The sequence below is a fragment of the Pseudomonas sp. GWSMS-1 genome, from assembly GCF_049847425.1.
GTDB lineage: Bacteria > Pseudomonadota > Gammaproteobacteria > Pseudomonadales > Pseudomonadaceae > Aquipseudomonas.
In genome coordinates this window covers 3,182,345-3,297,687 of sequence record NZ_JBMHHV010000005.1, presented here as the reverse complement: position 1 = coordinate 3,297,687, position 115,343 = coordinate 3,182,345, and the positions used below count along the sequence as shown (strand labels likewise).

At 60.5% G+C, this 115,343-nt stretch carries 92 protein-coding genes, 1 tRNA gene and 5 pseudogenes (2 of these 98 running past the window's edge); 49 read left to right on the top strand and 49 right to left on the bottom strand.

The window, feature by feature from the left end:
- The 4 genes from ACEPAJ_RS19150 to ACEPAJ_RS19135 all read left to right on the top strand — a co-directional run.
- Positions 1-630, top strand: partial view of an esterase-like activity of phytase family protein gene (locus ACEPAJ_RS19150; RefSeq protein WP_425917050.1) — the 3' portion only. The gene continues 354 nt to the left of window position 1, outside the view; only the last 630 of its 984 coding nucleotides appear in the window; its start codon lies beyond the left edge, outside the window; its stop codon occupies positions 628-630.
- The gene (locus ACEPAJ_RS19145; RefSeq protein ID WP_425917048.1) at positions 627-1,151 is read left to right on the top strand and encodes a retropepsin-like aspartic protease family protein; all 525 of its coding nucleotides are present in this window, start codon (positions 627-629) and stop codon (positions 1,149-1,151) included. Before ACEPAJ_RS19150 ends, ACEPAJ_RS19145 begins: the two co-directional genes overlap by 4 nt.
- 37 nt (positions 1,152-1,188) lie before the next feature.
- Positions 1,189-3,447 (top strand): DNA topoisomerase IV subunit A, encoded by a 2,259-nt coding sequence (gene parC, locus ACEPAJ_RS19140; protein WP_425917046.1) that lies wholly within the window; start codon positions 1,189-1,191, stop codon positions 3,445-3,447.
- Between the two features lie 153 nt (positions 3,448-3,600).
- The gene (locus ACEPAJ_RS19135; RefSeq protein WP_425917044.1) at positions 3,601-4,305 is read left to right on the top strand and encodes a PqiC family protein; all 705 of its coding nucleotides are present in this window, start codon (positions 3,601-3,603) and stop codon (positions 4,303-4,305) included.
- 38 nt (positions 4,306-4,343) lie between these two features.
- Here ACEPAJ_RS19135 and ACEPAJ_RS19130 read toward each other — a convergent pair whose 3' ends face one another.
- The gene (locus ACEPAJ_RS19130; protein WP_425917042.1) at positions 4,344-5,861 is read right to left on the bottom strand and encodes an AhpA/YtjB family protein; all 1,518 of its coding nucleotides are present in this window, start codon (positions 5,859-5,861) and stop codon (positions 4,344-4,346) included.
- Between the two features lie 173 nt (positions 5,862-6,034).
- Here ACEPAJ_RS19130 and serB point away from each other — a divergent pair, with 173 nt between their 5' ends.
- Positions 6,035-7,249, top strand: coding sequence for a phosphoserine phosphatase SerB (gene serB / locus ACEPAJ_RS19125; RefSeq protein WP_425917040.1), 1,215 nt, complete (start codon positions 6,035-6,037; stop codon positions 7,247-7,249).
- A gap of 53 nt (positions 7,250-7,302) precedes the next feature.
- Here the strand turns inward: serB and ACEPAJ_RS19120 are convergent.
- From ACEPAJ_RS19120 to ACEPAJ_RS19100, 5 genes and pseudogenes are all read right to left on the bottom strand, one after another.
- Positions 7,303-9,371, bottom strand: a pseudogene (locus ACEPAJ_RS19120) (EAL domain-containing protein).
- Between the two features lie 64 nt (positions 9,372-9,435).
- Positions 9,436-11,240: pseudogene (locus tag ACEPAJ_RS19115) on the bottom strand (molecular chaperone).
- Between the two features lie 231 nt (positions 11,241-11,471).
- Positions 11,472-12,332, bottom strand: a complete 861-nt coding sequence (gene asd / locus ACEPAJ_RS19110) for an archaetidylserine decarboxylase (RefSeq protein WP_425917038.1) — start codon at positions 12,330-12,332, stop codon at positions 11,472-11,474.
- A 37-nt stretch (positions 12,333-12,369) separates the two neighbouring features.
- Positions 12,370-13,185 (bottom strand): rhodanese-like domain-containing protein, encoded by an 816-nt coding sequence (locus ACEPAJ_RS19105; RefSeq protein ID WP_425917036.1) that lies wholly within the window; start codon positions 13,183-13,185, stop codon positions 12,370-12,372.
- A 44-nt stretch (positions 13,186-13,229) separates the two neighbouring features.
- The gene (locus ACEPAJ_RS19100) at positions 13,230-14,744 is read right to left on the bottom strand and encodes an HDOD domain-containing protein (protein WP_425917034.1); all 1,515 of its coding nucleotides are present in this window, start codon (positions 14,742-14,744) and stop codon (positions 13,230-13,232) included.
- A gap of 118 nt (positions 14,745-14,862) precedes the next feature.
- Here ACEPAJ_RS19100 and motA point away from each other — a divergent pair, with 118 nt between their 5' ends.
- Together motA and motB are read left to right on the top strand one after the other, a co-directional pair.
- Entirely contained in the window at positions 14,863-15,714 is an 852-nt protein-coding gene (gene motA / locus ACEPAJ_RS19095) for a flagellar motor stator protein MotA (protein ID WP_425917032.1), read from the top strand.
- 8 nt (positions 15,715-15,722) lie between these two features.
- Positions 15,723-16,733, top strand: a complete 1,011-nt coding sequence (motB, locus tag ACEPAJ_RS19090; protein ID WP_425917030.1) for a flagellar motor protein MotB — start codon at positions 15,723-15,725, stop codon at positions 16,731-16,733.
- A gap of 119 nt (positions 16,734-16,852) precedes the next feature.
- Here motB and rsgA read toward each other — a convergent pair whose 3' ends face one another.
- Positions 16,853-17,884, bottom strand: coding sequence for a small ribosomal subunit biogenesis GTPase RsgA (rsgA, locus tag ACEPAJ_RS19085; protein WP_322949348.1), 1,032 nt, complete (start codon positions 17,882-17,884; stop codon positions 16,853-16,855).
- Between the two features lie 119 nt (positions 17,885-18,003).
- Here rsgA and ACEPAJ_RS19080 point away from each other — a divergent pair, with 119 nt between their 5' ends.
- The 3 genes from ACEPAJ_RS19080 (at position 18,004) to ACEPAJ_RS19070 (ending at position 20,111) form a co-directional block, all read left to right on the top strand.
- Complete coding sequence (locus tag ACEPAJ_RS19080) at positions 18,004-18,777, top strand: class I SAM-dependent methyltransferase (protein ID WP_425917028.1); 774 nt, start codon at positions 18,004-18,006, stop codon at positions 18,775-18,777.
- A 40-nt stretch (positions 18,778-18,817) separates the two neighbouring features.
- Positions 18,818-19,360, top strand: a complete 543-nt coding sequence (orn, locus tag ACEPAJ_RS19075; RefSeq protein ID WP_274087226.1) for an oligoribonuclease — start codon at positions 18,818-18,820, stop codon at positions 19,358-19,360.
- 130 nt (positions 19,361-19,490) lie between these two features.
- Positions 19,491-20,111 (top strand): trimeric intracellular cation channel family protein, encoded by a 621-nt coding sequence (locus ACEPAJ_RS19070; RefSeq protein WP_322949351.1) that lies wholly within the window; start codon positions 19,491-19,493, stop codon positions 20,109-20,111.
- Here ACEPAJ_RS19070 and queG read toward each other — a convergent pair.
- The gene (gene queG, locus ACEPAJ_RS19065) at positions 20,102-21,184 is read right to left on the bottom strand and encodes a tRNA epoxyqueuosine(34) reductase QueG (protein ID WP_425917025.1); all 1,083 of its coding nucleotides are present in this window, start codon (positions 21,182-21,184) and stop codon (positions 20,102-20,104) included. The two genes, ACEPAJ_RS19070 and queG, sit on opposite strands and share 10 nt — an antisense overlap.
- A 60-nt stretch (positions 21,185-21,244) precedes the next feature.
- Between queG and ACEPAJ_RS19060 the strand changes: the two genes are divergently transcribed.
- The 14 genes and pseudogenes from ACEPAJ_RS19060 (at position 21,245) to ACEPAJ_RS18995 (ending at position 36,264) form a co-directional block, all read left to right on the top strand.
- Entirely contained in the window at positions 21,245-22,744 is a 1,500-nt protein-coding gene (locus tag ACEPAJ_RS19060; protein WP_425917023.1) for an NAD(P)H-hydrate dehydratase, read from the top strand.
- Complete coding sequence (gene tsaE / locus ACEPAJ_RS19055; RefSeq protein WP_425917021.1) at positions 22,732-23,199, top strand: tRNA (adenosine(37)-N6)-threonylcarbamoyltransferase complex ATPase subunit type 1 TsaE; 468 nt, start codon at positions 22,732-22,734, stop codon at positions 23,197-23,199. The genes ACEPAJ_RS19060 and tsaE overlap by 13 nt, the downstream gene beginning before the upstream one ends.
- An 82-nt stretch (positions 23,200-23,281) precedes the next feature.
- Complete coding sequence (locus tag ACEPAJ_RS19050; protein WP_425918113.1) at positions 23,282-24,637, top strand: N-acetylmuramoyl-L-alanine amidase; 1,356 nt, start codon at positions 23,282-23,284, stop codon at positions 24,635-24,637.
- Positions 24,634-26,505, top strand: a complete 1,872-nt coding sequence (mutL, locus tag ACEPAJ_RS19045; protein WP_425917018.1) for a DNA mismatch repair endonuclease MutL — start codon at positions 24,634-24,636, stop codon at positions 26,503-26,505. The genes ACEPAJ_RS19050 and mutL overlap by 4 nt, the downstream gene beginning before the upstream one ends.
- Before the next feature lie 36 nt (positions 26,506-26,541).
- The gene (gene miaA, locus ACEPAJ_RS19040; RefSeq protein WP_425917016.1) at positions 26,542-27,519 is read left to right on the top strand and encodes a tRNA (adenosine(37)-N6)-dimethylallyltransferase MiaA; all 978 of its coding nucleotides are present in this window, start codon (positions 26,542-26,544) and stop codon (positions 27,517-27,519) included.
- A gap of 100 nt (positions 27,520-27,619) precedes the next feature.
- Entirely contained in the window at positions 27,620-27,880 is a 261-nt protein-coding gene (gene hfq, locus ACEPAJ_RS19035; protein WP_274087234.1) for an RNA chaperone Hfq, read from the top strand.
- Between the two features lie 14 nt (positions 27,881-27,894).
- Complete coding sequence (gene hflX / locus ACEPAJ_RS19030) at positions 27,895-29,196, top strand: ribosome rescue GTPase HflX (protein WP_425917014.1); 1,302 nt, start codon at positions 27,895-27,897, stop codon at positions 29,194-29,196.
- Positions 29,197-29,292: 96 nt separating this feature from the next.
- Positions 29,293-30,450: an FtsH protease activity modulator HflK gene (gene hflK / locus ACEPAJ_RS19025; protein ID WP_425917012.1), complete on the top strand. Its 1,158-nt coding sequence runs from the start codon at positions 29,293-29,295 to the stop codon at positions 30,448-30,450.
- The gene (gene hflC / locus ACEPAJ_RS19020; protein ID WP_274087237.1) at positions 30,450-31,319 is read left to right on the top strand and encodes a protease modulator HflC; all 870 of its coding nucleotides are present in this window, start codon (positions 30,450-30,452) and stop codon (positions 31,317-31,319) included. Before hflK ends, hflC begins: the two co-directional genes overlap by 1 nt.
- 100 nt (positions 31,320-31,419) lie before the next feature.
- Positions 31,420-31,527, top strand: coding sequence for a DUF2065 domain-containing protein (locus ACEPAJ_RS19015; protein WP_425917009.1), 108 nt, complete (start codon positions 31,420-31,422; stop codon positions 31,525-31,527).
- A gap of 116 nt (positions 31,528-31,643) precedes the next feature.
- Complete coding sequence (locus ACEPAJ_RS19010) at positions 31,644-32,831, top strand: ATP phosphoribosyltransferase regulatory subunit (protein ID WP_425917007.1); 1,188 nt, start codon at positions 31,644-31,646, stop codon at positions 32,829-32,831.
- A gap of 64 nt (positions 32,832-32,895) precedes the next feature.
- A complete protein-coding gene (locus ACEPAJ_RS19005) occupies positions 32,896-34,191 on the top strand; it encodes an adenylosuccinate synthase (RefSeq protein WP_425917005.1) in 1,296 nt (431 codons plus the stop codon).
- Positions 34,192-34,476: 285 nt separating this feature from the next.
- Positions 34,477-35,406 (top strand): annotated as a pseudogene (locus ACEPAJ_RS19000) (HAMP domain-containing protein); the annotation flags it as partial.
- Positions 35,380-36,264 (top strand): methyl-accepting chemotaxis protein, encoded by an 885-nt coding sequence (locus ACEPAJ_RS18995; RefSeq protein WP_425918111.1) that lies wholly within the window; start codon positions 35,380-35,382, stop codon positions 36,262-36,264. The pseudogene ACEPAJ_RS19000 and the gene ACEPAJ_RS18995, both read left to right, overlap by 27 nt.
- Before the next feature lie 103 nt (positions 36,265-36,367).
- Here the strand turns inward: ACEPAJ_RS18995 and ACEPAJ_RS18990 are convergent.
- A tRNA-Leu gene (locus ACEPAJ_RS18990) sits at positions 36,368-36,454 on the bottom strand.
- A 215-nt stretch (positions 36,455-36,669) separates the two neighbouring features.
- On the opposite strand from ACEPAJ_RS18990, the gene rnr reads away from it, so the two are divergent.
- The 8 genes and pseudogenes from rnr to alr all read left to right on the top strand — a co-directional run bounded on the left by rnr (position 36,670) and on the right by alr (position 44,984).
- Positions 36,670-39,207, top strand: coding sequence for a ribonuclease R (gene rnr, locus ACEPAJ_RS18985; protein ID WP_425917003.1), 2,538 nt, complete (start codon positions 36,670-36,672; stop codon positions 39,205-39,207).
- The gene (rlmB, locus tag ACEPAJ_RS18980; protein WP_425917001.1) at positions 39,204-39,959 is read left to right on the top strand and encodes a 23S rRNA (guanosine(2251)-2'-O)-methyltransferase RlmB; all 756 of its coding nucleotides are present in this window, start codon (positions 39,204-39,206) and stop codon (positions 39,957-39,959) included. The genes rnr and rlmB overlap by 4 nt, the downstream gene beginning before the upstream one ends.
- 252 nt (positions 39,960-40,211) lie before the next feature.
- Positions 40,212-40,634: a 30S ribosomal protein S6 gene (gene rpsF, locus ACEPAJ_RS18975; protein ID WP_274087243.1), complete on the top strand. Its 423-nt coding sequence runs from the start codon at positions 40,212-40,214 to the stop codon at positions 40,632-40,634.
- 28 nt (positions 40,635-40,662) lie between these two features.
- On the top strand, positions 40,663-40,893 hold the full coding sequence (gene rpsR / locus ACEPAJ_RS18970) for a 30S ribosomal protein S18 (RefSeq protein WP_069519637.1): 231 nt from the start codon (positions 40,663-40,665) through the stop codon (positions 40,891-40,893).
- 36 nt (positions 40,894-40,929) lie between these two features.
- Positions 40,930-41,822: pseudogene (locus tag ACEPAJ_RS18965) on the top strand (hypothetical protein).
- Between the two features lie 21 nt (positions 41,823-41,843).
- The gene (gene rplI, locus ACEPAJ_RS18960) at positions 41,844-42,293 is read left to right on the top strand and encodes a 50S ribosomal protein L9 (RefSeq protein WP_274087245.1); all 450 of its coding nucleotides are present in this window, start codon (positions 41,844-41,846) and stop codon (positions 42,291-42,293) included.
- Between the two features lie 115 nt (positions 42,294-42,408).
- Positions 42,409-43,803 (top strand): replicative DNA helicase, encoded by a 1,395-nt coding sequence (dnaB, locus tag ACEPAJ_RS18955; protein ID WP_425916998.1) that lies wholly within the window; start codon positions 42,409-42,411, stop codon positions 43,801-43,803.
- A 101-nt stretch (positions 43,804-43,904) separates the two neighbouring features.
- Positions 43,905-44,984 (top strand): alanine racemase, encoded by a 1,080-nt coding sequence (gene alr / locus ACEPAJ_RS18950; RefSeq protein ID WP_425916996.1) that lies wholly within the window; start codon positions 43,905-43,907, stop codon positions 44,982-44,984.
- Position 44,985: 1 nt separating this feature from the next.
- Here alr and ACEPAJ_RS18945 read toward each other — a convergent pair.
- A pseudogene (locus tag ACEPAJ_RS18945) lies at positions 44,986-46,894 on the bottom strand (diguanylate cyclase domain-containing protein).
- A 201-nt stretch (positions 46,895-47,095) separates the two neighbouring features.
- On the opposite strand from ACEPAJ_RS18945, the gene ACEPAJ_RS18940 reads away from it, so the two are divergent.
- Positions 47,096-49,414 carry a YgiQ family radical SAM protein gene (locus tag ACEPAJ_RS18940; protein WP_425918109.1) on the top strand — a complete coding sequence of 773 codons (2,319 nt, stop codon included), beginning with the start codon at positions 47,096-47,098 and terminating at the stop codon, positions 49,412-49,414.
- 151 nt (positions 49,415-49,565) lie between these two features.
- Here the strand turns inward: ACEPAJ_RS18940 and ACEPAJ_RS18935 are convergent, their stop codons facing one another.
- From ACEPAJ_RS18935 to ACEPAJ_RS18925, 3 genes are all read right to left on the bottom strand, one after another.
- Positions 49,566-50,837 carry an Hsp70 family protein gene (locus ACEPAJ_RS18935; protein WP_425916994.1) on the bottom strand — a complete coding sequence of 424 codons (1,272 nt, stop codon included), beginning with the start codon at positions 50,835-50,837 and terminating at the stop codon, positions 49,566-49,568.
- A gap of 299 nt (positions 50,838-51,136) precedes the next feature.
- The gene (locus ACEPAJ_RS18930) at positions 51,137-51,574 is read right to left on the bottom strand and encodes a YqaA family protein (RefSeq protein WP_425916992.1); all 438 of its coding nucleotides are present in this window, start codon (positions 51,572-51,574) and stop codon (positions 51,137-51,139) included.
- Between the two features lie 24 nt (positions 51,575-51,598).
- On the bottom strand, positions 51,599-52,327 hold the full coding sequence (locus ACEPAJ_RS18925; RefSeq protein ID WP_425918108.1) for a VC0807 family protein: 729 nt from the start codon (positions 52,325-52,327) through the stop codon (positions 51,599-51,601).
- A 394-nt stretch (positions 52,328-52,721) separates the two neighbouring features.
- Here ACEPAJ_RS18925 and ACEPAJ_RS18920 point away from each other — a divergent pair, with 394 nt between their 5' ends.
- The 4 genes from ACEPAJ_RS18920 (at position 52,722) to ACEPAJ_RS18905 (ending at position 55,919) form a co-directional block, all read left to right on the top strand.
- Positions 52,722-53,498, top strand: a complete 777-nt coding sequence (locus tag ACEPAJ_RS18920; RefSeq protein WP_425916990.1) for a substrate-binding periplasmic protein — start codon at positions 52,722-52,724, stop codon at positions 53,496-53,498.
- A 255-nt stretch (positions 53,499-53,753) separates the two neighbouring features.
- Complete coding sequence (locus tag ACEPAJ_RS18915) at positions 53,754-54,617, top strand: isocitrate lyase/PEP mutase family protein (protein WP_425916988.1); 864 nt, start codon at positions 53,754-53,756, stop codon at positions 54,615-54,617.
- An 80-nt stretch (positions 54,618-54,697) separates the two neighbouring features.
- Positions 54,698-54,964, top strand: a complete 267-nt coding sequence (locus ACEPAJ_RS18910; protein ID WP_425918107.1) for a DksA/TraR family C4-type zinc finger protein — start codon at positions 54,698-54,700, stop codon at positions 54,962-54,964.
- 265 nt (positions 54,965-55,229) lie between these two features.
- Complete coding sequence (locus tag ACEPAJ_RS18905; RefSeq protein ID WP_425916986.1) at positions 55,230-55,919, top strand: substrate-binding periplasmic protein; 690 nt, start codon at positions 55,230-55,232, stop codon at positions 55,917-55,919.
- 1 nt (position 55,920) lies between these two features.
- Here the strand turns inward: ACEPAJ_RS18905 and ureC are convergent, their stop codons facing one another.
- The 25 genes from ureC to ACEPAJ_RS18780 form a co-directional block, all read right to left on the bottom strand.
- The gene (ureC, locus tag ACEPAJ_RS18900; protein ID WP_425916984.1) at positions 55,921-57,621 is read right to left on the bottom strand and encodes an urease subunit alpha; all 1,701 of its coding nucleotides are present in this window, start codon (positions 57,619-57,621) and stop codon (positions 55,921-55,923) included.
- Between the two features lie 126 nt (positions 57,622-57,747).
- Positions 57,748-58,053, bottom strand: a complete 306-nt coding sequence (locus ACEPAJ_RS18895) for an urease subunit beta (protein WP_425916982.1) — start codon at positions 58,051-58,053, stop codon at positions 57,748-57,750.
- Positions 58,050-58,583, bottom strand: a complete 534-nt coding sequence (locus ACEPAJ_RS18890) for a GNAT family N-acetyltransferase (RefSeq protein WP_425916980.1) — start codon at positions 58,581-58,583, stop codon at positions 58,050-58,052. Before ACEPAJ_RS18890 ends, ACEPAJ_RS18895 begins: the two co-directional genes overlap by 4 nt.
- A gap of 5 nt (positions 58,584-58,588) precedes the next feature.
- Entirely contained in the window at positions 58,589-59,107 is a 519-nt protein-coding gene (locus ACEPAJ_RS18885) for a GNAT family N-acetyltransferase (protein ID WP_425916978.1), read from the bottom strand.
- Between the two features lie 152 nt (positions 59,108-59,259).
- Positions 59,260-59,562: an urease subunit gamma gene (gene ureA / locus ACEPAJ_RS18880; RefSeq protein ID WP_136663236.1), complete on the bottom strand. Its 303-nt coding sequence runs from the start codon at positions 59,560-59,562 to the stop codon at positions 59,260-59,262.
- Positions 59,563-59,565: 3 nt separating this feature from the next.
- The gene (locus ACEPAJ_RS18875; RefSeq protein WP_425916975.1) at positions 59,566-60,405 is read right to left on the bottom strand and encodes an urease accessory protein UreD; all 840 of its coding nucleotides are present in this window, start codon (positions 60,403-60,405) and stop codon (positions 59,566-59,568) included.
- Between the two features lie 94 nt (positions 60,406-60,499).
- A complete protein-coding gene (gene urtE, locus ACEPAJ_RS18870; RefSeq protein ID WP_425916973.1) occupies positions 60,500-61,198 on the bottom strand; it encodes an urea ABC transporter ATP-binding subunit UrtE in 699 nt (232 codons plus the stop codon).
- A 110-nt stretch (positions 61,199-61,308) separates the two neighbouring features.
- Positions 61,309-62,160, bottom strand: coding sequence for an urea ABC transporter ATP-binding protein UrtD (urtD, locus tag ACEPAJ_RS18865; RefSeq protein ID WP_425916971.1), 852 nt, complete (start codon positions 62,158-62,160; stop codon positions 61,309-61,311).
- A gap of 145 nt (positions 62,161-62,305) precedes the next feature.
- Positions 62,306-63,394: an urea ABC transporter permease subunit UrtC gene (gene urtC, locus ACEPAJ_RS18860; RefSeq protein ID WP_425916969.1), complete on the bottom strand. Its 1,089-nt coding sequence runs from the start codon at positions 63,392-63,394 to the stop codon at positions 62,306-62,308.
- Positions 63,394-64,965 carry an urea ABC transporter permease subunit UrtB gene (gene urtB, locus ACEPAJ_RS18855; protein WP_425916967.1) on the bottom strand — a complete coding sequence of 524 codons (1,572 nt, stop codon included), beginning with the start codon at positions 64,963-64,965 and terminating at the stop codon, positions 63,394-63,396. Before urtB ends, urtC begins: the two co-directional genes overlap by 1 nt.
- 164 nt (positions 64,966-65,129) lie before the next feature.
- Positions 65,130-66,395: an urea ABC transporter substrate-binding protein gene (gene urtA, locus ACEPAJ_RS18850; protein ID WP_425916965.1), complete on the bottom strand. Its 1,266-nt coding sequence runs from the start codon at positions 66,393-66,395 to the stop codon at positions 65,130-65,132.
- 375 nt (positions 66,396-66,770) lie between these two features.
- The gene (locus ACEPAJ_RS18845) at positions 66,771-67,367 is read right to left on the bottom strand and encodes a MarC family protein (protein WP_322949368.1); all 597 of its coding nucleotides are present in this window, start codon (positions 67,365-67,367) and stop codon (positions 66,771-66,773) included.
- Between the two features lie 76 nt (positions 67,368-67,443).
- Positions 67,444-70,224: a response regulator gene (locus ACEPAJ_RS18840; RefSeq protein WP_425916962.1), complete on the bottom strand. Its 2,781-nt coding sequence runs from the start codon at positions 70,222-70,224 to the stop codon at positions 67,444-67,446.
- A 101-nt stretch (positions 70,225-70,325) separates the two neighbouring features.
- Positions 70,326-71,615 (bottom strand): phosphoribosylamine--glycine ligase, encoded by a 1,290-nt coding sequence (gene purD, locus ACEPAJ_RS18835; RefSeq protein ID WP_425916960.1) that lies wholly within the window; start codon positions 71,613-71,615, stop codon positions 70,326-70,328.
- A 115-nt stretch (positions 71,616-71,730) separates the two neighbouring features.
- Complete coding sequence (gene purH / locus ACEPAJ_RS18830) at positions 71,731-73,335, bottom strand: bifunctional phosphoribosylaminoimidazolecarboxamide formyltransferase/IMP cyclohydrolase (protein WP_425916958.1); 1,605 nt, start codon at positions 73,333-73,335, stop codon at positions 71,731-71,733.
- A 74-nt stretch (positions 73,336-73,409) separates the two neighbouring features.
- Positions 73,410-73,730, bottom strand: a complete 321-nt coding sequence (gene fis / locus ACEPAJ_RS18825; RefSeq protein WP_274087265.1) for a DNA-binding transcriptional regulator Fis — start codon at positions 73,728-73,730, stop codon at positions 73,410-73,412.
- Positions 73,727-74,725, bottom strand: a complete 999-nt coding sequence (gene dusB, locus ACEPAJ_RS18820) for a tRNA dihydrouridine synthase DusB (protein ID WP_425916955.1) — start codon at positions 74,723-74,725, stop codon at positions 73,727-73,729. The genes fis and dusB overlap by 4 nt, the downstream gene beginning before the upstream one ends.
- Positions 74,726-74,905: 180 nt before the next feature.
- Positions 74,906-76,168 (bottom strand): DUF3426 domain-containing protein, encoded by a 1,263-nt coding sequence (locus ACEPAJ_RS18815; protein ID WP_425916953.1) that lies wholly within the window; start codon positions 76,166-76,168, stop codon positions 74,906-74,908.
- Positions 76,169-76,229: 61 nt separating this feature from the next.
- Positions 76,230-77,108, bottom strand: coding sequence for a 50S ribosomal protein L11 methyltransferase (gene prmA / locus ACEPAJ_RS18810; protein WP_425916951.1), 879 nt, complete (start codon positions 77,106-77,108; stop codon positions 76,230-76,232).
- A gap of 158 nt (positions 77,109-77,266) precedes the next feature.
- Entirely contained in the window at positions 77,267-78,616 is a 1,350-nt protein-coding gene (accC, locus tag ACEPAJ_RS18805; protein ID WP_425916949.1) for an acetyl-CoA carboxylase biotin carboxylase subunit, read from the bottom strand.
- Between the two features lie 17 nt (positions 78,617-78,633).
- Positions 78,634-79,092, bottom strand: coding sequence for an acetyl-CoA carboxylase biotin carboxyl carrier protein (gene accB, locus ACEPAJ_RS18800; protein WP_274087270.1), 459 nt, complete (start codon positions 79,090-79,092; stop codon positions 78,634-78,636).
- Positions 79,093-79,114: 22 nt separating this feature from the next.
- Positions 79,115-79,564: a type II 3-dehydroquinate dehydratase gene (gene aroQ, locus ACEPAJ_RS18795; RefSeq protein WP_136663217.1), complete on the bottom strand. Its 450-nt coding sequence runs from the start codon at positions 79,562-79,564 to the stop codon at positions 79,115-79,117.
- A gap of 120 nt (positions 79,565-79,684) precedes the next feature.
- Positions 79,685-81,457 carry a protein-disulfide reductase DsbD gene (locus tag ACEPAJ_RS18790; RefSeq protein ID WP_425916947.1) on the bottom strand — a complete coding sequence of 591 codons (1,773 nt, stop codon included), beginning with the start codon at positions 81,455-81,457 and terminating at the stop codon, positions 79,685-79,687.
- A gap of 115 nt (positions 81,458-81,572) precedes the next feature.
- The gene (locus ACEPAJ_RS18785; protein WP_425918105.1) at positions 81,573-82,616 is read right to left on the bottom strand and encodes a methyl-accepting chemotaxis protein; all 1,044 of its coding nucleotides are present in this window, start codon (positions 82,614-82,616) and stop codon (positions 81,573-81,575) included.
- 1,105 nt (positions 82,617-83,721) lie between these two features.
- Complete coding sequence (locus ACEPAJ_RS18780) at positions 83,722-85,341, bottom strand: diguanylate cyclase (protein ID WP_425916945.1); 1,620 nt, start codon at positions 85,339-85,341, stop codon at positions 83,722-83,724.
- Between the two features lie 321 nt (positions 85,342-85,662).
- Between ACEPAJ_RS18780 and ACEPAJ_RS18775 the strand changes: the two genes are divergently transcribed.
- From ACEPAJ_RS18775 to speA, 4 genes are all read left to right on the top strand, one after another.
- Complete coding sequence (locus ACEPAJ_RS18775; protein WP_425916943.1) at positions 85,663-86,736, top strand: DUF2333 family protein; 1,074 nt, start codon at positions 85,663-85,665, stop codon at positions 86,734-86,736.
- Positions 86,737-86,739: 3 nt separating this feature from the next.
- Entirely contained in the window at positions 86,740-87,276 is a 537-nt protein-coding gene (locus ACEPAJ_RS18770; RefSeq protein WP_425916941.1) for an NUDIX hydrolase, read from the top strand.
- Positions 87,277-87,618: 342 nt separating this feature from the next.
- Complete coding sequence (locus ACEPAJ_RS18765) at positions 87,619-87,990, top strand: translation initiation factor Sui1 (RefSeq protein ID WP_425916939.1); 372 nt, start codon at positions 87,619-87,621, stop codon at positions 87,988-87,990.
- Positions 87,991-88,112: 122 nt separating this feature from the next.
- Positions 88,113-90,023 (top strand): arginine decarboxylase, encoded by a 1,911-nt coding sequence (gene speA, locus ACEPAJ_RS18760; protein WP_425916937.1) that lies wholly within the window; start codon positions 88,113-88,115, stop codon positions 90,021-90,023.
- A gap of 45 nt (positions 90,024-90,068) precedes the next feature.
- Here the strand turns inward: speA and ada are convergent, their stop codons facing one another.
- The gene (gene ada, locus ACEPAJ_RS18755; RefSeq protein WP_425916935.1) at positions 90,069-91,097 is read right to left on the bottom strand and encodes a bifunctional DNA-binding transcriptional regulator/O6-methylguanine-DNA methyltransferase Ada; all 1,029 of its coding nucleotides are present in this window, start codon (positions 91,095-91,097) and stop codon (positions 90,069-90,071) included.
- Positions 91,098-91,379: 282 nt separating this feature from the next.
- Here ada and ACEPAJ_RS18750 point away from each other — a divergent pair, with 282 nt between their 5' ends.
- Positions 91,380-92,267, top strand: a complete 888-nt coding sequence (locus ACEPAJ_RS18750) for a PA4780 family RIO1-like protein kinase (protein WP_425916933.1) — start codon at positions 91,380-91,382, stop codon at positions 92,265-92,267.
- A 188-nt stretch (positions 92,268-92,455) separates the two neighbouring features.
- Here ACEPAJ_RS18750 and ypfJ read toward each other — a convergent pair whose 3' ends face one another.
- Both ypfJ and ACEPAJ_RS18740 read right to left on the bottom strand, forming a co-directional pair.
- The gene (gene ypfJ / locus ACEPAJ_RS18745) at positions 92,456-93,325 is read right to left on the bottom strand and encodes a KPN_02809 family neutral zinc metallopeptidase (RefSeq protein ID WP_425916931.1); all 870 of its coding nucleotides are present in this window, start codon (positions 93,323-93,325) and stop codon (positions 92,456-92,458) included.
- A 65-nt stretch (positions 93,326-93,390) separates the two neighbouring features.
- On the bottom strand, positions 93,391-93,825 hold the full coding sequence (locus tag ACEPAJ_RS18740) for a DUF411 domain-containing protein (RefSeq protein ID WP_425916929.1): 435 nt from the start codon (positions 93,823-93,825) through the stop codon (positions 93,391-93,393).
- A 125-nt stretch (positions 93,826-93,950) separates the two neighbouring features.
- On the opposite strand from ACEPAJ_RS18740, the gene ACEPAJ_RS18735 reads away from it, so the two are divergent.
- Positions 93,951-94,337: a DUF4345 domain-containing protein gene (locus ACEPAJ_RS18735; RefSeq protein ID WP_090240132.1), complete on the top strand. Its 387-nt coding sequence runs from the start codon at positions 93,951-93,953 to the stop codon at positions 94,335-94,337.
- Positions 94,338-94,339: 2 nt separating this feature from the next.
- Here the strand turns inward: ACEPAJ_RS18735 and trmA are convergent, their stop codons facing one another.
- Both trmA and ACEPAJ_RS18725 read right to left on the bottom strand, forming a co-directional pair.
- Positions 94,340-95,428, bottom strand: coding sequence for a tRNA (uridine(54)-C5)-methyltransferase TrmA (gene trmA, locus ACEPAJ_RS18730; protein WP_425916927.1), 1,089 nt, complete (start codon positions 95,426-95,428; stop codon positions 94,340-94,342).
- Positions 95,429-95,480: 52 nt separating this feature from the next.
- A complete protein-coding gene (locus ACEPAJ_RS18725) occupies positions 95,481-96,773 on the bottom strand; it encodes an NCS2 family permease (protein ID WP_425916925.1) in 1,293 nt (430 codons plus the stop codon).
- A 186-nt stretch (positions 96,774-96,959) separates the two neighbouring features.
- Here ACEPAJ_RS18725 and ACEPAJ_RS18720 point away from each other — a divergent pair, with 186 nt between their 5' ends.
- The 4 genes from ACEPAJ_RS18720 to ACEPAJ_RS18705 all read left to right on the top strand — a co-directional run bounded on the left by ACEPAJ_RS18720 (position 96,960) and on the right by ACEPAJ_RS18705 (position 100,560).
- The gene (locus ACEPAJ_RS18720; protein ID WP_425916923.1) at positions 96,960-97,514 is read left to right on the top strand and encodes a DJ-1 family glyoxalase III; all 555 of its coding nucleotides are present in this window, start codon (positions 96,960-96,962) and stop codon (positions 97,512-97,514) included.
- Positions 97,515-97,742: 228 nt separating this feature from the next.
- Positions 97,743-99,182, top strand: a complete 1,440-nt coding sequence (locus ACEPAJ_RS18715; RefSeq protein WP_425916921.1) for a cytochrome ubiquinol oxidase subunit I — start codon at positions 97,743-97,745, stop codon at positions 99,180-99,182.
- A gap of 2 nt (positions 99,183-99,184) precedes the next feature.
- Entirely contained in the window at positions 99,185-100,192 is a 1,008-nt protein-coding gene (gene cydB, locus ACEPAJ_RS18710; protein ID WP_425916919.1) for a cytochrome d ubiquinol oxidase subunit II, read from the top strand.
- A gap of 224 nt (positions 100,193-100,416) precedes the next feature.
- The gene (locus tag ACEPAJ_RS18705) at positions 100,417-100,560 is read left to right on the top strand and encodes a DUF2474 domain-containing protein (RefSeq protein ID WP_425916917.1); all 144 of its coding nucleotides are present in this window, start codon (positions 100,417-100,419) and stop codon (positions 100,558-100,560) included.
- 405 nt (positions 100,561-100,965) lie between these two features.
- Here ACEPAJ_RS18705 and ACEPAJ_RS18700 read toward each other — a convergent pair whose 3' ends face one another.
- From ACEPAJ_RS18700 to ACEPAJ_RS18685, 4 genes are all read right to left on the bottom strand, one after another.
- Positions 100,966-102,600 carry a calcium-binding protein gene (locus ACEPAJ_RS18700; RefSeq protein ID WP_425918103.1) on the bottom strand — a complete coding sequence of 545 codons (1,635 nt, stop codon included), beginning with the start codon at positions 102,598-102,600 and terminating at the stop codon, positions 100,966-100,968.
- A gap of 18 nt (positions 102,601-102,618) precedes the next feature.
- The gene (locus tag ACEPAJ_RS18695; RefSeq protein WP_425918101.1) at positions 102,619-104,388 is read right to left on the bottom strand and encodes a M10 family metallopeptidase C-terminal domain-containing protein; all 1,770 of its coding nucleotides are present in this window, start codon (positions 104,386-104,388) and stop codon (positions 102,619-102,621) included.
- A gap of 364 nt (positions 104,389-104,752) precedes the next feature.
- A complete protein-coding gene (glyA, locus tag ACEPAJ_RS18690; protein ID WP_425916915.1) occupies positions 104,753-106,009 on the bottom strand; it encodes a serine hydroxymethyltransferase in 1,257 nt (418 codons plus the stop codon).
- 124 nt (positions 106,010-106,133) lie between these two features.
- Positions 106,134-110,309 (bottom strand): sensor domain-containing protein, encoded by a 4,176-nt coding sequence (locus ACEPAJ_RS18685; protein ID WP_425918099.1) that lies wholly within the window; start codon positions 110,307-110,309, stop codon positions 106,134-106,136.
- 362 nt (positions 110,310-110,671) lie between these two features.
- On the opposite strand from ACEPAJ_RS18685, the gene ettA reads away from it, so the two are divergent.
- Positions 110,672-112,339 carry an energy-dependent translational throttle protein EttA gene (ettA, locus tag ACEPAJ_RS18680; RefSeq protein WP_274087290.1) on the top strand — a complete coding sequence of 556 codons (1,668 nt, stop codon included), beginning with the start codon at positions 110,672-110,674 and terminating at the stop codon, positions 112,337-112,339.
- A gap of 58 nt (positions 112,340-112,397) precedes the next feature.
- On the opposite strand, the gene ACEPAJ_RS18675 is transcribed toward ettA, so the two are convergent.
- Positions 112,398-114,254, bottom strand: coding sequence for a DUF4105 domain-containing protein (locus ACEPAJ_RS18675; protein ID WP_425916912.1), 1,857 nt, complete (start codon positions 114,252-114,254; stop codon positions 112,398-112,400).
- Positions 114,255-114,356: 102 nt separating this feature from the next.
- Entirely contained in the window at positions 114,357-114,845 is a 489-nt protein-coding gene (locus ACEPAJ_RS18670; protein ID WP_425916910.1) for a DUF3015 domain-containing protein, read from the bottom strand.
- Between the two features lie 377 nt (positions 114,846-115,222).
- Between ACEPAJ_RS18670 and ACEPAJ_RS18665 the strand changes: the two genes are divergently transcribed.
- On the top strand, positions 115,223-115,343 hold the 5' portion of the coding sequence (locus ACEPAJ_RS18665) for a Lon protease family protein (RefSeq protein ID WP_425916908.1). The gene runs 2,345 nt beyond the window's last position; only the first 121 of its 2,466 coding nucleotides appear in the window; its start codon is at positions 115,223-115,225; its stop codon lies beyond the right edge, outside the window.

Here is a 115,343-nt window from a genome sequence, read left to right as displayed (position 1 = left end):
GGTAATCGCTACCTGGTCAGTGAGGCCCATGCCGCGGTGCTGCAGCTGCCCGTCATAGGCGAGCCCAACTGGCTGAAACTGCCTCAAGGGTTGGTGCGTCAGGCACGTGCGAGCGGCATGTTGCTGCATTTCAACTCATTGCTGGAGGGCATTGCCGTTGATCCAGCAGGCGAGCGTTTGTACTTGGCGGCCGAGCGCATGCGCCGTGGTTTGCTGGTGGTGCACAAGCAGCGCTCCATCTGGCGCTGCACCGGCGGCTGCGTGTTGTTCAGCGAGGCGGGCACCGAGCCCGCGCCCGAACAATTGGGGGCCGAAGAACAGCCCCGGGACTTCTCTGGCCTGGCCTTCCACAACGAAAAACTCTTCACCCTTGAGCGTCAGGCACACCGTATTTGCCGGCGTAACCTGAGTAATGCTGAGGTCGAGCGCTGCTGGTCGTTTGCCGCTGAGGCGCTGACGCCCGAGCGGCGCTATCCGCCGGCCTATGGCATGGCTGAAGCGTTGTGGGTGGATCAGGACGGTGCCTGGGTCGGTGTCGACAATGGCCGTTTCAGTCGCGCCGATGGTGAGTCGCGGCCGATTATCTGGCGATTTGCCGCGCCCAAAGGCGGTTGGGGCGGTAAGCCTTGAGCAGCCAGCCTGCAGGTAAGCGCGCCGGACGGGTGATGCTGGTGCTGGCCTGGGGCGCGGCGTTGTTGCTGGCGACCAAGTTCTTCGGCGATTGGGAAGACGCGCAGCGCAATCCCAATCGCACACCGGAGTCGCTGCACGGCAGTGGCTATGTGGAAGTGCGCCTGGCCAGCAGTCGGCAGGGCCACTACATGGCCGGCGGCACGATCAATGGCGAGGAGGTGACCTTTCTTCTCGATACCGGTGCGACGCAGGTTGCGGTGCCGATTGAGGTGGCGCAGCGCCTGGGTTTGCAGGCCGGAGCGGCGATTATTATCAGCACGGCCAACGGCCGCGCCACGGCGCACCGTACGCGGCTGCAGCGTTTGCAGCTGGGCGATATCGTACTGACCGATGTAGACGCCTTGATTGCCCCCGGGATGGGCGGCGATGACGTATTACTGGGCATGAGTGCCCTGAAACAACTCGAATTTACCCAGCGCGGCGGCACCTTGCTGCTGCGCCAGTCAACTTCGCAATAATCCATTTTGCAGCAACCCACTTTGCAATGAGGCACGCATGAGCGACTCCCTCGATTTGAGCCTGGACGGTGTTGAACGCCGTTCCCTTGCCGACTTTACCGAGCAGGCTTACCTCAACTACTCCATGTACGTGATCATGGACCGTGCGCTGCCGCATATTGGTGACGGCCTCAAACCCGTGCAGCGCCGCATCATCTACGCCATGAGCGAGCTGGGTCTGGACGCCGATTCCAAGCACAAGAAGTCGGCGCGTACCGTCGGCGACGTGCTTGGTAAATTCCACCCGCACGGCGACAGCGCCTGCTACGAAGCGATGGTGCTGATGGCGCAGCCGTTCAGCTACCGCTACACCCTGGTCGACGGGCAGGGTAACTGGGGGGCACCGGACGATCCCAAATCCTTCGCTGCCATGCGTTACACCGAGGCGCGCTTGTCGCGTTACGCCGAAGTGCTGCTCACCGAGCTGGGCCAGGGCACTGTCGACTGGGTGCCAAACTTCGACGGCACCATGAACGAGCCGGCTACGCTGCCGGCGCGCTTGCCCAACCTGCTGCTCAACGGCACCACCGGCATCGCCGTGGGCATGGCCACCGACGTGCCGCCGCACAACTTGCGCGAAGTCGCGACGGCCTGCATTCGCTTGCTGGACGAGCCGAATGCCACGGTTGAGCAGCTTTGCGAGCATGTGCTCGGCCCGGATTACCCGACCGAGGCGGAGATCATCACCCCGCGCGCGGACCTGCTGAAAATCTATGAGACCGGTAAGGGCTCGGTGCGCATGCGCGCCGTATACCGCGTCGAGGATGGCGATATCGTCGTCACCTCGTTGCCGCATCAAGTCTCCGGGGCCAAGGTGCTGGAGCAGATTGCCGCGCAGATGCAAGCCAAGAAGCTGCCGATGGTCGCCGACCTGCGCGACGAGTCGGACCACGAACACCCGTGCCGTATCGTCATCATTCCGCGCTCCAACCGGGTGGATGCCGACGAGCTGATGCAGCATTTGTTCGCCACCACCGAGCTGGAGTCCAGCTACCGGGTCAACACCAACGTGATTGGCCTGGACGGCAAACCGTCGGTGAAAAACCTGCGCACCCTGCTGACGGAGTGGTTGGTGTTCCGGGTGAATACCGTGCGCCGCCGCTTGCAGTTCCGCTTGGACAAGGTTGAGCGGCGCCTGCACCTGTTGGAAGGCTTGCTGACAGCTTTCCTTAATCTGGATGAAGTGATCCACATCATCCGCACCGAGGACCAGCCCAAGCCGGTGCTGATGGCGCGCTTCGGCCTCGACGATATTCAGGCCGACTACATCCTCGATACCCGTCTGCGCCAGCTCGCGCGGCTTGAGGAAATGAAGATCCGCGGTGAGCAGGACGAGCTGGCCAAGGAGCGCGACAAGCTGCAAGCCTTGCTCGGCAGCGAAGCCAAGCTGAAGAAGCTGGTGCGCAAGGAAATTCTTGAAGATGCCGAGAAGTACGGCGATGACCGTCGCTCACCGATCGTTGCTCGCGCCGAAGCCAAAGCGCTGAGCGAAACCGAGCTGATGCCGACCGAGCCGGTCACCGTGGTGATCTCGGAGAAAGGCTGGGTGCGTTGCGGCAAAGGCCATGATATCGATGCGACTGGCCTGTCATACAAAGCCGGCGATGGCTTCAAGACGGCGGCGCCAGGCCGCTCCAATCAGTTTGCGGTGTTTATCGACTCCACCGGGCGCAGTTACTCGCTGGCCGCGCATTCGCTGCCGTCCGCCCGTGGTCAGGGCGAGCCGCTGACCGGGCGGCTAACCCCACCGCCGGGCGCGACCTTCGAGTGTGTGCTGTTGCCGGAGGACAATGCGCTGTTTGTGATTGCCTCCGATGCTGGTTACGGCTTTGTGGTTAAGGGTGAAGACCTGCAAGCCAAGAACAAGGCCGGCAAGGCGCTGCTGAGCCTGCCAGCCGGTGCGCGAGTGGTCCCGCCCAAGCCGCTGGGTAACCGCGAAGAGGACTGGCTGGCAGCGGTGACCACCGAAGGGCGACTGCTGTTGTTCAAGGTCGCGGATCTGCCTCAGCTGGGTAAGGGCAAGGGCAATAAAATCATCGGCATTCCGGGTGAGCGGGTGGCTTCGCGTGAGGAATACCTCAGCGATCTAGCCGTGCTACCGCCAGGCAGCACCCTCGTACTTCAGGCTGGCAAGCGCACGCTGTCGCTCAAGTCCGATGATCTCGAACACTACAAGGGCGAGCGCGGGCGGCGCGGTAATAAGCTGCCGCGTGGTTTCCAGCGCGTCGATAGTTTGTTGGTTGAAGTTCAGGGCTAAGTGTTGGCGGCCAACCCAGCGTTCCACCCTGTGGCGCTGGAGTCGTGAGTGGCTTTCAAGGATGATACTCAGCCGCAACGCGGGTTGGCTTAAGCAACCCGCCTGCCCCTAATTTGTATGCGCGCCGGCAAATTTACCGGCTGGATGAATGAGATGACTGCACTGCGTTTTCCTGGGATTTTGCTGCTGGCTGGTGTGCTCAGCCTAGCGGGTTGTGTGCGCTATCAACAAGCGCCGCTGTACCAGCTCGACAGCGGCGATATCCGCGTACCTGCTGGCGAGCAGGGCATTGCCGTGTTGCTTGGGCCGGTGGCGATTGCTGATTATCTGCAGCGTGAGGCGCTGTTGCAGCGTCAGGCCGATGGCAGCCTGACTGCCGCAGAGAATGCGAGCTGGGCCGGTAGTCTGGCGTCTGATATCGACCAGCAGTTGGTGCGCCAGCTGGCCTCGCGTCTGGACAGTCAGCGCTTGGTGTTGGCGCCGACTACGGCGGGGTTCGTGCCGCAGGTGCGCCTGGGCTTGTCGATCACCCGTCTGGACTCCGGTCCGCAGCGACCGGCCGTGCTGGAAGCGCAATGGCGGCTGGCGGGGGCGGACGGCAAGTTGCTGGATGGGCGTTTGGTACATCTAGAAGAAGGCCACAATGGCAGCATTGTCGACCAGGTGCGGGCACAGAGTCTGGTGGTGCAGCAGTTGGTCGAGCAGCTGGCCGTGGCCGTCGAAACCCAGGGCATGCCCGCGCCTAAGGCACCAGCGCCGGTGCGTAAGCCCGCGCCGGTAAAGCCTGAACCGCCAGCTCCGCCGCGTATTCCAGTGGTTGAACCGATGCGTGGGGAAAGCGAAGTGTTCCGCTTCTAGCGATACAGCGTAGGCGCCGGTCTAGGTTTCACCGGCGTCTAGTTGCTTTCGTGCATGTGCGCCAGTTGGCGCTCCAGCAGTGATGGGTAAGGCTCTAGCAGGCGCTCCACACAGCACGCACCTTGCGGGCTGGCGATGGCGCGAATACGCGCCCGTTGGCTGATCAGCGCATCATCGGCAACCCTGCGTTCGACCAGCAACAGGTTGCGACTGTGCTGTGACAGCGCCAGCGCACTTTGGGCTGTTTCACTCAGCAGCAGGTCGCCCTGGCTAAGGTTGCTAAGGTGCTCGCCGAGCGTCAGGCCAAGTTGCAGTTGCAGGGTGATACCGCTGTCTGCCACTTCGATTTGCAAGGCATGGCCGAGGGCGCGCATCAGCTCGCCGCAGCAGATGGCGTGGGTCAGGTAATCTTCACCGCAGTCCAGTTGGTGGAACAGCATCAGGCTGCTGCCATCGCTGAGGGTGTGCAGCTCGCCCTGATAGAGCTTGGCGGCCTGGTCCAGGCAGTCGCGGTAGCGTTGCAGTAACTCCATCAGGCGTGCGCGGGGCAAGCGGCGCAGCTGTTCCTGGGCGCCTAGCTGTATCGCTAATACCGCGCTGGGTAGCGGTTGCTGTGGCGCTGGCGGTGCTGCAGGTGTGTGCTCGTCGTTATCGCGCAGCTCGGAAAACGGGTCGTCCACTGCGTTGTCGGTGCTGGTGTGCGCTGATTCGACGGTTTCGTCGAACTCATCAAAACGCTCATCGTGCAGGTTGCGCACTTCAAAATCGGGTTCGTCATCGAACGACTCATCAAGGTAGTCGTCGGCGTCTCCGCTGATCGGCTGCTCGTCGTAGAGTGGCTGCTCTTCTGGCTGTGCAGGTTTTTCTGGCACCAGGCGAGCTTGCAGCTGACGCGCCAGGTCGCCGATTTCATCCTGGCGGCCGCTACCCGGCGCCGGATCATCCGGGTCGCGCAGCCAGACGCGCAGTTGCAGCAGTGGCGTGGAAATATGCCGCCCTAGGCGCATGCTCAGTGACAGGGCCAGGGCCAGCAAAATCAGGCTGAGAATGCCCATGCTTTGCAGGCTGATGGTCATCGGTTGCTGGAACTGCTGCATGTCCAGGCTGATGCGCAATTGCCCGGCGATCACTTCCTGAAAGGTGATCGGCGTGGAGTACAGCCCTTCGGTTTCGCCGAGCATGCTCTGGGTTGGGCGTGAGCCAGCCTCCGCAAGGATGCGGTTGTCCACGCTGTAGATCGCGGCATGGGCCACCAGCGGGTTTTTCACCAAATTATTCAGCAGCACATTGAGGCTGAGGATGTCGTTGGACACCAGCAGTTCGGTGGCTGACGTGGCCGTCTGGGTAATCAGGCTGGTGCCCAGGGCTTCGGCTTGCTGCTGCATGGCATATTTAAATTGCATACCGATCACCCAGCCATAAATCACCAGGGCCAGGGCCACCAGCAATAGGCTGTGGCAGACGATACGCAGCGCCAGGGGGATGCGCTTTTGGCGCAGGGCCTGGAACAACAGCAGGAAGAAATTATCGGATTTAACGGGGGCGGGCCGGTTCACAGAGCTCGGCTCATGTCGACTGTAGGTGGCGCGCAGTATAGCGGCGCCTCGGCAGTGGGCAAAGCACCGTGCGTGGCTGTTTATCGGTGTAAATGGGTAGAATGTGCGCCTTTGCGCTGCTTGTGGTCTGTTCTGCAAGCCGCTGCCCCTTTCGCTTTAGTGGAGACCGAGCCTTGCGCGAAATCGTCCTGATCAATATCACCGGTGAAGACCGTCCCGGTTTGACCGCCGCCATCACCGGCGTACTGGCCCAGGGTGGGGTGAATATCCTCGATATTGGCCAGGCGGTGATCCATGACACGCTGTCATTCGGCATCCTGGTCGAGATACCGGATAACGAGCGCGCCTCGTCGGTGCTCAAGGACATTCTGTTTACCGCTTACAAACTCGACCAGCAGGTGCGTTTTACCCCGGTATCCGAGGCGGATTACCAGCAGTGGGTCAGCGGCCAGGGCAAGGCCCGGCATATCGTCACTTTGCTCACGCGTAAGGTCACGGCTGAACAGCTGCAGCGTGTCAGCGCGATTACTGCGCGTTATGACCTGAATATCGACCATATCGATCGCCTTTCCGGGCGGATGCCGTTGGATATGCCAGCCGAGCAGGGCAAAGGCTGCATCGAGTTTTCGGTGCGCGGCGAACCGGCCGATCCGGCGACTTTGCGTGCCGAGTTCCTTAGCGTGGCGCAGGAATTGAATGTTGATATCGCCTTCCAGCGTGATTCGTTGTATCGCCGCAATCGCCGCCTGGCGGTATTTGACATGGACTCGACGCTGATCGAGGCCGAGGTGATCGACGAGCTGGCCAAGGCGGCGGGCGTGGGTGAACAGGTCTCGGCCATTACTGAGCGTGCGATGCGCGGTGAGCTGGACTTTGCCGCCAGCTTCCGCGAGCGCCTGGCGCTGCTCAAAGGCCTGCCAGAAACCGTGCTGGCGGACATCGGTGCTTCGCTGCGCCTGACCGAGGGTGCAGAAACTCTGTTCAGCGAGCTGCGTCGCCTGGGTTACAAGACCGCGATCCTGTCCGGTGGCTTCACTTACTTCGCTAAGCAACTGCAGGCCAAGCTCGGTATCGACTACGTCTTCGCCAATGAGTTGCAGATTGTTGATGGTCTGGTCACTGGCGTGGCGGTGGAGCCAATCGTCGATGCGCAGCGCAAAGCCGATCTGCTGCGCCAGCTGGCTGCTAAAGAGGGTTTGCGTCTGGAGCAGACGATTGCCGTGGGTGATGGCGCCAATGATCTACCCATGCTGGCGATCGCCGGGTTGGGCGTGGCCTTCCGTGCCAAGCCGCTGGTCAAACAATCGGCTAAACAAGCGATCTCGACCCTGGGGTTGGACGGCATTTTGTACCTGCTCGGCTTTCGCGATCGCGACGGTCTGGAGTAAATAGCAGGTCAATAAAAAGCCGCCTTTGGGCGGCTTTTTGATTTTTGCGAAGGCTACTCGTCGTCGGCGGCGAAGTCGTAATCCATCGACTGGCTCGGGCCCTGCAAGTAGTGGCCCTGGATGTAATTGACCCCCGCTTGCCAGAGCGTGGCCAGCACGCTGGCCGTTTCGACGAAAGGCACAATGGTCAGCTTCGCCTGGGCGTGCAGGCTGGCCAACAAGGTTTTCAGCGCCTCTTGGTTCTCCGCGTTGCTCAGGTCCTGAGAGAAGGAACTGTCGACTTTGACGAAGTCGACGTGCAAGTGCTTGAGGGTGTTGAAGGGGTTCAGCGAGCAGCCAAACTGGGTCAGTGCGGTTTTGCAGTGCAGCTCGTTGAGGCCTTGCGTGATCGCCTTGGCTTGTTTCAGGTAGGCAATCGCCTCGGGCTCGCTGAACTGGAATACCAGTGAGTCCGACGGCAGGCGGGCGGCTTTCAAGGCGACGCTGAGCCACGGCAGTAGGGTTTGATCCTGCAGGCTGGCGCTCGACAAGTGCACAAATAAGCGCGTGTTGTGGCCTTTGCTGCGGTGGTCAGCGAGCAGTTTGATCGAGTTAAGAATCACCCAGCGATCAATCTTCTCCGCAAGTCCGGCATCTGTCGCCGCGTTAAACAGTTCCTTCGGTGGGATCTCTTCGCCTTGTGGGTTGATCAGGCGTAACAGCGCTTCATAGTGTTCAAAACTATCGCCGCGTAGGCTGATGATCGGCTGGAACAGCAGGCGGAAGCTGTTTTTCTCCAGCGCCTGTTGAATCATCGCAGCGATGTTGCCGCGGTTGGCTGCGGCAGCCAGTTCGTCGGCAGGGTTGAACAGTTTGATGGCGTTGCCATCAGTTAGCTCATCGGCGCAGCGGTGGGCACGGTTGACCACTTCCTGGGCCTTGGTCGTGGTCTCGTTGAGCCCGGCGACACCAACCGACAGGGTGCTTTGTACGGTGCGGCCGCTGACCTCGAACAGATGGCCTTCGACTTTTTTCAGCAAGCTGCTCAGGTGCTCGCGGCTGCTTTCTGGGCTGACGCCAGGCTGCAGCACGGTAAACACATCATCACCAAAGCGAGCCAGCTGCGCATCCGCATTGAAGTGCGCGCGCAGCAGGTTGGCCAGGTCGGTAAGTAGGATGTCGATACCCGCCAAACCGATGTCGGCGAGCAGGCTGGCGTAGTGATCAACGCGGATATACGCCAGGGTCGATGGCTGGCCCGCATTCACGGCCCGCTCGGCGGCGTGATCCATCAGCTCAAGGAAGTGGGTGCGGTTGAACAGGCCGGTGACCAGGTCCTGACTGCTGATTTCGCGCAGTTTTTCTTCCAGCTCTGCATTGCTGGTTTCGGCGCGAATCACCACTTGAATGCACGGCTCACCATCATAGGTGGCGGGGAGAAGCTCATTTGCGCCGCAAAGCGCTGGCCGTTGGCCTTCATCCCGTTGCACTTCAGTTCGGCATGACCTTCGGCGCTGTGATAACTCTTCAGGAAGTCCTTGAAGCTGGCCTGGTCGCTGCTGCTGATCAGGTCGATCATTGGCATGCCTTCCAGTTCGTCAGCATCTACGTAGGCGAACAGCTCAAGGTAAGCGCGGTTGGCATAGATGTGCATGCCTTCGTGCACGTAGGTGATGGCGTCGACGGAGCTTTCGAGCAACAGCTGGCAGCGTTTTTCGGCTTCGCGCAGGGCCACTTCCGAGGCGCGGCGAGCTCGGCGCTCTTCCAGGTTGGCCAGTTCGCGTTTAGCCACCAAGACCAGGCGCTCGTCTTCACCTTGCGGCAGGGCGTCCTGAGCGCCGAGCATCAGCGCTTCGGTGATGCTGTCAGAGTCGTTGTCGGCGAGCAGTTGGATCACCGGAATGTCTTTTGCCTGGCGGCGGATCGCGCCAATCGCCTCGCTGGGGGCAAGCTGTTCGCTGCTCGGTGCGCAAATCAGCAGGTCCCAGCTTTGCTGCAGGGCCTCGTTCAGATCATCGCTGGAGCTCAGGCGATGCACCCGTGTTGCCCGGCCTGCGTTGCGAAACAGGCTGACCAGGCGCTCGGCCTCATTTTGTGAGTCTTCGAGTATCAGTAGCCGAATGGTTTTTTTTTCAATGGCCATGGTTGGGTATCAAATCTGCGCCGAACGGGCGCGAAAAGGCGACAAAAGGGAGTGCGTCGGCAATCTACAGCGACTTCCAGAGTGAGTCAAAGTCTTCCTCCCCGCCTGGCGTGCGACCTTTCGGCGCTGTGACAGGCTTCCCTTGCTCGCTGCCGGCCTGTTCGACACCGCGGTATTCGAACTGATTGAAACTGCCGGTGCTGGTTTGTCGACGGCTGAGTACCGCGCGGTGTTCGCTGCCGTTTAGGTTGATGCTGACCTTGTTGCCTTCCTGGAAGGGGAGGCGGGCGGTAATCAGGCTTGCCGGCCGTGAAATCGCACTGATTTCCGGCAGTAAAAGTGCGCGCAGGTACTGGCTGTTCTGTTCGGCCTTGCGCACCAGCTGCAGGCCGCAGGCCTGGGCGTGCGGCGCGATCAGTTCGATACCCATTTGTGTACCGCCGCCGCGCACCTGGCGAATCCAGCGCACCACGGCAATGCTCCAGCCTTGTTGCGGCAGGCCTTGCACGCCGAGCAGTTCGCCGGCCTGGAGTTGGTTGGGTACCTCCTTCGGCCATGACAGGCAATAGCCGCCGGGGCTGATGTTGATAATGGACACTTCGAAGGTCGGGTAGCTTTCAACAGCGTTGCTTTCCGGGGTGTCGGTGCTTTTCCCGGGCTTGCTGTATTGGATCTCCTCGAAGGGCAGGCCATTTTCCCAGTGGTTGTGTTTCTGCGCATCGAAGGCATTTGACCAGATGTCCTGCGGCCCAGTGTCAGCTTTAAATACGGCGACATTGACTTCAACGGGCAGCTGCAGCACTTCATTGAACGGGCGCTTACCGGCCAGGTAGAAGTGCAGCGCACTCATGCCGATGCACAGGGTCAATGCGCCCTGGCCCTGGCTGCGTTGAAAGGTACGCTCGGCGATATCGCCCCAGGCCGCGGCTAGGTGCTGAAGCATGTCGTGGCTGAATCCCTCGGGGACGGTCAAGCGCGACTGGTTCAGGTTTTCCGCAGGCAGCAGTAAATGTTCCTTGATGGCGTCCACCAAGTGGCCGGGGTCGATCCCTAGGGCGTTGTGCAGTTCGCTCTTTTGGAACAGCGAGATGTAGCGGGGGGGCCGTCCAGTTGCGGAGCAACCGCGAACAAACTGGAGGGTTCGTCGCCCGCCTGCAGGGTGACCAGCGTACTCCACGGTTCGAGCACTTCGGCCAGGCGTGCAATGGCGCTCTGGCGCATTTGGTTGCAGCGTGCGCAGCCGAGCAGCAGGGCAACCAGGTAGCTTTGCTCGGTACTCAGGCCTTGGGTGTGTAGGGCTTGGTTGTCACGAATCATGGCCTTGTGCAGGTCGCGCTTAAGGGCTATCTGGTACAGCTGGTGCAGCTCAAGCCAGAGCCCCTCGGGAACCGGGCAGTACAGTTGGCTGGCGCGAATCAGTGGCCCGCACAGGCTGTGTGTGGCGCGCTGCAGGGCGATGGCAAGCAGCTGCTGGCGCTCGCGGCCAAGTTGGGTCGCCTGGCGCGCGACGATCAGTTTGTAGCCAATGGCCAGGTGGTTTTGCAGGGCCTGGCAGAGGTTGGCAACCTTGCGCGGACGCTCATCAAGAACAATGGCTTGCTTAAGAAAGTGTTTTTCCAACTGCTTGCAAACGAAGTAAACCTCTGGGCGAAGGATCTCCAGCAGTTGCAGGCGATTTTCCGAGGGCGTCAGCAACTGATTGAGTTCGACTAAGGCTTGGTAGAGCTGGCGTGCAGTTTCACCAATATTGGCTTTGGGCAGACCATCGACCCATTTCTTCACGTCACGAGGGCTGGCGTCGCAGAATGACAGGCTTTGCTTGTCCGGCGTGGTGACACGCAGCAGCAAGTGAGAATTCTGTTTATCCATCTAAATCGAATACTCCAGCGCACAGGCAAAACTGATCGGGTTATCAATTATGGTTCGACTCTAGCAGCATCTCGCCCGCCCCGCAGCCATGTCCTTGGCCGTATTGCCAGGCTGGCGCGGGTTGCTAATCAGTCGGAATTCGTTGGTGTGCCTGGTCTTCGTGAGCCAAGGCCCACTCTGCTCAGTCGCTCCTGCACTGTCTGCGTCTGCTGGCAGTGCAGGCTGCACATGTCAGGCGCTTGGTGAGGCGAGGCGCTGGCCCATCAGGACTGGGCTGTTGGCCGTCAGCTCTGCGGCCCATTGCACCTGTTCCGGGCCAAACAGCACGATAGCCGTGGATCCCAGCTTGAAGCGGCCCAGCTCAGCGCCTTTCTCCAGGCGGATCGGCGCGCGTGCGGCGTCATCGTACTTGAACGTCTTCAATTCGCGCTTGGGTGGGGTGACCAATCCTGCCCAGACGGTCTCGATTGATGCCACGATCATCGCCCCGACCAGCACCACCGCCATCGGGCCGCGCTCGGTGTCAAACAGGCAAACCACCCGCTCATTGCGGGCAAACAGTTCAGGCACATTCTCTGCCGTGGTTTGATTGACCGAGAACAGCCGGCCAGGCACGTAGACCATCTCTTTCAGCGTGCCGGCCAACGGCATGTGAACGCGGTGGTAGTCCTTGGGCGACAGGTAAACAGTGGCGAAATCACCGCCCATAAAGGCTGCCGCGCGCTGGGTATCACCACCCAGCAACTCGATCACGCTGAAGCTATGGCCCTTGGCCTGGAAAACCCGACCTTGTTCGATTTTGCCGAGCTGGCTGATTGCGCCGTCAGCAGGGCTGAGCACTGCACCAGGGCTGCTGTCGAGTGGGCGTGCATCCTCTTTCAAGGCGCGAGTGAAGAAATCATTGAAGTGAGCAAAGGCCGTCAGGTCTTCGACCTGGGCTTCGCTCATGTTGACCTGGTACTGCTTGGCGAACCAGCCGATCAGGCGGTTCTTGAACCAGCCAGCGCGGCATTCGGCGGCGCAGCCGATCAGGCGTGAGAGCAGATGGTGCGGCAGCAAGTACTGGCTGAGGATGAACAGGCGATCTTTCATTGGGTTTCCTTAAAAGTGGTAGGCGGTCTGGCGGGGCTCAGCGCTCGACCGGAGTGTCCGGATGGTTGCCCCACTCGCCCCAGGAGCCGGCATAGGCTTTTACCCGTGGATAACCAAGGATCTTGGCGACCAGGTAGGTAAAGCCAGAGCGGTGGTGGGTCTGGCAGTGGGTAATGATTTCTTTGTCGGGCGTGATGCCGAGGCTGTCGAGTTGCGCCTGGATGTCCTGACGAATGCGCAGTGCGCGGGACGGGTCCATGCCCGCGGTCCATTCAAAATTGACCGCGCCGGGGACATGCCCGGCTTTCTGCGCTAGGATTTTCTCGCCGCTGTATTCGCCGGGCGAGCGGGCATCCCAGATCGCCAAATCGGTGGCGCCGAGACGGCTTTGCAGGTATTCGCGGGTGGCCGTGGGTGTGGGGTCGATATTCAAACGTATGGCTTGCGTGCCGGCTGGCGGCACAGCGGTACTCAGCTCGCGTTTTTCTGCCTGCCAGGCCAGCAGGCCGCCGTCTAGGTAGTGATAGTGGCGATGGCCGATTACATCCAGCAGCCAGATAAAGCGTCCGGCCCAGCCGCCGCCCTCATCGTCATACACCACGTAGACAGCATCGGGATTATGTCCCAGCTCGCCGAACAGTTGCTCAAGCTGCGCCTGCTCAGGCAGCAAGCCGGGAGCTGGCTGCTGGCCCAGCTGAGTACGCTTGGGGTCGACAAAGCGTGCGCCAAGGATGTGGCCAGCGGCGTAGCGCGCCTGGCTGGTCAGGTCGACCAGAATCAGCTCGGGCGCCTCCAAGCGGCTGGCCAGTTGGGCGGGTTCGATCAGCAAGGGCAACTCAGCGAAGGCGGTCATGCCGGGCCTCTTTCGACGGGAAAGGACGGATTGTAGCGGAAAGCCTATCGCCCGCGGTTGGCAAAGCTGGCGAGGGCACGCTCAATGCATTGCACGGTTTTGCCGAAGCCCTGCACGCTGGTGTCGCTCAGCGCCCGGCCACCCTGGTCTGCGAAGATCAGCATGACCACGCGGTTGTTGCTGGCGATCGAGCGAATCAGCAGGTGTTCGCTGGGGAACAGGTTTTTCAACGTGCCCGGTAGTAGGGCGGAAAACTGCGCGATGTTGGCGGGGCTCAGCTTCAATTGCGCCGGGGCGCTCAGCAAGCGGCGCAGCACCTGGCTTTGCTGTGGGTCGAGGCTGAGGCTGGCTGCTGCCTTGTCTAGGCCGCTCTGCTGCTGGGCGATTAAACGGGTGTGGTTGCGATCCGCCAGCAGGATCAACACGCGCTGCATGCCGCAGGCTTGAAGGGCTTGATTGGCGCAGGCGGTGAGTTGCAGCACATTGGTAAAGGCGCTGGGTTGGGCGAGCAACTGCGCGCAATGCTGGCGCCACTCGCTGACGAGTGCGGCGCTGGGTTGTGTGGCAGTGGCTTGCAGGTGCCGCGCCGACCACGGCCACAGCAAGGCTTCGGCCGGGTGCCAGAGGTCTGAGCTGGGCATCAGGCGGGCGCTGCTGACGGCGTTCTGGTGCAACAGTTGCTGCACGTTATCGAGTGGCAGCTGCAGGAATAAGCCGGTCAGGCGCTGCCAGCGCAGGCTATGCGGGCCGTTCCAGGCATAGTGCCCAGAAATCGCCAGGCCATTGGCCAAGAGAATACTGTTGGCTGGCAGGGTCAGCCAGCGGCGCAGGTTGCTATCCGCGTCCAGGCACTGTTGCTGATGCAGCGGATGTTGATTGTCACGGGCGATGTGCAGGGCTTTGACCAGTAAGCGCCTGTCGTTGACCAGTAAGCGATACCCCTGGGTTATCCATTCCGGCAGGTTCCACTGCTCGCTCAGCGCCAGGCATAGTTTCAGCAGAGGCACGCCGAGCAACTCCTGCTCAACCTTGGTCGCCGCTTCACCGTTGACCAGCACCCGCTGTTCCCATTTATCGAACAGTTCCGGGTGAGCGGCCAGCAGGGTCCAGATTGGTGCGAGAAACAGCAGGCTGCCCCAGTGCACTTCCTGCCACAGGCGCGCCAGGCGGCCGGCGAACAGGCCGTTGGCCTGCTGGCAGGCATGCTGGCTGACCAGCAGGATCTGCCGGAGTGCCTTTGGTAGCTCCTGCTCGGGCAACGCAGGCAGGCGATTAAGCAACTCTTCGGTGCGTTTGATGCCGAGACGGCTGATGGCGGCTTCGAGGCTTTCAGTCCGCTCGCTGAGCCCGCTGCTCTTGCGGTTGGCCTCGCGCATGACGTTGAGCGCCAGGGCCGGGCAACTCTGCATTAACTCCGCCAGTTCGCGCATCGAGCGATTACTGTCCGCCAGGGCACGACGCAGCTGCTGTTGGCTGTCGGTTGAGGCAGGCAATAGCTGGCTGTCTAGCTGCTTGAGCCAGTCTGTCAGGTTGCGCGGATGGTGGGTGGGCTTAGGCATGTGTATTGAGACAAGCTGGCTTTTGACCTTAACTGGCTATAGTCTCGCGCAAAACTTCCGATAAATAGAAGGGTTGTTTTGCAAAGCCCCTTCTACCCTCTCTGGCAAGTGTCTTTCTATGGCAAAAATCATCGGCATCATTGTTGTATTCGCCAGCGTACTGGGAGGGTTTATCCTCTCGGGCGGCAAATTTATGGCGTTGGTCCATCCCTTCGAAGTGATGATCATTGGCGGCGCTGCATTGGGGGCCTTTCTGCAGGCCAACCCCGGCAGCATGTTTATGCAAGTGTTCAAGAAGTCGCTGAGCATGTTCAGCTCCCGCTTCACCCATCACTATTACCTGGATGTGCTTAAGCTGCTTTACGAAATTCTCAACAAGAGTCGCCGTGAAGGCATGATGGCCATCGAGGCTGATGTTGAAGACCCTGCCGCCAGCCCGATATTCAGCAAGTACCCCGGCATCCTCAAAGATCAGCGGATGACCGCTTTTATCTGTGATTACCTGCGCATCATGTCGTCCGGCAACATGGCCCCGCACGAGCTTGAGGGGTTGTTTGACATGGAAATCACCAGCCTCAAAGAAGAACTCGAGCACCCAGCGCATGCCGTGGCGAAGATTGCCGACGGCATGCCCGCGATGGGGATCGTGGCCGCGGTACTGGGTATTGTGATTACCATGTCGATCCTGGCCGAGGCGGATAACGCCGAGATCGGCGAGAAGGTTGGCACCGCACTGGTCGGCACCTTCCTCGGGATCCTCGCATCCTATGGCTTCTTCGGCCCACTGGCTGGCTCGCTGGAACACGATGCCAAAGAAGAACTGAACGTCTATGAGGCAATCAAGGCGGGCTTGGTGGCTTCGGCCTCAGGCATGCCGCCATCGCTGGCCGTCGAATTCTCGCGCAAAGTGTTGTTTCCGGCGCATCGGCCAAGCTTTTCCGAGCTTGAGCAAGCCATGCGTGGGAGCTAGAGCGCCGCATGGAAAACAACCAGCCGATCATCGTCAAACGCGTCAAAAAGGTTGCTGGCGGCCACCATGGTGGTGCTTGGAAAATCGCCTTTGCTGACTTCGCCACGGCGATGATGGCGTTCTTTATGGTGATGTGGCTGATGTCATCGGCCACGCCAGAGCAGAAAAAACTTATCTCCGGCTATTTTCAAGACCCCGTCGGCTTTTCCGAAAGTGCCAGCCCTTATGTGATCGACCTTGGCGGTACGCCTACCCCCGCGCCTGATAAAACGCTTAATGATGTTCCGCAGGATGAAGGTACTCCTGCCGAGGATGCGCGGGCGGATGTGGATAAGCTGCAAGCTGAGTCGATAGCCGAGGAAGTTGAGCGTGAGCGCCTGGAGTTGCTGCTGCAAGAGCTGCAAAACAAAGTGGAGGAAAACCCTCAGCTGCAGAACTTTAAGGATCAGATTCTTTTCGAAATCACCCAGGACGGCTTGCGCATCCAGATTATGGATGCTGCTAATCGGCCGATGTTTGCCTCTGGCAGTGCACGGTTGCAGCCTTATTTCGAGGACATTCTGCTGGCCATGACGGACACGATTGCGGCGGTGCCGAACAAAATCAGCGTCAGTGGCCACACGGATGCTCAGCCCTTTGCAGGGCGCGGTGGTTATGGCAACTGGGAGCTGTCCGCGGATCGCGCAAATGCGGCGCGGCGAGTCTTGGTGGCGGGTGGCTATGATGATGCGCAGGTGGCGCGTGTCGTGGGGTATGCCTCGTCGGCGTTGTTTGATCGCGAGAACCCGCTCAACCCGGTTAATCGCCGTATCGATATAGTGGTGCTGACGAAGAAGGCCCAGCGGGCCATTGAGGGCGCGCAGAGTGATGTCAGTGCAGGCGATGCGCTAGTCGCGCCTGGCGAGCCCGATGCGGCGGCGCCTAGCGCGCCGGGTGATCCGTTGCCCGATGGGCAGCTACGCGAGCGACTGAATATCTTCGAAGACGGTGTGCTGCAGTTCGATCAGCCTACCGAGTGAGCTGGCGTTTTACAGAAGGCCGCGACATGTCGCGGCCTTTTTTGTTGATGGCCTGCCATCCCTGGCGGCCACCTTGCGGGTCGTCGCGGCGCGATGTTAAAAAACGCTCCGGCGATTTTTCAGTAATCGGCTTCCGGCAGGCTCGCCAGGATTTGCCGGTAGCTGGCCATGCGTTGCGGGTGCAAGCGACCATCTTCCAGTGCCTTGAGCAGGGCGCAGCCCGGTTCGCGGTCATGTTTGCAATCGCGGAAACGGCATTGCCCGATCAGCTCACCGAACTCAATAAAGCCGGCTTCAACGTCATCGCGGCTGACGTGCACCAGACCAAACTCACGAATCCCCGGGGAGTCGATCAACTCGCCGCCGCCGGGGAAGTGGAACAGGCGTGCCGTGGTGGTGGTGTGAGTGCCGAGGCCGGAAAGCTCCGAAAGCGGCCCGACGCGGGTGTCTACATCCGGTAGCAGGGTGTTGACCAGCGATGATTTGCCGACCCCCGACTGGCCGACGAAGACGCTGACGTTGCCATCGAGCTGTTGCTTGAGCTGATCCATGCCGTCGCCGTGATGCGCCGACACTTCCAGCAGTGGGTAACCCAGTTGGCGGTAGACGTCGAGCATGGCGTTTAGCGCGATGCCATTCTGCTCGTCGATCAGGTCGGCCTTGTTCAGCAGCAGCAGTGGGCGGATGCCGGCGTGCTCGGCGGCCACCAGGTAGCGATCGATTAGGTTGGCGTGTGGCTCGGGCAGCGGGGCGAAGACGATCACGATCAGGTCAACGTTGGCCGCCACCGGTTTCAACTGGCCGCGGGTGTCCGGGCGGCAAAGTTCAGTGCTGCGTGGCAGCTGCGCAACAATGACCCCAATGCCTTGATTGCCGGCGCGCCACACCACCTGGTCGCCAGTCACCATGGTGGGCAGGTTAGCGCGTAAGTGGCAGCGGAATACCTGGCCGGCCAGCTCGCCGTCCAGTGCTTCAACCTCGACCTGCACGCCGAAGTGGGCGATCACCAGGCCGGTTTGTTCCGGGCCTAAATCGCCGCCTTCGAGAATTTGTACAGCCTGCGATTCGCGCTTGGCGGCGCGGGCGGCACGCTCGCCCTGAATTTTTTCGATACGCCAGTTTTGCCGGCGGTTGAGTTGGCGTTTGGCCATGGGTCTTCCGAGAGTTGAATTGCGCAATAAACGGTCGCGAGTCTAGCACGGGCTGCCAATTGCGCTGCTGACGCGGCTACACTGCGGCGCATTATTGGTCGGTCTGGTCAGGAGTCTGCATGCTGCGCGTTGTCCGGCGATACCCGGCGCTGCTGGCTTTAGGCGCGCAGCTGGGCGCGACGTTGTTGGTCGGCGTGGCCCTGTATCTGGCCGCGCAGGTGGCTCCCTGGCGGCCAACTTGGCTGGCTGTTGGGCTGAGCCAGGGATTGATCGCCGCCGCGCTGGCCCGCTACCTAGGCTTGTCGCGCTGGTGGTGCGGGTTGAACCTGCTGTTTGCGCCGGCGTTGCTGTTGGCGAGCGGTGCGCCTCTTCCGTCCTGGTTTTTTCTGGGCGGGTTTGTCCTGGTGTTGCTGCTCAACTGGAACAGTTTTACCGAGCAGGTGCCGCTGTACCTGACCGGAGCCGGTACCCGGCAGCATCTGGTGCAGGTGTTGCGCGAGCAGCCCGAGCATTTTCGTTTTATCGACCTGGGGTGTGGCCCGGCCGGCATGCTACTGAGCCTGGCCCGGCAGTTCCCGCAGGCACATTTTGTTGGCGTAGAAACGGCGCCGTTGTCCTTTGCCATCGCTTGGTTGCGCGCCTTGCGCCGGGGTAATTGTCAGGTTCGCTATCAAAGCCTCTGGCGCACGGACTTGTCTGTATTCGATGTGGTGTATTGCTTTCTCTCGCCTGCGCCCATGGCAGCGTTGTGGGTTCAGGCCTGCGAGCAGATGCCGGCTGGCAGTCTGCTGATCAGTAATACCTTCGAGGTGCCTGGTCAGTTAGCGGATCAGCTGATCGAGCTGCACGACTGGCGTAACTCGCAATTGCTGGTGTGGCGCATGCGCGGCTGATTTATTCGCTAAACTGTCGGCCTTAGCCGAGGATCCCCGCATGCAGAACCCGCAGAATCTAATCTGGATCGACCTGGAAATGACCGGTCTGGAGCCCGAAACGGACGTCATCATCGAGATGGCCACCATCGTTACCGACAGCGACCTGAATATCCTCGCCGAAGGTCCGGTGATCGCCGTCCATCAGAGTGATGAGTTGCTCGCCGGTATGGACGAGTGGAATACCCGCACTCACGGTGGCAGCGGTCTGACCCAGCGTGTACGCGAGAGCAAAATCAGCCCCGCCGAGGCCGAGGCCATGACCATTGCCTTCCTTGAGCAATGGGTGCCAAAAGGCAAGTCACCGATCTGCGGCAACAGCATTGGCCAGGATCGGCGCTTCCTGTGTAAGTACATGCAGAACTTGGACGCCTACTTCCATTACCGCGCACTGGATGTGTCGACCCTGAAAATCCTCGCTGGGATGTGGGCGCCACAGGTCAAAGAGTCGTTCCAGAAGCAAGGCACGCATCAGGCACTGGACGATATCCGTGAGTCCATCGCCGAGCTGCGTCATTACCGCGAGCATTTCATCAAGGTCTAGGGCGTCGACTGCGCATTAAGCAACGCCTGTACGCGCCTAGCGGTCTGCCCGTAGCGTGTGTCGTGGTTTTTAGGTGCCCGCATGCTCTCGCGGGCATGTAGACTGCGCGCCTTTTGGCAGGGGCTGATCGATGTTGCTGACTGTGTTGTACCTCATAGCGATCACCGCCGAAGCCATGACCGGTGCGCTATCGGCCGGGCGGCGCGGCATGGACTGGTTCGGCGTGGCGTTGATCGCCTGCATTACCGCCCTGGGGGGCGGCTCGGTGCGTGACATGCTGCTGGGGCACTACCCGCTGACGTGGGTCAAGCATCCCGAATACCTGGTGCTGACCACCTTCGCCGCGCTGGTCACGGTGTTTATCGCGCCCCTGATGCGGCATCTGCGCTCGCTGTTTCTGGTGCTGGACGCCATGGGGCTGGTGGCCTTCACCCTGATTGGCTGCCAGATTGCCCTGGACATGGGGCACGGCCCACTGATCGCAGCGGTCAGTGGGGTTATTACCGGCGTATTCGGCGGCATTTTGCGGGATATCTTCTGCAACGACGTGCCCCTGATTTTTCGCCGCGAACTGTATGCCAGCGTGTCGTTTGCCTGCGCTTGGTGCTTTCTCGGCTGCGCCTACCTAGGGCTGGGCAACGAGCAGTCACTGCTGATCAGCCTGTTCGGCGGTCTGCTGTTTCGGTTGCTATCGATCCGCTATCACTGGGAGATGCCCAAATTCGTCTATCGGGACGATCCTCAGGGCTGAGGTGTTAGGTCGCGCTGCGCATGTTGCTCGAGTGCCCACTCGACATGCTCGCGCACCAGGGCGGAGGGGTGCTCGCGGCGTGCTTTAAGTGCTTCCAGTACCGGGATCGTCGAGGGCGCATTGCCCAGGCCGACCGCCAGGTTGCGCAGCCAGCGTTCGTAGCCGGCGCGGCGCAGGGGTGAGCCTTCGGTGCGGCTGAGAAACTCGTCCTCACTCCAGCCGAACAGTGCGGCCAATTCGGCATTGTCTAGGCTATGGCGGGGCTGGAAGTCACTTTGCTCGGTGGGTTTGGCGAAGCGATTCCACGGGCAGACCATTTGGCAGTCGTCACAGCCGAACACACGGTTGCCAATGGGCGCACGCAGCTCAATAGGGATCGAACCTTTGAGCTCGATGGTTAGGTAGGAAATGCAGCGCCGCGCATCCAGCACATAGGGGCCGACAAAGGCCGCGGTCGGGCAGATGTCCATGCAGGCGGTGCAACGCCCGCAGTGCTCGCTGCTGTGGGGCGGGTCGACCGGCAGCGGCAGGTCGACGAACAGTTCGCCGAGGAAAAAATAACTGCCGGCCTTGCGGTTGAGTACCAGGGTGTTCTTGCCGATCCAGCCGAGGCCGGCCTGTTCAGCGATGGCTTTTTCCAACACCGGTGCGCTGTCGACAAAGGCGCGGTAGCCGAACGGGCCGATCTGTTGCTGAATGCGCTCGGCCAGCTGCTGCAGGCGTTTGCGGATCAGCTTGTGATAGTCACGCCCTAGGGCGTAGCGCGACACGTAGGCTTTTGCCGGCTGGGCAAGCTGCTGCGCCATCTGCGTGTCGCCGGGCAGGTAGTCCATGCGCAGCGATACCACGCGCAGGGTGCCGGGTATCAGTTGTTCTGGGTGTGAACGTTTGCTGCCGTGGGCGGCCATGTAGTCCATCTCGCCCTGATAGCCGGCGTCCAGCCAGCGCTGCAGGTGCGCTTCGTGTTCGCCCAGCTGCACATCGGCAATCCCGACCTGCTGAAAGCCCAGCTCGCGGCCCCAGTCTTTGATTGACTGGGCGAGAGCGGCAAGGTCGAGGGCGTCAGTGTTCATATGAAGGCGGGTAACCGGAGCGGAGGTGAGTATAATTCTGCCAGACAACGGAGCCCGCGCATGCTGCATTCACCTGACAATCTTCCTCTGCCGCTGTTTAGCGCCGCACAAGTGCGTGAGCTGGATGCGCGGCTGATTGCTGCCGGCACCCCGGGGTTTGAGCTGATGAGCCGCGCCGCGCATGCCATCTGGCGTGCCCTGCGTCGGCGCTGGCCGGATGCCGGGGTGCTGACTGTGCTGGCTGGACGCGGCAACAATGCCGGTGATGGTTACCTGGTCGCGGCTCTGGCGCTTCGCGCCGGTTGGCAGGTGCGCGTGCTGGCGGTCGGTGATCCCGCGCAATTGCAAGACGATGCGGCGCTGGCGCGTGATCAGGCGCTGGCTGCCGGCGTGTCCATTCAGTTATGGGAGGAGCGTGCTGAGTTGCGCGGCGTGGTGCTCGATGCCTTGCTCGGTACCGGTCTGCAGGGGGCTGTGCGCGAACCGTATGCGCAGGTTATCCGCCTGCTGAATGCCAGTGGTTTGCCGGTCCTGGCGGTGGATATTCCATCCGGGCTCTGCGCCGATACCGGTCAGGCGTTGGGTGAGGCGGTGCGTGCAGGGCTGACGGTGACCCTGATTGGGTTGAAGCTGGGCCTGTTTACTGGCCAGTCTGCGGATTTTCGGGGCGCGTTGCAGTTTGATGACCTTCAGGCCGATCCCGCGCTGGTGGCCGCTCAGGCTTTTACCGCGCAGCGCCTTGTGCCAATCAGTTTGCCGCACCTGGCTGCGCGCTCACCTCTTGTGCACAAGGGGCAGTTGGGGCATGTGCTGGTGGTCGGCGGGGATCGTGGCTTTGCCGGTGCCGGCCTGCTGGCGGCGCAGAGTGCGCTGCGTGCCGGGGCTGGGCTCGTTAGCCTGGCGACCCGTGGTGAGCATGTGTCTGCCGCGCAGGCGCGCCTGCCTGAAGTCATGGCGGCAGGCGTGGCGTCGGCTAATCAATTAATGGCGCTGGGCGCTAATGCCAGTGTCTGGGTCGTCGGGCCTGGTCTCGGTCAAGGTGCGTGGGGGCGTAGCCTGTTATCGGCGGCGGCGGCCAGTGATGCTGTGCAGGTCTGGGATGCCGACGCGCTGAACCTGCTGGCGCAGGCTGTGGTCCAGTTACCTGCTGGCGTGGTGCTGACGCCACACCCGGGTGAGGCCGCGCGGTTGTTGGGTATCAGCAGTGCCGAGGTGCAGGCGGATCGCCCAGCGGCGGCTCGCGCTCTGGCGCAGCGCTATCAGGCGGTTTGCGTGCTAAAGGGCGCAGGTACTTTGATCGCCGCGCCGGACGGTGGCCTATGGTTGTGTGATCGTGGCCATCCGGCCATGGCTGGCGCAGGGTTAGGTGATGTCCTGGCCGGCTTTATAGGTGCCCTGCTGGCGCAAGGGCTGGCTGCGTTGCCGGCGGCCCAGCTGGCGGTTTATCTGCATGCGTGTGCCGGTGAGCGCTTGGCGCTGCAGGGCCGAGGTTTAGCAGCCAGTGATTTGTGTGCGGTTATTCGTGAATTATTGCAGGAGCAGTCTGCGTGTCTGAATTAGAGCTGTTTGCCGCCGACGAAGAGGCGATGCTGGTGCTGGGAGCGCAGATCGCTCAGGTGACGGGCGGTAAAGGTGTGATCTACCTACATGGTGATCTGGGCGCAGGTAAAACCACCCTGTCGCGCGGCATTATTCGCGGCCTTGGGCATGTTGGCGCGGTCAAAAGTCCGACGTTTACCCTAGTAGAGCCCTACGAAATTGGTGCGTTGCGTGCTTTTCACTTCGATCTTTACCGCCTGGTGGATGCCGAAGAGTTGGAGTACCTGGGTATCCGCGATTATTTCGACGGTGATGCCCTATGTCTGGTCGAGTGGCCGCAGCGCGGTGCAGGCGTTTTGCCAAAGGCTGACCTGGATATTACCATTAGCCCGCATGGGGCCGGCCGCGCGCTGCGCTTGCAGGCGCAAGGCGAGCGCGGCTCCTCCTGGTGCGCCGCTTTGGCCGTCAGGGCATGAATTAATTATGGGGTTGGCTATGCGCATAGGCGCGCGTTTCATCGCAGTTGGAGTGGTATTGGTCGGCTTGGCCGCCAATGTAATGGCCGCTTCGGATGTGCGCAGTGTGCGGCTCTGGCGTGCACCGGATAACACCCGCCTGGTGTTTGACTTGTCCGGCCCGGTGCAACACAGCGTTTTCCAGCTGTCTGCGCCAAATCGCATCGTTATTGATGTAAATGGCGCCAAGTTAGCCACCAACCTTAATCAGCTGGCCCTCAGCAACACGCCTATCACCGGGGTGCGCTCGGCGCAGCGCACACCGGAAGAGTTGCGCGTGGTCATTGACCTGTCGGCAGCGGTCACGCCGAAAAGTTTTACCCTGGCCCCCAATCAGCAGTACGGCCATCGCCTGGTTGTCGACCTGTTTGACCAGGAGAGCGGCGCTGCACCAAGCCTGCCGACCACCGCCGTGACTACCGCGCCTCAGTTGCCAGTAACGCCGACGCAGGCCCCGCCCAAGCTGACGCCGGTGCCCAATGGCAAGCGCGATATTGTGATTGCCATCGATGCGGGGCATGGTGGTGAAGACCCGGGTGCGCTGTCGCCGGTCAAAGGCCAGTTTGAAAAGCATGTGACCCTGGCGATTGCCAAAGAACTGCAGCGCCAGGTGAATGCCGAGAAAGGCTTCCGCGCAGAGCTGGTGCGCACGGGCGACTACTTTATCCCGCTGCGTAAGCGCACCGAGATTGCGCGCAAGAAGGGCGCCGATCTGTTCGTCTCCATCCATGCCGATGCCGCTCCGCGGGCAGCGGCCTTCGGCGCCTCGGTGTATGCCCTGTCGGACCGCGGTGCCACCTCGGAAACCGCACGCTGGCTGGCTGACTCGGAAAACCAGTCCGACCTGATCGGTGGTGCAGGTAACGTCAGTCTGGATGACAAGGACCGCATGCTTGCCGGTGTGTTGCTTGATCTGTCGATGACCGCATCGCTGTCGTCCAGTCTCAACGTTGGCAACAAGGTGCTGGGCAATATGGGGCGCATCACCCCGCTGCATAAGCGTCGAGTGGAGCAGGCGGGCTTTATGGTGCTGAAATCGCCGGATATTCCCTCGATCCTGGTGGAGACCGGGTTTATCTCCAACCCTAATGAAGCCCGCAAACTGGCCAGTGCGAGCCACCAGCAGGCTCTGGGGCGCTCAATAGTCAGTGGCGTGCGGCAGTTTTTCCATGAGAACCCGCCGCCCGGTACTTACGTAGCCTGGCTGCGCGATAACGGCAAAATCGCCCTCGGGCCGCGTGAGCATGTTGTGAGCTCGGGTGAGAGTCTGGCGCTGATTGCTCAGCGTTATCAGATCAGCCTGGCGGCGCTGCGCAGTGCAAATTCGCTAAAAAGTGACGTAATCAAAGTGGGGCAGCGTATCCAGATTCCAGCTACTGCTCTGGCTGCACAGCCATGAGTGACGTTTCGCGTATCCAACTGCTTAGTCCGCGGTTGGCCAACCAGATTGCTGCCGGTGAGGTGGTTGAGCGTCCGGCTTCGGTGATCAAGGAGCTGTTGGAAAACAGCCTGGATTCCGGTGCAAAACGTATTGAAGTGGATGTCGAGCAGGGCGGTGTCAAGCTGCTCAAGGTGCGTGACAACGGCAGTGGCATCTCTCCAGATGATTTGCCGCTGGCACTGGCGCGACATGCCACCAGCAAGATCCGCGAGCTAGAAGACCTTGAGCAGGTGATGAGCCTGGGCTTTCGCGGGGAGGCGTTGGCCTCAATCAGTTCGGTGGCGCGTCTGACCCTGACTTCGCGCACCGAAGGGGCCGAGCAGGCCTGGCAGGTGGAAACCGAAGGGCGCGACATGCATCCGCGCGTGCAGCCCGCAGCGCATCCGGTCGGCACCTCGGTAGAGGTGCGCGATCTGTTCTTCAATACCCCGGCGCGGCGCAAATTTCTCAAAACCGAGAAGACTGAATTCGACCATCTGCAGGAAGTGATCAAACGCTTGGCGTTGGCGCGCTTCGACGTGGCCTTTCATCTGCGTCACAACGGTAAGACTGTGCTCGGTTTGCATGAGGCTCCCGATGAAATTACGCGCGCGCGGCGGGTGGCGTCGGTTTGTGGCGCGGCATTTCTGGAGCAGGCGTTGCCGATCGATATCGAGCGCAATGGTCTGCATTTGTGGGGCTGGGTTGGGCTTCCGACATTCTCACGGAGCCAGGCCGACCTGCAGTACTTCTATGTGAACGGTCGTATGGTGCGCGACAAGTTGGTCGCCCATGCGGTGCGTCAGGCCTACCGCGATGTGCTGTTTAATGGTCGTCATCCGACCTTTGTGCTGTTTCTGGAAATTGATCCGGCGGTGGTCGATGTCAATGTGCACCCGACCAAGCATGAGGTGCGCTTCCGTGATGGGCGCATGGTGCATGACTTCCTTTATGGCACCTTGCACCGTGCCTTGGGTGAGGTGCGCCCCGAAGATCAGTTGGCTGCCCCTGCGGCGGTCAGCGAGATGGTGCGTCCGAGCGGTCAGGCAGCTGGCGAGTTTGGCCCGCAAGGTGAAATCGGCTTAGCGGCCAGTCTGCTGCAGTCGACGCCCAGTACATCGGTTTGGCGTTCGCCGGGGGCTGGCTATCAGGGTTCTCGTCCGGAGGTCGCTTTGCCCGCGGCTGAAGCCCAAGGCGCGTACCGCGAGTTTTTCTCGCCGATGGCGACTGTGCCGGCTGCTCTCCCTGAGGCGCAAGGTGATATTCCGCCGCTGGGCTACGCCATCGCGCAGCTCAAGGGGGTCTATATCCTCGCCGAGAACGTTCAGGGGCTGGTGGTGGTGGATATGCATGCGGCGCATGAGCGCATTACCTATGAGCGGCTGAAAGTGGCCATGGCCAGTGAAGGCCTGCGCGGCCAGCCGCTGCTGGTGCCAGAGTCGATTGCCGTGAGCCAGCGTGAGGCTGATTGTGCTGAAGAGCATGCCGAGTGGTTCCAGCGGCTTGGCTTTGAGTTGCAACGTTTGGGGCCGGAAACCCTGGCGATCCGTCAGATACCCGCGTTGCTCAAGCAGGCCGAGGCCACTCGCCTGGTGCACGATGTGCTGGGCGATCTGCTCGAATACGGCACCACCGATCGTATTCAAGCGCACCTCAATGAGCTGCTGGGCACCATGGCCTGTCACGGTGCTGTGCGTGCCAATCGACGGCTAACCCTGCCGGAAATGAACGGCTTGCTGCGCGACATGGAAAGTACTGAGCGCAGCGGTCAATGCAATCATGGTCGTCCAACGTGGACGCAGATGGGCATGGATGACCTCGACAAGCTGTTCCTGCGCGGCCGTTAAAGTTGTCGCGCCCTTTTATTTAGAGATTTTTTGAGCATGTCCGAGCGTCTGCCTCCGGCGATTTTTCTGATGGGGCCGACGGCGGCCGGCAAGACCGATCTGGCTATTGAGCTGGCGCGGGTGCTGCCCTGCGAGTTGATCAGCGTCGACTCTGCCTTGGTCTACCGTGGCATGGATATTGGGACGGCCAAGCCGGATAAGGCGACGTTGGCTGAGTTTCCTCATCGTTTGATCGATATTCGAGACCCGGCCGAGAGCTATTCGGCAGCGGATTTTCGCCGTGACGCGTTGGCTGCGATGGCCGAGATCACTGCGCGCGGGCGTATTCCGCTGCTGGTGGGTGGCACCATGCTGTATTTTAAGGCGCTGCTTGAGGGGCTGGCTGAAATGCCCAGCGCCAATGCACCGTTGCGAGCAGCGCTGGAGGCGCGTGGCCAAGCTGAAGGCTGGCAGGCGTTGCACGCCGAGTTGCGTGCGGTTGACCCTGAGTCGGCCGCGCGCATCCACCCCAATGACCCGCAGCGCTTGATTCGTGCCCTTGAGGTCTATCATGTGAGCGGTAAAAGCATGACCGCTCATCGCCAGCGCCAGGCTGCAGAAAATACTGTCAGTGGCGCATCGGTCGGCGGGCAATTCCCCTATACTGTCGCGCAATTGGCCATCGCTCCGGCGCAACGGCAGCTGTTACATGAGCGAATTGCCCTGCGATTTCGTTTGATGTTGGAACAGGGGCTGGTTGCCGAGGTCGAAGCTCTGCATCAGAGAAGTGACTTGCACGTTGGCTTGCCGTCTATACGATCAGTAGGTTACCGGCAGGTCTGGGAGTTTCTGGACGGCAACCTTGGCGCTGAACAAATGCAGGAGCGCGGCATTATCGCCACGCGCCAGCTGGCCAAGCGACAGTTCACCTGGTTACGTGGTTGGCAGCAAGATGTGCATTGGTTAGATAGCGCTGATTGCAACAATCTGCCGCGTGCCTTGAAATACTTGGCAGCGGTCTCCATATTGACCTGAGATATTGCCGCTGGCCGTCTATCCTTGGGGTATGACGGCTTTGAGCCGTTCGTTTGTTTACTTAAATTATTGAAAATTGATCCTTAAAGGAGTGCGGCACATGTCAAAAGGGCATTCGCTACAAGACCCTTACCTGAACACCTTGCGTAAAGAGCGCGTCCCGGTGTCTATTTATTTGGTTAACGGCATCAAGCTGCAAGGCCAAATCGAATCCTTCGACCAGTTCGTGATTTTGCTGAAAAACACTGTCAGCCAAATGGTTTACAAGCACGCCATTTCTACCGTGGTTCCTAGCCGCCCGGTGCGTCTGCCGAGCGCAAGTGAAACTGAACAAGCTGAAGCTGAACTTGGTAATGCCTGATTTAGGAGGCTGTATTGTTCTTCGAGCGTCATGAAGGTGGGGATCGGGCTATCCTGGTGCATCTGGACGGCCAAAACTCCGAGGCGCGTGAAGATCCGCAGGAGTTTCAGGAGCTGGCGCTTTCCGCTGGCGCTGAAACTGTTGCGTTTTTCAGCATTCCGAGTAATCGGCTGACGGCCAAATACCTGATAGGCAGTGGCAAAGTTGAAGAGTTGCGTGACCAGGTCAAGGCCTGCGAGGCGGATCTGGTTATCTTCAACCACGTGCTTACGCCGAGCCAGGAACGCAACCTTGAGCGTGCTTTCGAATGTCGAGTATTGGACCGTACCGGCCTGATTCTCGACATTTTTGCTCAGCGCGCGCGTACTCATGAAGGCAAATTGCAGGTCGAGCTGGCACAGCTTGATCACATGAGTACACGGCTGGTGCGTGGCTGGACTCACCTTGAGCGGCAAAAAGGTGGTATCGGTCTACGCGGCCCCGGTGAGACCCAGCTAGAAACTGACCGCCGCCTGTTGCGGGTGCGCATTCGTCAGATCAAGCAAAAGCTTGAAAAAGTGCGCAGTCAGCGCGATCAAGCACGTCGCGGGCGACAGCGTGCTGATATCCCTTCTGTGTCGTTGGTGGGTTACACCAACGCCGGCAAGTCGACGCTGTTCAATGCGTTGACCTCCTCGGATGTTTACGCGGCCGATCAGTTGTTTGCCACCCTTGACCCGACTCTGCGTCGTTTGGATCTAGATGATCTGGGCCCGATTGTGCTCGCCGATACCGTGGGCTTTATCCGTCATTTGCCGCACAAGCTGGTTGAAGCGTTTCGCGCGACCCTTGAAGAGTCGAGCAACTCCGATCTGCTGTTACATGTGATCGACTCCCACGAGCCGGAGCGTGATCAGCAGATTGAGCAGGTACTGGCCGTGCTGGGTGAAATCGGTGCGCAGGATCTGCCGATGCTTGAGGTCTACAACAAACTTGATTTGCTGGAAGGCGTGGAGCCGCAGATTCAGCGTGATGCCAATGGTAAGCCTCAGCGGGTTTGGCTGTCGGCGCGCGATGGGCGCGGCTTGCCGTTATTGCGTCAGGCCATAGCGGAGCTGTTGGGTGATGACCTGTTTGTCGGTACATTGCAGTTGCCGCAACGGCTTGCCCGCATGCGTGCGCAGCTTTTTGATTTGGGCGTAGTGCAGAGCGAGTCGTACAGTGAGGATGGTAGTAGCCTGCTGGCGGTGCGTTTGCCGCGTATCGAGCTGAACCGACTGGTCAGTCGTGCCGGGCTCGAGCCGCAAGAATTTATTGAGCAACACACTTTGCAATAAAGCCTGTACCAGCGGCTTTGCCGCTGGGTGCATGCATTCTGTAGCATTGGCGGACGCGCCGTGGGTGCGTCTTTGCTTTATCAGATGGAGAGCGCTATGGCTTGGAATGAGCCGGGTGGCAACTCGAATAATCAGGATCCATGGGGTGGCCGTAAGAACGGTGATCGCAAGGGGCCGCCGGATATCGATGAGGCCTTCCGCAAGCTGCAAGAGAGCCTGAATGGGCTGTTTGGTGGCGGCAAAAAACGAGGCAGCGACGCTGGCTCAGGCGGTGGTGGTGGTTTCGGTCTGCTGTTCGTAGGCCTTGGCTTGCTCGCTGCAGTCTGGCTGTACAGCGCGATCTATGTCGTCGATGAGCAGGAGCAGGCAGTCGTACTGCGCTTCGGCAAATACTACGAAACAGTCGGCCCGGGCCTGAATATCTATTTCCCGCCGATTGATCGCAAATTCCAGGAAAACGTCACCCGCGAGCGTGCTTACAGCAAGCAGGGGCAGATGTTGACCGAGGACGAGAACATCATCGAAGTGCCGTTGACCGTGCAGTACAAGATCAGCAACTTGCAAGATTTCGTACTCAACGTCGACCAGCCGGAAATCAGCCTGCAGCATGCCACTGACAGTGCCGTGCGCCATGTCGTGGGCTCCACCGAGATGGACCAGGTGCTGACCGAAGGGCGCGAGTTGATGGCCAGTGAGGTTAAGGAGCGCTTGCAGCGGTTCCTCGACAACTACCGCACCGGTATTGCGGTCACTCAGGTCAACTTGCAGAGCGCAGCTGCGCCGCGTGAAGTGCAGGAAGCCTTTGATGACGTGATCCGTGCCCGTGAAGACGAGCAGCGTGAGAAGAACCAAGCTGAAACCTACGCCAACGGTGTAGTGCCAGAGGCTCGTGGTCAGGCCCAGCGTCTGATTGAGGATGCCAGCGGTTACCGTGATGAAGTGGTTTCGCGCGCACAGGGTGAGGCGGATCGCTTCACTGCATTGGTCACCGAGTACCGTAAGGCGCCCGAGGTGACGCGTGAGCGTCTGTATCTGGACACCATGCAAGAGCTGATGACCAATACCAGCAAGGTGCTGGTGACGGGTGATAAAGGCCAGAACAACCTGCTGTACCTGCCGCTGGACAAGATGATCGATGGTCGCAGTGCGTCTGCGCCTAGCTCGATCTCCGGTTCGGTGAGTGCGTCGGATGCAGGGTCGCGTGTAAGTATTGATCCGCGTCAGGTTGAGCTGCGTACAAGGGAGAGTCGCTGATGAGCAATAAATCACTGATTGCCCTGATTGTTGGCGTGGTACTGGCGATCGTCGCCTGGAACAGCTTCTATATCGTGGCGCAGACTGAGCGGGCGGTGCTGCTGCAGTTCGGTCGTATCGTTCAGCCTGATGTGCAGCCAGGTCTGCATGTGAAGATTCCATACGTCAACCAGGTGCGTAAATTTGATGCGCGCTTGCTGACGCTGGACTCCACCAGCTCGCGATTCCTCACGCTGGAAAAGAAAGCATTGATGGTTGATGCCTTCGCCAAGTGGCGCGTACTGGATGCTGAGCGCTACTACACCGCGACCTCTGGTATTAAGCAGATTGCCGACGAGCGTCTAGCACGTCGTCTTGAGGCTTCGCTGCGTGACCAGTTCGGTAAGCGTACCCTGCATGAGTCGGTGTCGGGTGAGCGTGATGCCTTGATGGCTGACGTGACGGCGTCCTTGAATCGGGCTGCGCAGAAGGAGCTGGGTATCGAGGTGGTGGATGTGCGCGTCAAGGCCATCGATCTGCCGAAAGAAGTCAATCGCAGCGTATTTGATCGTATGGGTTCAGAGCGTGAGCGCGAAGCGCGTGAGCATCGCGCCAAAGGTCGTGAACTTGCTGAGGGCATTCGTGCCGATGCGGATCGTCAGCGTCGCGTGTTGCTGGCTGATGCTTACCGTCAGGCCGAAGAATTGCGCGGTGAGGGTGATGCCCAGGCTGCTGCAATCTATTCCAAGGCCTATGGCATGGACCAGGAGTTCTACTCGTTCTATCGCAGCTTGAGAGCCTATCGCGAGAGTTTCGCCGATAAGCGTGATGTGCTGGTGCTGGATCCGAGCAGTGACTTCTTCCGTTACCTCGAGAAATCTAAGCCCTAAGTCATCACCCCGGCGGGCAGCCGTCGGGGTGATCCTTATTGAAAACGTGATATGATGCGGCAGCCGGGGAAATCCCGGCTTTTTTGCGTCTGTGGGAAGCATGTGGCAGGAATTGGTCATCGCATTGTGTCTTGTGCTGGTGCTAGAGGGCATCCTGCCCTTCCTGGGGCCGCGCCTTTGGCGTGACACGCTTTTACAACTGACGTAGTTGTCTGCAAACGACAGCTGCGTCTGATCGGGTTAGCCAGCAGGTTGCTGGGAACAACTGTCCTTACCGGCTTCACTGAGCGCTTGTGCGGCCCGATCCAAGAGGGGAATGGCGAAATGGCAACGGTAGACCGCTGGCTGCTGCCAGATGGCATCGAAGAAGTACTGCCGCCGTACGCGGGGCGTATTGAAGTGGCGCGCCGTCAGGTGCTGGATCTGTTCCAGTGCTGGGGCTATGAGTTCGTGGTGACGCCGCACATCGAATATCTTGAGTCTCTGCTCACGGGCGCAGGCCAAGATCTTGATTTGCGTACCTTCAAGGTGACCGACCCGCTGTCCGGGCGGCAGATGGGCTTTCGCGCCGATATCACGCCGCAAGTGGCGCGCATTGATGCGCATACCTTGCGTCGCGAGGGGCCGAGCCGTCTGTGCTACGCCGGTAGTGTGGTGCATGCTCAGCCGCGTGCGCTGACCACTTCGCGTAGCCCGATTCAGCTGGGCGCCGAGCTGTATGGCGATGCCAGCCCGGCCAGCGATGTTGAGGTGATCAGCCTACTGGTCAGCACTCTTGAGCTGGCGGCGGTGCCGGACGTGCACATGGACCTTGGCCATGTTGGTATCTACCGTGGTTTGGCGCGTGCCGCTGCGCTGTCTGGCGAAGTTGAGCAGCAGTTGTTCGATGCGCTGCAGCGCAAGGCGATGGATGAGGTGGCTGAGCTGACCGAAACCCTGCCGGATGACCTGCGCAAGATGCTGCGCGCGCTCAGCGAGCTGTGCGGCGGGCGTGAGGTGTTGGATCTGGCTCAGGCCTGCCTGGTCGATGCGCCTGACGACGTACATGCTGCGCTGGATGACCTAATGGCGATTGCTGATGCATTGAGCTTGCGCTATCCCGAATTACCGCTGTACTTCGATCTCGGTGAGCTGCGCGGCTATCACTATCACACCGGTGTTGTGTTTGCGGCCTTTGTTCCGGGTGTTGGCTATGCCATTGCTCAGGGCGGTCGGTATGACGACATCGGTGCCGATTTTGGTCGCGCGCGTCCGGCAACAGGCTTCTCCACTGACCTGAAAACCCTAGTCAGTCTGGGGCAGATGCAGTTGGGTGATGTGCCGGCCGGTATCTGGGCGCCAGATAACCATGATGTGTTCTTGTGGCAAACCATTCAGCGTTTGCGCCAGGCCGGCCAGCGTGTGGTTCAGGCATTGCCTGGGCAGGTCGCGGCTGATGCCGAGGTGGCAGGTTGTGATCGTCAGTTGCTGTTGCGCGATGGTCGCTGGCAGCTGGCTGAGCTAACAGCTTAAGCGGTCGTACCAAAAGTTTCCGCCGGCAGTGGCCGGCATCCAGTTTGCGAAGAGGGTTAGTGTTATGGGTAAGAATGTCGTAGTCCTGGGCACCCAGTGGGGCGATGAAGGTAAAGGCAAGATCGTCGACCTGCTGACCGAACAGGCTGCAGCTGTTGTGCGTTATCAGGGTGGTCACAATGCTGGCCATACCCTGGTGATCGACGGCGAAAAAACCGTTCTGCACCTCATCCCCTCCGGCATCCTGCGCGAAAACGTGCAGTGCCTGATCGGCAATGGCGTGGTGGTGGCGCCCGATGCGCTGATGCGTGAAATCCTCAAGCTGGAAGAGAAGGGCGTGCCGGTGCGCGAGCGTCTACGCATCAGCCCGTCCTGTCCGCTGATTCTGCAATATCACGTGGCCCTTGATCAGGCGCGTGAGAAAGCCCGTGGCGATGACAAAATTGGCACCACGGGTCGTGGCATTGGCCCGGCCTATGAAGACAAAGTGGCGCGTCGCGGTCTGCGCATTGGTGACTTGTTTAACCCGGAGCGTTTCGCCGTCAAGCTTGCCGAATTGCTGGATTACCACAACTTCGTGCTGGTCAATTACTACAAAGAGCCGGCTATCGACTTCCAGAACACGCTCGACGAGTGCATGGAATACGCCGAGCTGCTCAAGCCGATGATGACCGACGTGACGGCGGTGCTGCACGAGATGCGTCGTGAGGGTCAGGACATCATGTTCGAGGGCGCTCAGGGTTCGTTGCTGGACATCGATCACGGCACCTACCCCTACGTCACCAGCTCCAACACCACAGCTGGCGGCATCGCGACCGGTTCCGGTTTTGGTCCGATGTACCTGGATTACATCCTCGGTATCACCAAGGCTTACACCACGCGCGTAGGCTCCGGCCCGTTCCCAACTGAGTTGTTCGATGAAACTGGCGCGTTCCTCGCCAAGCGCGGCCACGAGTTCGGTTCTACTACCGGTCGCGCCCGTCGTTGCGGCTGGTTTGATGCCGTGATTCTGCGTCGCGCCATCGAGATCAACAGCATCTCGGGTCTGTGCTTGACCAAGCTGGATGTGCTCGACGGCCTGGAAACCATCCGTATCTGTGTTGGCTATAAAGACCAGGATGGTGCTGTATTGGTTGATGCGCCGACGGATGCCGACAGCTACCTGGGCTTGCAGCCAGTTTACGAAGAGCTGCCGGGCTGGAGTGAGTCGACGCTGGGGGCGAAAACCCTGGAAGAGCTGCCGGCTGCTGCACGTGCCTATATCAAACGCGTGGAGGAGTTAGTCGGTGCGCCGGTTGATATCGTCTCCACCGGGCCGGATCGCAACGAGACTATTGTGTTGCGTCATCCGTTTGCCTGATAGTCATGAGCAATGCACAAAGGGTCGCCATTTGGCGGCCCTTTGTCGTTTTTGGCGCAGGTGAAAAATATCTGGGCTGGCCTTCATAAGTCAGTGTTCCCGCCGTTATAGGTAGTACCGTTGTCAGGAGTGTCTGCCGTGTTTGCCATTATTTCTGTGTTGCGCAGTCGTTTATTGTTACCGGTGTTTCTGGCGTTGGGCGTGGCCCTGTTGGTCCAGGTCGTAGTGGCGGTGGCGTTGACGCGTACCACGGTGGCAGCGCTTGAGGCTGATCTGGCCAGTGGCATGCAGGCTGATACGGCGCGCTTGGTGGAAGAGCTAACGAAGGCGGGTGAGGAGGTCAGTGGTGGGCTCAATAGTCTTTCGGCGAATACTCAGGCGCAGTTAGCTAAAGGCCTTTCCGCTCGATTGGGTGAGGAGCAGGGGCAGATCCGTGCGGTGCTGGATAGCAATCTCAAGCGCTCCGCCGATGAGCTGGCGCAGTTGTTGTCGGCGGTTGCGCCCAAGGCGATTTGGGATGCAGATGTGCCAGCGTTGACCGAGTTGGTGCGTGGTGCGCACCGCAATCCGGCCGTGCTGTTTGCGGTGTATCTCGATGCGCAGGGCGCGCGCCTTACGCGTCACCTCAATCGCCAGGACTCACGCGTGCGGGCGCTGCTGGCCAGGGGCGAAGGCAGTGGTGCGCTGGATAAAGTGCTGCAGGCTGCCGCCAGTGATCCAGGCGTATATATCGCCGAAGCGGCAATCAGCCCAATGGGCTCGGACATCGGCAAGGTTTTGCTCGGGGTTTCCACAGCGTCGGTGGATGACGAGTTGGCGAAGCTGGATGCGCGTTTCGTTGAGCTGATCGGCAGTAGTGGGCAGTTGGTTTCCGACAGTCTGAGTGGTGCGGCTACCAGCAGTGCAGAGGCCTTGGCGGCGCGTTTGAGTGTTGCTCGTGATGCCGCTGGAGCGATGCAGCAGGGCAGTCGTGAGGTGGTGCGGCAGGCGGCGGCCGGGTTGCGCTGGAATATCAGTGTGGGGCTTGTGGTGGTGGCGCTGGTCATTCTGCTGGTGTTGGCGCTGGTGCTGGGGCGGCGAGTGGTCAGCAAGCTGCATACCTTGATTGCGGTGTTGAATGACTGGGCGGCGGGCGAGGGGGATCTGACTCGCCGGGTGGAGCTCAATAGTCGTGATGAAATTGGCGACATGGCGGCGGCGGTCAATCGCTTTGTCGCCAAGCTGCAGCCGATTGTGCGCGAGGCGGGTGAGGTGGCGTCGTTAACCGGGCAGGAAATTGCCCATCTGGCTTCGCGCAGTGCTGCGGCCGAGTCAGCGGCTGAGCGTCAGCGCGATGAAGTGGCGGGTAGTCTGCAGGCTCTGGCGGAGATGGCGGGTGAGGCGCAGGCGGAAAGTCAGGCCATGCGTGAGGCGTTGCAGCGTGTCGGGGCGATTCGTCAGGCTGCGGATGAGAACGCTGCGATTGCCCTGCGTGTGGGTGGCTCAATCGAAGAGTTAGTGCGGCGTGTGGAAACAGGCTCGGCGGTGATCGAGCGCCTGGCCAAGCAAAGCGAGCAGATTGAGGTGGTGTTGACGGTGATTCGTTCAATTGCCGAACAGACCAATTTGCTTGCTCTGAACGCCGCGATTGAGGCTGCGCGAGCAGGCGAGAGCGGGCGCGGTTTTGCTGTCGTGGCGGATGAGGTGCGAGCGTTGGCCAGTAAGACGCATCAGTCCACCGGCGATATCCAGGCTCATATCGGTGCGTTGCAGTTGGGGGCGCGTGAGGCTGTTGAGGCGATCGGTCAGGCTGGCAGGCAAGCCGATCAGGGGCTGGCGGCTTTGCGTGAAAGTGCGCAGGTGCAGCAATCGGTGCGCGATGCGGTGGAGGAGGTGCATGGTGCAATCAATGGTGCGACCGAGGCGGCAGCCCATCAGGCTGCCGGTGCTGATGCAGTGCGTGGTCGTGTCGAGGTGATTCATGTCGAGGCGCAGCGTGCGGCAGAGGCTGTGGCGGCGACGGCGAGCAGTGGGCGTGTGTTGGATGGGTTGGCGAAGAGGCTTAAGGCCAGCTTGGGGCAGTTTCGCGTTTAGCGCTGGTCGGGGCGGGCATGCGTAAGTGCCCGCCGGATCGAGTTGGCGTTGAGTGCCAAATCGCAGGCAATAAAAACCGAGCCAGTGGCTCGGTTTTTTGAATTGGTGCCCAGGAGAAGACTCGAACTTCCACGACCGTAAGGTCACCAGCACCTGAAGCTGGCGTGTCTACCAATTTCACCACCTGGGCATTGATTGCAAAACTTGCTTATTTGCGATCAACTACAACTTGGTTAACTTCGTTTCCCGTCGTTGTGGCGCGCATAATACGGATCGTGTTTTTACTTGTAAACCCCTGTTGTTAAAATATTTTATTCTGTGTGCTGTGCTGACCTGGACAGTGGTTTCGCGCTTCAATAGGCACATGGCAAACCGAATTTGTGTAGATAAGGTGAATTACCTCTAATGGCCGATTGGCAATCCCTCGATCCCGAGGCCGCTCGTGAAGCGGAAAAATACGAAAATCCCATCCCCAGTCGCGAGCTGATCCTGCAGCACTTGTCTGACCGTGGCTCCCCGGCGAGCCGGGAAGAGCTGGCCGATGAGTTCGGCATGGCCACTGATGAGCAGCTCGAAGCGCTGCGTCGCCGTTTACGCGCCATGGAGCGCGATGGTCAGCTGATCTATACCCGCCGTGGTACTTATGCGCCGGTAGACAAGCTTGATTTGATTTTGGGTCGCGTCAGTGGTCATCGGGATGGCTTTGGCTTTCTCGTGCCGGATGACGGCAGCGATGATCTGTTCTTAAGTCCTGCGCAAATGCGCTTGGTGTTTGATGGCGACCGTGCCCTGGCGCGGGTTTCCGGTCTCGACCGTCGTGGTCGTCGCGAAGGTGCTGTGGTTGAAGTCATCTCCCGCGCCCACGAAAGCATCGTCGGCCGCTATTACGAAGAAAGCGGCGTTGGCTTTGTCGTTGCGGACAACCCGAAGATCCAGCAGGAAGTGCTGGTAACCCCGGGGCGTAATGCGGGCGCCAAGCAAGGGCAGTTCGTTGAGGTGAAAATCACCCACTGGCCGACGACGCGCTTCCAGCCTCAAGGCGATGTTATTGAGGTTGTTGGTAACTACATGGCGCCGGGTATGGAAATCGATGTTGCATTGCGCAGCTACGATATTCCTCATGTCTGGCCTGAGGCTGTGGTGAAAGAGGCGAGCAAGCTCAAGCCCGAAGTCGAAGAGAAGGACAAAGAGAAGCGTATCGATCTACGCCATCTGCCGTTCGTGACCATCGATGGCGAAGATGCGCGTGACTTTGATGACGCGGTGTACTGCGAGAAGAACGGCAGCAACTGGCGGTTGTTCTCCGGTGGCTGGAAGCTCTATGTCGCCATCGCTGACGTTTCTCATTATGTGAAAATCGATTCGGCGCTGGATACTGAGGCGCAGGTGCGTGGCAACTCGGTGTATTTCCCCGAGCGCGTTATCCCAATGCTGCCAGAAGAGCTCTCCAACGGTCTCTGCTCGCTGAATCCGCATGTGGATCGTTTGGCCATGGTTTGCGAGATCAGTATCTCGAAAACCGGCAAGATGACCGACTATCAGTTCTATGAAGCGGTGATCCATTCCCATGCGCGCCTGACCTACAACAAGGTCAGCGCCATGCTTGAGCAGCCGAAAAGCACTGAAGGCAAAGCCCTGCGTGGCGAATACAAAGAGGTGCTGCCGCATCTCAAGCAGCTGTATTCGCTGTACCAAGTCTTGCTGGCAGCGCGACATGAGCGCGGCGCCATCGACTTTGAAACCCAGGAAACTCGGATCATCTTCGGTGCAGATCGCAAGATTTCGGATATTTGCCCAACTCAGCGCAACGATGCGCACAAGTTGATCGAAGAGTGCATGCTCGCCGCCAACGTCGCTACCGCAGCGTTTATGCAGAAGCATGAAGTCCCTGCGCTGTATCGTGTGCATGACGGTCCGCCACCAGAGCGTGTTGAGAAACTTAAGGCATTCCTCACCGAGTTGGGGCTGTCGCTGCACCGCGGTAAATCCAAGGACGGTCCGACGCCGAAGGATTATCAGCAGCTGCTGGAAAGCATTCGCGGGCGCCCGGATTACCATCTGATTCAGACCGTGATGCTGCGCTCGCTCAGTCAGGCCGTGTATAGCGCGGACAATCAGGGCCACTTCGGTCTGAATTATGAGGCCTACGCACACTTCACCTCGCCGATTCGTCGCTACCCGGATCTGCTGATCCATCGGGCGATTCGCAGTGTGATTCGCTCCAAGCTCGACACCCCGCACGTAAAGCGCGCAGGGGCGGCCATCATGCCGCGTGCACGTATTTATCCTTACGATGATGCAATTCTTGAGCAGCTCGGCGAGCAGTGCTCGATGTCTGAGCGGCGCGCCGATGAGGCAACGCGCGATGTGGTGAACTGGCTCAAGTGCGAGTTTATGAAAGATCGCGTCGGTGAAACCTTCCCGGGTGTGATTACCGCAGTGACCGGTTTTGGTTTGTTCGTCGAATTGAAAGACATCTACGTTGAAGGGTTGGTGCACGTCACCGCCTTGCCGGGTGATTACTATCACTTCGACCCCGTGCATCACCGTTTGGCGGGCGAGCGCAGTGGGCGCAGCTTCCGTCTGGGCGATAGCATTGAGGTCAAGGTCATGCGCGTCGATCTTGATGAGCGCAAGATCGATTTCGAGCTGGCTGAAGAAAAGGTTGCAGCGCCGGCTGGTACGCGTCGCGGCGGTTTTGAATCGGCAGCGGGCAAGACCGGGCGTCGCAGCGAGCGTAAAGCGCCGGCTGGCTCTGATGTAGACAAGAGTCGCGCGCTGAAAAAGTCGCTGCTCAATGATTCAAAGAGCAAACCCGCCAAGGGTTCGCCCAAAGGCGAGTCGGCGGCAAAACCGGGTAAGTCGAGCTCCCATCGTAAGGGTGCTGCTGCGGGTGGTGCGCCATCGTCGAGTGGGCCGCGCAAGCGTAAGGCGAAGTCATGAGTCAGCTGGAAAAAATCTACGGTGTGCATGCGGTAGAGGCGCTGTTGCGTCATCACCCTAAGCGCGTCAAGCAAGTCTGGTTAGCCGAGGGGCGTAATGACCCTCGCGTGCAGGTGCTCCTGGCCTTGGCCGCGGATTCGCGGGTTGCGGTCGGTCAGTGCGAGCGTCGTGAGATGGATTCTTGGGTCGAGGGCGTGCATCAGGGCGTTGTGGCAGATGTTAGCCCTAGCCAGGTCTGGGGCGAGGCGATGCTCGATGAGCTGCTTGATCGCACCGAAGGGGCGCCTTTGTTGTTGGTGCTCGACGGCGTGACTGATCCGCATAACCTCGGTGCCTGTTTGCGCACCGCCGATGCGGCGGGTGCGCTGGCGGTGATCGTGCCGAAGGACAAGTCCGCCACGCTCAACGCTACCGTGCGCAAAGTGGCTTGCGGTGCTGCTGAGGTGATTCCCCTGGTGGCGGTGACCAACTTGGCGCGCAGCCTGGAGAAGCTCCAGCAGCGCGGCCTATGGGTTGTCGGTACCGCCGGCGAGGCGGAGATGGAGTTGTACGAGCATGACCTGACCGGGCCGACCGTGTTGATCATGGGGGCAGAAGGCAAGGGTATGCGCCGTTTGACCCGTGAGCATTGCGATTATCTGGTCAAATTACCGATGGCAGGCAGCGTCAGCAGCCTCAATGTCTCGGTGGCGACCGGTGTTTGCCTGTTCGAGGCACTGCGTCAGCGCAAGGCTGGCAGCAAGAAGAAGTAGCGCCTGCCCATAACGAGCGCTCCAGGGCGCTCATTATGCCGAGTGACCGGCGGTTTAGGTGTCTCGCGGGCGCTAGATTGTTCAAATAATCACCAGTTCGCCTTGCGTGTGGCAGGGGGCTTCACTAGAATGTCGCCCCTTGCCGCTACGGCAGGCGTTTTTGCGCCTTTCTGTTTCAGCAAGACAAACAAGTGAAATTCACTCCTTGCCTGACCGCATTTAGCGGCAGGCTACAACCCGTAAGGAGCATTTATGCGTCATTACGAAATCATCTTTCTGGTTCACCCGGACCAGAGCGAGCAAGTCGGCGGCATGGTTGAGCGTTACACCAAGCTGATCGAAGAAGACGGCGGCAAGATTCACCGCCTGGAAGATTGGGGTCGTCGTCAGCTGGCTTACGCCATCAACAACGTCCACAAAGCTCACTACGTGATGCTTAACGTTGAGTGCACTGGCAAAGCCCTGGCTGAGCTGGAAGACAACTTCCGTTACAACGATGCCGTGATCCGTAACTTGGTCATCCGTCGCGACGAGGCCGTTATCGACCAGTCCGAGATGCTCAAGGCCGAAGAAAACCGCAGTGAGCGCCGTGAGCGTCGTGACCGTCCTGAAAACGCCGATGCTACTGATGGCGATGACAGCGACAACAACGACAGCGACAACGCTGACGAGTAATCCACGGATCTATTGAGGAGCCACTCTCATGGCACGTTTCTTCCGTCGTCGTAAATTCTGCCGTTTCACCGCAGAAGAAGTGAAAGAGATCGATTTCAAAGATCTCAACACGCTGAAAGCTTACATCTCGGAAACCGGCAAGATCGTTCCTAGCCGTATCACCGGTACTAAGGCTCGTTATCAGCGTCAGCTGGCTACCGCTATCAAGCGCGCCCGCTTCCTGGCCCTGCTGCCTTACACCGACAGCCACGGCCGCTGAGACCGGATGTTCGACAAGAAGTAAGGGATTAATCGCATGCGCGCCTTAGCTGAATTCATTATGCGCGGCCGTATGCAGGCCACTCTCGTGGTGGTGGTTTCTGCGGCATTGCCGCTGTTGTTCTGGTTAAGTGCTGCCGCTGGAAGCCTGGTGCTTCTGCGGCGCGGTTGGAGTGATGCTGTTGGCATCCTCGCCTGGGCACTGCTGCCGGCTATTGGCTGGTGGTATTTTGGTGAGCCGCGCACCCTCTTGGTGTTGCTCGGTGCGCTGGGGTTGGCGTTGTTGTTGCGCGCTAACCTGTCCTGGAATCGTGTGCTGCTTTGCAGTGTGGCATTGGGCCTGGTGTATGGGCTGGTCTTGGGTGCGGTATTCCGCGAACCCATTGAGGCAATGGCGCTTGAGCTGCAAAAGCTCATGCCGCAAATGCTCGATGGGGTTCACCAGCAGATGTCGGTGGATGAGCGAGCGCGTCTGGATAGCCTCATTGCACCGGTGCTGACCGGTTTGATCGCGGCGTTGTTGCAGATAGTCAGCCTGTTGAGCCTGATGCTTGGGCGTTTCTGGCAGGCGCAGTTGTATAACCCGGGTGGTTTTGGTCGCGAGTTTCGTGCCCTACGCCTCCCACCATCGCTGGCGATGTTGCTGCTTGTCGGCATGCTGTTGGGGCCCAATCTGGGTCCGCAAATGGCCATGTTGACGCCGTTGTGCAGTGTGCCGTTGGCGTTTGCGGGCATCGCCCTGTTGCATGGGATGGTGGCGCAAGGTCGGCTGGGCAAGTTCTGGCTGGTTGGGTTGTACATCACGCTGTTGCTGTTTATGCAGCTGACTTATCCGTTACTGGTGGTTTTGGCCATTGTCGACAGTCTGTTTGATTTTCGTGGTCGCTTTGAGCGTAAACAAGGCTCGGGCCCGCGGACGGTGAAGGTTAAAAGTTAAGAGGTTATTACCAAATGGAACTGATCCTGCTGGAAAAAATCGCCAACCTGGGCAACCTGGGCGATAAAGTGAATGTTAAGGCCGGTTACGGTCGTAACTTCCTGCTGCCGCAAGGCAAAGCGACTGCTGCTACCGCTGCAAACATTGCAACGTTTGAAGCGCGTCGCGCCGAGCTGGAAAAACTGGCTACCGAGAAGAAAGCGTACGCTGAATCCCGTGCTGCTCAGTTGGCTGAACTGGAAGTCACCATCACCGCTACTGCGGGCGATGAAGGCAAACTGTTCGGTTCCATCGGTACTCACGACATCGCTGAAGCCCTGACCGCCTCCGGCGTTGAAGTGGCTAAAGCTGAAGTGCGTCTGCCGAACGGCACCATTCGCCAAGTTGGCGAATACGACGTAGCCGTGCACCTGCACAGCGACGTTGAAGCAACCGTTAAGGTTGTTGTTGTAGCCGCCGTTTAACTGGCTGCTCAACGGGCTTGCACTTAGGTGCAGGCTCGCTAACATCGGGCACGGCCTTGCGAAAGCGATGCCGTGCCCTTTGTTTTTCAAATACAGAATTCTTTTCCCGAGCCCTATGAACGACATCAGCCTGCCCGAACAGTACGACCTGCAAACCTCAGCCCTGAAGGTGCCGCCGCACTCGATCGAGGCTGAGCAAGCCGTGCTGGGGGGCTTGATGCTCGACAACAACGCCTGGGAGCGGGTGCTCGATGCGGTCTCCGACGGTGACTTCTATCGGCACGATCACCGCCTGATCTTCCGTGCGGTTTTCAAACTGGCCGAGCGCAATCAGCCCTTTGATGTGGTTACCGTATCCGAGCAGTTGGACCAAGAAGGCCAGCTGTCGCAAGTCGGTGGGTTGGCTTACCTTGGCGAGTTGGCGAAAAACATCCCCTCGGTGGCCAACATCAAGGCCTATGCGCGGATCATTCGTGAGCGCGCCACCTTGCGCCAGTTGATCGGTATCAGCGGCGAAATTGCCGACAGTGCCTATATGCCGCAAGGTCGCACCGGGGTAGAAATTCTCGATGAGGCCGAGCGCCTGATCTTTCAGATCGCCGAGGCGCGGCCGAAGACCGGTGGTCCAGTAGGGATCAACGATATTCTGGTCAAGGCTATTGACCGTATCGACACCCTATTCAATAGCGGTGATGCGATCACGGGCTTGTCCACCGGGTTTAATGACCTAGACGACCTGACCAGTGGCTTGCAGCCGGCCGACCTGATTATCGTTGCCGGCCGACCGTCCATGGGTAAGACCACCTTCGCCATGAACCTGGTGGAAAACGCCTTGATGCGCAGCGACAAGGTGGTGATGGTGTACTCCCTGGAGATGCCATCCGATTCCATCGTCATGCGTATGCTGGCGTCCCTGGGGCGTATCGATCAGACCAAGGTGCGTGCGGGGCGGCTGGATGATGATGATTGGCCGCGCCTGACGTCGGCGGTCAATCTGCTCAATGACCGTAAGCTGTTTATCGACGACACCGCCGGTATTTCGCCTTCGGAAATGCGCGCGCGCACGCGTCGTTTGGCCCGTGAGCACGGCGAGATTGGCCTGATCATGGTCGACTACCTGCAGCTGATGCAGATCCCGGGCTCCAGTGGTGACAGTCGAGTCAATGAGATTTCCGAAATTTCCCGCTCGCTGAAGGCCCTGGCCAAAGAGTTCAACTGCCCGGTGATTGCCTTGTCACAGCTTAACCGGGGGCTCGAGCAGCGCCCGAACAAGCGCCCGATCAACTCCGACTTGCGTGAATCCGGCGCGATCGAGCAGGACGCCGATATCATCATGTTCGTTTACCGCGACGAGGTGTATCACCCCGAAACGGAATATAAGGGCGTGGCTGAAATCATCATCGGTAAGCAACGTAACGGTCCTTTGGGTACCGCACGGCTGGCGTTTCTTGGTAAGTATTCGCGCTTCGAGAACTTGGCGCCGGGCAGCTACCAGTTCGACGACGAGTAAGGCGACCACGAGCAACGCAACGAGTTATCGCGCTAGATCAATAAAAACGGGCGGCCAGTGGGTAAACTGGTCGCCCGTTTTGCTTTAAGGACATTGCCTCCATGCGCCCGCTTGTTGCCACCATCGATTTGTCTGCGATTACTCAGAACTATGCCGTGGCAAAACGCTGCGCGCCCGGCCGGCAGGCGTTTGCGGTGGTCAAGGCGAATGCCTATGGGCATGGCGTGCGTGAGGTGGTGACGGCGCTGCATAATCTGGCTGACGGCTTTGCTGTGGCCTGCTTGGAGGAGGCCGCCGAGGTGCGAGCGCTGCAGGGTGAGGCGCGCATTCTGCTGCTGGAAGGCTGCTTTGATGCAAACGAATACCAGTTTGCCGCGCAACTGGGGCTGGATGTGGTGCTGCACAGTGAGCAGCAAGCGCAGCAGTTGCTTGCGGCCACGTTGAGCCGGCCGCTGAATGTCTGGTTGAAACTCGACAGCGGCATGCATCGCCTGGGCTTCAATGCCGCACAACTGCGCGACTGGCACGGGTGTTTACACGGTGCGGAACAAGTCGCTGAGTTGAACCTGATTAGCCACTTTGCCTGCGCAGATGAGCGCGGCAGTGAAGCCACCGAGCTGCAGCTTGAGCAGTTTCTCGAACTGTTGGATCTGGACTTTGCCCAGCGCTCACTGGCCAACTCCGCGGCGATTTTGACCATTCCAGCGGCGCATATGGATTGGCTGCGCCCCGGCATCATGCTGTACGGCGCGACGCCATTTGCCGACTTGACGGCAAAAGAGTTGGGCGTACGCCCGGCGATGAGTCTGACGGCCCAACTGATTGCCTGTCGTGATGTGGCCGTCGATGAGGCCGTTGGTTATGGCGGTAGCTGGCGCGCTGAGCGGCCTTCACGTATCGGTACGGTGAGTTGCGGTTATGCCGATGGTTATCCGCGGCATGCGCCGGCCGGTACACCGGTAATTGTGGGTGGTCAGCGCGTGGCGCTGGTTGGGCGAGTTTCCATGGATATGCTGACCGTTGACCTGACGGACGCACCTGACGCGGCCATAGGCGATGCGGTGGAGTTGTGGGGTGCGCAGTTGCCGGTCGATGAAGTGGCGCTGGCTGCTGGCACCATTGGCTACGAGTTACTCAGCAAGGTTACGGCGCGGGTGTCGCGGCGTTATTGCAGTCGCTAAGTCAGGCTAGACCGCTTGGCACATTGAGCACATCCAGTCGCAGTCGCTCGTTACTGTTCAGCGTGCCATCTTCCCCGCACACGGCGGAGCCCGAGCGGCCTTGGCCTTTGACCTTGTACAGCATTTCGTCAGCGGCCTTGTACAGCGTGGTGAAGTCATTGGCGTGGCGCGGGTAGAGCGCCACGCCAATGCTAATGGTCACGGTTAGGCGCTCAGCCCCGTAGGTGACCGGCCTGGCCAGTTCATCCAGCAGGCGGCGGGCAATGTCGCGCGCATGTTGTTCGGCATCTTCCCCGCAGATCAGTACCGCAAATTCGTCGCCGCCCAGGCGCGCCACCGCATCCCCGAGCGCACATGTTCGCGTAGACGCTGGGCGATGCTTTGCAGCATCAGGTCACCGGCGTCGTGGCCATATCTGTCGTTGATCGGTTTGAAATGGTCGAGATCAATCAGCAGCAAGGCAGTGGCTTCGTTGTGTCGGCGGGCGTTAGCCAGTGCGGCCTCACAGCGATCGACCAGAAAACGCCGATTGGGCAGCTCGGTCAAAGGGTCGTGGAAGGCGGCATGCTGCAGTTCGCGTTCACGCTCACTGAGCTGCTGATTGGCCAGTGCCAACTCTGCGGTGCGCAGTTTGACCGCGCTTTGCAGTTCGTCGGCGCTGCCCTGCATCTGCGCCATACGTGCGGTCTTTTCGCGGTCGGCCTGTTCCAGGGCATCGGCTCTTTCCTGCTTGAGCGTTTGGATGCGATAGGCCAATGCAAAAGAGAACAGAATTGATTCGGCGGCAACCGAGAGCGGGAATACATAGGCATTCCACGTTGCCGGTTGCACCAAGCCGGTGGCGCGCATCAGGGCCAGGCTGATGCTGCCGAGGATAAGGCCATAGCCACAAAGATAGAGAAAAGCCGGAAAGTAACCCTGGCGCCAGCGAATCAATGCCGAGCCCAGGGCCGCTGGGATACTGGTCAGCGATAGCAGGGCAATGATCCAGGCTGCAATATGGCGTTGCCCTAGGCCATCCAGAGCGACCGCAATGACATAGCAGGCGCAGGCAAAGTTCAGCAGGTGATGGGCCCAGCGCACATGTGTGCGGGTTTGCATCAGGCACTGGGTAAAGCGCGTGGCGCAGAAGCCCCAGAGCGAGGGTAGGGTGATGCGGTCCAGCCAGAATGGCACGGGGTTATCCAGCCATAGGTATTGGAAGCCATGGCCGCTCATGCTGAGAATCATCAGCAGAGCGCCGGCGGTGGTCAGCACATACCAAAAGTAGGCTGAGTCGCGCAGGCTGCAGAAGATGAACAGGTTATAGAGCAGCAGCGCCGCAATGATCCCGTAGATCACGCCGAGGGCAATGTTTTCTTCCGCCGCTTTCTGGCTCAAATCGTCCAGTTGCCAGGCGCGCATGGGAAATGAGTTGCCGGCCGGGTCATAGCTGCGCATGTAAAAGGTCGTGGGCTCTGGTCGAGCGTGGGCAGCCTGAACAGCATGTGCCGGAAGTCGTGGTCACGCCCTTCGCGGTGGGCGACGCGTTCGCCCGATTGGCGTTCCTGCCAGTTGCCGTCTGGGCCTGGCCAATACAAACGCAGGTCCAGCTGGGTCACGGAGCTGACCTCTAACCACCACTGGGCGGGCGCATCGGCTGTGCGCTGCAGGGTGACTTTGATCCACCAAGGGTTAAGGCTTTGGCCAACGCTGGCGCGGCCATTGGCCGGTTGAAAGCGGCGTTGTACGGCTGGGTCTGCCATGTCGCGGATGGTCAGTTGAGCGCCGACATCTTCAAGCAGTTCTATCTGATTGTTGAGAGTGGTGCCGCTGCTTGTGGCGGTCAGCTCGATGGCGGCATGTGCCAAGCCACTGGACAGGGCCAGGCTCAACACGAATAGGGTCGAAAAAGCTAAGCGTCGTGGCACATGTGCTCCTGATCCCGGCTATTGGCTGCCGATGTTATGTGCTCGAGTATAGCCGTAAGCCATTACCTTGCCGCGACACCTTCAAGGTGCAATTTGGCCATTAAACCTAGCGTTTGAGTCGGGTTTGGTTAAATTTTGTGCTATATTCCTCGGCCGCGATTTACCATCCCTGTTCGTCAACGCCGGTCACTTTCCATGTCCATGCAAACCGCCAAGCCGTTATTCGATTATCCAAAGTACTGGGCCGAGTGTTTCGGGCCAGCGCCTTTCTTGCCGATGAGTCGGGAAGAGATGGATCAGCTTGGCTGGGACAGCTGCGACATCATCATTGTTACCGGTGATGCCTATGTCGATCATCCCTCGTTTGGTATGGCGATCATCGGTCGGCTGCTAGAGTCCCAAGGCTTTCGCGTCGGCATCATCGCGCAGCCAAATTGGCAGTCGAAAGACGATTTCATGAAGCTCGGCGAGCCGAACCTGTTTTTCGGCGTCGCGGCCGGCAACATGGACTCGATGATCAACCGTTACACCGCCGACAAGAAGATCCGCTCCGACGACGCCTACACCCCAGGTGGCATGGCCGGAAAGCGCCCGGATCGTGCGAGCTTGGTGTACAGCCAGCGTTGCAAAGAAGCCTATAAAAACGTGCCGATCGTGCTTGGCGGTATCGAGGCCTCACTGCGCCGTATCGCCCACTATGACTATTGGCAAGACCGTGTGCGTAACTCGATCCTGATCGACGCCAGCGCCGACATCCTGCTGTACGGCAACGCCGAGCGCGCCATCGTTGAAGTGGCCCAGCGCTTGTCCTATGGGCAGAAGGTTGAAGACATCACCGACGTGCGCGGCACTGCGTTTATTCGCCGCGATACACCGCAGGGCTGGTACGAGGTGGACTCCACCCGCATCGACCGGCCGGGCAAGGTCGACAAGATCATCAACCCGTACGTCAACACCCAGTACACCCAGGCCTGCGCCATCGAGCAAGAGAAAGGTCCCGCTGAGGACCCGAACGAGCCGCAGGTTGTGCAGATATTGGCCAGCCCGCGCATGACCCGCGACAAGACGGTAATCCGTCTGCCGTCGATGGAAAAAGTGCGCAACGACCCGGTACTGTATGCCCACGCCAACCGCGTGCTGCACCTGGAAACCAACCCGGGCAACGCCCGCGCGCTGGTACAGAAGCATGGCGAAGTGGACGTGTGGTTCAATCCGCCACCCATTCCCATGACCACCGAAGAAATGGACTACGTGTTCGGCATGCCTTATGCGCGCATCCCGCACCCGGTTTACGGCAAGGAGAAAATCCCGGCCTACGACATGATCCGTTTCTCGGTGAACATTATGCGTGGCTGCTTCGGCGGCTGCACCTTCTGCTCGATCACCGAGCACGAAGGCCGAATCATCCAGAACCGTTCGGAAGAGTCGATCATCCGCGAGATCGAAGAGATCCGCGACAAGGTGCCGGGCTTTACCGGGGTGATCTCCGACCTCGGCGGGCCGACTGCGAACATGTACCGCATTGCCTGCAAGAGCCCGGAGATCGAATCCGCGTGCCGCAAGCCGTCCTGCGTGTTCCCGGGCATCTGCCCGAACCTGAATACCGACCATTCGTCGTTGATCCAGCTCTATCGCAGCGCCCGTGCGTTGCCGGGCGTGAAGAAGATTCTGATCGCTTCCGGTCTGCGCTATGACCTCGCTGTCGAGTCGCCGGAGTACGTGAAAGAGCTGGTCACCCACCACGTCGGTGGTTACCTGAAGATCGCCCCGGAACACACCGAGGAAGGTCCGCTCAATCAGATGATGAAGCCGGGCATTGGCAGCTATGACAAGTTCAAGCGCATGTTCGAGAAGTACTCGAAAGAGGCGGGCAAAGAGCAATACCTGATCCCGTACTTCATCGCGGCGCACCCGGGTACCACTGACGAAGACATGATGAACCTGGCACTGTGGCTCAAGGGCAATGGTTTCCGTGCCGACCAGGTGCAGGCGTTCTACCCGTCGCCGATGGCGACAGCCACGGCCATGTATCACTCGGGCAAGAACCCGCTGCGCAAGGTCAGCTACAAAAGCGACGGCGTGGCCATTGTAAAAAGCGAAGATCAGCGCCGCCTGCACAAGGCCTTCCTGCGTTATCACGACCCGAAAGGCTGGCCGATGTTGCGTGAGGCGCTGACCCGTATGGGCCGTGCCGACCTGATCGGGCCGGGCAAGAATCAGCTGATCCCACTGCATCAGCCTGCTACCGACGGCTACCAAAGTGCGCGGCGGAAAAACTCGACGCCGGCCGGTAGTAAGAAAGTGGCGGGCGCTTCCGCTGTCAAGAGCAAGCCGATGCTGACTCAGCACACCGGCTTGCCGCCGCGCGACACCGGCGCGGCGGGTGGCAACCCGTGGGACAAGCGCGAGCAGGCCAAAGCGGCCGCGCAGGCGCGTAACCAGCAAGCGGCCAAAGAACGTTCCGATGCCGCCAAGGGTAAGGGCAAGAAACCCGTGAAGAAGCCGGCCGTGCCGCGCTGAGTTTGCGCAAATAAAAAACGCCAGCTTCGTGCTGGCGTTTTTTATGGTGCAGATAAGGGCTGCGGATCAACTGTGTAGGGTGGATGACGCTGTTCTCATCCACCACCGTGCAGCTGATGGTGGATGGATAAAACGTCATCCACCCTACGGCTTAATAACTGCCGTAGCGTTTCATCGCTTCAATCGCCAGGCCGCTGCCGATGCTGCCGAAGGTGTTGCCTTCCACGTGGTGGGCATTCGGCAGCATGGCCGCAACGCTCTGGCGCAACGCCGGAATGCCGCTCGAGCCACCGGTAAAGAACACTGTATTGACCTGCTCGACGCCCACACCGGCATCGCCGAGCAGCTGGGTGACACTGGCGCGCACCCGCTCCAGCAAGGGCTCAATGGCGTCCTCAAACAGTTCGCGCGTCAGTTCGGCGACCAGCCCGGCTTCCAGGCGGCTGAGGTCAATGGGGCGCGCCTCCTGCTCGGTGAGGGCAATCTTGCTGTCTTCCACTTGCATGGCCAGCCAATGGCCGTCGCGACGCTCAATCAGCTGGAACAGGCGGTCAATGCCCGTGGGGTCGACAATGTCGTAGCGCATGCTTTGCAGCTGGCGCTGCGACTGCGCCGAATACACCGCGTTGATGGTGTGCCAGGTCGCCAGATTGAGGTGGGTGCTGGTGGGCATCGGTGCGGCGCTTTTCATCCGGCTGCCATAGCCAAACAGCGGCATCACGCCGGCCAGTGAAAGCTGCTTGTCGAAGTCAGTACCGCCGATATGCACGCCGCCGGTGGCGAGAATGTCGCTGCTGCGGTCGGCGACGTTACGCCGTTCCGGTGCCAGGCGCACCAGGGAGAAGTCTGAGGTACCCCCGCCAATGTCGACGATCAGCACCAGCTCTTCCTGGCTAATACCCGACTCGTAGTCGAAAGCGGCGGCAATCGGCTCGTACTGGAACGATACGTCCTTGAAACCGAGCTTGTGCGCAACGGCGACCAAGGTGTTCTGTGCTTCCAGGTCGGCCACCGGGTCGTCATCCACGAAGAACACTGGGCGGCCTAGCACCACTTCTTCAAACGGCCGGTCGGCGGCGTGCTCGGCGCGCTTTTTCAGCTCACCGATAAAGAAACCGAGCAGGTCCTTGAACGGCAGGGCGCTGCCGAGCACAGTGGTTTCGCTTTTCAGCAACTTGCTGCCCAGCAGGCTTTTCAGCGAGCGCATCAGGCGGCCTTCATAGCCTTCCAAGTATTCCTGCAGCGCCAAGCGGCCATACACCGGGCGGCGCTCCTCCATATTGAAAAACACCACCGATGGCAGGGTGATTTTGCCGTCCTCAAGCGGGATCAGCGTCTCGGCGTCCGGCCGTAGCCAGCCGACAGTGGAGTTGGAAGTGCCGAAATCGATGCCGCAGGCGCGGGCGGGAGTAGAGAGAATCATGCGGCGCGCTGTTCCTGAAAAATGACCGGGAGATTGTGATAGTGCGAGCGATGGCTCAAGGCATGGCCGCCATGCATGGCAGGCCATAAAAATGCCGGGAGCGGTTTGGCGCACAAGCCCCGAAGAGGGTGACGCACAAGGATGTGCTGAACACAAAAAACGGCCGCGCATTCTATGCGAGTGCGCCGCGCAATGCTGCCCCCGGTTATCCACTTCGCGTTTTTGCTTGTTTGCTTCGTTACGTTGTCAGTGCGAGTGCGCCAGTGGTTGCCGGCGGGCGTGAGTTGCGCGGCCGGGTGCTAGCGCCAGCCGAGAGTGAGGGCAGCCAATACAGCATAACGGGCGGTTTTCGCCAGGCTGACGATCAGCAGGAAGACCCACAACCGTTCGCGCATGACCCCGGCCACCAGGGTCAGTGGATCACCGATCACCGGTACCCAGCTCAACAGCAGCGACCAGCGGCCGTAACGCGCATAACCGCGTTGCGCTTGTTGCAGGCGCGCGTCGCTGACCGGGAACCAGGTTTTATGACGAAAGTGTTCGAGGTAGCGGCCGAGTAGCCAGTTGAGCAGCGCGCCGAGGACGTTACCCACGCTAGCAACGGCCACGAGCATCCAGGGCAAGTAGGCGTCGCTCAGCAGCAGCGCCACCAGCACGCTTTCCGATTGCAGCGGCAGCAATGTGGCGGCACCCAGCGCCGAAATAAACAGGCCCAGATAGGCTGAAAGGGTCAGCATCGGTTCAGTGCCGGGCAGCGTCGCTTAAGGCTGCTTTTCCTGTTCCGCATTGGCCATGACATCTTCCAGTTTGAGGCCGGTGAGGCCGTGGATGGTGCGCCACAGGTAATAGAAGATGGCCATCAGCATGATCATCGAGGGGATCGCAATCATCGGGTAGCTGAGCAGGTTCATCCGCCCCAGTTCGTCATTGAACGCCTCGCTACCTGCCGGGCTGATGACAATCCACTTAGCCAGTACGTAGTTCATCGCCGACGAAAAGAAGAAGGTGCCGCTTAGCCAGTAGGTGGCCCGAAGCAGGCGTGCTTCGAACTGCGGAGTATTGCCCGCCTGTTCCAGGCACTCATGAATCTTGTCGACATTGAGTACGGTTTTGTTAAACAGCATGGTGCGGATCAGCGGGTAGCGGGTGCGGGTTGAAACCAGCACGGCGATACCGATGATTCCTGGGATTGCCGCTTCTTTGATTGCCAACCACTGGTTGTCCAATTTGAGCAGGCCGATACCGCCGGTAAGCATCACGCTGACGAGGCCGAGCAGGGCAATAAAGTTGAATTTGCGGTACTTGAGCAGCTCGAAGCTGCCCCAACCCAGCGGGAAGGCCAGTGCCAGTATCAGCGCACCATCGGCCCCCAGCCTGCTCTCGCTACTGAGCTTCATTAGGATCAGCGAGGGAATCACAATGCTGACTAGCAAATCGATCAGCGGACGGGGTTTATGTGCGGCTTGATTGCTTGGCGTGGTATCGGTCATGTCGTTCAAGGTGCAGGAAAGATGCGCGATCATCGCCTGCTTGAGCGGCGGCTACCAGCCCAGCCGTCGCCTTGAGTGTGAAAAAGTGTGAGTGGTGGGGCGATTGCAGTGGTCATCTGCGAATTCTGGCAGATGACCGCACGCCCAGCGTTTGGCGAGGTTAAGCGTCTGATACTAAGGTGATATCGAAAGCGCGGCGGTTAGGCTTTATTGTGGCCGGCTGGGCGCAAGGCATCGCTAGGCTTTTGGTGTGATGCTGATGAACCGCCGTATGTCTGTCTAAATAGTTGCTGTTGCAGCTGGCGTATCCCCCTAATAGCACCGGTGTGCGCCGCGCTGGCTCGCGGCGATGGTTTTATGGGGGTGGTTTTTTAAGTTTTTCAGGTAGTGCTCCATGAGGTTGACGTTCTGGCTGGGTGTGCTGGTGTTTGGCTTTGGTGCATCCGCGTCAGCTAGTGAGTTGCGCCTGTATACCGAGGAATACCGCCCGCTGAGCTATAGCGACAACGGCCGGCTAACCGGTATGGCGGTGGAAGTGGTCGAGTTGCTGGTTCAGCGGACCGGGCAGGCCACTCGGATCGAGTTGGTTCCCTGGACCCGTGGTTATCATCAGGTACGCCGTGAGGCTAATAGCGGCTTGTTCGCCATGGTGCGTACGCCTGAGCGCGAGGCGCTGTTCCAGTGGGTTGGGCCGATTGCGCAGGGGCGTACCAGCTTCTATGCCCGGCGTGGGGCTGGGTTGGCGATACATGAGCTAAAGGATGTCGAACGGTTTAGTTCACTGGTGCTGCCAAAGCGCTGGTATTCCTACGAGTATCTTCGCGGGCAGGGGTTGAAAAACCTCTACGGCGTGCCGACGCCACAGCACATGGTGAAGATGTTTAAGCATGGCCGCAGCGAGTTACTGGTGGCGAGTAACCTGGTGTTGGCTGAGATGCTCGCGGAGCAAGGTATGCGCCCTGAAGAGGTTGAGTTGCAGTTCACCTTTATGGCTAACAATTCCTATATTGGCTTTTCCAAGAGCACCGCCCCGTCGCTGGTGCGGCGTTGGCAGCAGGCGCTTGAGCAGGCTGATCGTGATGGCAGTTTGCAGCGGATTCACCAGCGCTGGTTTAGCGAGCCCTTCAGTTTGGAGGCCTTGGCGCCCGTGCCCGCCCTTAGCCACGACTAGCCGGGCAGTGATGGCCGGTGCACATACCTTGGGCCGGATTATGCCCCGTCGCCTGTCCTGCTAAACCGCGGTGTGTACGCCGCGTTGTTGTCCTAATCTGATCGCGTTGAGAGCGCTGGCGTGCCCGTCGAATGGGCATAGGCTACTAGTCGTTGCGGTTTGCACTGTGCGCTAGGCGTAAGGTCAGCTGGCTGATTATGTAGTTTTACTACATAATTGACCGCCAAAATCAAAGATAAGCAATGGTGCACTTCCATGCAAAGAGCCTCGCATCATGACCTTCGCGCGCAGTTTCGTGCGCTTCTTGCCTCAAATAGCTGCTATCACACGGCCTCGGTGTTCGATCCGATGGCGGCGCGTATCGCTGCCGATCTCGGCTTTGAAGTGGGTATCCTGGGCGGTTCTGTAGCTTCACTACAAGTTCTGGCTGCGCCGGACTTTGCCCTTATCACCCTCAGCGAGTTTGTCGAGCAGGCTACCCGTATTGGCCGAGTCAGCCGCTTGCCGGTGATCGCCGATGCCGACCACGGCTATGGCAATGCACTCAACGTGATGCGCACAGTAGTTGAATTGGAGCGCGCCGGGATTGCCGCGTTGACCATCGAGGATACCTTGTTGCCGGCTCAGTTTGGGCGCAAGTCCACGGACCTAATCAGCGTGGCGGAAGGTGTCGGCAAGATCCGTGCTGCGCTGGAGGCGCGGATCGACCCGGACCTGGCCATTATCGCGCGTACCCATGCTGGCGTGCTCAGCGTTGAGCAAGCGATACAGCGCACCCAGGCCTATCAGGCGGCCGGTGCCGATGCCATCTGCATTGTCGGTGTTGAGGATTTTGCTCATCTGGAGCAGATATCCGCCGCCTTGAGCGTGCCACTGATGTTGGTGACCTACGGCAACCCAAAACTGCGTGACAACGAGCGTCTGGCCAAGCTCGGCGTGCGCATTGTGGTCAATGGTCATGCGGCCTATTTCGCCGCCATCAAGGCGACCTATGACTGCCTGCGTGAGCAGCGTGGGGCGCAGTCCAGTGATCTCAGTGCGACCGAGTTGACGCACACCTACACCCAGCCCGAGGACTACATCGTCTGGGCTGAAGAGTTTATGAATGTGAACGAATAGGCCGCCGATCAACTGCGCTTGTAATGAGGCTCCGTGACGTCCATATCTGCTACTCAGTGCAGCGCATGTGGGAGGTGATCATGGCCGGTGGTTGGAGCAATGACGGCGCGGTACAGGAACAGATCGACAGCACTATCGAGGACGCCGTCCAGCGCGCCCGCAGCCAGCTGCCCAGTGGCGAGAGCCTGACGCACTGCGAGGTGTGCGATGCGCGCATTCCTGAAGCGCGACGCCAGGCTGTGCCCGGCGTGAGGTTATGCGTGGTCTGCCAGGGCGCGGACGATCAACAGCAGAAGGCTAGCGCGGGCTACAACCGGCGCGGTAGCAAAGACAGTCAGCTGCGCTGATTGAGCGGGTATTGGGTGAGCCACATCCCGCCGCTCTGTTTCGGGCGTGGCGCTGCTCTGAAGTCATCACAGTGTTCATCTATACTTCCGCCAATAATGACCTTCTGCTAGAGGCCGCTTGATGGGGACTGCTGTGCGTGACTCTATCCTGACGGGTTACCCGCGCTACGCCCGCGCATGGTGGGCGATGTTGATGCACCGCAGCGCCTTGTGCGCGTGTTTGTGGATGTCGGGTATGGCGTTGTCGTCAGCGGCTGAGTTGCAGTTGTACACCGAAGAAAGCCCGCCCTTGAATTTCAGCCGCGATGGCCTTGTCACGGGCTTTTCTACTGAGCTTATTCGCCAGCTAGCCGTGCTGACCGGGGATGTTACACGCATCAAGTTAGCGCCTTGGACGCGCGGTTATGCCAAGGCACAGGACGCCCCGAATGTCGGTGTTTTCACCATGGCGCGGATTGCCGAGAGGGAAAAGTCGTTCCAGTGGGTCGGGCCCATCTCCCTTTCGCTGAACCGCTTTTATACCCGTAAAGGCTCAGGTGTTCGGGTTGAAAGTATTGCCGCAGCGCAAGCCAGGCAACTGGTCCTGCCGCGCCAGTGGTACAGCTACCAATACCTGGCGGATAGAGGCTTCAGCAATATTTATACGGTGACCTCTGCTGAGCGGATGATGCAGATGTTCCGCAATGGCCGTGGCGATATGCTGGCGGTCAGCGACATCGCCTTACCTGCACTTTTGGATCTGGCTGGTATGACGTCTGATCAGCTCGAACCGCAGTTGGTTTTTCTGCAGCACGAGTCCTACCTGGCATTCTCTTTGGCCACTGAGCCGGCGGTGGTTAGCCGTTGGCAAGGGGCGCTGGATGAGATGAAGCGTGATGGCAGCTTCGCGCGTCTCTTCCAGCATTGGTTCCCCAGCCGGAACTTACCGCCCCGGCTGCTGGAGGTCGGGCCCTAGCTCAAAACAGAAAATAACGCTGCGCCATCGGTAACACATCCGCCGGTTCGCACCAGAGCAGCTGGCCGTCGGCCTTGACCTGATAGTTCTGCGCATCCACCTCAATGTTCGGCAGGTAGTCGTTGTGGATCAGGTCGGTCTTCTGCACTTCGCGACAGCCTTTAACCACACCAATCTTCTTCTTCAGCCCGAGTTGCTCAGGCACTCCGGCATCGAACGCCGCCTGGCTGATAAAGGTGAAGCTGGTGGCGTGACGGCTGCCGCCATAGCTGGCGAACATCGGTCGGTAGTGCACCGGCTGCGGTGTCGGAATCGAGGCATTGGCGTCGCCCATCAGGCTGGCAGCAATGGCGCCGCCCTTCAAAATCAGCGTCGGTTTCACCCCGAAGAACGCCGGTCGCCAGAGCACCAAGTCCGCCCATTTCCCGACCTCAATTGAACCCACTTCATGGCTGATGCCGTGGGTAATCGCTGGGTTGATGGTGTACTTGGCAATATAGCGTTTGACCCGGAAGTTGCTGTTGCCTTCACCGTCGCCGTCCAGCGGGCCGCGCTGCTTGTGCATCTTGTCGGCGGTCTGCCAGGTGCGCGTGATCACTTCGCCAACGCGGCCCATAGCCTGGCTGTCGGAGCTGATCATGCTGAACGCGCCGAGGTCATGCAGGATGTCTTCGGCGGCGATGGTCTCGCGGCGGATACGACTTTCAGCAAACGCCACGTCTTCGGCAATGCTCGGGTCCAAGTGGTGGCAGACCATCAGCATGTCCAAGTGTTCATCGATGGTGTTCTTGGTGAACGGCCGGGTCGGGTTGGTCGAGCTGGGCAGCACATTGGGGAAGCCGCAGGCCTTGATGATGTCTGGCGCGTGGCCGCCACCAGCACCTTCGGTGTGATAGGTATGAATGGTACGGCCCTTGAACGCGGCCAAGGTGGTTTCAACAAAACCCGACTCGTTCAGCGTGTCGGTGTGGATCGCCACCTGCACATCGAACTGGTCGGCCACGCTCAGGCAATTGTCGATGGCAGCTGGAGTGGTGCCCCAGTCTTCATGCAGCTTGAGGCCGATGGCGCCGGCTTTGACTTGCTCGATCAGCGGCTCTGGCAGCGAGGCGTTACCTTTGCCGGTAAAACCCAGGTTCATCGGGAAGGCATCGGCGGCCTGGAGCATACGCGCCATATGCCAGGGGCCCGATGTGCAGGTGGTGGCGTTGGTGCCTGTGGCCGGCCCGGTGCCGCCACCAATCATGGTGGTGACGCCGCTCATCAAGGCTTCTTCGATCTGCTGTGGGCAGATGAAGTGGATATGCGTATCGATACCACCGGCGGTGAGGATCATGCCCTCACCGGCGATTACCTCAGTGCCGGCGCCAATGGCGATGGTTACGTCGGGTTGGATGTCCGGGTTGCCGGCCTTGCCAATGGCAGCGATGCGGCCGTCCTTGAGACCCACGTCAGCTTTGACGATGCCCCAGTGATCGATGATCAGTGCGTTGGTAATCAGTGTGTCGACCACATCGGCGGCGCACAGTTGGCCCTGGCCCATGCCGTCGCGGATCACCTTGCCGCCGCCAAATTTCACTTCTTCGCCGTAGGTGGTGAAGTCCTTTTCCACTTCAATCCACAGCTCGGTATCGGCCAGGCGCACCTTGTCGCCGACGGTGGGGCCGAACATATCGGCATAGGCTTGGCGGGAGATTTTCATGCGGTGAGTCCTGTCCGTGGGATGGGTTAGGCGCAGAGCGGCGTAACCCATCAGGGATATCGAACGATGGGTGTCGCTGCGCTCGACGGAGCGCCGCCCGACCCATCCTACAAATTTATGTTGAGGTCAGAGGTCGCCCATGACGCGGCCGGCAAAACCGAATACGCGGCGATGGCCGGCCAAGTCGACCAGTTCGACTTCTCGCGCTTGCCCTGGCTCGAAGCGCACCGCAGTGCCTGCTGGGATATTCAGGCGCATGCCGCGTGTGGCAGCGCGGTCAAAGGCCAGCGCGTCGTTGGTTTCGAAAAAGTGAAAGTGCGAGCCAACCTGAATCGGTCGGTCGCCGCTGTTCGCTACGGTCAGGCTAAGGGTTCGGCGGCCGGCATTGAGTTCAATCTCGCCGTCCTGGATCTGGTATTCGCCGGGAATCATGCAAGTTGCTCCAGGGTCTTGAAGTAGATGGCGGTCGGGCTGTAGCGCCCGTCCGGGCTTTGGCAGTAATCGGGCAATTCACCGGCTTTGGTGTAGTGCAGCGCCCGATAGAAGGCTTCGGCTGCGGAGCCGACTTCGGTGTCCATGTACAGCAGGCCGCGTTTGTGCTGGCGTGCGGCGAGTTCAAGGGTGTTCATCAACTGTTGGCCCAAGCCATGGCGCTGCGCGCTGCTGTGCACCAGCAGTTTTTGCACTTCGGCGCGGTTCAGGCCGTTGGCCTTCTGGCACAGTGCCAACTGCGCGCTGGCGATGACCTGTTCGTCGCGCACCACCACCCAGAGCAGCAGGCTAGCGTCTGCAATGTTGGCCTGGACGCCGTGCAAATAGGTGCGGGCCTGGGCCTCATCGAAGTCGGCCATGAAACCCACCGACGCGCCGTGCCTGACTGCGTCTAGCAGTAGCTCGATCAAGCCCGGGCGGTAATGGGCGAAACTTTCAGCATTGACTCGACGCAGTTGCGTAGTGCTCATCGATCTCACTCCTGGGGCGGTTCCGTGCCCGGATTCAAGGTCAGTTGCATAAAGGTCAGGTCGAGCCAGCGGCCGAACTTACGTCCCACTTGCGGCATTTGCCCGGTAGTGACGAAGCCGAGACGTTCGTGCAGGCGGATCGAGGCGCTGTTGCCGCTCTCGATAGCGGCGATCATTACGTGCAGGTCGGCCGTCCGTGCGCGTTGGATCAGCGCTTGCATCAGCTGTGGGCCGAGGCCTTGGCCGCGTTGGTCGCTACGCACGTAAACCGAGTGCTCGACGCTATGGCGAAAGCCTTCGATGCTGCGCCAGGTGCCGTAGCTGCTGTAGCCGACGACTTCTCCAGCAGCATCATGGGCCACCAGCACGGGGAATCCAGCCGCGTTACGTTCGTTCAGCCAGGCCTGGCGGTTGGCCAGATCGACCTGGGTTTCATTCCAGATCGCCGTAGTGTTGAGCACGGCATCGTTGTAGATGGCCAGGATGGCGGGCAGATCGTCTGCAGTGGCGTCTTGAATTTTCATGTGTTTTTCCAGGAATCCATTCAAGGCCGTAGCGAGTGCAGCTCAGGCAAGGCGTAAGTTGGCGAGGATGCGCAGTTGACGTCTGTCAATGAGCAATCCGAGCCGACTTGCAACGCAGCATGAGCAAGCGCAGTAGGCATTGGATGGGTTCCTCAGGCGATCGGTTGGTGGACGGTTACTAGCTTGGTGCCATCCGGGAAAGTCGCTTCGACCTGAATCTCCGGGATCATTTCCGGGATGCCTTCCATCACCTGATCACGGCTGAGCAGCGTGGTGCCGAAGTGCATCAGGTCGGCCACGGTCTGGCCGTCGCGCGCGCCTTCCAGCAGGGCGGCAGAGATATAGGCCATGGCTTCCGGGTAGTTGAGTTTCACCCCACGGGCCAGGCGGCGTTCGGCCACCAGGCCAGCGGTAAAAATCAGCAGTTTGTCTTTTTCGCGGGGCGTCAGGTCCATCAGTCAGGTACTCCAGATTCGTGGGGGCACAGCAATGCGCCCGAGCAATTCAGGGCGCAGCAGGCGCCAGAGTTCGATTAGCCAGGCGCGGGCATGCAGCGCTTCACTGGCCAGGCAACGGGCCACGAGTAGGCCCGGTAGTTGAGTCAGATCGCCGTGTACCGGTGTGGTCAGATTGCGGCAGCGCTCCAGCAATTCGCTGTTGATTTCGCCAGTGATCAGTAGGGTGGCAAATACCGGTTTGCCGTCCAGACCGATGGGCGAGTCGAGCAGACCGTCAGCGCCGGTAACCCGCTGGCGTTCATGCCAGAGCAACTGGCCGTCGCGGCGGATATTCAATTGGGCTTGGAAGTGCCCAGTATCGAAGCGCTCACCACTGGCCGGGCGACCGAGGGCGATGATGTCCCAATAGAGAAGCTTGGCATCGCCGAGCAGGTCGACCTCGGTGCTCAGTTCGGCCTGGGCGCCGGCGTAGACGATGGTTTCCTGTGGCAGCCACTCCAGGGTGGCGCCCGCTTCAACACGCAGTTTGAGGTGCTGGTAGGCGGTGCCGGCGGCGCGGTACCACTTGGCCGCACCGGGGCTAGTCAGCTGAGCCCAAGCGTTAGCGCCAACTGCGGCGGAAATATCCAGGCGATCACCACCGGCAATCCCGCCGGGCGGGTGCACGATGATGTGCTGACACACTTCTGGGCCTTCGGCATACAGATGCTTTTGCACCCGCAGCGGGCCTTTATGGCGGCGCAGAGTCGGCCGCGTACAATCGCCGTCGCGGCCATAGCCCAGCTCCAGCTCGGCGTGCCAGCTGGGGGTAAATACGGAGACGGGTACGGATGCGTTCATAGGGTCTTATCGTAGGGTGGATGACGCTTTACCCATCCACCAGCGGTTTGCTAAGTGGTGGATGAGCTGCGCGTCATCCACCCTACAGTGCGTTTCATATGGCCACCAGTCCGCGAACGCCATCCGATTCCATGGTTTCACCGCGGCCTTGCTGGACGATCTCACCCCGGCTCATTACCAGGTACTGATCGGCCAGCTCAGCGGCAAAATCATAAAACTGCTCGACCAGCAGGATGGCCATGTCACCACGCTCGGCGAGCTTTTTGATCACCACGCCGATCTCCTTGATCACCGAAGGCTGAATACCTTCGGTGGGTTCGTCGAGGATCAGCAGGCGCGGTTTGCTGGCCAGTGCGCGGCCGATGGCCAGCTGTTGCTGCTGGCCGCCGGAGAGGTCGCCGCCGCGGCGCAGCTTCATCTCGCGCAGCACCGGGAACAGTTCGTAGATAAACTCCGGCACCACCTTGGCCTCGCTGCCGGGGAAGCGTGACAAGCCCATCAGCAGGTTCTCTTCCACGGTCAGGCGGCCAAAAATCTCACGGCCTTGCGGTACGTAAGCGATACCGGCATGCACGCGCTGGTGCGGTTTGAAACCGGTGATGGGCTGGCCTTCCCACTGCACGGCACCTTCTTTGGCCGGGATCAGGCCCATCAGGCATTTCAACAGAGTGGTTTTACCCACGCCGTTTCTGCCGAGCAGGCAGGTGACTTCGCCGACCTTCACGTCGAACGACAAGCCACGGAGGATATGGCTGCCGCCGTAGTACTGATGCAGTTGCTCAACTTGCAGCATGGTTGTGTCCTTGTAGGGTGGATCACGTTTTACCGATCCACCGTGCGATGTCATTGGTGGATGAAAACGGCGTCATCCACCCTACGTCTTGCCCATCAACGGCGACCGGCTCAGCGACCGAGGTAAACCTCGATCACTCGCTCATCAGCCTGAACCTGTTCCAGCGAGCCTTCTGCCAGCACGCTGCCCTGGTGCAGCACGGTGACGTGGTCGGCAATGCTGCCGACAAAGCCCATATCGTGCTCAACCACCATCAGCGAGTGCTTGCGCGCCAGCGACTTGAACAGTTCGGCAGTGAACTCGGTTTCCGCATCGGTCATGCCCGCTACTGGCTCATCAAGCAGCAGCAGTTGTGGGTCTTGCACCAGCAGCATGCCGATCTCCAGAAACTGCTTCTGCCCGTGCGAGAGCAACCCGGCTGGGCGTGAACGCGAGGCATCGAGCTTGATCGTCTGCAGCACTTCATCAATGCGGTCTTGCTGCTCGCCGCTGAGTTTGGCGCGTAAGCTGGCCCATACCGACTTGTTGGTTTTCTGCGCCAGCTCGAGGTTTTCGAACACGCTGAGCGCCTCGAACACCGTGGGTTTCTGAAACTTGCGGCCGATACCGGACTGGGCGATTTCCACCTCGCTCATCTGCGTCAGGTCGAGGGTTTCGCCGAAGTAGGCGACGCCGTTGTCAGGGCGGGTCTTGCCGGTGATCACGTCCATCATGGTGGTCTTGCCGGCACCATTGGGGCCGATGATGCAGCGCAACTCACCGACACCGATATACAGGGTCAGGTTGGTCAGCGCCTTGAAGCCATCGAAGCTGACGTTGATGTCTTCCAGGGTCAGGATGGTGCCGTGGCGGATATTCAAGCCCTTGTTGGCCAGGGTACTGGCGCCGATCGCATCGCGGCCGCTGCCCGCGGGATCGAAGGCCGGTTCGAGCATCATTTCGGGTACGGGAGCTGCGCGCATCATTGCTCTCCTGTGGAAGTCGTTATGGACGCGTCGCGAGCAATTTCATCTGCAAGGCGCACGGAGCGCAGCGACGAGACAGTACGAATGTGTACGGCGAGGAGCGAGCACCGCGCAACGCCGCAGATGGAATGCACAGCAGCGGTCATGATGACTTCCTGCGTAGTAGGCCGATCACGCCTTTCGGTAAGAACAGCGTCACGACGATAAACAGGAAGCCCAGGGCGAATAGCCAGTACTCGGGGAAGGCCACGGTGAACCAGCTCTTCATACCGTTGACCAGCCCGGCACCGAGCAGCGGGCCGATCAGCGTGCCACGCCCGCCGAGGGCGACCCACACAGCCGCCTCGATGGAGTTGGTGGGCGACATTTCGCTGGGGTTGATGATGCCCACCTGCGGCACATACAGCGCGCCCGCCAGGCCGCAGAGCACGGCGCTCAATACCCAGATAAACAGCTTGTAGCCGCGTGGGTCGTAGCCGCAGAACATCAGGCGGTTTTCCGCATCACGCAGGGCGGTCAGCACCCGGCCGAACTTGCTGCGGGCAAGCCGCCAGCCCAGGTACAAGCTGGCTACCAGTAGCACCACGGTGGCGAAGAACAGCGCCGCGCGGGTGTGCGCCGAGGTGATGTCGAAGCCGAGAATGGTGCGGAAGTTGGTAAAGCCGTTGTTGCCGCCAAAGCCGGTTTCGTTGCGAAAGAACAGCAGCATGCCGGCGAAGGTCAACGCCTGGGTCATGATCGAGAAGTACACGCCCTTGATTCGCGACTTGAAGGCAAAGTAGCCGAACACCAGAGCCAACAGGCCGGGCGCCAGTACGACCAGGCACATTGCCCAGAGGAAGCTGTCGGTGCCGTACCAGTACCAGGGCAGCTCGGTCCAAGCGAGGAAACTCATAAAGGCCGGCAGGCCATCGCCCGCCGCTTCACGCATCAGGTACATGCCCATGGCGTAACCGCCGAGGGCGAAGAACAGGCCGTGGCCGAGCGACAGCAGGCCGGCGTAACCCCAAACCAGATCAAGCGCCAGGGCGACGATGCAGTAGCAGAGGATTTTGCCGACCAGGGTCAGGGTGTAGGCCGAGACGTGCAGGGCGTTGTCCGCCGGCAGCAGGTGCAGCAGCGGCATGGCGATTAGCACGGCCAGCACCAGCAGACCGATGGCCATCGAGACTTGCGGGCCAAGCTTGGCGCTGGCGCGTGCCAATAGCGTTTGATTCAGGGGCATAGTCATCAGTCGATCACCCGTCCTTTCAGTGCGAAGAGACCTTGCGGGCGTTTCTGAATAAACAGAATGATCAGCGCGAGGATAAGGATCTTGCCGAGTACGGCACCGATCTGCGGTTCGAGAATCTTGTTGGCGATCCCCAAACCGAAGGCGGCCATCACGCTACCGGCGAGCTGACCGACGCCACCAAGCACGACCACCAGGAACGAGTCGATGATGTAGCTCTGGCCGAGATCCGGGCCGACGTTGCCGATCTGGCTGAGGGCCACGCCGCCGAGGCCGGCGATGCCCGAGCCGAGGCCGAAGGCGAGCATGTCCACGCGGCCCGTCGGCACGCCGCAGCAGGCGGCCATATTGCGGTTCTGGGTGACTGCGCGGACGTTAAGGCCGAGGCGGGTTTTGTTCAGCAACAGCCAGGTCAGCAGCACGACAAACAGGGCGAAACCGATAATCACGATGCGGTTATACGGCAGCACCAGATTGGGCAGCACTTGAATACCGCCGGACAGCCAGTAAGGGTTGGCCACTTCTACGTTCTGCGCGCCGAAGATCACCCGCACCAGCTGGATCAGAATCAGGCTAATGCCCCAAGTGGCCAGCAGGGTTTCCAGCGGGCGGCCGTAGAGGTGACGAATCACTGTGCGTTCCAGCGCCATGCCGATAGCCGCGGTGACGAAGAACGCCACCGGCAGCGCCACCAGTGGGTAGAGCGCCAGGGCTTCCGGGGCGAAACGCTGGAACAGCACCTGCACCATGTAGGTGGAATAGGCGCCGAGCATCAGCATCTCGCCGTGGGCCATGTTGATCACCCCGAGCAGGCCGAAAGTGATGGCCAGGCCCAAGGCGGCCAACAGCAGAATGCTGCCAAGGCTTAGGCCGCTAAAGGCCTGGCCAAGCAGTTCACCGATCAGCAGCTTGCGTTTGACCTGGGCCAGGCTGGTTTCGGCTGCGGTGCGCACGCCTGGGTCGCTTTCTACGGTGGGGTCGAGCAGGGTTTCCAGGCGGGTGCGGGCCAGTGGGTCGCCGGTTTCACCGAGCAAACGCACTGCTGCCAGCCGCACGGCAGGGTCGCTGTCGACCAGTTGTAGGTTGGCCAGCGCCAGGGTCAAGGCGTCACGCACAGTCTCGTCGGTTTCGCGGGCGACGCTGGCTTCCAACAACGGCAGTTGCGCCGGTTTGGCGCTCTTTTGCAGTTGCTGGGCCGCGGCCAGGCGCAGTGCAGGATCGTCCGCGAGCAGTTGGTGGCTGGCCATGGTGCTGCTGATCAGGCCGCGCAGGCGGTTATTCAGACGCAGTTTCTTGGGCGTACTGGTTGGGCGCGCGTCACCTTCCAATGCTTGGTAAGTGCCGGCGTTTTCAATAAACGCCTGCTTGCTCTTGTCAGTCGCGACGCGGCCCTGCTGCAAGGCTTCGAGCAGTGGCAGGCGTGCAGCATCAGGGGCGGCCGACCAGTTTTGCAGCAGCTTGGCCTGCTTAGCGGGGTTGGCGGCGGCAAAATCTTGCGCGTCACCGGAGTGCGCGGCCAGGGGCAGCAGCAACAGCAGGCTCAGCAGAATTCGGGTAAGGGCAGTGGGCATGGGGATTCCTTGGCGTAGCCCGGATGCAATCCGAGAGCGGTCTTCCCGGATCACCTCCGGGCTCCAGCGACCCTCTCCCTGCGTGGCTGAGCCAACCCATCTCTGACAAGGGGGTTGGTCAGCACACGCGGCGTGTCATCACGCTCGAGGGGAGGGCTTTTGCCTTAGTTGGACTTGACTGCGTAATCCGGCTTTTTGTCGTTGCCCTCGATGTACGGGCTCCACGGTTGGGCGCGGATCGGCCCTTCGGTCTGCCAGACCACGGAGAACTGCCCGTCTTCCTGCACTTCACCGATCATCACGGGTTTGTGCAGGTGATGGTTGGTTTTGTCCATGGTCAGGGTGAAGCCACTCGGCGCAGCAAAGGTCTGCCCGGCCATGGCCTCGCGGACCTTATCAACATCGGTGGTGCCGGCTTTCTCAACGGCCTGGGCCCACATGTGGATGCCCACGTAAGTGGCTTCCATTGGGTCATTGGTCACCACGGTGTCGGCGTTCGGCAGCTTCTTGGTTTGGGCGTAGGCTTTCCAGTCAGCGACGAACTTCTCGTTAACCGGGTTCTCCACGGACTGGAAGTAGTTCCAGGCGGCCAGTTGACCAACCAGCGGCTTGGTGTCGATGCCGCGCAGTTCTTCCTCGCCCACCGAGAAAGCCACGACTGGGATGTCGGTCGCTTCGATGCCCTGGTTGGCCAGCTCTTTGTAGAACGGCACGTTGGAGTCGCCGTTAACGGTGGAGATCACCGCGGTTTTACCGCCAGCGGAGAACTTCTTGATATTGGCGACGATGGTTTGATAGTCGCTATGGCCGAATGGGGTGTAGACCTCTTCGATGTCTTTATCGGCCACGCCCTTGCTGACCAAGAAGGCGCGCAGGATCTTGTTAGTGGTACGCGGGTAAACGTAGTCAGTACCCAGCAGGAAGTAGCGCTTGGCTGCGCCGCCGTCTTCGCTCATCAGGTACTCGACCGCCGGGATGGCCTGCTGGTTTGGCGCCGCGCCGGTGTAGAAGACGTTTGGCGACATTTCTTCGCCTTCGTACTGCACGGGGTAGAACAGCAGACCGTTGAGTTCTTCATAGACCGGTAGCACGGATTTGCGCGATACCGACGTCCAGCAGCCGAAGGTCACGTCGACCTTGTCCTGGGTCAGTAGCTGGCGGCCGCGTTCGGCGAACAGCGGCCAGTTGGACGCCGGGTCAACCACCACAGGCTCAAGCTGTTTACCGAGTACGCCACCCTTGGCGTTGATCTCGTCGATGGTCATCAGCGCCATGTCTTTCAGCGACGTTTCCGAGATGGCCATGGTGCCGGACAATGAGTGCAGGATGCCGACCTTGATGGTTTCCGCGGCTTGCACGGTCCAGGTCATGCCCATGGCGGCGATGGACGCGGACAGGGTGAAGGCCTTGATCAGATTGCGACGTTGCATGGTGCGATCTCCATTCACAAAGGTACTGTGTTAACTGCTGATTTGGGCTTATTGGTCTTGGCAGTGAAACAACGGGGCACAAGCTGCGCCCGGAAACGTCGACAGCGCTGCGCTGTCCTCGACAGGACTAGAGCAATTGCTGTGCCTGTTTGCGTTACGCCAGGCAGATTGCACCCGGCAACACGCGCAGATAGGCCCCCTGAGGTGCGCTATGGCCTAGGGCGCGCCTTTTTTAGCGGGCAGCCGCAGGTGTTGCGCCCCAGCTGTGCAGCCGGGGCGCGGCGTGATGGTTTTCGGTGTGGTTGCACCATACAGGTGCGAAGGGCGGGGTGTGGTGCGTGGGTGTGTGCTGTGCTGGGGCGTTAAGGCTGGGGGTCAACTGATCAGGTAGTTTTTTACCCCTGTAAAGATGATCTGCGCGGCCAAGGCGCAAACGAACAGCCCCATCAGGCGGCTGACGATCTGCAGGCCCTGATCACCGAGCAAGCGTTCGAACTGGTTGGACATATACAGCACCACGCCCACGGTGAAGCTGGCCAGGGCGATGCCCAGCACGGCCACGGCCTTGTCACTCCAGTCCGGTTGGCTGGCGCCCATCAGCAGTAGGGCACCGATGGTGCCGGGGCCGACGGTCAGCGGGATGGTCAGCGGCACGATAGTCACGTCTTGCTGCACGTTATCGCTTTGCACCGCCGACTTGCCCTGGGCCATGCCCAGCGCCGAGATAAATAGCACACTGCCGGCCCCGATGCGGAAGGCATCAATGGTGATGCCGAACAGGGTGAAGATGTGTTTGCCGAACAGGTACAGCAGCACGCTGGCGATCAGTACGCCAAGCGCCACCTTCCAGGCCAGGCGCTTGCGCTCCTTGACCGTGTAACCACGGCTCAAACCAATAAAGCACGACAGCACGAAGAAGGGGCTATAGAGCACCAGCAGTTTCAAATACAGGCTGAACAGCGCGGACGCCATGACTAGGACTCGTCTCGATCAATAAGGGGAGGCAGGGTACGAGTGTAGAGGCCGCCGGGCAATCCCGACGACCCTATCAGGATGGCAAGGCGGCGCGCTTGAGGCGGATTTCCCGCTCGGCCACCCAGTGCTCAATCAGTTCACGCAACTGCGACATTTCCACTGGTTTGGACATGTGCCCGTCCATGCCCACTTGGCGCGCGCGCTCTTTGTGTTCATTGAGGATGTGCGCGGTCAGCGCCACCACTGGGGTGCGCGGGCGCTGCTCGGCGGCTTCCCATGCGCGCAGCTGTTCGGTGGCGGAGAAGCCATCGAGCACGGGCATTTCGCAATCCATCAGCACCAGATCGTACTGCTGCGCTTTCATCGCGCTGAGTGCTTCTTCACCGTTGCTCGCGGTATCAGGCTGCAGGTTGAGCTTGCCGAGCATGCCGCGAATCACTTTGGTGGAAATGGTGTTGTCTTCGGCGACCAGAATGCGGAAGTCACTGGGGGCGTTAAGGGGGGCACTGACCGGTGCGGGGCTGAACATCGGCGATTCACCCTTGCCGCGCTGCGCCAGCTCGTCAGCCAGGGTGGTTTTCAGGGTGTAGCCGGCCACCGGCTTGGCCAGAATGCGTTTGATCCCGGCGTTGCGCGCAATGATCTTGCTCGGGGCCTGGCTGATACCTGTGAGCATGATCAGCAGGATGTCGTGGTTGATGTTGGCGTCTTCTTTGATGCGAGCCGCCAGCTGCATGCCGGTCATGCCGGGCATTTCTTGGTCCAGCAGCACGGCATCGAAGTACTCGTGCAGGTGCGCCTTGGTGCGCAGCAGGGCCAGCGCTTCTTTACCCGACGGCACCGCGCTGACGCGCATGCCCCAGGCGCTGCATTGCTGCACCAGGACTTTGCGGCAGGTGTCGTTGTCGTCCACCACCAGCAGGCGTGCGCCTTGCAGCGAGGCGTCGAGGTCGGCGGTGGGTAGCTCCAGGCGTGCGGCATCCAGCGGCAGGGTCAGCCATAGGGTTGAGCCCCGGCTGTTTCCACCCTGGATACCAAACTCGCCGCCCATCAGGCGGATTAGCTGGCGGGCGATGATCAGGCCAAGGCGGCCGCCCAGCTTTGTTGCCGCGAGGAAGTCTTTGCTGTGCAGTTCGGCGTTGAGGAGGGCGTCGCGTTCGCTGGCATCCAGTGGCTTGCCGCTGTCCTGCACAGCAATCCGTAGGCGTGCGGTGTCGCTATTGTTGTCGAGCGCCACCACCAGCAGAATTTCGCCTTCATCGGTTTGCTTGAAGGCGTTGTCCAGCAGGCTCAGTAGGGTCTGGCGCAGGCGCGTGGGGTCACCGCTAATCACGCGTGGCACTTGCGGTTGGATAAAACTGATCAGCTCAACCTTCTGCTGCTCGGCCTTGGCGCGGAAGATGTCTAGGCAGTCTTCAATCAGCGCGTTGAGGTCGAACTGCACGTCATCCAGTTCAATCTGCCCGGATTCCAGCTTGGAGATGTCGAGAATCTCGTTGATCAGGGTCAGCAGTTCATTACCCGCGCTGTGGATGGTTTGCACATAGTCGCGCTGCTTAGCGGACAGCGGCGTGCCGAGCAGCAGCTCAGTCATGCCGAGCACGCCATTCATCGGTGTGCGGATTTCGTGGCTGATCTTGGCGAGAAACTCGGCTTTGGCTTTTAGTTCGGCCGTGCTGGCGGCGAGCGCGCTGCTGGTGCTGAAGTGCTCCTGCAGAATGCGGCGTTGGCGTTCGCTCATGGCCATGCTGAGGATAAAACCGCTAACGACAGTGGCGCCCAGTAGGGCGTAGGCGATCGATTCGCTCTGCACTGACCCGTAGCCAAAGAAAACGGGCAGGGCGCAGATAAAGGCCGCGCAGAACACCAGCGCCGCCAGGCTGAACAAGCGCGCGGGTTGGTAACCATGCCGCCAGTGGGTGAGCGCGACCAGCAGGATGCTCAAGCCGGCAATCGCGTTGAGCAGGTAGACCATCTGGTTGAGCTGCAGGTTGGTTGCGACCAGTAGAACCGCGCATACCACGGCGATCAGCGCCACTTCGCCGCCAAGCAGATAGTTCAGCAGCGTGTTGGGGCAAACCTTATGGAAGAAGCTGGCGGTAAAACACAGCGCGCAGAGTGCCACCAGCAGCATCGACAGGTTGACGATCTGTGGCTGCAGGCTTTGCCACTCACCCAGCCAGGGCGTGCTGATGCCCAGCAGGCTTATCGCCACGATCACTTGGCAGGTTTGCATCGCGGCCAACCAGAGGCTGCTGTTGGCACGAATGTACGCATAGCGCACAAGGTTATAAGCCACCAGCATGAGCAGGCAGCCGATTAACAGACCGAAGAGCAACGGGCGATTATCATCGGCCGCTAAGGCTTGGGCGCTCTGCAGGGTGATGGTAGGGCGCAAGGCATGATCGGAGGCCATGCGCAGATATAGGTCTAGCGGTTGCTCGCTGATCGGCAGCGGCAAGAGAAAGTCGCGGCTGGCCAGTGGCCGGCTGGAGAGCGGTAGGTTGCTACCGGTATGGGCCTGCGCGATGAGCTCATCGTTTTGCAGCACATAGAGGTCAAGGTAGGCCAGGTAAGGGGCGAACAAACGCAGCATCTGCGCATCGGTATTCGCTGGCAGGCGGTGGTGCAGCCACAGTGTGCTGTTGCCGCCTGGTGTGTAGAGCTGGGTGAGGTCAATGGGCTGGAACTGCGCTCGGCGTTCGGCGCTGCGCACGTCATTGAGTTGTAGCTCGGCGCCCGGGTCGCTAAGGCTTGACCAGGCAACCTGTGCGTCTGCTTGAGCTGACGCTACGGTGAGCGCCATCAGCAGGGTGCTGAGTAGCAGGTAGGTGGCAATCCTCAGCCGGCGCACAATGAGTTCCCTTCAATATTAGGTGGGCAGATTATAGCCAAGCTGTTTGTCTGGGTAATATGACAATGATGGCCATTTAGCCACCATTGTCGTCTTTACGTTTACTTTTCTGCGTGTTCGCGGGCAATCGCGCGGTAACCGATGTCGTTGCGGTAGAAGCTACCGTTCCAGCGGATCTTCTCGGCCAGGCGGTAGGCCTGCTGCTGAGCCTCTTCCACGGTACGGCCGATGGCGGTGGCACACAGCACGCGGCCACCAGCGGTAATGACCTGGCCGTCCTTCAGTGCCGTGCCGGCGTGGAAGACTTTGCCTTCCAGTTGCGCGGCATCCTCCAGCCCTTCGATCACATCACCCTTGGCGTAATCAGCGGGGTAGCCGCCGGCAGCGATCACCACACCTACTGTCGGGCGTGGGTCCCAGGTGGCTTCGACCTTGTCCAGTGCCTTGGCCAGTGCGGCTTCGACCAGCAACACTAGGGAAGATTCCAGGCGAACCATGATCGGCTGGGTTTCCGGGTCGCCGAAGCGGCAGTTGAATTCGATCACCTTCGGCTTGCCAGCCTGGTCGATCATCAGCCCGGCGTAGAGGAAGCCGGTGTAAACATTGCCTTCGCTGGCCATGCCGCGCACGGTCGGATAAATCACTTCATCCATCACGCGCTTGTGCACGTCTGCGGTGACCACCGGGGCGGGCGAGTAAGCGCCCATGCCGCCGGTGTTCGGGCCTGTGTCGGCGTCGCCGACACGCTTGTGGTCCTGGCTGGTGGCCATCGGCAGCACGTTCGCGCCATCGACCATGACGATAAAGCTGGCTTCTTCGCCGTCGAGGAATTCTTCGATCACCACGCGTGAACCAGCCTCGCCAAACGCGTTGCCGGCGAGCATGTCGCGCACGGCGTCTTCCGCTTCCTGCAGGGTCATGGCGACGATCACGCCTTTGCCCGCCGCGAGGCCGTCGGCCTTGATCACGATGGGTGCGCCGACTTTTTGCAGGTAAGCCAGGGCCGGTTCAACTTCGGTGAAGTTCTGGTAATCGGCAGTTGGAATCGCGTGACGGGCGAGGAAGTCCTTGGTGAAGGCCTTGGAACCTTCCAGCTGCGCGGCGGCAGCGGTGGGGCCAAAGATGTCCAGTTTGCGCGTGCGGAACAGGTCAACCACGCCCGCTACCAGCGGCGCTTCCGGGCCGACGATGGTCAGCTGCACGTTTTGCTCGGCGAAGTCGGCCAGCGCTTGGATATCAAGCACGTCGATGGCGACGTTCTCGCACTTGGCTTCTGTCGCGGTGCCGGCGTTGCCCGGGGCCACGAAGACTTTGGTGACGCGCTTGTCTTGCGCGACTTTCCAGGCCAGGGCGTGTTCACGACCGCCGCTGCCGATGATCAATACATTCATGTTTCTCTCCCTGTGGAGGCGGGCCTTGGGCCCGTTCGGTGGATAGAAAAAACGCTATCCACCCTACAAAATCGGTGCGATGTAGGGTGGATGGCCGCAGCCATCCACCACGCCATCAATGACGGAAATGGCGCATTCCGGTAAACACCATGGCAATCCCGGCTTCGTCGGCGGCGGCAATCACTTCTGCGTCGCGCATCGATCCACCCGGCTGGATCACCGCGGTGACGCCATTAGCCGCCGCGTTATCCAAACCATCGCGGAACGGGAAGAAGGCGTCGGAGGCCATCACCGAGCCCGCCACTTGTAGGCCAGCATGCTCGGCTTTGATTGCAGCAATGCGTGCGGAGTTGACGCGGCTCATCTGGCCGGCGCCGACACCGATAGTCTGGCGGCCTTTGGCGTAGACGATGGCGTTGGATTTGACGAACTTGGCCACTTTCCAGGCGAAGATCAGGTCGTGCACTTCCTGCTCGCTCGGCGCGCGCTGGGTGACGATCTTCAGGTCGTCGGCGGTGATCATGCCGATGTCGCGGCTCTGTACCAGCAGGCCGCCATTGACGCGTTTGAAGTCCCAACCGGTGCTGCGCTCAGCCGGCCATTCGCCGCACTCGAGCAGGCGGACGTTGGCTTTGGCAGCGACTACAGCGCGTGCTTCAGCGCTGATTTTCGGCGCAATGATCACTTCGACAAACTGACGCTCAACGATGGCTTGGGCGGTGGCACCGTCCAGCTCGCGGTTGAAGGCGATGATGCCGCCGAAGGCCGACTCGGTGTCGGTGGCGTAGGCCAGCTCGTAGGCCTGGCGAATCCCACCTTCGCTGTCCAGGGCGACGGCCACACCACATGGGTTGGCGTGCTTGACGATGACGCAGGCCGGTTTAACGAAGCTCTTCACGCATTCCAGCGCTGCGTCGGTGTCGGCCACGTTGTTGAACGACAGCTCTTTGCCCTGCAGCTGCACGGCGGTCGCCACGCAGGCTTCGTCGGCATGCTCGACGTAGAACGCGGCTTTCTGGTGCGGGTTTTCACCGTAGCGCATGTCTTGCGCCTTGATGAACTGGGTATTGAAGGTGCGCGGGAACAGATTGCGCTCGGCAGTCGACAGCGTATCGCGGCTCTGTTCGATGGTGCCCAGGTAGTTGGCGATCATGCCGTCGTAGGCCGCGGTGTGCTCGAAGGCTTTCAGCGCCAGGTCGAAGCGCTGGGCGTAGCTCAGGCCGCCGGCTTTCAGAGAGTCGACGATGCCGGCGTAGTCGCCAGCGTTGACCACGATGGCCACGTCTTTGTGGTTCTTCGCCGCGGAGCGGACCATGGTCGGGCCGCCGATGTCGATGTTTTCGATGGCGTCGGCGAGGTCACAGCCCGGCTTGGCCACGGTGGCGGCGAACGGGTAGAGATTGACCGCGACCAGGTCGATCGGCTTGATGCCGTGCTCGTCCATGACGGCGCCGTCGAGGGCGCGACGGCCGAGAATGCCGCCGTGAATTTTCGGGTGCAGGGTCTTGACGCGACCGTCCATCATTTCCGGGAAGCCAGTGTAGTCAGCCACTTCCACGGCTTGTACGCCGTTGTCTTTGAGCAGTTTGTAGGTGCCACCGGTGGACAGGATCTCCACATTGAGGGCGACGAGCTCACGGGCAAACTCAAGGATGCCGGTCTTGTCGGAAACACTGATCAAGGCACGGCGAACGGGGAGGCGGGTGGTCTGGTCGGTCATTTCAGAGTCCATCAGGGCGGTGGTTTCAGCAAAAAGGGCGGCTCATGTGGGCCGCCCTTTTCGGGAGTTGGGGGTTACAGCAGGTCGTATTGCTTGAGTTTCTTACGCAGGGTGCCGCGATTCAGGCCGAGCAGCTCGGAGGCCTTGGTCTGGTTGCCCTTGACGTAATTCATCACGGTTTCCAGCAGCGGCGCTTCCACTTCGGTCAGCACCAGGTTGTAGACGTCACAGACGTCGGCGCCCTCTAGGTGGGCGAAGTAGTTATGCAAGGCTTTCTCAACGCTGCCACGCAGGGTTTGCCCTTCTTCGCTTGGCGTATTGAGGTGCTGCTTCAAACTACTGTTGTCACTCGCAGGAGCCATTTCACTTCCTAAAGTCTCAGTCAACATCGTCATGCGGCCACCCCTTCTCCATTGTTATGCCGTTCGCTGAAAAACTCGCGAACGTTGGCGCACTGCGCGTCCTTACTGTCCAGACGATTGAATTGGGCGCGAAACTCCTTGGCGCCCGGCAAGGTTGCGAGATACCAACTGACATGCTTGCGGGCGATACGCACGCCCATTACATCGCCGTAGAAGGCGTGCAGTGCAGCCAGGTGTTCAAGCAGAATATGTTCCACTTCGAGCAGGCCAAGTGCCGGGAGGTGTTCACCGGTACGCAGGTAATGCTCGATTTCACGGAATATCCACGGCCGCCCTTGCGCTGCACGGCCGATCAGCAGGCCATCGGCGCCGGTGGCCATTAACACGGCCTTGGCTTTTTCTGGCGAGTCGATATCGCCATTGGCCAGCACCGGGATCGACACCGCCTGCTTAATCGCGGCAATGGTGTCGTATTCGGCCTCGCCCATGTACAGGTCGGCGCGGGTGCGGCCATGCACGGCCAGCGCAACGATGCCGGCGTCTTCGGCGATTTTCGCTACGGTGACGCCGTTCTTGTTCTCGCGGTCCCAGCCGGTGCGGATTTTCAGGGTCACCGGCACATCGACGGCGGCGACCACGGCCTGAACAATCTCGCGAACCAACGCTTCATCTTTCAGCAGGGCGGAGCCGGCAGCCTTATTGCAGACTTTCTTGGCCGGGCAGCCCATGTTGATGTCGATAATCTGTGCGCCCATTTCGACGTTCTTGCGCGCCGCCTCGGCAAGCATCTGCGGATCACCGCCGGCGATCTGCACCGAGCGCGGCTCGGGATCACCGCTGTGCATCATGCGCAGGCTCGATTTGCGGGTGTGCCACAGGCGCATGTCGCTGGTGACCATTTCCGACACCACCAAACCAGCACCCATGCGCTTGCACAGCTGACGAAACGGCTGGTCCGTGACGCCCGCCATGGGGGCGAGGATCAGCGAGTTTGGCAATGTGTAAGGGCCGATGCGTAGCGCCGACATAGGGCTTCCCTGCTCAAGAGACGTGCTGTTGAGACCAATAGGAGAGTGCGAAAAAGGGTGGGCATGATACCCGCTCTGGATGACCGGAGAAAGGCTGTTTTGAACAAATTATGAACAGCTCTGAGCTTATCGCGATGGGTTTGGTTGTGGCGGATCCGCCAGCAAACCTCATGGTCTCGGCTATTCCGGCGAGTGGAAGCTCAGGCTGTAATTCACCGCCTGGGTGCCTGGGTCGAGGATGTCCAGAGAGATGTGAATCGGCGTCTGCGGTGGCATTTCGGCGTTGCCGGCCAGCTCGCCGGCGAGGTATTCGCTGGGTTTGAAACGGCGGCTGGCGAGCAGTTGGCCATTGATGTCGGCAAAGCGTATTTCCAGCAGCGGGAAGGGCTGCGAGAAGGGCGCGCGGTTGTAAAGAATGGCATCGACCACCAGTGCACCGCTGAACTCGGGGTGGCTGCGCACCACCAGGTTGCTGCTTTTGATTTGGCTGATATCGACCTTGGATGGCAGCTGGCAGCCGACCGCCGGGCACAGCTGTTCAAACCAGGGGCGGTACTGATCTTGGCGCGCCAGTTCGTCGAAGTGATAGATCACGTATTGGCCGGCCAAGGCGCTGGCGCCAAGCAGGTTCAGCACGGTCCAGCCAATCCAGCGGCCCCAGGGCTTCTTCGGCGGCTGCCAGTCCAGTTCTAATGGCTCGTCATCCAGCTCGAACAGGTGCTCGTCACGCAATTGCGGCTCGTTGCGCTCGGCTTTTTTCGGTGCGGCTAAGCCCGGTTCTTCATCAATGGAACTGTCTGCGTGCGCGGTAAAACTGTCGCGCTGGGCGTGCAGTTCAATATGTTCGATTTCAGGTTCTAGGCGGCGTTCGCTGGTGCTGATGTTGAGCGCAGGTTCGTCCTCAATCGTACTGAGCGGCGCGGGCGTCGGCTGCTGGCTGGCGGTCGGTGTGTTCAGCTCGTCATGCAGCAGGGCTTCGGCCCAGCGCTCGTCGTGCGGGTCGCGCTCTACGGGTTCGGGTGCCAGAAAGGTTTCGGCGTACTTTGGGGCGCTATCAATCGCCAGAAACTGCTTGGACATCTGCTGTTCCTGGGCTTCGAGCTTGGCCAGCTCTTCATCCAGGTCGAGGCTGTCGAGGTCCAGGTCGTCGTGAATCCACAAGGTGTCGCTGGCTATGTTGCTGGCTGGTGCGGGGGCTGCTGCGCTGGGCTCGGCCGCTTGTGGTGCGGGCGTTACGGGCAAAGGCTGCGGTTTTATCGCGGGTGCTGGCGCCGGCGCGCTGGCGGGTAGCTGTTGGCCTTGTTCGCGCAGCTGTTGCGCGGCGTTGAACACATGCAGGCAGGCTCCGCAGCGCACGGCACCATGGGCAGCGCCCAGCTGCGTGAGGTTCACGCGAAAGCTGGTGCGGCAATGGAGGCACTGGGTGACGAAGCTCTGGGTCATGCGGCAATCCGAATAAACAAGGCGGTTAGTCTAACGCAAGCGCTCGGCAATGCAGCGGTGCCTAGCGGCGTACGCCGCTGATGCGGACCCAGCCATCTTTGTCGGCTGTTGGGTCGAGGTCAAAGGCGTCGGCATAGGCGGCGCGCACTTCTTCGGCCTGTTCGGCGAGGATGCCTGACAGCGCCAGGCGGCCACCGGCTTTAACCAGGCGGGTGATCTGCGGCGCCAGTGCCACCAGCGGGCCGGCGAGGATGTTGGCGACCACCACGTCCGCCGGCGCCTGCGGCATGTCTTCGGGCAGGTAGAGTGGGAAACGCGCCGGGTCGATGTTGTTGCGTCCGGCGTTATCGCGCGAGGCTTCGATGGCCTGGATGTCGATATCGGTGCCAACAGCCTGTGGTGCGCCAAGCAGCAGGGCGGCAATGGCGAGGATGCCCGAGCCGCAACCGAAGTCGATCACGCTGCAATCGTGCAGGTTTTGCCCATCCAGCCACTCCAGGCACAGCGCGGTGGTTGGGTGAGTACCGGTGCCGAAGGCCAGGCCTGGGTCGAGCAGCAGGTTGACGGCGTCAGGCTCGGGTGCTGCATGCCAGCTGGGCACGATCCACAGGCGCTGGCCGAAACGCATCGGCTGAAAACCGTCCATCCAGCTGCGTTCCCAGTCCTGGTCAGCAATCACTTCAGCCTGGTGCTCCGGCAGCTCAGTGCCGGTCAGCAACTGCAGGTGGGCAAATACTGCATTGGCGTCGGTGTCGGCTTCAAACAGGGCCAGCAGGTGGGTATGCGACCACAGCGGCGTGGTGCCCAGGTCGGGTTCGAAAATTGGCTGGTCTTCAGCATCCATAAAGGTCACTGATACGGCGCCGACTTCCAGCAGGGCATCTTCGTAGGTTTCCGCCTGCTCAGGAGTGATGGCGAGACGGACTTGTAACCAGGGCATGGGAAACCTCGTGAGCGTTGTGGCGGGATGGCGCAAATTGGCGCGCAGCTTACTTGAAGCGGTGGTGCGGCTGCCACCGCCTCGCGACTGGAAACAACAAGGGCCGCCTAATGGCAGCCCTTGTTTAGCATTTCAGTAGCGCTGACAGGCAGCGGTTCTTAATGCTTATCCATACCCAGTTTTTTCTCTAGGTAGTGGATATTCACGCCGCCTTGGCAGAAGCCCTTGTCACGTACCAGCATGCGGTGCAGCGGTACGTTGGTCTTGATGCCGTCAACCACGATCTCGTCCAGGGCATTGCGCATGCGCGCCATGGCTTCTTCGCGGGTGGCGCCGTAGGTGATGACCTTGCCGATCAGCGAGTCGTAATGCGGCGGTACGGTGTAGCCGCTGTACAGGTGCGAATCCACCCGCACGCCATTACCGCCAGGGGCATGGAAGTGCTTGACCTTGCCGGGGCAGGGCATGAAGTTGTCCGGGTCTTCGGCGTTGATTCGGCATTCCAGCGAGTGGCCACGAATCACAACGTCTTCCTGGGTAAACGACAGCTTGTTGCCTGCGGCAATGCTGAGCATCTCCTTGACAATATCGATGCCGGTGACCATTTCCGATACCGGATGCTCAACCTGTACGCGGGTGTTCATCTCGATAAAGTAGAAGCGACCGTCTTCGTAGAGAAACTCGAAGGTGCCAGCGCCGCGATAGCCGATCTCGATGCAGGCATCGACGCAGCGTTGCAGCACTTCGGTACGGGCTTTTTCATCGATGCCCGGTGCCGGCGCTTCTTCCAATACCTTCTGGTGGCGGCGCTGCAGCGAGCAGTCACGGTCACCCAGGTGGATGGCATTGCCCTGGCCGTCGGAGAGGACTTGGACTTCGACGTGGCGCGGGTTACCGAGGAATTTTTCCAGGTAGACCATCGGGTTACCGAACACCGAACCGGCTTCGCTGCGGGTCAGCTTGGCCGACTTGATCAGGTCTTCTTCCTTGTACACCACGCGCATGCCGCGACCACCGCCGCCGCCAGCGGCTTTGATGATCACCGGGTAACCCACTTCGCGGGCAATCTGCAGGGCGGTTTCTTCGTCTTCCGGCAGCGGGCCGTCGGAGCCAGGTACCACAGGTACACCGGCCTTGATCATGGCGTGCTTGGCCGACACTTTGTCGCCCATCAGGCGGATGGTCTCAGCGGTCGGGCCGACAAAGGCGAAGCCTGAGTTTTCCACCTGTTCGGCGAAATCGGCGTTTTCCGCAAGGAAGCCGTAACCGGGGTGAATGGCCGTTGCGCCAGTCACTTCGGCAGCGGCGATGATCGCCGGAATCTGCAAGTAAGACAGCGCCCCGGAAGCCGGGCCGATGCACACCGACTCGTCGGCCAGGCCCAGGTGCATCAACTCGCGATCGGCGGTGGAGTGCACCGCGACGGTCTTGATGCCCAGTTCTTTACAGGCGCGCAGGATGCGCAAGGCAATCTCGCCGCGGTTGGCGATCAGAACTTTTTCCAACATCGCTGGCTCTCCTCGGTTCAAACGATGGTGAACAGAGGCTGGTCGTATTCCACCGGCTGACCGTTCTCGCCCAGGATGGATTCGATCACGCCGCTGGTTTCGGCCTCGATGTGGTTCATCATCTTCATCGCTTCAACGATGCAGAGGATATCTCCTTTCTTCACGCTCGAACCGACTTCGACGAAGTTCGCCGAGGTTGGGCCGGAAGCGCGGTAGAAGGTGCCGACCATTGGCGAACGCACGACGGTGCCGTTCAGCTTGGCTGCGGCAGGGGCCGCGGCTTCGGCAGCTGGTGCAGCAGCAACCGGTGCGGCTGCTGGTGCAGGCGCCGGAGCGTACATCGGCTGTTGCATAAAGGCCGGCTGCTTGCTGTGGCGGCTGATGCGCACGGACTCTTCGCCTTCGCGAATCTCCAGCTCGTCGATGCCGGATTCTTCCAGCAGCTCGATCAGTTTTTTGACTTTACGAATATCCATAGTGGTTCAACTCCCGGTGAGGTCAGGGGCGCTTAAGTTCAAGTTGTTCGAGTGCAGCCTCCAGGGCCAGCCTATAACCGCTGGCGCCAAGGCCGCAGATCACCCCTACAGCAACATCGGAAAAGTAGGAGTGATGGCGGAAAGCTTCGCGTTTGTGCACGTTGGACAAATGCACTTCGATGAATGGGATGCTCACCGCCAGCAATGCGTCACGTAATGCGACGCTGGTGTGAGTAAAAGCGGCAGGATTGATCAGAATAAAGTCGACCCCTTCGCTTTGAGCGGCGTGAATGCGCTCGATCAACTCATATTCGGCATTGCTCTGCAGGTAGAGCAAATGGTGGCCGGCCTCGCGGGCGCGGCGTTCCAGGTCGAGGTTGATCTGCTCCAGGGTGACGGCGCCGTAAACCCCCGGCTCGCGAGTGCCGAGCAGGTTGAGGTTAGGGCCGTGCAATACCAGTAGGGTCGCCATGGCGGTGCTTCCTTGTTTTTCTACTGCGCAGGACTATGCCGCGACAGCGTCTGGCTGTCTAGTTCTCTGCAATAGTCAGCACGATGGCTGCATATTGCGGCAAATATATGACTGCAGGTGCTAAAAACGTTCGCGCGCTGCACTCAAACGGGCGGCGAAGGTTGCGGCATCCACCTCACCTACGACTCGCAGGTCGTGCCATTCGTCACCCTTGCCGTCGAATAACAGGATCGCTGGCGGCCCGAACAGTTGGTAGCGATCAAGCAGCGCGCGCTGCGCAGGGTTGCTCTCGGTGATGTCGAAGCGCACCAACGTATAGTCGCCCAACTGGCGGCCGACCTCGGGAGCGGTGAGCACCTCGCGCTCAATAACTTTGCAGCTGATGCACCAGTCGGCGTACCAGTCGAGCAGCAGCGGTTGGCCGCTGCTCTGTGCGGCGAGTAAAACTGCATCGAGCTGGGCCGGAGTCGTAACGGTTTGCCATTGGCCTGATTGCACCTGCTGCGTTGCTTCTGCGCTGCTCAGCAGCGCGCGCCCGAGTGGGCGCAGCGGGTCATCCTGGCCTTGCAGTGCGCCGACCCAGGCAACCAATGCATACACCAGTAAGGGGAGGCCAAGCAGTTGCGCGAATTTTTGGTGGTGGGTTTTCGGCGTCAGTTCCAGTACGCCGAGCCAGAGCGCCACGCCTGCGGCCAGCAAACCCCACAGCGCCAGGCTGATTGGGCCGGGCAGGACGCGCTCCAGCAGCCAGATGGCCACCGCCATCAGCAGTGCGCCGAACAGGTTGCGTACCGTAATCATCCAGGTGCCGGATCTTGGCAGTAAGGCGCCGCCGCCGACTGCGAACAGTACCAGGGGCGCACCCATACCCAGGCCTAGGGCCAGCAGTTTGAGGCCGCCACCGAGGGCGTCGCCGCTGGCGCTGATATACAACAGTGCGCCGGCCAATGGCGCCGAGACGCACGGTGAAACCAGTACGCTGGAGAGCACGCCGAGGGCCGCTGCGCTGAATACCGTACCGCCCTGCAGGCGTTGGCTCAGGCGCTGCAGCGGGCCATCGATGGCTGCCGGTAGACGCAGTTCGAGAAAGCCCAGGCTGGCCGCGCCGAACAGCGCGAAGAAGACCGCAAAAGGCACCAGCACCCAGGGCGATTGCAGGCGCGCTTGAAGATTAAGTTCGGCACCGAACAGGCCCATCAATGCGCCGAGGATGGCAAAGCTCAGGGCCATCGGCAGCACATAAGCCAGCGACAGCACCAGGCTGCGCAGCCCGCCCGGCTGGCCGCGTAATACCACGCCGGTGAGAATCGGCAGCATTGGCAGTACGCAGGGGGTGAAGGTCAGCGCCAGGCCGCCAAGGAAAAACAGTGCCAGGTCGGTCCAGCTCCAAGGTGTTGTGGCCGTGGGGTTGGCCGCGCTCGGCGTTGCGCCGCCGCCAATGGCCAGCACGTTGGTTTCCGGCGGATAGCACAGGCCTTTGTCGGCGCAACCCTGGTAGCTGACATTGAGGTTGAAGGGGCGATTATCCGGGTTGCTGACCGGCACCTCGACATCCAGCACCTCGTAGTACACCTCAACATCGCCGAAGAATTCATCATGCTTGGCCTTGCCTGGCGGCAGAATCGCCTGGCCCAGGCTGATATCAGCCGGCTCGCTGCTGAAGCTGAAGCGGTGCCGATACAGGTAATAGCCTTCTGCAGCGACAAAGCGCAATTTGACCGAGGTGCTGGAGCTGTCGATCAAGCTCAGCTTGAACGCCTCGCTTACCGGCAGGAAGTCGGCGCTGTTGTTTAGCGGCGTGCCCAGTTGTGCGGGCGCGGGCGGCTTATCGAACAGGCCGGCGCTGGCAGGCAGTGCGACCAAAAGCAGAAGCAGGCAGAGTAAACGGTGCATGGCAGGCTCGTGATGCGGGAGTCGCCGCATCATAACGGAGGCGGGTGACTCAGGGCACGGTCAAGGCTGTAAGCGGTGTTGTCTGCCGGTTAAATGGCCGCGACAGATTGCCGCGTTACACCCGAAACGCCTGCACCGCGGTGTGCAGTTGGCCGCCGAGTTGCAGCAGCTGCTCGCCCTGCTGGCGCCCTTCGCCAATGCGCTGCAGGTTGTCGCCGCCCAGCGTATGGATGCGCTCGCTGTGTCCGCGAATGTCGCTGACGGCGTCGCTCTGCTGCGCTGTGGCATCGGCGATGCGCTCGGCCATGCTGGCGATAGTGCGAATGGCTGCGACAATCGCATCCAGTGCGCCGTCAGCCGCTTCGGCTTGGCTGGCAGTGGCTTCGGCGTGTTCGACCTGGGTGCGCATGGCTTGCACCGATTGTCGGGCGGCCTGTTGCAGACGGCCGATCAGCTCCTGAATCTCAGCGGTCGCGCCGCTGGTGCGTTGCGACAGCGAGCGCACCTCGTCGGCCACCACGGCAAAGCCGCGCCCCAGCTCTCCGGCGCGCGCCGCTTCGATGGCCGCGTTTAGGGCCAGCAGGTTGGTCTGTTCGGCGATGCCGCGAATGACCGTCAGCACATTACCAATGGTGGCGGTTTCCTCAGCCAGGCGTTCGATGGCCTGGGCGTTACCCTGTACTTCATCGACCAGCGAATGCAGGCCGGTAAGGCTTTGGCCAATCACCTGCTGACCTTGTTCCAGGGCGCGGTTGGCATCGCGGCTGGCGTCGGCGGCCTGGCTGGCGTCGCCCGCTACCTGCTGAATAGTGGCCTGCAATTCGCCGAGGGCGTCACGAATCTGCGCGGTATCCCCGGCCTGGCGCTCAGCGCCCTCATGCAGGCCACCATTGAGGTGTGCCAGGGTGTGGCTGGAGCTGACCACCTGCTCGGCGTTTTGGCGAATAGTGCCCACTAGGTCAACCAGATAAACCCGCAAGCGATTGAGCGACTCTTCGATATCGCGCAACTCCTGTGTGCGTGAGTCGAGATGGATGTCGGCCGCGAAGTCGCCCTGGGCCCAGGTCGACAAGGCTGGCGCCAGGCGGGAAAGGACACGGGTGAGGCGGCGCTGCAGGGTGTCAATAATCAAGGCGATCAGCAGGATCAGGCCGATCATCAGGCCCAGTATCAACTGCACTTCGCCCTGGATACGCCCGTGCTCGGCGCGCACTTGAGGCTCCAGCGCGGCGAGCGCCTGTTGTACCTGATCGACTTGCACGCGGGTGCTGCTGGCAAGGGCCGCGCGTGCCTCGATCAGCTCGCGGGTGCGCTGCAGTTCGGCGGGGTAGCGTTTGAGCAGCGACATCAGGTCGCGCTTGAGGGCGATGCCGCGGTCTTCGGCCTGGCTGCTTTCAGCGCCGGCGTCCAGTCCCAGCAAGTCAGCAAAGGCGTTACTGGGCGACTGATTGGCGTCGGCCACGTCGAGCAACGGCAGGTCGTTAAGCTGCTGCGTTTGTTTGCCCAGTGCCGCCAGCTCGCGCTCGACCTCACTCGCCAGCTCGCTGCGGCCGCTGCGCACCAGCTTGTCGCGGGCATGGGCCAGGCGCGTGAGGTGGCGAGCGGCGTTGAACAGCGGCCGACGATAGCTCGCAGCGGCGCTTGTTGCGCCACTGTCGGCATAGTCCGCCAGTTGCTCGAGGGTCGCCTCTATTTCACGCTCGGCCTGCACGAGCAGGCCTTGCGGGTCTGCGGAGAGCTTGCCTGCGGCCAGCAGTTCGTGGGCGCTGAAGGCCGTGAGAGCGTTGATGCTTGGGAGAACGTCGTTGGCCAGCTGTTCGGGCAGCTCGGCAATCGATTGCTCCAGTGTCGCCAGCGCCTGTAGCGCTGCACTGTGGCGCAGGGCATCGCCCGTTTTCAGGTAGGCATTGATATTCAATGCGGCATCGTTCTGGAATTGTTGCGACAGGCTGAGGTATTGCGTCATCAGCAGATACGGCCGTTCGAGGGCGCGCTGCGACCACCAGAGCGTGACAGCCAAGGCGGCGCACACGGTGACCAGTAGCAGGGTATTGAAATTAGTCAGGAATTTAAGGCGCATAGGGCTCGACCGGCTGAAGAACGGTGCGGGCTACCGACGCTTGGCGTCTGGCAGCCACTAAGCCTCAGAATTTATTGCTCTTTCATGACCGTAATATGACGGTGCGAGCAACGTCACAGTTTTCTATCACGCGCTGACGCTAAGCCAGGCGCCTATAACCGCTTATCAACCGCTTATCTGTGGTTCAGTCGCCCTGATAGATCGCGACCTGGTTGCGCCCACTGTGCTTGGCCACATACAGCGCCTGGTCGGCCTGTTGCGAGAGCAGTTTGCTATCCAGGTTCGGGGCCAGTTGGGCGATGCCGCCGCTGAAGGTGCAGGACAGGTCATGCGGCTGCGCCGAGTATTGGATTTCCGCAAAGCGCTGGCGAATGTCATCTAGCACGCGCTTAGCCGACTCGGCGTCGGTGTTGGGCATAACCACGGCGAACTCTTCACCGCCGTAGCGGCCGATATGGTCGGTCTTACGCAGGCGTTGCTTGAGAAACAGCGCCAGGCTCTTGATCACCCGATCGCCCATCGGGTGGCCATAGGTGTCGTTGACCTTCTTGAAAAAGTCGATGTCGATCATCGCAAAGCTCAGCGGCTGGCCGTCGCGCTCGGCGCGAAAGCGCGCGTCTTCAAGCAGTTGCAGGGTGTGGGTGTGGTTGTACAGGCCGGTCAGGCTGTCGCGCACCATACGTGCCTTGAGGCTGCGTGCACGGGCGGCGCGGTTGCGCACGGTGGCGATCAGGTGGCGTGGCTTGATCGGTTTGGTGAGGAAGTCATCGCCGCCTTCACTCATGGCGTCGAGCTGCTTGTCGAGGTCGTCTTCGGCGGACAGGTAGATGATCGGCACGCTGACGTAGCGGTCATTGTGGCGGATCACCTGAGCCAGTTCCGGGCCGTTGCACTCGGGCATGTACATGTCGAGGATGATCAGGTCGGGCTGAAAGTCGGCCAGCTGGCTCATTGCCTGAATCGGCTCGACCAGGGTGCGGGTGACGATGCCGGCACTGTTGAGCACGCGCTCGGTGTGTGTGACCTGCGCCCGCGAGTCGTCGATGATCAGCACCTTGTAGGGTTCGTACTGCGAGACATGCGTCAGCACCTCGATGCGTTCGAACAGGTTCGAGGCGTCCAGGCTGCCGGTGAAGAACTCCTGGCCGCCGGCGCGCACGGCCTTCAGGCGGGTCAGGGTGTCAGTGTCTTCGGCGCTAAAGAACAGCAGCGGGATCTTATGCTTGAGGCCTTCCTGCACGCTCTGCGCAAGCTGCAGGCCGCAGCCGGGGCCGGAGAAGTCGACCTCCATCAGGATCGCGGCGGGGTGACGTTCCAGTATGGCGTCGCGAAACGCATTGGCTGTGTCCATGGCAATGGCCGTCATGCCAAAGAACTCCAGGCGCTGGGCCAATTGCTCGGCGCGCTCGATATGCTGCAAGGCCAGGTAGACCGGTTTGCGCAGCGGTGGCAGCACAGTTTGTTCGAAGCGATCACCGTGGCGCAGGCCGGTGCGTGACAGGCGCTGCAGCAGCAGGTTGAGCTGGCTGATCAGTTGGCTGTTAAGGCGCCCGCGGTTATCGGCGACCTGTTGCAGGCTGTTATTGATCTCCTCGGCCAGTTGGCGGTGCTCGGCCTGGTCGAAGCGTTCGGCGTAGCGCTGCAGCAGCTGCGTGGCTTCGCGCAACTCGGCCATGCCGGTGTCGTTCCATTCACTGCGTTGCAGGCGCTGCCATACTTCCAGTACTTGGCGTGCCTGATTGATTACGCGCTGGGCGAAGTGCTGCTTGAGGCGGTCGCTGCTGGGGTCTTCGTGCTCGATCATGGCGCGGGTTCGATTTGGTCGGCTTATGCTGGGAAAGTGATGGCTTATTGCTAGTAATCGTACCACCGACGAACGGTTTTGCTAGCGCCGTCGATCTATTGGCGTCGGCCTTCTGTCGATCTCGTCACAGGTGGCAGATTGACTCAGTCGCGCTAAGTTTGCCGATCTTCGCTGCGCAGCAAGCCGCGCTTCACTTATAGTTAAAGCCAGTCGCGCAACCCTGCGAGGGGATTGTGGTCGAACGAGAGCCTGCGGGCCGCGCTGCCTCAGCGCAGTACCGTCCGCTGTGGCCTCGCTACTTGAGTAAAAAAGGACAACGCCATGCTGGATTGGAAGAATCGAACTGCCGCTGCGTCTGCTGGCGCCACCGGCTCAGCTGACAGTACCCCCAACAAGTCCTCCGCTAACTGGGTTGTACGCACCGTGGGCGGATTGCTCGGGCTCTTTCTGCTGTTGGCGCTGGTCGTCGGCTGGTACTGGAGCCAGGAGCCGGCGCAGTTTTCAGTGCAACAACGCGCCGAAGCCGCGGCCCAAGCCCGCGGGCATAAGCTGGTGAACGGCTACACCACCGGGGAAACCCTCAAACAGGTCGCCAGTACTCTGCTGAATAAGCCGGGTGGCTATCTGTCTAACGACCTCGCGCCGCCTGGCCTGTGGCTGGACAATATGCCGAGCTGGGAGTTTGGTGTGCTGGTGCAGGTGCGCGACATGTCGCGGGCGATGCGCAAAGACTTCACCCGCTCGCAGTCACAATCCACCGAAGACCCAGATTTGGCCAAAGCCGAACCACGCTTTCACTTCGACCACAAAAGCTGGGCGCTGCCGGCCTCGGAGGCTGAGTACGCTGAAGGCATCAAGTCACTGGATCGCTACTTGGAGCGTTTATCCGATCCGAGCCGCTCCGGTTCGCAGTTCTACACCCGTGCGGACAACCTGAATAATTGGCTGGGCGATGCCGCTACGCGGCTGGGCTCGTTGTCGCAGCGTCTCTCGGCCAGCGTTGGCCAGGTGCGTTTGAACACCAACGAAGTTGATCTGGGTCTGGTGGGTAGTGCCTCACAGGAAAACTTTGTCGAAGGCGTTAACTACGAAACACCATGGTTGCAGATCGACAACGTGTTCTACGAAGCCCGTGGCCAGGCGTGGGCGCTGGCGCACCTGTTACGCGCCATTGAAGTGGACTTCGCCGATGTGCTGGCGAAGAAAAACGCCACCGTCAGCGTGCGGCAGATTATTCGTGAGTTGGAGGCTGCGCAGGAAACCCTGTGGAGCCCGATGATCCTTAACGGCAGCGGTTATGGTTTGCTGGCCAACCACTCGCTGGTGATGGCTAACTATATTTCGCGGGCCAATGCCGGCCTGATCGATCTACGCCAACTGTTGTCGCAGGGCTGATCGGTGGCCTGGTCTGACGCTGAGGTGGCGCACCGCGCTGCCTCGGACAGTGAGCGCATCGCCTGGGTCGACGAGGATGACCAGTTGCTGGGTGGCGTGCTGCGCAGCGAACTGCGTCAGCGCCATTTACGCGGCCGGGGCACCTATATCCTGCTGTTCAACAGTGCCGGCCTGCTCTGCGTGCATCGCCGTACCCTGAGTAAGGCGCTGTATCCAGGTTACTGGGATGTGGCTGCCGGCGGCATGGTGCTGGCCGATGAAAGCTATGCCGAATCTGCCGCGCGCGAACTGGCGGAAGAGCTGGGCATCGGTGATGCGGTGCTGGTTGAGCATGCTCATTTTCGTTACGACTCGCCGGAAAGTCGCCTGTGGTGCATGGCGTATTCGGCGGTCTCCGATGCGCCGCTGGTGTTGCAGCCGGAAGAAGTGTTGGAGGCGCGATTTATCTCCATCGAGCAGGCCTTGGCGGAGACCCAGCACTTGCCCTATTGCCCCGATTCGCTGGCCGCCTTGCAGCGTTATTTGGAGGTCGTTGCTTAACATGGTTGAGCGAAGCGCTACCCATGCCGCCTGATTGACGGGTATCGCAGGCTCAACCCAGCCTAAGGCCTTAACCTGTGGTGCCAAAGCCACGCCGTTTAAGGCTTTGTGCAGGATATGTGGGCGTTTTGTTCGGCATCCTGCACAGCGTCGCTTATGCGCCGAGTAATGGCGCATTTTTACCCTTAGCAGCAGCGTTTTTTGCCGTTACACTGCGCCGCCTTCAAGCCTTGGCCGTAAAGCCTAGGTGCGCTGCCCCTGCCAGAGTGGGGCTTCGCGGTCGACGCCTTAACCGGTATTCAGTCGGCCAGTCGCTATCCTGACCCCTTCGAGGACAAACCGGTGGTCAAGAAAGCTTCCTCATTTGCCGCCCTTGGCGGCCTGGTGTATTCCACTGATAGCGGTCGGCATTGCCCTGACTGCAGTCAACCGGTGGACGCCTGCACCTGTAAACAGACCCAGATTCCCCAAGGGGATGGCATTGCCCGCGTGCGCCGTGAAACCAAAGGCCGTGGCGGCAAAACCGTAACCAGCATCAGCGGTGTGCCGTTGGCCGAAGAGCCGCTGAAAGAGCTGGTAGCGGCGCTTAAAAAGCGCTGCGGCTGCGGTGGTTCGCTCAAAGACGGGGTGATCGAGATCCAGGGTGATCACGTCGAACTGCTGATTGCCGAGCTAATCAAGCGTGGCTTCAAGGCCAAGAAGTCCGGCGGTTGATCATTTTTCTAAACTTGCCGGGCGGTTGCACTGTCAATTGCCCGGCTATCGTCATATCCAGACTTTAATCTGTACGCGCCTTGGCCATGCCAGGGCCACTATCGCCAGTAAGGGAGACTTCGATGTCTGCACGACGCACACGCAAAGATGACGGCAGCCAGTGGACCGTTGCGGACAGCCGCAGTGTTTACGGTATTCGTCATTGGGGCGCGGGTTATTTCGCGATCAATGAAAAAGGTCGTGTCGAAGTGCGCCCGAATGGCCCGCAAAGCATGCCGATCGATCTCTACGAGCAGCTCGATGATCTGCGTTCCAGCGGTCTGTCGCTGCCGTTGCTGGTGCGCTTTCCGGATATCCTGCAAGACCGCGTGCGCCAGCTGACTGGCGCCTTTGACGCCAATATCGCGCGCTTGGAATACCAGAGCCCGTATACCGCGTTGTACCCGATCAAGGTCAACCAGCAGGAAGCGGTGGTGGAAAACATCATTGCTACACAGAACGTTTCCATTGGCCTGGAAGCCGGCTCCAAGCCGGAACTGATGGCCGTGCTGGCGCTGGCACCGAAGGGCGGCACCATTGTCTGCAACGGTTACAAAGACCGCGAGTTCATCAAGCTGGCGCTGATGGGGCAGAAGCTCGGTCACAACGTGTTTATCGTGATCGAGAAAGAATCCGAAGTGCAGCTGGTGATCGAGGAGGCAGCCGAACTCAAGGTCGCCCCACAGATCGGCCTGCGCGTGCGCCTGTCGTCGCTGGCATCGAGCAAGTGGGCTGACACCGGCGGCGAGAAATCCAAGTTCGGCCTGTCGGCGGCGCAGTTGCTCTCGGTGGTTGAGCGCTTCCGCGCGGCGGGGCTGGATCAGGGCATCCGTTTGCTGCATTTCCATATGGGCTCGCAGATCGCCAACCTGTCCGACTACCAGCACGGTTTCAAGGAAGCCATCCGCTACTACGGCGAACTGCGTGGTCTGGGCCTGCCGGTCGACCATATCGACGTCGGCGGCGGCCTGGGTGTGGATTACGACGGTACTCACTCGCGCAACGCCAGCTCGATCAACTACGACATGGATGACTACGCCGGTGTTGTGGTTGGCATGCTTAAAGAGTTCTGTGACGCGCAAGAGCTGCCGCATCCGCACATCTTCTCCGAGAGCGGCCGCTCGTTGACCGCGCACCACGCCATGCTGGTGGTGCAGGTCACGGACGTGGAAAAACACAACGACGAGATCCCCAAGATCGAAGACGTCACCAGCCTGCCGGAAACCGTGCGTTACCTGGTTGAGCTGCTGGGCCCGACCGATATCGAGATGGTCACCGAAACCTACTGGCGCGCCACCCACTACATGAGCGATGTGGCCAGCCAGTACGCCGACGGCAAGCTCAGCCTGACCGAAAAGGCTTTAGCCGAGCAGTGCTACTTCGCCGTTTGCCGCCGCCTGCATAACTCGCTGAAGGCGCGTCAGCGTTCGCACCGTCAGGTGCTGGATGAGCTGAACGACAAGCTGGCCGACAAGTACATCTGCAACTTCTCGGTGTTCCAGAGCCTGCCGGACACCTGGGCCATCGGCCAGGTGCTGCCAATTCTGCCGCTCAATCGTCTCGACGAAGAGCCGATGCGCCGCGCGGTGCTGCAGGATCTGACCTGTGACTCAGACGGTAAAATCCGTCAGTACGTCGATGAGCAGAGCATCGAGACCAGCCTGCCGGTGCATGAAGTGCGCGAGGGTGAGGACTACCTGCTGGGGATCTTCCTGGTCGGCGCCTATCAGGAAATTCTCGGCGATATGCACAACCTGTTCGGCGACACCGACTCGGTGAACATCTACCAGAACGCCGATGGCAGTGTGTACCACGCCGGTATCGAGACCCACGACACCATCGAGGACATGCTGCGCTACGTGCACCTGTCGCCGGAGGAGTTGATGACCCACTACCGCGACAAGGTGGCCAGCGCCAAGATCACCCCGCGTGAGCGTACCCAGTTCCTCGACGCCCTGCGTTTGGGCCTGACTCGTTCGTCCTACCTGTCGTAATACGCATCTGCTGAATGCAAAGGCCCCGCAATGCGGGGCCTTTTGCTATGGCGCGGCTTCACGCTTAAGCAGCGCGGTCTTGCGCTCCAGTCCCCAGCGGTAGCCGCCGAGGCTGCCGTTGCTGGCAATTACCCGGTGGCAGGGTATGAGCAGCCCCAGCGGATTGCTGGCGCAGGCGCGCGCCACGGCGCGCGGGTGGCTGTCGAGTTGCGCAGCCAGTTCGGCGTAGCTGCGCGTCTGCCCTGTGGGGATCTGCTGCAGCGCGCGCCACACCTGCTGCTGAAATACCGTGCCACGCATATCCAGCGGCAGGTGGGCGGCGCGCTGTGGCTCGCGTATCTGTGCGAGTAGCTGGCCCAGCCAGTCGCCCAGCCCCAAGTCATCACGCTGAAGAACCGCAGCGGCAAAGCGCTGTTGCAGTTCGGCCTGCAAGGTGGCCGGCTCGTCAGCCAACAGCACGGCGCAGACACCGTTGGTGCTACTGGCCAGCATTATCTGGCCAAGCGGGCAGGGCGCAATGGTGTAGCGCAGGCGTTCACCGGCGGCTTGTTTGCGGCGCTGGGCGGGGCTCAGGGCGGTGGCGTGCTGATACAGGTTACGGGTACTGGTGTAGCCGGCGGTTAAGGCGGCATCCAACACGCTGTGTGCGTGGGGCAGGTGCTGCTCTAATTGGTTCTGGCGGTACGCGGCGCTCCACGCACGCGGCGTCATGCCGGTGCGTAGTTTGAAGGCGCGGGCTAGGTGGGAGGCGGACAGGCCGATGTGTGCTGCCAGTTGGGCAAGTGTCAGGCGTTGCTCGCTGTCTGCCAGTCGCTGGCAGGCGGCAATCACCAGTGCGTCGAGTTGCTCCGCCGGGCTTTGCCCTTGCGGTGAGCAGCGTTTGCACGGGCGGAAACCGGCTGTTGCCGCGCTGTCCGGGTCGGCATAAAAGCTGACGTTGTCACGCTTAGGCCGTCGTGCCGGGCAACTGGGCCGGCAATATATTCCCGTGCTGTGCACGGCGAACACAAAGGCGCCATCCTGAGCGGCGTCGCGGTTACATATGGCGTGCCAGCACTGTTCGGTGTCGAGCATCGGTAAGTCTCCCTGATGTCGGGTGGATTGTCGGCTGCGGCGGCAGAGCTGCCAATCCACTTGTGACTTTCAAACAGCGCGGAGTGCACGATCAGTGCGCAGGTTTTTCTTGCGCGTATGGCGGCGCAACCCGGCCAAGGCCATTGATTCGCGCCGCTTAGCGGCACATTTATGCATCTGTTAAGCCTCAGCTGTGCTCACGAGGGTGGGCGCTTGGCTTGGATTGACGTATAACGGGCGGCAGAGCCGACTTGGGCAACACAGGACCCCTGATTAAAGCTGATGAAGACGCCAAAACGTATTGAGCCCCTGGTCGAAGCCGGGCTGGTCGATGAAGTGATACGCCCGCTGATGAGCGGTAAAGAAGCTGCGGTCTATGTGGTGCGCTGTGGCGAAGAACTGCGCGTCGCCAAGGTTTATAAAGAAGCCAACAAACGCAGCTTCCGTCAGGCCGCCGAGTACCAGGAAGGCCGCAAGGTGCGTAACAGCCGTGATGCCAGGGCCATGGCCAAGGGCTCGAAGTACGGTCGCAAGGGGCAGGAAGATGCCTGGCAGAATGCTGAAGTGGCGGCGCTGTTCCGTCTGGCCAACGCCGGCGTGCGCGTACCCAAACCGTACGACTTCCTCGAAGGCGTGCTGCTGATGGAGCTGGTCGATGACGGCGAGGGCGATGCTGCTCCGCGCCTAAACGATGTCGACCTGCACCCGGACGATGCCCGCGAATTCCATGCCTTCATGATTCGTGAAGTGGTGAAAATGCTCTGCGCCGGTCTGGTGCATGGCGACTTGTCGGAGTTCAACGTACTGCTTGATCCAGGTGGCCCGGTGATTATCGACCTGCCCCAGGCGGTGGATGCGGCCGGCAATAACCATGCGCTCAAGATGCTTGAGCGTGATGTCGGTAACATGTCCGCCTACTTCGGCCAGTTCGCCCCGGAATTGAAGTTCACCAAGTACGCCAAGGAAATGTGGGCGCTGTATGAGGCCGGTGAGCTGACCCCGGACACCCCGCTGACCGGTGAATTTGATGACCCGGAAGAAGAAGCTGATATCGACGCGGTGATGCGTGAAATCAAGGCCGCACTGGCTGATGAGGAGCGGCGCCAGGCGTTGCTGAATGCCGAAGATGCGCCCAAGGGTGAAGAGCCTCCGCCTCCTTGGGCGCAATAGGCTGAGAGTGCTGTAAAGAAGAATGCCGCTTACCTGATCAGGTCAGCGGCATTTTTTATGTCAGTTACCCATCACGGGCAGCGTTCAGTCTGTAGGGTGGATAACGTTTTTTCATCCACCATCGGGAGGCGCGGTGGTGGATGGGTGGAGCGACATCCACCCTACGGGGCCGCACCATGAGCCTAAGGCTATAGCCGCGCAGCCTTAAAGGTATCGCAGCTGCCAACATTGCCTTGGGCAAAGCCGGTTTTAAACCAGCGCACGCGTTGCTCCGAGGTGCCATGGGTGAAGGAGTCTGGCACCACTTGGCCGCGCGCCTGCTTCTGCAAGCGGTCATCGCCGATGGCGTTGGCGGCGTTCAGCGCCTCTTCAATATCCCCCGGTTCCAACCAGTCATTGCGGCGCTGGCCGTGGTAGGCCCATACGCCTGCCAGGCAGTCGGCTTGCAATTCCTGACGCACCAGCAAGCCGGTGGCGCCTTCCACACGCTCGCCCCGTTGCCGCGCCGCGTTGACCTTGGCCGAGACGCCGAGCAGGGTTTGTACGTGGTGGCCGACTTCATGAGCAATCACATAAGCCTGGGCAAAATCCCCCGCAGCGCCAAAGCGTTGTTCCAGCTCGCGGAAAAACGCCAGGTCGATATACACCCGCTGATCGCCCGGGCAATAGAACGGCCCGACCGCTGAGTTAGCGAAGCCGCAGGCCGAGTTCACCCCGCCGCGAAACAACACCAGCGTTGGGTCGCGGTACTGCCGATTGGCGCCCTGGAAGATTTCACGCCAGGTGTCCTCGGTGTCGCCCAACACGGCGCGCACAAATTCCGACTGCTCATCATTGCTTGCCGGCGCGGAGCTTTGTGGTGCGCTGACCGAGCCACCCTGCATGGCTTGCCCGGCCAACTGGCCGAGGATCTGCATGGGGTCCTGGCCGCTAAGCAGTCCAATGACGACCACAATGGCCACGCCGCCCAAGGTCAGCCCTTTGCCGCCGCCCATCCGTGAGCTGCTGCCGCGCGCGTCCACCACGTTGTCACTGCGTCTTCCACGTTTCCAGCGCATGGTTGTCGTCCTGTAATAAGTGGCGGGCGTGTGGGCTGGCTCGCCTTAGGCCCGTTATCCGTGGCTCAGTTGGCCGGATAGTCGCTGATAATCTGCTCTGCGCCTTGCTTATCCAGGCCGATCACCTGGTAAGCATCACGCACATTGCCGTATTCCATGCCGGGCGAGCCGGTCGGCATGCCCGGTACGGCGGCGCCGAGCAGGTCAGGCTGTTTGCGCAACTTGAGGATGTCGGCGGCCGGTACATGGCCTTCGATAAACTGGCCGTCAATGACCCCGGTGTGGCAGGACGCGAGGCGGGGTGGTACGCCCAGGCGCTGTTTTACCGCGCTCATGTCGTTCTCGACATGGTCGTTGACGGTAAAGCCGTTGTCTTGCAAGTGGCTGATCCAGGCTTTGCAGCAGCCGCAATTGGGGTCGCGGTGGACGTCAATGGTCAGCGGTTCGGCAGCAACGCTCAGGCTGCTGAGTAGGCCGGCGAGAAGAATAAGCGGGCGCATAAGTGGGCTCCTAGAGTGATGCTGGAAGCTTACCGCCCAATCTGCAGAGCAACCACAGTGGATTTCCGAAACGCACGAAGTCCGCTTATGCTGCAAAGCCGATCCCCGGGCTAAGGATGCTGTTCATGCTATTTGCACGCGTAATTCTGCTGATTCAATTGCTGGCATTGGCTGGCCTGGGTTTGGCTTATTTCATCAACCCCCATGAAATGGCCAACCTCAGCGGCATGCTGCTGATGTCGCCCGCGGCGGCGACCGACATGCGCGCGTTTTACGGCGGATTGCAGATCGGCCTGGCGGCGTTTATTGGGCTGTCACTCAGCCGCCTGGACCTGACCCGCGCCGCCTTGACCCTGCTGGTGCTGCTGTACAGCTCGTTGGCGTTGGCGCGTATCGGCGGCCTGTGGCTGGATGGCGGCGCGCAGCAGACCTTCAACTTCTACGCGCTGCTGCTGGAAGTGGTGTCTGTGGGGTTGTGCTTCTGGGCGCTGCGCGGGTTGCCGCGCCAGTAAAACTAGCGGCGCTCCAGCAGCACACCTGACTCCATGTGGTGGGTATAGGGGAACTGGTCGAACAGCGCGCAGCGCGTCACTTTGTGGGTGTCGCTGAGTTGCGCGATGTTAGCGGCCAGGGTCTCCGGGTTGCAGGAGATATAAAGAATGCGCTCAAAGCGCCGGGTCAGCTCGCAGGTGTCCGGGTCCATGCCGGCACGTGGCGGGTCGACGAAGACGCAGCCAAAGTTATAGCTTTTCAGGTCGATACCGGCCAGGCGGCGGAACGGGCGCACTTCATTTAGCGCTTCGGTCAGTTCTTCGGCGGACAGGCGCACCAGGGTGATGTTGTCTACGCCGTTGTCTTCCAGGTTGGCCAGGGCGGCATTCACCGAGGACTTGCTGATCTCCGTGGCCAGCACTTTACGTACACGGGTGGCCAGTGGCAGGGTGAAGTTGCCGTTGCCGCAATACAGCTCCAGCAAGTCGTCCTGGCGTTCACCGAGCGCTTCATAGGCCCAATTCAGCATCTTCTGGTTCACTTCGCCGTTGGGCTGGGTGAAGGCACCTTCTGGTTGGCGATAGCTGAATGTGCGACCGGCAACGTTGAATTTCTCCTCAACATAATCCCTGCCGATGACGATGCGCTTACCCTTGGAGCGGCCGATGATGCTCACCTGCAGTTCGGCGGCGAGCTGCTCGGCTGCGGCTTGCCAGACGTCATCCAGCGGGCGGTGGTAGCACAGGGTGATCAGCCCGTCGCCGGCCAGGGTGGTGAGGAATTCGACCTGAAACAGCTTGAAGCTCAGCGCACTGCTGGCCTGCCACGCCGCCTTCAGCTTTGGCATCAGCGCATTGATCTGCGCGCTGGCAATGGGGAAGTCTTCAAAGAAAATCGGCGTGTGTTTATCACCCGCTTCGAACATGGCGTAGTGACGGTCATCGCCCTCGCGCCACAGGCGAAATTCAGCACGCAAGCGATAGTGCTCACGTGCAGACTCGAATACCTCGGGCGCGGGGGCATGAAAAGGCGCAAGCAGCTCGATCAGGCGCTGCTGCTTTTCAGCAAGCTGGACGGCGTAGCTGGCGGGATCGAACTGGGAACGGCTCATGCAAGACTCTTTTCAAAAAAGGCGCGGGTGAGCCATGGCCACCCGCAAGGTATCAGGCGAAGTACGCCAGTTTGATCACAAACAACGCCGACAACACCACCAAGGCGGGGTTGAGGTCGCGCCAGCGGCCCGCCAGCAGCTTGATCACGGTCCAGGCGATAAAACCAAAGGCAATGCCATTGGCAATCGAGAAGGTCAGTGGCATGGCCAGGGCAGCGATGACGACCGGTGCGGCGACGGTGAGGTCGTCCCAGTCGATCTGCGCCAGGCTGCTCATCATCAGCACGGCGACAAACATCAGCGCTGGGGCGGTGGCGAAGGCCGGTACGGCGCCGGCCAACGGTGCGAAGAACAGGCTCAGCAGAAACAGAGCAGCAACCACACAAGCCGTCAGGCCGGTACGGCCGCCGGCGCTGATGCCCGCCGCGGATTCGATATAGCTGGTGGTGGTCGAGGTGCCCATTGCGGCGCCGGCCATGGTCGCGGTGCTGTCCGCCAGCAGGGCGCGGCCGAGCTTGGGCATTTTGCCGTCTTTATCCAGCAGGTTGGCTTTCTGCGCGACGCCGACCAGGGTGCCGGAGGTGTCGAACAGATCAACGAAGAGGAAGGCGAAGATCACGCTGAGCAGGCCGATATCCAGCGCGCCCATGATGTCCAGTTGCAGCAGCGTCGGCATCAGCGACGGCGGCATCGAGACCACGCTGTCGAGCTGCGACAGGCCGAACACAATCGACAGGCCAGTGACCAGCAAAATGCCGATCATCACCGCACCGGTGACGCGGCGGTAAGCCAGTGCGGCGATCACGAAGAAGCCCAGGCAGGCGAGCAACGGGGCGCCTTGGCTGAGGTCGCCGAGGCCCACCAGGGTGGCAGGGTTGTCGACTACGATACCGGCGTTTTTCAGCGCGATGATCGCCAGGAACAAGCCAATACCGGCAGCAACGCCGGCCCGCAGCTCCATCGGGATGCTGTTGATGATCCACTCGCGAATCTTGAAGATCGACAGCAAAAAGAAGATCACACCGGAGAGGAACACCGCGCCCAATGCCACCTGCCAGGTGTGGCCCGTGGTCAGCACCACGGTGTAAGTAAAGAAAGCGTTGAGGCCCATGCCCGGCGCCAGGGCGATCGGGTAGTTGGCGACCAGGCCCATGATGGCCGAGCCGATGGCGGCAGCCAGACACGTAGCGACAAACACAGCGCCTTTATCCATGCCGGTTTCGGCAAGGATGTTGGGGTTGACGAAGAGGATGTAGGCCATCGTCAGGAAGGTGGTCAGCCCCGCCAGCATCTCGGTGCGCACCGTGGTGTTGTGGGCTTTGAGTTGGAACAATCTTTCCAGCATGTGCAGCTCCCCGATAACGGCGTTCTGTGCCGTGTTTATGCAAACCGAAAGCAAAGCACATCCACATGGTTGTGCATGTTTTTGCTGGCGATCTGGAAAAAGGCGCGCATCATATCAGCTCGTCTGGGTGCGGTGAATTTATGACCGATCAGGCAGTTTATGCATTGCACCAATAAGGAGAATGGGATGACTGCGCGAGCCCTGATTAGCGTCGCCGATGGTGTCGAAGACCTTGAGTGCGTGACCCTGATCGATGTGTTGCGGCGTGCCGAGGTTGAGGTGGTCGTGGCGAGCATTGAGAGCCGGCGGATGATCACCTGCGCCCGTGGCACGCGCCTGACCGCCGACACCATGTTGACGGATGTGCTGGCGCAGCCCTTTGACCTGATCGTGTTGCCCGGTGGCATGCCGGGTGCGCAGCATTTGGCCGAGCATGAGCCGCTGGCCGAACGGGTGCGTGAGCAGGCCAAGGCCGGCAAGTTGTTTGCCGGTATCTGCGCCGCGCCTGCCTTGGCGTTGCAGCAGTACGGTGTGCTCAAACAACGGCGCATGACCTGCTACCCAGCCTTCAGTGATCACTTGAGCGGCTGTGTGTTTGTCGATCAGCCGGTGGTGGTCGATGGCAACTGCATCACCAGTCAAGGCCCTGGTACTGCGCTGGAGTTCGCCTTAACGCTGGTCGAGCAGCTGTGCGGCAAGGCGCGGCGCAAGCAAGTGGCCGAGGCCATGCTGGTGCGCTAAACGCCGCGCGCAACGGGCTGCAACCCTTGTGGCAGGCTGTCACGCGACAATCAACCACAGCGGAACTTGCACGTGCTGGGGATACTCTTCAAGTAAGCCTTGACCTAGATCAAGGCTGTCGGATTCGTCATGTGGCCGAGCTGTTGTCGGCGAAAGGCGCTCTGTCCGACGGTTGCCCGCGGCGTATCCGCTGGGCAGCAGGCTGTTTTACCTGACTGAGGAAGCACCATGTTCGGATTAGAGGTACTCGACCTCGCCCGTATCCAGTTTGCTTTTACCATCTCTTTCCACATCATTTTTCCGGCCATCACCATCGGCCTGGCCAGTTACTTGGCGGTGCTTGAAGGGCTCTGGCTGAAAACCGGGCAGGAGGTGTACCGCGACCTGTATCACTTCTGGGCGAAGATATTTGCGGTCAACTTCGGCATGGGCGTGGTCTCTGGTTTGGTTATGGCCTACCAGTTCGGCACCAATTGGAGTGCCTTTTCCGACTTTGCCGGGGCGGTCACCGGGCCGTTGCTGACTTATGAAGTGCTCACGGCATTCTTCCTTGAGGCGGGCTTCCTCGGGGTCATGTTGTTTGGCTGGAACCGCGTCGGCCCTGGGCTGCACTTCTTTTCCACGGTGATGGTGGCGGTCGGTACGCTGATTTCGACCTTCTGGATTCTCGCCTCCAACAGCTGGATGCACACCCCGCAGGGTTTCGAAATTATCGACGGTCGGGTAATCCCGGTGGACTGGTTCGCCGTGGTGTTCAACCCCTCGTTCCCTTACCGGCTGGCGCATACGGCGACGGCGGCGTTTCTCTCCACGGCGTTCTTCGTCGGCGCCTCGGCGGCCTGGCACTTGCTGCGCGGCCGCGACAACCCGGCAATTCGCAAGATGCTCTCGATGGCCATGTGGATGGCGTTGATTGTGGCGCCTATTCAGGCGGTGATCGGTGACTTTCACGGCCTCAATACGCTTAAGTATCAGCCGGCGAAAATCGCCGCAATCGAAGGCCACTGGGAAAACCAGGGTGACGAGCCAACGCCGCTGATTCTGTTCGGCTGGCCAGATATGGAGCGCGAGGAAACCCGCTTCAAGATTGAGATCCCCGCGCTGGGCAGCCTGATCCTGACCCACAGCCTGGATAAGCAGGTGCCGGCGCTCAAGGAATTTGCCAAAGAAGATCGGCCTAATTCGACCGTGGTGTTCTGGACCTTCCGGGTCATGGTTGGTATTGGCATGCTGATGATTCTCACCGGCCTCTGGGCTCTGTGGCTGCGCGCGCGCGGCAAGCTGTTCCAGGCGAGGCCGTTCCTGCACTTGGCGGTGTGGATGGGGCCGTCGGGCATCATCGCCCTGCTTGCCGGTTGGTACACCACCGAAATTGGCCGGCAGCCGTGGGTGGTCCAGGGGTTGATGCGCACCGCGGATGCCTCCTCCGGGCACAGTTTTGCGCAGATGAGCCTGACCTTGGCGTTGTTTGTGGTGGTGTACTTCGCCCTGTTTGGCGCTGGCCTCGGCTACATGATGCGGCTGGTGCGTAAAGGCCCGGTTACCGATGAAGGCAAGGAAGTTGCCGAGGGTGGCCCAGGCCAGAAACGTACGCCGTCACGCCCACTGTCTGCGGCCGAAGAAGGCTTCGACGAAGGCGAAACCGACTCACTGGCGGAGAGGAATTGAACATGGGTATTGATCTCTCGCTGATCTGGGCCGTGATCATTGCCTTCGGGGTGATGATGTATGTGGTCATGGACGGTTTCGATTTAGGCATCGGCATTCTCTTTCCCTTTGTCAAAAGTGAAGGCGAACGCGATGTGATGATGAACACGGTGGCGCCGGTCTGGGACGGTAACGAAACCTGGCTGGTGCTCGGCGGTGCGGCGTTGTTCGGCGCGTTTCCGCTGGCCTATGCCGTGGTGCTCAACGCGCTCTACCTGCCGCTGATTTTTATGCTGCTGGGGCTGATCTTCCGTGGCGTGGCGTTTGAGTTCCGTTTCAAGGCTAAGGCGGCCAAGCGGCATCTCTGGGACAAGGCATTTATCGGTGGCTCGCTGGCCGCGACCTTCTTTCAGGGGGTGGCGCTGGGGGCGTATATCGACGGCTTCGAGGTGGTTGATCGGGCCTATGCCGGTGGCGCGCTGGACTGGCTTACGCCGTTCTCGCTGTTCTGCGGCCTGGCGCTGATTGCGGCCTACGCCTTGCTCGGCTGTACCTGGCTGATCATGAAGACTGAGGGGCGCTTGCAGGAGCAGATGCACAACATGGCGCGGCCGTTGGTATTCGTCCTGCTGGGCGTCACCGGCATTGTCAGCCTGTGGACGCCGCTGGCCCACGCCGACATCGCCGAGCGCTGGTTCAGCTTGCCGAATATCTTCTGGTTTATGCCGGTGCCGCTGCTGGTGTTGCTGTGCACCTGGGCGCTGCTGCGTGCGGTGGCGCGCAACGCCAACTACGCGCCGTTTCTGCTGACCTTGACGCTGATTTTCCTCGGTTACAGCGGCCTGGGCATTAGCCTGTGGCCGAATATCATCCCGCCGTCGATCAGTATCTGGGAGGCCGCCGCGCCGCCGCAGAGCCAGGGTTTCATTCTGGTCGGGGCGCTGTTCATCATCCCGTTTATCCTGATGTACACCGCCTGGAGCTACTACGTGTTCCGCGGCAAGGTGACGGAAGAAGATGGCTATCACTGAGACCATATGCTCGGTCTGCTGCGCGTCGGCCCTGCGGCGTTAAAAACAGTCTCGGAAAGCCGCTTGCGGCTAACGCGCTTCAGCGCGGCCCGCAGGGCGAGTGAAACGAGTAATGCTCATGTGCAAAAGCTCTCGCCTGCTTTGACCAGCCGGAGGCTGTTACTAACGTAGCGCCTTGCAGGACTCTAGCTCGCGAGACCTCAGGTCAGTAATGAGGGCGCAAAATGAACCACATAGATGAGAAAAAGCCGCTGTGGCAGCGCCTCGGCTGGCTGGTAGCGATCTGGGCTGGCAGCGTGCTGGCTTTAGGCGCGGTGTCTTATTTGCTGCGTTTGTTTATGCAGGCGGCGGGGATGGGGACGCCGTAACGCCGTTGGCCGGCGCTAATGTGCTTAGCGCCGGCTCACACACGCGCGGCTTAGCCTCTGCCGCGCATAACGCTCGGGCGGGCTAGGTAAATAGATCGTTCTGCGTGAGGGTCGCCCCACCGAGCAGTTGGATCATGAACTCCGCGGTATTGCCGGCGTCGCTGCTGCCGTATAGCACGCCGTCGGCAAAGCGCAGTTGGCCGGTGGCATCGATGTCGCTAAAGGCGGCGCTACCGATGAAGCTGAAGGCGTCGTGGGCTGCGGTCAGCGGGTTGCTATCTAGGGCGGAGAAGTCGATTCGGTCGCCTTCGTCGCCATTGAAGCCGTAGATCAGATCGGCCAGTTCGTTCAGGCCGAGGTCATTCAGGGAGGAGAAGACATAGCGATCGGCCCCGGCGCCGCCGTTTAATTGGTCGGCCCGGCGCCCCCCTCCAGCACGTCGTCACCATCACCGCCGTTGAGTACATCGTTGCCGGCGCCGCCGCGCAGGCTATTGTTGCCGCTATTGCCGGTCAGGTTGTCGTCGTAGTCGCTGCCGATAAGGTTTTCCAGATTGCGCAGGGAGTCGAAACCGGAGCCGCCGGTGTCCTGTGCTTTTGTGGTGCTCAAACGCACGGTCACCCCGCCTGTGGCATAGGCGTAGGACAGCGTGTCGTTGCCCAGCCCGCCGTTCAGCAGGTTATCGCCGTTGCTGGCGAACAGGGTGTTGTCCTGCGCATTACCCGTGCCATTGGCGTTGCCCGCGGCCATCAGGTAGAGGTCTTCGACGTTACTGGACAGGGTGTAGCTGGTGGCGGTGCTGAAGACGCGATCAAAGCCGGCGTTGGCCCCTTCGACCACGATGTCGGCGCTGTTGTCGACCCAGTAGGTGTCCGATCCTTGGCCGCCGATCAGCACGTCCGCTCCGCCCGCGCCATCCAGCACATTGTCCGCCGCATTACCGCTGATGATGTTATCGAGGCTGTTGCCTGTGCCATTGAGCGCCTGGTCGCCGATCAGCAGCAGGTGCTCCAGGTTGTCGCCGAGGACCCAGCTCAGTGATGACACTACGGTGTCGTAATCTTCGGCCCCGCTGCCTGTTTCGAGCACGCTGTCGCCGAGACTGTCGACGAGATACACATCGCTCCCTTCACCGCCCTCCATGTGGTCATCGCCCAGCCCGCCGTCGAGGGTGTCGGCATTGCTGCTGCCTATCAGTACATCATCCTGGTCGCTGCCCAGGATATGGTTGGCGGGGTAGAAGGAGAGCGTACTGGGGTCATTGTTATCGGCGGCAGTGCTCTGGAAACCGAGGTCGTTGGCGATAAAGTCGGCCAGGCGCTGGCCGATGATTTCACCGGCATCGCCCGGCATGTGCCACACATCGTAGTAGTAGGTTAATGGATCGATGTCATAGCGCAGCGGCAGGTCGCTGTAGTCCACGGCAATCTTGACGTCGCTGCGGCTGTCGGCCAATTCCAGCTGGGCTTGGCGGACGGCCTCGATGCCGGCCACTATTCCGGCAATTTTCGCTTCGCTGTAGCCGCGCAAATCGGCCGCCTCCTGCTGATAGTTGCCGGTCATCATCAGGTAGAACACTGCGTCCGGTGCGTCCAGCTGGGCTTTCAGGTAGTCGAATACTTTGAGCGTGTTGCTCTTGTACAACTCGATTTCAGCCTGTGGGTCACTGGCATTGGCATAGCCGTCGGCATTGTCTTCGCCCTGGCCCCAGACCATGGCCAGCGTCACGCTGCCCTTGGCTTGTAGCTCTGCCAGCTGGTTGCGCAGGTTGGCCACGGCCTGCAACAAGGCTTCGCCCGGCTGGTCGGTGTCGGTGTACCACCAGGACTTGGCTTTTTCCGCGGCGGTAGCGGTCGAGCGGCCCGTGACGGTACTGCCGCCGACAGCGATGTCTATCGGGTTACCGTTCTGGTCGAAGAACAGGCTCGCCACCTTGTCAAAGTCGGTATAGCTCTTGAGTTGGCTGACCATTTCCGTGACGCCGGACTCCTGGTCACCGGAGAACATGCGCAGGATGCGGGCGTTGGATTGACCGAGCATGGGCACAAAGAGAGTGTTCTACGGCGTGGGCGCGGCAAAGATAAAGTCTGCTGCACTCAGGCTATCGACGTGGTTGCCGGTGATGGCGATTTCAAAGCTATTACCGTCGGCGTCTGGCTCGCGGGACTTCAGCGAGGTCTTGGTCGCGGTGTCATTGAGGGTCACTTGCAGGGTGTTGTCGTAACCATTGCCCAGCCCAGTGAAGCCCAGGGCTGAAACGTCGATCTTGTCCTCGCCGAGGGTGAAATCGGTGATGGTGTCGGCGGCGCTAATGTTGGCGGGGCCGTAGTTGCGGAAACTGTCGAGGCGCTCGCTGAAGCGAAAAATATCATTGCCTTCACCACCGGTCAGGGTGTCTTTACCTGCACCGCCGTCGAGTACATCGTTGCCCCCTGCGCCATAGATCTTGTCGGCGCCGGCATAGCCGAGCAGCACCTCATCGGCGTCGGTGCCGGTCAGTGTGTCGTTGTCTGCAGTGCCCACTGGCGGAGGCGGTGGTGGCGGTGGCGGGGTATCAGGCGGTGGTGGCGCAGGGGTCTCGAAAAATAGGTTGCTGGCGTTGAAACTGTTCAGATGATTGCCCTGAATCGCCAGCTCAAAACGGTTGCCGTCGGCGTCGCCGACCAGAGATTTCAAGTAGGTACGGTCGCTGGCGCTGCTGTAGCTGAGTAACAGGGTGCCGTCGTACCCATTGCCCAGGGCGGTAAAGCCAATCCCGCTGAGGTCGATGCGATCGAGTGTGGCATCGAAGTCGGTGATGCTGTCGTGGTGCAGGCTGGCGTTGCGGTAACTGTCCGTTACTGCGCTGAACCGGAAGGTGTCTATGCCCGCCCCGCCGGTTAGGGTGTCGCGTCCGCCGCCGCCGATCAGGATGTCGTTCCCGGCATCACCGAGTAGGGTGTCATCGCCGCCCAGGCCCTGCAGGGTTTCATTCGCCGCGGTCCCTTGCAGGCGGTCATTGCCTGCGCTGCCCCACAGGCTCAAGTCACCTGCTGGCGCATCGCCGACGCTAAGCAGGAAGCTGTCTGTTGCTGTGCTGCCACGTCCGTCGCTGGCACTCACCGTGATCTCATAATTGCCGGCCGCGCCCGGCTCGGGCATGCCATTAAAGGTAAGGGTCGTGGCATTGAATGCCAGCCAGGTGGGTAGCGCTGCGCCATCGCTCAGGCTGGCGTTATAAGCCAGGTTGTCGCCATCGGCGTCGGTGAAGCTGGACGCGGCAATCACATAGCTGAATGCGCTATTTTCACTGGCGCTTTGATCCAGCAAGGGCTCGTTGACGAGTGTGGGGGTGTTGGGCGTGGCGTTGGCGGTGAAGAGGATATTGGTTGGATTCAGTGCCGTCAGCTGATTGCCCTGCACGGCCAGCTCGAAACGATTGCCGCCGGCATCGGACTCGAAGGATTTCAGGTAGGTGCGGTCACTGCTGCTGCTGTAACTGAGCAGCAGGGTGCCGTTGTAACCATTACCCAAGGCGTTGAAACCAAGGGCGCTGAGGTCGAGGCGATCGAGCGAGCCGTCGAAGTCGGTGATCAGGTCGGTGGCCAGGGTGCTGCTGGTGCGGTAGCTGTCCAGTAGGGTGCTGAAGCGGAACGTATCGGCGCCGTCGCCGCCGGTCAGGGTGTCGCGCCCCAGTCCGCCCTCCAGTACATCGTTGCCGGCACCGCCAGTCAGCCGGTCATCGCCAGCCAGACCGCGCAACAGTTCATCAACCTCTGTGCCGATGAGCGTGTCGTTGCCGTCGCTGCCTTCTAGCACCAGCAATGGGTCGTTAGTGCCATTCGCCACGGAAAACATGCGATCTCCTTCGCCGGCTGCTGTGAGCGGCGCCTTAAGCTAAACAACGGACGCGCGTGGCTTCGAGAGCCCGCTGCTTTCGCTGTGACAGCGCTTTCGAGGGCGCGTGCTGCGCCGTTTAACGCGCTCGGCGTCAAGGGTAGGGCGTCAATGATGTGGGGCGTTCAGCAAAAAACTGGCGTCACTCACTGGGCGGCTGGCAGCCTTGCAAACAGGCACTCAAGGCATTGCACCTCGGGTTTTTGGACGCATAAAAAATGCCCGCATCTCTCAATGCGGGCATTTTATTACCGACGGGCGGTAACGTTTTTTACTTAGGCAGGCGGCAGGTGCTGTCGTCGCCGGAGCTGCTCACTTAGTTGCCGTAAACCGGGAACTTAGCGCAGACCGCTTTAACTTGCTCGCGGATGCGCGCTTCAACGGCTTCGTCGCCCAAGTTGGCGAGGATTTCGCAGATCCAGCCGGCCAGTGCGCGGCACTCGTCTTCCTTGAAGCCGCGAGTGGTCACCGCTGGGGTGCCAATACGCAGACCGGAGGTGACGAACGGCGAACGTGGGTCGTTCGGTACGCTGTTCTTGTTCACAGTGATAAAGGCGCGGCCCAGGGCGGCGTCGGCATCTTTACCGGTGATGTCTTGCTTGATCAGGCTGAGCAGGAACAGGTGGTTCTCAGTGCCGCCGGAGATGACGTCGAAGCCCTTCTCAATAAACACGCTGGCCATGGCCTGGGCGTTTTTGATCACTTGCTGCTGGTAAGTTTTGAACTCAGGCTGCAGGGCTTCTTTGAAGCACACCGCTTTACCGGCGATCACGTGCTCCAGTGGGCCACCTTGGCCGCCTGGGAATACGGCGGAGTTGAATTTCTTCTCCAGCGCTTCGTTGGCACGGGCCAGGATCAGGCCGCCGCGCGGGCCGCGAAGGGTTTTGTGGGTGGTGGTGGTGACCACGTCAGCAAACGGTACTGGGTTCGGGTACACGCCAGCAGCAACCAAACCGGCCACGTGAGCCATGTCGACGAACAGGTAGGCACCGACTTTGTCCGCGATGGCGCGGAAGCGTGGGAAGTCGAGAACCTGCGAGTAAGCGCTGAAACCGGCGATGATCATCTTCGGCTGGTGCTCAACGGCCAGGCGCTCGACTTCGTCGTAGTCGATCAGGCCAGTAACGGTATCGATACCGTACTGCACGGCGTTGTACACCTTGCCGGAGAAGCTGACGCTGGCGCCGTGGGTCAGGTGACCACCGTGGGCCAGGCTCATGCCCAGCACTGTATCGCCGGCGTTCAGCAGGGCCAGGTAGACCGCGCTGTTGGCCTGGCTGCCGGAGTGCGGCTGGACGTTGGCGTAGTCAGCACCGAACAGTTCTTTGGCGCGGTCGATGGCCAGTTGCTCGACGATGTCGACGTATTCGCAACCGCCGTAGTAACGCTTGCCCGGATAGCCTTCGGCGTACTTGTTGGTCAGTACCGAGCCTTGGGCTTCCATCACCGCTGGGCTGGTGTAGTTTTCCGAGGCGATCAGCTCGATGTGATGTTCCTGGCGCTGGGCTTCTTGCTCCATCGCGGCAAACAATTCGGCGTCATAACGGGCGATAGTCAAATCACGGCTGAACATGGCATTCCCCTGAGAAAATCAGCTGGGCGGTAGAAAGAGGGGGCGAATTCTACCCCATCCGTCATAAACAGGCATATGAAGCGTGGTCATCTGGCGGACAAGCGGGGCTCATGCAGCCAGGTCGTCAGCCCAGCATAAACAGCGCCGTACCGGTAAACAACGCGGTGAACTGGTGCGCTGGCATCGGCCGGCCGAGCAGGAAGCCTTGTACTTCGTCGCAATCATGGCCGCGCAGGAAGTCTAGCTGGGCCAGGGTTTCCACCCCTTCGGCGATCACTGTGAGGTTCAGACTGTGGGCCATGGCGATGATGGCGCGGGCAATCTGGCCGTCTTGTTCGCCGTGGGGCAGGCCGTCGACAAAGCTGCGATCGATTTTCAGCACGTCGATGGGGAATTGCTTGAGGTAGTTCAGCGAGCTGTAGCCAGTGCCGAAATCATCGATGGCGATAAGTACGCCCAATTTCTTCAGGCTGCTAAGGGTTTGCATGGCGTTGGCCACGTCTTCCATGAGGATGCTTTCGGTCAGCTCCAACTCCAGGCAGGTGGCCGGAATGGCGCTCTGCTCAAGGATCTGCGCAATGCGTTGGTGCAGGTCGCCTTCGGCAAATTGACGCGCGGACAGGTTGACCGAGATCTTCGGTACGCGAATGTTTGCCTGCCGCCATTCGGCCAGTTGGCGGCAGGACTCGCGCAGTACCCAGTCGCCGACCTGTACCACCAATCCCAGTTCTTCGAGCACCGGAATAAAATCATCGGGTGGAACCAGACCGCGCTGCGGATGCTGCCAGCGCAGCAGCGCTTCGGCGCCGGTCAGGCGCTTGCCGTCGCCGGAGAATTGCGGTTGGTAATACAGCTTGAATTGACCCTGTTCGAGGGCATGGCGCAGGTCGCTTTCCAGTTCCAGGCGTTGCAAGGCGCTGGCGTTCATGTCGGCCTGGTAGAACTGGAAGTTGTTTTTGCCGCGCTCCTTGGCGTGGTACATCGCCGTGTCGGCATTCTTCATCAGTTGGCTCAGCTCGTTGCCATCCAGCGGGCTCAAGGCGATGCCGATACTGGCGGTGACGAAGAATTCGCGGCCTTCGAGGATAAACGGCTGCGCGAGGCTGGCGAGAATCTGCTCGCCGACATGAATCGCTCGGGTCAGCGCGACCTCGCGCCGCACCTCGGACTGCAGCAATAAGGTGAACTCATCGCCACCCATGCGCGCCACGGTGTCGTCGCTGTCGACACAGGCGCACAAGCGCATGGCGACTTCCTTGAGCATGCGGTCGCCCGCGGCGTGGCCGAGGGAGTCGTTGATCGGCTTGAAGCGGTCGAGATCGAGGAACATCAGCACCACCCACTCCTGGTGCCGTTCACCATGCTGCAGGGCACTGTGCAGGCGATCCTGGAACAGTGTGCGGTTGGGCAACTGAGTCAGGGCGTCGTAGTAAGCCAGGCGGTGGATGCGCTGCTCGCTGGCTTTGCGCTCGCTGATGTCGCTGAAGAAGCACACGTAGCTGACCAGGTCGCCTTCATCGTCTTTAACCGCGGTAATGCCAACCCAGGCTGGGAATTTTTCGCCGTTTTTGCGCTTGAGCCATACCTCACCTTCCCAGCTGCCCTGTTGGTTGAGCTGCTTGATCACAAAACCCAGGTGGCTGGCTTGTTGGGTGTCGGCGGTGAGTCTGCTCGGCAGCTGGTCGAGGATTTGCTCGGAGCTGTAGCCGCTGACCCGGCTGAAGGCATGGTTGACCTGAACGATATAGCCCGCCGGGTCGGTGACCAGAATCGCCGCAGTGGAGTGTTCGAATACCGTGGCGGCCATGCGCAGGTCTTTCTCCGCGCGGCGCTGAAGGCTGATGTCGCGGCCGACGCCAAGCAACCCTTCGAAGCGACCACTGTCATCCCACATGGGCACCAGGCGCAGCTCCACGGGAATTTTTCGGCCGTCGGCGCGCAGGGCATCAAAAACGAACAGCTGCGGGACAAAATGGCTGCGCAGTTCGGCCATTCGCTGTGGGTCACCGAGGGCGTTGCGCACACGCTCAAGCAGTGCGTAGAAGCCGCTGAGCTGGCGCGGATTGGTAGCCAGGCTATGGAAGCCGTTGGCCAGGGCCCATTCGCTGTCATAACCGAGCACGGGTTTTACCGAAGGGCTGACGTAGTTGAGCTGTAGGCGGTTGTCGGTGGAGAAAATCACGTCGCTGATACTTTCCGCGAGCAAGCGGTAGCGCTGTTCGCTGGATCTTAGGGATTCGCTGCGGGTGATTTGTTCGGTGATGTCCTTAGCCACGCCGATCAGTCGGCTGACCCGGCCTTTGTCATCGCGCGCCAGGGCTTGTTCGCGAATATCAAACCAGTGCCAGTTGCCATCGCGGTGGCGCCAGCGCAGCTCGAATTGCATCAGCATGCCCTTGCCCAGGACCTGCTGGATATTGCGCATGCGTTGGTAAAGCTCGACATCGTCGGGGTGCAAGAGCTTTTCCCACAGGCGTTCGCCGAGCTGATGCATCTCCGCCTTGCTGTAACCAAGTTGCGGGCCCAAGTGGTTGTTGCTGTACATCACCCGTTTGGCGGTGATGTCGTGCACATAAATGGTATCGGGCACCGCGCTGACCACATCGGACCAGAAACGCTCACGTTCGAGCAGTGAGGTTTCGATGCGCTTGCGGTTGGTGATGTCGCTGATGCTCAGGGTCACGGCCTGCAGGTCGTCGCTGCTGGCCGGTAGGCGCAGCAATAGCCACAGATGGCGTTCATGACCTTGCGCAGTGACGATCTGGCGCTCCATTTCCAGCTGCCCGCCGCCGCTGAGCAGGGTCTTGAGCAGCTGCAGGCGGAAGCCGTCCGGGCGCAGTTGCCCGCTGCTGAACAAGTGTTCCCAAGCCTGCGTGCTGGAATTGACGCCCAGCAGCTGCAGCGCCACCTGGTTGGTCTCGGTCAGGCGCATGCGCTGCGTGAGCTCGGCATGATGCAGTGGGTCGCTTTCTAACCAGCGCTCTAACACTGTGATGTCCAGCAACTGCTGGGTGTGCAGGAAGTGATGCAGTTCGCTGAGGTCAAGCACGCACAAAGCCGTGCCGGTGCCGTCAAAGATGTCCTGGTAGCGCCGCCGGGTTTCCCGCAGCACGTGGGAGGCGTGTTGCTCTTCGGTGACATCGCGCAGGACCCAGACAAACCCGGTGCGCCGATTGTCTTCGCTGAGGTCGCTGCGGCTGATGTCATACAGATGGGGCGTGCCGTTTTGCTGGATTTCCACCAGGTCAGGGCCAAGGTCGTTGTGCAGCCCGGTGTCATGCAACAGCAGGGGGTCAAGGCGTGGCAGCAGTTTGAGCAGGTGCCACTCGCGCGCCTGGCTGTTGCTCAGGCCGAACATGGCTTCGGCTTGTGGGTTGAGGTATTGCAGCTGGCCATGAGTGTCGGTGACCAACACTCGCTCCTCGATGGCACCCAGCACGCTGGCGGCTTGTTGCAGCGAGCGTCGCGAAGCGGTGTTGAGTGCGTGCAGTGTGCGTTGCTCATGCAGCAAGCGATACAGCGCCAGCAGGGTCAAGGTGGCGCAGAGGATGAACAGCAGCAGCTTGCTGGTCTGTTGCGGCAGTTGCTGGGCGCGCACTTTGCGTTCATTGAACAGCGCGCGCAGCTGCCAATCACTGCCCTTGAGCGACGTTTCGAGAATGCTCTGGCTCAGGTTTTCCGCCGTTACGGGTGGTGCAATCCAGGATTTATCAGATATCTGCTTGTCGCTGCTGACAATCACGCGCTGCGCAGTGCGGTCTTCAAGTAGCCACCGGTGAGAGTCTTGATGATGTTCATGCAGCCAGCTGCTGAGTGCCTGGTTGGTTAGGCGCAGCACCCAGAAGCCGCTCGCGGGGCTGTCGGGCTTATGCCGAATGAGCAGGTAGATGCGCCCATTGTCGTTAGCGCTGAAGGTATAGAAAAACCCTTCGTCGCGGCCACGTTGCAGCAGTTCATTGATGTAGAGCGCATCTTCGCTGGGGGCATGACTGTCGGCGATGATCTGACCTTGGTTATTCAGCCAGACCAGGCTGCGTAACGACGGGAAGACCCCATGCAGGGTGTGCAGCAAGTCTTCCCACTCATCAGGGTTGCTTGGGGGCAGAGCATGCTGATGCAGCAGGGCCTGGCTCGCACGGGCCTTGAGGTCCATGTTCAGGCCGATGTGGTTGGCCAGTTGGCCGCTGTAGGCCAGCGTCAGCTGGCGCTGGTTGTCCAGCAGCTGGCGGGACTCCTGGCGCAGCTGCCAGATCAACAGCACCAGCATGCTCAATACCAACACCACCAATGCGCCACGCATCGTGCCGCGCATCACCTTGACCGGTGCCGCGCCGGGGGAGTGCGCTGTGGTAGGGGCGTAACTGTCGGCAACGCGTTGCATCCTGAAGGCTGGGTGGCGATGGGCGAGTCCCTGGCTGGGCGTAGTTTGGCCGGCCAATACGGGGCGGCTAGCATGCCATAACTGTGGCGAAGTGCCAGCGCCGCCGACGAGCGTGGTTTGCCCTGCATCGCGCATTCCGGTAGCTTTGCCCTACGCGCGCGCGACTATTATTACGTTCAGTGCGTTGGCGTCGCCTGGCGGCTGCGTCCCCGCCGTGCAGTTTCACGCTGCACGCATTAGTTGGCGACTCTCTTTCGTTTCATTCCAAAATCAAGGTCATCATGGCTCAATACGTTTACACCATGCATCGGCTCGGCAAAGTAGTGCCGCCGAAGCGGGAAATCCTCAAGAACATCTCCCTGTCGTTCTTCCCTGGCGCGAAGATCGGCGTACTCGGCCTCAACGGTTCGGGTAAATCCACCCTGCTGAAAATCATGGCCGGCGTCGATACCGAGTTCAATGGCGAAGCGCGGCCGATGCCCGAGCTGAATATCGGTTACCTGCCGCAGGAACCGCAGCTCGACCCGAGTAAGACCGTGCGTGAAGTGGTGGAAGAGGCCGTCAGCCAGATCAAGGACGCCCAGGCGCGTCTGGATCAGGTTTACGCTGCTTACGCCGAGCCGGATGCCGACTTCGACAAGCTGGCCGCCGAGCAGGCCAAGCTGGAAGCCATTCTGCAAACCAGCGATGGCCACAACCTGGAGCGTCAGCTGGAAGTGGCCGCCGACGCCCTGCGTCTGCCGGCTTGGGACGCCAAGGTGGCTGTGCTCTCTGGTGGTGAGAAGCGCCGCGTAGCCCTGTGCCGCCTGCTGCTGTCGGCCCCAGACATGCTGCTGCTCGACGAACCAACCAACCACCTGGACGCCGATTCGGTGGCCTGGTTGGAGCACTTCCTCCACGACTTCCCGGGTACCGTGGTGGCGATTACCCACGACCGTTACTTCCTGGATAACGTCGCGGGCTGGATTCTCGAACTCGACCGCGGCGCCGGTATTCCGTACGAGGGCAACTATTCCGGTTGGTTGGAAGCCAAGTCGAACCGTCTGGCGCAAGAGTCCAAGCAGCAGTCGGCTCACGAAAAAGCCATGAAGGAAGAGCTGGAGTGGGTGCGCAAAGGCGCCAAGGCTCGTCAGTCGAAGTCCAAGGCACGCTTGCAGCGCTTCGAGGAAATGCAGTCGCAGGAATTCCAGAAGCGCAGCGAAACCAACGAAATCTACATCCCGGTCGGCCCGCGTCTGGGCGACAAGGTCATCGACTTCGTCAACGTCAGTAAGGGCTATGGCGACCGTATGCTGATCGACAACCTGTCGTTCAGCATGCCCAAGGGCGCCATCGTCGGCGTGATCGGCGGTAACGGCGCCGGTAAGTCGACCCTGTTCCGCATGCTGATGGGCAAGGAACAGCCGGACTCGGGCAGCATCGAGATCGGTGAAACCGTGCAAATGGCCTGTGTCGACCAGAGCCGCGACGACCTCGACGGTAGCAAGAGCGTGTGGGAGGCCGTTTCCGATGGTGCCGACATGATCAAGATCGGTAACTATGAAGTGCCGTCGCGTACCTATGTAGGGCGCTTCAACTTCAAGGGCGGCGACCAGCAGAAGTTCGTCAAGGACCTCTCCGGTGGTGAGCGCGGTCGTCTGCACCTGGCGTTGACCCTGAAAGAGGGCGCCAACGTACTGCTGCTCGACGAACCGTCCAACGACCTCGACGTGGAAACCCTGCGTTCGCTAGAAGAGGCGCTGCTCGACTTCCCAGGCGCTGCCATCGTGATCTCTCACGATCGCTGGTTCCTCGATCGCGTGGCGACCCACATCCTGGCGTACGAAGATGACTCGCACATCGAGTTCTTCGAAGGTAACTACACCGAGTACGAAGCCGACCGTAAGAAACGCCTGGGTGATGCTGCCGCGCAGCCGCACCGCGTGCGTTACAAGAAGCTGGCGCAGTAAGCCAGGCTGAAAATAGAAACGGAGCCGCAAGGCTCCGTTTTTGTTTGTGCGCGTTTATTCAGTAGTAATACCAGCGCAGCGACAGCATCAGCTCGTTTTCCGGTGTTTGCAGATGGCTGAACTGACGGCTGGCACTCATGCGTAAACCGAGGTTATCTGACAGTTCCCATTGCTGGTTGAGCGCCACACTGCGGCGTACTTCGCCTTGCTGAAAGTAGTCGGCTTTGGCTTCTAGGCTCAGGTTTCCCAGTCGGTTGCTCCAGATCAGCCCTGTGTTGAAGCCCGCGGCCGGCGCGATAAATGCGGCGAAGTCACTGTTGTGCTCCAGGCGCGCGGTGGCCATGGCGTAGGCCAAGGTATCGCTGGCCAATTGCCAGGTGCCGCCGGCACCACCGTTAATTTGGCTGACCAGCTCACGGCGCTCATTTTCCCCCGGTACGCGTTCCAGGCCGGCGGCGACTTGCCAGGAAAGCGGTTGTAGCAGGCGGTTGCGTGGGGTCAGTGAACGAATGGTGGCCAGATCAAGGCGCTCGAGTTGCCAGTGATTGCCTTCGTACTGACGCAGCTTGAGTTGCAGGATTTCGATTTGTGCGCCCAGCGGAAAGCCCGCCAGGTTGTCATTCAGGTCGTGGTACGCCATGCGCAGGCCGTACTCGGCGAAGCTGCGGTCGCCAAGGCTGCCGGCGCCCAGTTGCCAGGTGCGCGACTGATGGCCATTTTCCGGGAGCTCCGGGCGCGCTATCGAAAGCTCGCCAGGTGGGTTGCGATTGATCGCCTGCAACAGCTCAAAGCTGCGCGTGGCCTGCACACTGTCACGTTCAGCGCCGGTGGCGTGGTAGCGCACCAAACGATAAGCGGCATCTTGGATCAGCGCGCGACGCGCAGGCGCTAAACCGAGGAAGGCCGGGTCATGCACCAGGCTGCTGTCGTCAGCCAGGGCCAGCACCCAATCTTGCTCGTTGTCCTGGAGTTGGCTAGCGCGGGCGAGCAACTCTTTTTCCCGCGAGGGGCGGTAGTCGATGCGCTCAACCAAGCCGGCCTGTTTGACGGCGCGCACGGTGTCGGTGGGGATGGCGGTCAGCGGGAACTGCTCGGTCAACGTCACGCCGGGGCGGGCGATTTCCAGCAGTTCAAGCAGGCGGAACGAGCAGTTCTCATCGAAGAAGAAATAATCGAAGCGTACCTGCTTGAGCTCCCACACATGCTCGACCATGCGTGCGGTTTCAGCCGGTGTCAGATTGAGCTCGTATTCCCACAGGTCGCGATTTTCCAAGCGGCTGTATTCGGCCAGTTTGGCGCGGTAGGACACCAGTGAAAACAGCCCTGGATAGCCGCCCATCAGGCCTTTCCAGGCATACAGCATGCTGTTGTCCATGCCTTCAATGTAGGCGCCAAAGTTCAGGGCGTAGCTGAGCAGAGCTGTACCGCTGGCATCCACATCGGCCTGATCGATGCGCAGCAAGGTATGGCCGAACATCGACGACGGGCTGTTCAAGTAGGCCGCCGGGAAAATAAGCACGGTCCGGTGCGGCTTTATGTCATCGAACCAGCGGCGGTACTCCGTGCATGTTGGGCTGGGCAGGTCGTCTAACTGCAGGCGTTCGCGCAGCCAGCGGGTGCGCGCGGGAAACACGCATTGCGGGTGGCTGTCGCCTGCTTCGGCAGGTTGGTAGAGCGCCTGTAACGTGGCCTTGAGTTCGGCCGCAGGGTCGCTGTCGCCGTCTTGGGCCAGGAAAAATCCGCGGTCATCAACATAGCTGCGCCAGCCGCCGAGCTTGCCGGTTTCGTAATGGCCGAGGGCAATCCAGTAAGGGTCGTTGGCGAGCGTATCCAGTGCTTGCGGCGATACCGCCGGGGCGGCGAGCAGGGGCGTACTGGCCGCGAGTAACAAACTCAATAACAGGTGTTTGGGCATAGTCATCTACTAATGGCGAGGGCAAGCACCCAGAGCGCTCAGGTGACGCAAGGCGGTGTAAGGGTTGTTGCCGGCTGCATGCAGCCGGCAGGCGGTTGCCGATTAAGCAGGCTGCGCGTATTTGGCCAGGCGGCTGTCACGCTTGATGACGTTTAAGGTCGCCGCATGCATCTGCTCGCCAGTGATGTCGGCCGAGCTGAAGATTTCACTGAAGTGTTGATGGGTCACGCTCGCGAAATAGGCGCGGTCTTGCTCTTCAATGCCCAGCAGAACGGCGTAGGTGGTCAGGGCTTCGCCTTGGCCTTTGGCCATGTCTTCGGACAGCTCGTCGAGCATGCCATTGATGGCCAGCAATGATCGGCCGCCATAAGTCAGGGTGCCGTCGGTCGAGCAACCGTTGGTGCCGGAGGTCATGCCGAAGGTGGCGTTGCCCGAGGTGCCGTTGGTGGTCGAGGCGACAAAGTGCGAAGGCAGGCCGCGCTGGCCTTCAAACAACATATTGCCCCAGCCGCAACTTGGGCCGCCGGGTGCTTCGGCGAGGGCCGTCAGGGAGGTCACGGTGAGTAGGGTGCCGATCAGAATCCGTTTCATAGGGAGTGCTCTTTCAAGTGAAGGAACGTCGACCGACTACTCACTGGCCTCAACTTGAGCATTTTGCAATGTCGGCGTTCTGTCAAGCGCAGAGCCGAAAAGAACTTCAGCGAGGAATGGTTTGCCGCGTGTTATTTGCCAATTACTGTCGCGCGCGGGGCTTTATGAATGGCCGCGTTGTTGGCACGTGTCGGCTTGTTCGCGCCGGGGCTTTTGCCGGTTTTACCGAACGATGCATCAGCGCTGAGCGGGTTGAGCAGACCGGTTTGGCCAGTTTTTGCTGAGCGGAAACCGCGCTGATGCCTTGCCAGTGCGCGCTGCGCGGCGCGAGAATGGCCCATCGTTCCGCGGCCGTTGCCGCCTGTTAAGGATTTCCAATGCCAGACTCTGCCGCAGCTCATTTGCGCTTGGCTCCCGAAGCACTTACGCGTCCCTTTTCACCTGAGCAGTTCAACTTTACCAATACCGAAGACCTCGAACCGTTTCGCGGCGTGTTGG

Bases quoted from the DNA above. Each gene is read 5' to 3' on its own strand.
- rnr (WP_425917003.1), top strand. From the start codon at position 36,670: ATGGCCGATTGGCAATCCCTCGATCCCGAGGCCGCTCGTGAAGCGGAA.
- fis (WP_274087265.1), bottom strand. From the start codon at position 73,730: ATGACGATGTTGACTGAGACTTTAGGAAGTGAAATGGCTCCTGCGAGT.
- parC (WP_425917046.1), top strand. From the start codon at position 1,189: ATGAGCGACTCCCTCGATTTGAGCCTGGACGGTGTTGAACGCCGTTCC.
- hfq (WP_274087234.1), top strand. From the start codon at position 27,620: ATGTCAAAAGGGCATTCGCTACAAGACCCTTACCTGAACACCTTGCGT.
- ACEPAJ_RS18735 (WP_090240132.1), top strand. From the start codon at position 93,951: ATGCTATTTGCACGCGTAATTCTGCTGATTCAATTGCTGGCATTGGCT.
- ACEPAJ_RS18935 (WP_425916994.1), bottom strand. From the start codon at position 50,837: ATGATTCTCTCTACTCCCGCCCGCGCCTGCGGCATCGATTTCGGCACT.
- urtB (WP_425916967.1), bottom strand. From the start codon at position 64,965: ATGCCCACTGCCCTTACCCGAATTCTGCTGAGCCTGCTGTTGCTGCTG.
- purH (WP_425916958.1), bottom strand. From the start codon at position 73,335: ATGACCGACCAGACCACCCGCCTCCCCGTTCGCCGTGCCTTGATCAGT.
- rpsF (WP_274087243.1), top strand. From the start codon at position 40,212: ATGCGTCATTACGAAATCATCTTTCTGGTTCACCCGGACCAGAGCGAG.
- ACEPAJ_RS19080 (WP_425917028.1), top strand. From the start codon at position 18,004: ATGCTGCGCGTTGTCCGGCGATACCCGGCGCTGCTGGCTTTAGGCGCG.
- ACEPAJ_RS18705 (WP_425916917.1), top strand. From the start codon at position 100,417: ATGAACCACATAGATGAGAAAAAGCCGCTGTGGCAGCGCCTCGGCTGG.
- urtA (WP_425916965.1), bottom strand. From the start codon at position 66,395: ATGCAACGTCGCAATCTGATCAAGGCCTTCACCCTGTCCGCGTCCATC.
- trmA (WP_425916927.1), bottom strand. From the start codon at position 95,428: ATGAGCCGTTCCCAGTTCGATCCCGCCAGCTACGCCGTCCAGCTTGCT.
- dnaB (WP_425916998.1), top strand. From the start codon at position 42,409: ATGAACGACATCAGCCTGCCCGAACAGTACGACCTGCAAACCTCAGCC.
- ACEPAJ_RS18670 (WP_425916910.1), bottom strand. From the start codon at position 114,845: ATGAAACGGATTCTGATCGGCACCCTACTCACCGTGACCTCCCTGACG.
- ACEPAJ_RS19070 (WP_322949351.1), top strand. From the start codon at position 19,491: ATGTTGCTGACTGTGTTGTACCTCATAGCGATCACCGCCGAAGCCATG.
- ACEPAJ_RS18930 (WP_425916992.1), bottom strand. From the start codon at position 51,574: ATGCTGACCCTTTCAGCCTATCTGGGCCTGTTTATTTCGGCGCTGGGT.
- aroQ (WP_136663217.1), bottom strand. From the start codon at position 79,564: ATGGCGACCCTACTGGTATTGCACGGCCCTAACCTCAACCTGCTCGGC.
- rpsR (WP_069519637.1), top strand. From the start codon at position 40,663: ATGGCACGTTTCTTCCGTCGTCGTAAATTCTGCCGTTTCACCGCAGAA.
- queG (WP_425917025.1), bottom strand. From the start codon at position 21,184: ATGAACACTGACGCCCTCGACCTTGCCGCTCTCGCCCAGTCAATCAAA.
- ACEPAJ_RS18895 (WP_425916982.1), bottom strand. From the start codon at position 58,053: ATGATTCCCGGCGAATACCAGATCCAGGACGGCGAGATTGAACTCAAT.
- prmA (WP_425916951.1), bottom strand. From the start codon at position 77,108: ATGCCCTGGTTACAAGTCCGTCTCGCCATCACTCCTGAGCAGGCGGAA.
- ACEPAJ_RS19060 (WP_425917023.1), top strand. From the start codon at position 21,245: ATGCTGCATTCACCTGACAATCTTCCTCTGCCGCTGTTTAGCGCCGCA.
- dusB (WP_425916955.1), bottom strand. From the start codon at position 74,725: ATGTCGGCGCTACGCATCGGCCCTTACACATTGCCAAACTCGCTGATC.
- mutL (WP_425917018.1), top strand. From the start codon at position 24,634: ATGAGTGACGTTTCGCGTATCCAACTGCTTAGTCCGCGGTTGGCCAAC.
- ACEPAJ_RS18925 (WP_425918108.1), bottom strand. From the start codon at position 52,327: ATGACCGATACCACGCCAAGCAATCAAGCCGCACATAAACCCCGTCCG.
- ACEPAJ_RS19050 (WP_425918113.1), top strand. From the start codon at position 23,282: ATGGCCGCTTCGGATGTGCGCAGTGTGCGGCTCTGGCGTGCACCGGAT.
- ACEPAJ_RS19005 (WP_425917005.1), top strand. From the start codon at position 32,896: ATGGGTAAGAATGTCGTAGTCCTGGGCACCCAGTGGGGCGATGAAGGT.
- rlmB (WP_425917001.1), top strand. From the start codon at position 39,204: ATGAGTCAGCTGGAAAAAATCTACGGTGTGCATGCGGTAGAGGCGCTG.
- ACEPAJ_RS18790 (WP_425916947.1), bottom strand. From the start codon at position 81,457: ATGCACCGTTTACTCTGCCTGCTTCTGCTTTTGGTCGCACTGCCTGCC.
- ACEPAJ_RS18740 (WP_425916929.1), bottom strand. From the start codon at position 93,825: ATGCGCCCGCTTATTCTTCTCGCCGGCCTACTCAGCAGCCTGAGCGTT.
- ACEPAJ_RS18940 (WP_425918109.1), top strand. From the start codon at position 47,096: ATGCAAACCGCCAAGCCGTTATTCGATTATCCAAAGTACTGGGCCGAG.
- ypfJ (WP_425916931.1), bottom strand. From the start codon at position 93,325: ATGCGCTGGAAACGTGGAAGACGCAGTGACAACGTGGTGGACGCGCGC.
- ACEPAJ_RS18995 (WP_425918111.1), top strand. From the start codon at position 35,380: ATGGCGGCGGCGGTCAATCGCTTTGTCGCCAAGCTGCAGCCGATTGTG.
- ACEPAJ_RS18715 (WP_425916921.1), top strand. From the start codon at position 97,743: ATGTTCGGATTAGAGGTACTCGACCTCGCCCGTATCCAGTTTGCTTTT.
- alr (WP_425916996.1), top strand. From the start codon at position 43,905: ATGCGCCCGCTTGTTGCCACCATCGATTTGTCTGCGATTACTCAGAAC.
- ACEPAJ_RS18780 (WP_425916945.1), bottom strand. From the start codon at position 85,341: ATGATCGAGCACGAAGACCCCAGCAGCGACCGCCTCAAGCAGCACTTC.
- urtD (WP_425916971.1), bottom strand. From the start codon at position 62,160: ATGCGCGCAGCTCCCGTACCCGAAATGATGCTCGAACCGGCCTTCGAT.
- ureA (WP_136663236.1), bottom strand. From the start codon at position 59,562: ATGGACCTGACGCCCCGCGAAAAAGACAAACTGCTGATTTTTACCGCT.
- ureC (WP_425916984.1), bottom strand. From the start codon at position 57,621: ATGAAAATCTCCCGCCAAGCCTATGCCGATATGTTCGGCCCCACCGTC.
- hflK (WP_425917012.1), top strand. From the start codon at position 29,293: ATGGCTTGGAATGAGCCGGGTGGCAACTCGAATAATCAGGATCCATGG.
- ACEPAJ_RS19105 (WP_425917036.1), bottom strand. From the start codon at position 13,185: ATGACCGCCTTCGCTGAGTTGCCCTTGCTGATCGAACCCGCCCAACTG.
- ACEPAJ_RS19135 (WP_425917044.1), top strand. From the start codon at position 3,601: ATGACTGCACTGCGTTTTCCTGGGATTTTGCTGCTGGCTGGTGTGCTC.
- ACEPAJ_RS18775 (WP_425916943.1), top strand. From the start codon at position 85,663: ATGCTGGATTGGAAGAATCGAACTGCCGCTGCGTCTGCTGGCGCCACC.
- ettA (WP_274087290.1), top strand. From the start codon at position 110,672: ATGGCTCAATACGTTTACACCATGCATCGGCTCGGCAAAGTAGTGCCG.
- motB (WP_425917030.1), top strand. From the start codon at position 15,723: ATGGAAAACAACCAGCCGATCATCGTCAAACGCGTCAAAAAGGTTGCT.
- motA (WP_425917032.1), top strand. From the start codon at position 14,863: ATGGCAAAAATCATCGGCATCATTGTTGTATTCGCCAGCGTACTGGGA.
- ACEPAJ_RS18675 (WP_425916912.1), bottom strand. From the start codon at position 114,254: ATGCCCAAACACCTGTTATTGAGTTTGTTACTCGCGGCCAGTACGCCC.
- ACEPAJ_RS18685 (WP_425918099.1), bottom strand. From the start codon at position 110,309: ATGCGTGGCGCATTGGTGGTGTTGGTATTGAGCATGCTGGTGCTGTTG.
- ACEPAJ_RS18815 (WP_425916953.1), bottom strand. From the start codon at position 76,168: ATGACCCAGAGCTTCGTCACCCAGTGCCTCCATTGCCGCACCAGCTTT.
- ACEPAJ_RS18890 (WP_425916980.1), bottom strand. From the start codon at position 58,583: ATGAGCACTACGCAACTGCGTCGAGTCAATGCTGAAAGTTTCGCCCAT.
- ada (WP_425916935.1), bottom strand. From the start codon at position 91,097: ATGCTCGACACCGAACAGTGCTGGCACGCCATATGTAACCGCGACGCC.
- hflC (WP_274087237.1), top strand. From the start codon at position 30,450: ATGAGCAATAAATCACTGATTGCCCTGATTGTTGGCGTGGTACTGGCG.
- speA (WP_425916937.1), top strand. From the start codon at position 88,113: ATGTCTGCACGACGCACACGCAAAGATGACGGCAGCCAGTGGACCGTT.
- ACEPAJ_RS18915 (WP_425916988.1), top strand. From the start codon at position 53,754: ATGCAAAGAGCCTCGCATCATGACCTTCGCGCGCAGTTTCGTGCGCTT.
- purD (WP_425916960.1), bottom strand. From the start codon at position 71,615: ATGAATGTATTGATCATCGGCAGCGGCGGTCGTGAACACGCCCTGGCC.
- cydB (WP_425916919.1), top strand. From the start codon at position 99,185: ATGGGTATTGATCTCTCGCTGATCTGGGCCGTGATCATTGCCTTCGGG.
- ACEPAJ_RS18725 (WP_425916925.1), bottom strand. From the start codon at position 96,773: ATGCTGGAAAGATTGTTCCAACTCAAAGCCCACAACACCACGGTGCGC.
- ACEPAJ_RS18785 (WP_425918105.1), bottom strand. From the start codon at position 82,616: ATGATCGGCCTGATCCTGCTGATCGCCTTGATTATTGACACCCTGCAG.
- accC (WP_425916949.1), bottom strand. From the start codon at position 78,616: ATGTTGGAAAAAGTTCTGATCGCCAACCGCGGCGAGATTGCCTTGCGC.
- glyA (WP_425916915.1), bottom strand. From the start codon at position 106,009: ATGTTCAGCCGTGATTTGACTATCGCCCGTTATGACGCCGAATTGTTT.
- rplI (WP_274087245.1), top strand. From the start codon at position 41,844: ATGGAACTGATCCTGCTGGAAAAAATCGCCAACCTGGGCAACCTGGGC.
- ACEPAJ_RS18910 (WP_425918107.1), top strand. From the start codon at position 54,698: ATGGCCGGTGGTTGGAGCAATGACGGCGCGGTACAGGAACAGATCGAC.
- ACEPAJ_RS18885 (WP_425916978.1), bottom strand. From the start codon at position 59,107: ATGAAAATTCAAGACGCCACTGCAGACGATCTGCCCGCCATCCTGGCC.
- ACEPAJ_RS19100 (WP_425917034.1), bottom strand. From the start codon at position 14,744: ATGCCTAAGCCCACCCACCATCCGCGCAACCTGACAGACTGGCTCAAG.
- ACEPAJ_RS19010 (WP_425917007.1), top strand. From the start codon at position 31,644: ATGGCAACGGTAGACCGCTGGCTGCTGCCAGATGGCATCGAAGAAGTA.
- asd (WP_425917038.1), bottom strand. From the start codon at position 12,332: ATGAAAGATCGCCTGTTCATCCTCAGCCAGTACTTGCTGCCGCACCAT.
- accB (WP_274087270.1), bottom strand. From the start codon at position 79,092: ATGGATATTCGTAAAGTCAAAAAACTGATCGAGCTGCTGGAAGAATCC.
- ACEPAJ_RS18750 (WP_425916933.1), top strand. From the start codon at position 91,380: ATGAAGACGCCAAAACGTATTGAGCCCCTGGTCGAAGCCGGGCTGGTC.
- ACEPAJ_RS19015 (WP_425917009.1), top strand. From the start codon at position 31,420: ATGTGGCAGGAATTGGTCATCGCATTGTGTCTTGTGCTGGTGCTAGAG.
- rsgA (WP_322949348.1), bottom strand. From the start codon at position 17,884: ATGGCCAAACGCCAACTCAACCGCCGGCAAAACTGGCGTATCGAAAAA.
- ACEPAJ_RS18875 (WP_425916975.1), bottom strand. From the start codon at position 60,405: ATGAACGCATCCGTACCCGTCTCCGTATTTACCCCCAGCTGGCACGCC.
- orn (WP_274087226.1), top strand. From the start codon at position 18,818: ATGCAGAACCCGCAGAATCTAATCTGGATCGACCTGGAAATGACCGGT.
- ACEPAJ_RS18920 (WP_425916990.1), top strand. From the start codon at position 52,722: ATGAGGTTGACGTTCTGGCTGGGTGTGCTGGTGTTTGGCTTTGGTGCA.
- urtE (WP_425916973.1), bottom strand. From the start codon at position 61,198: ATGCTGCAAGTTGAGCAACTGCATCAGTACTACGGCGGCAGCCATATC.
- miaA (WP_425917016.1), top strand. From the start codon at position 26,542: ATGTCCGAGCGTCTGCCTCCGGCGATTTTTCTGATGGGGCCGACGGCG.
- ACEPAJ_RS18720 (WP_425916923.1), top strand. From the start codon at position 96,960: ATGACTGCGCGAGCCCTGATTAGCGTCGCCGATGGTGTCGAAGACCTT.
- urtC (WP_425916969.1), bottom strand. From the start codon at position 63,394: ATGACTATGCCCCTGAATCAAACGCTATTGGCACGCGCCAGCGCCAAG.
- ACEPAJ_RS18845 (WP_322949368.1), bottom strand. From the start codon at position 67,367: ATGGCGTCCGCGCTGTTCAGCCTGTATTTGAAACTGCTGGTGCTCTAT.
- ACEPAJ_RS18700 (WP_425918103.1), bottom strand. From the start codon at position 102,600: ATGCTCGGTCAATCCAACGCCCGCATCCTGCGCATGTTCTCCGGTGAC.